A 115,006-nucleotide genomic window follows, 5' to 3' on the forward strand; every position below is an offset into this window, starting at 1 on the left:
TCCCGTAGGGAAAACCCCCACCGCTGATTTCTGACGTTCTCCTGACAATTGGGGTTTCTTCCGACAGCCCTCTGGCTGCCGCTGGCGCATCATGCGGGGCAAGGCGGGACGCGCGCGTGCGGCCGCCGATCACCCCGCGACAGGAAGGTCGGATGAGACGGTTTGTGAAGCTCGGGTTGCTGTTCGCTGCGGGCGCGCTGCTGAGCGCGTGCGGCGGTGCGGCGGACGTGGACGACGCGGATTCGGATGCTGTGACTTCGTCCGCAGCGGCAGACGGTCTTACGGCGTTCGAGCGCGAGCACGGGATCGGGCCGATCAAGCAGCCGGTGGAGCTCGGTGAGCCGGACGCGACCCTGGCGAGCGCGGGCGAGGAGATCTTCCGGATGAAGTGCACGGCGTGCCACCGCGTGGAAGAGCGCTACATCGGCCCCGCACTGGGCAACGTGCTCGAGCGCCGGTCCGCTGCCTACGCGATGAACATGATGATGAACCCGACGGAGATGACCCAGCGGCATCCTGTCGCGAAGGGACTGCTGGCGGAGTACCTGGCGCCGATGCCGTTCCAGGATCTGACGGAGCAGGATGCGCGGGCGATCGTCGAGTACCTGCGGACCGTGGCTGACAGCGCGGCGAGCGCGCAGGCGGCCGCACAATGAACACCCAACGATCTGGAGAGAACAGGATGAGCATGCGCAATCGAGTGCTGCTCGGTGCGGCTGCGGTCGGCGTGGTAACCGCGGGGCTGTGGGCATGCGGGAGTACGGGACGCAGTGGCCCCTCGCTGTCCGCGGCGGACGCGGCGTCGGCCGTCTACGTGGCGCCGGGCGAGTACGACGAGTTCTACGCGTTCATGTCGGGTGGCTTCAGCGGCAACCTGACAGTCATGGGTCTTCCGTCGGGCCGCCTGCTGAAGACGGTGCCGGTCTTCTCGCAGTTCCCGGAGAACGGCTGGGGCTACAGCGAGGAAACGAAGGCGATGCTGCAGACGTCGTACGGCTTCGCAGCGTGGGACGACGCGCACCATCCGGAGCTCTCCATGACGGACGGCGTGCCGGACGGCCGCTGGATCTTCATCAACGCGAACAACACGCCGCGCGTGGCGCGCATCGACCTGGCGGAGTTCGAGACCAAGGAGATCGTCGAGATCCCGAACAGCGCCGGCAACCACGGCTCCCCGTTCATCACCCCGAACAGCGAGTACCTGGTCGCGACCAGCCGTTTCTCGGTGCCGGTGCCGAACCGCGACATGTCGATCAGTGAGTACACGGGCAACTTCAAGGGCATGCTCTCGTTCGTGCGTGCGGACCGGGCGGGTGAGATGGACGTCGCGTTCCAGATCCTGGTGCCGGGCTACAACTACGACCTGGCGCATGCGGGCAAAGGGCCGAGCGACGGCTGGATGTTCTTCACCTCCTACAACGCGGAAGAGGCCCACACGCTGCTCGAGGTCAACGCCTCGAAGCGGGACAAGGACTTCATCGCGGCCGTGAACTGGAAGCGGGCAGAGGAGTGCGTCGCGCAGGGCAATGCGCGCAGCATGCCCGCCCGTTACGTACACAACGTGGTCGGCGATGACCATGTCGCGCGCTCGGAGCTGAAGGAGAGCGTGACGGTGCTCGAGCCGGCCTCGTGCGAGCGGCTCGTGTACTTCCTGCCGACGCCGAAGTCGCCGCACGGCGTGGACGTCGACCCGAGCGGCCGGTTCATCGTGGCGGGCGGCAAGCTGGCGACGGTGATCCCGGTGCATTCCTTCGAGAAGATGATCCAGGCGATCGAGGAGGAGGAGTTCGAGGACGTGATCGATGGCATCCCGGTCCTCGAGTACGACGAGATCATCGCGGGTGAGGTGCAGGATCCGGGGCTGGGCCCGCTGCACACGGAGTTCGACGGCCGCGGCTACGCATACACGACGGCGTTCATCAGCTCCGAGGTCGTGAAGTGGCGCCTGGAGGACTTCACGGTGGTGGATCGCATCCCGGTCTACTACTCGGTGGGCCACCTGATGATTCCGGGTGGCGACAGCCGCGAGCCGTGGGGCAAGTACCTCGTCGCGCTGAACAAGATGACCAAGGACCGCTACCTGCCGACGGGTCCCGAGCTCGCACACTCGGCGCAGCTGATCGACATCAGCGGTGACAAGATGAAACTCCTGCTCGACTTCCCGACGATGGGCGAGCCGCACTACGCGCAGGCGCTGCCGGCCGAGCTGCTGATGGAGAAGCAGGTCAAGCTGTACCGGCTGGACGAGAACACGAACCAGTACGCCGTGAAGAGCGAGGCGGACACGCGCGTGACGCGCAACGGCCGGCGTGTCGACGTCTACATGACGGCGATCCGCAGCCACTTTGCGCCCGACAACATCGAGGGCATCGAGGTCGGTGACACGGTCTACTTCCACGTCACGAACCTGGAGCAGGACTGGGACGTGCCGCACGGCTTCGCCGCGCTGGGAATGGAGACGGCCGAGCTGCTGATCATGCCGGGCGCGACACGCACGCTTACATGGGTACCGACACGCGTGGGCATCCACCCGTTCTACTGCACGGACTTCTGCTCGGCGCTGCACCAGGAGATGCAGGGCTACGTCCGGGTCAGCCCGCGCGGCAGCAACGTGCCGCTCGCGTGGGGCACGGGCGGCGCGCTCAGGTCGCAGCCCGTAGCGGCGCAGTAAGCGATGACTGTCGAGCGTGAGCTGCACGGAGACAAGGACATGAAGACCAGACTGACGAACCGGACACGCGCCCTCGTTGCCATGGCAGCACTGCTGCTCGTGCCAGCGTTCTTCCTGCCACTGTGGACGATCAATCTGGACGCGCCGCAGTACCCGGAAGGACTGGGCATGGACATCATGGTCAACACGATCCGCGGCCAGGGCGAGTGGGACCTGCAGAACATCAACGGGCTGAACCACTACATCGGCATGAAGGAGATCCATCCGGAGTCGATCCGGGAGCTCCAGGTCATGCCGTGGCTGCTCGGCGGGCTGGCTGCCTTCGGTCTCGTCGTGGCGGCAGCCGGCCGGCGCCGGCTGCTGCAGGGCTGGGTCATAGCCTTCGTGCTGCTCGCGCTCGCGGGCCTCGTCGACTTCTACATCTGGGGCTACGACTACGGGCACAACCTCAACCCCGACGCGGCGATCAAGGTGCCCGGCATGGCGTACCAGCCACCGCTGATCGGGAGCAAGCAGCTGCTCAACTTCACCGCCTATTCATGGCCGGGCATCGGCGGGATGCTGATGATCGCGTCGCTGCTCATCGGCATCGTCATGCTGTGGCTGGACGGGCGCCGGAGCCCCCGCGCCCCCGAGGAGAAGGCTGCAACGGGACGCGTGAGCGTGGGAGAGCTGGGGCATGCGCGGGCCTGACACCCGGTGGGTGCTGCTGGTGGTCACCCTCGTTGTGACCGCCGGCTGCACACCCGAGCCGACACCCATCGTGTACGGCGACGACGTCTGCACACACTGCCGCATGAGCATCGTGGACGATCGGTACGGCAGCGAGCTGGTCACGCGCACGGGCCGGACGCACACCTTCGATTCGATCGAGTGCCTGGCCGACTACGTGCTCGAGATCGACGAGCCGGAATCAGTGCACTCACTCTGGGTCACGTCCTTCCAGCATCCCGGTGAGCTCGTTGCTGTCGAGGACGCCCACTTCCTGCACAGCGAAATGCTGCGCAGTCCCATGGGCGCGAACCTGACGGCGTTCCGCAAGGACGCGATCACACCGACGGCTCTCGTCAATTCCTTCGGCGGCGTGATCATGAGCTGGGACGAGGTCCTGGAGCACGTGCGCCACAACGGCCACGCGCATTCGGGTCGTGCCCCTTCTGCCGGACCGCAAGCGACTGGCGGCTCGGCCGATCACGTCGGGCATGCAGCGACCGGCGCGCACGCAGCCGGCGCCGGCATCGCTCCATGAATGCCGCACTGCTCCTGCTTGCTCTCGCACTGCCCGTCGGTGACACCCTGGTCGTCTCGCTAACGGGTTCCTACCGCACGGTCGGCGATGCGGTGGCCGCCGCGCCAGCCGGTGCCACGGTACTCGTCCGGGCAGGTGTCTACCGGGAGCCGACGATCCGGATCGGGCGCCGGCTGACTCTGCAGGGTGAGCCCGGAGCTGTGCTGGACGGCGAGGGCGAACGGCAGATCCTGCACGTGAGCGCGGACAGCGTGGTGATCCGTGGCCTCACGCTTCGCAACGTGGGCCGCAGCTACATCGACGACCGTGCCGCAATCACGATCGAGGATGCGTCGTGGTGCGAGGTTTCGGATAACCACATCGAAGACGCGTATTTCGGCATCTACCTGGCCAACGCCGGCTGGTGCGTGATCCAACGGAACGTGCTCATCGCGCGCGAGCCGCGCGAGACCGCGTCCGGCAACGGCATCCACCTCTGGTACTCCAAGGAGATCGATGTCCGGGACAACATCGTGCGCGGGCACCGTGACGGCATCTACTTCGAGTTCGTGGAGGACAGCCGGGTGTCGGACAACCGTGCCGAGGGCAACCTGCGCTACGGGCTGCACTTCATGTTCAGCGACCGCTGCTCGTACGACAACAACGTGTTCCGTGCGAACGGCGCAGGCATCGCCGTGATGTACACGAAGCACGTCACCATGACGGACAACCTGTTCGAGCGAAACCGTGGCGGGGCCGCCTTCGGGCTGCTGCTCAAGGACATCACCGACAGTGAGCTGACGGGCAACCGGTTCATCGAGAACAGCGTCGGCATCATGGCGGAAGGCCTGAACCGCACGCGCGTGGCGGACAACGCCTTCGTGCGCAACGGCTGGGCGGTCAAGCTGATGGCGAACAGCGAGGACAACGTGTTCACGGGCAACCGGTTCGACGGCAACACCTTCGATGTCGCGACCAACAGCCGCCAGAACTTCAGCACGTTCGAGGCGAACTGGTGGGACCGCTACCGCGGTTATGACCTGGACCGAGACGGTTATGGCGACGTCCCGTTCCGCCCCGTACGGCTGTTTTCACTGGTCGTGGAGCGGAACGCGCCGTCGCTCGTGCTGCTGCGCTCGATCTTCGTCACACTGCTCGACCTGGCGGAGCTGGTCGCGCCCGTGCTGACACCTGCGACCCTGATCGATGAGCGACCGCTGATGCGGAGGGCGTCATGACCGTAAAGCTGTCGGGCGTGCGCAAGGCGTTCCGCGGCCGCACCGTGTTGGACGGGGTCGACCTGGACATCCGGCCCGGGCGCGTGAGCGCGATCCTCGGGCCGAACGGCAGCGGCAAGACGACGCTGATCAAGATGCTGCTCGGGCTGGTCCGTCCGGACGGCGGCACGATCGAGATCGGCGGCGAGCGCATCAACGGGGACTGTGCCTACCGCCAGCGCATCGGCTACATGCCGCAGGCCGCACGCTTTCCGGAGAACCTGAGCGGCCGCGAGATCCTCGCGATGCTGGAGGACCTCCGCGGGCCGGGCACCGCTGTGGACCGCACGCTCATCGATGAGTTCGCGCTCGAACCGGAGCTGGACAAGCCGGTCCGCACACTGAGCGGCGGCAACCGGCAGAAGGTCAGTGCCGTGACGGCGTTCCTGTTCCACCCGGAGCTGGTGATCCTGGACGAGCCGACGGCGGGGCTCGATCCGATCGCGAGTGGCGTGCTCAAGGACCGCATTCACCACGAACGGGAGAGCGGCCGCACGATCCTGATCACCAGCCACGTTCTCAGTGAGGTCGAGCAGCTCGCCGACGACATCGTGCTGCTGCTCGACGGCGGCGTGCTCTACTGCGGCGCGCTTGCGGAGCTGCGTGCCATGACGCAGGAGAAGTCGCTGGAGCGCGCCGTCGCTTCCCTGCTGATGCGTCGCGGCGTGAAGGAGGCGGCATGACGCTGCACGCCAACGGCCTTTACCAGCAGGGACAGCAATGACGACGCTCAAGATCCTGAAGTACGAGCTCGCGGACGTCGTGCGGGGCCGCTGGTTGCCTGCATACGCCGCCTTCTTCCTGCTCGCCACCGAGGCGCTGCTGCGCTTCGGTGGAACAGGCGAGCAGGCACTGCTGTCGCTGATGAACGTGGTCCTGTTCGTGTCACCGCTGATGAGCCTCATCTTCGGCAGTGTCTACCTGTACGGCGCCCGCGAGTTCAATGAGCTGCTGCTCTCTCAGCCGGTCAGTCGGCGCCAGCTGTTCGGCGGGCTCTATCTGGGATTGTCGCTGCCCCTCGCCCTGGCATTCGCACTCGGCGTCGGGATCCCCTTTGCCGCAAGGCTCGGTGCGACGGGTGGCATGGCCGCCCTGATGGTGCTGCTGGCGATCGGGTTCGTGCTGACCCTGGTGTTCACGGCGATCGCGTTCCTGATCGCCGTGCGGCTCGACGATCGCGCGCAGGGTCTCGGCGCCGCGGTGCTGCTCTGGCTGCTGGTCGCAGTGGTCTACGACGGGCTCGTCATGCTCGGGGCGGCCATCTTCATCGACTATCCGCTGGAGAAGCCGCTGCTCGCGCTGATGGTGCTGAACCCGCTGGACCTGGCGCGTGTGATCCTGCTGATGTCGTTCGATGCCGCGGCGCTCATGGGGTACACGGGCGCCGTCTTCCAGCGCTTCTTCGGAAGTCCGGCAGGGCTGGCGGTCGCCTCCGCAGCGCTCATGATCTGGATCATCGTGCCGCTCGCAGGTGCGCTGCGACTCTTCGGGCGGAAGGACTTCTGAGGGTCCTCGCGGTGCGCGCGGCGGACGGCTTCCGCGGCTCCCGTCTCAATCGAACAGATCGAGTGTGTCGGGGGGCGCGTTCCGCCGGTCCGCGGACTCCTCCGGCTGCGGCGGCTCGTCCGGTTCCGGGGCGTCCGGCGCGGTCGGTGAGGTAACCGGTCGCCCTTCCGCGGGCGCCTCGGCCGCGGCGGTCTGTTCCACCCCCTCGTCCAGTGACGCCGCCTCCGCGTCCTGCAGAGACACCTGTCGCTGGTCCAGCTTGCCCACACCCGGCTGCGCGACGTCGCCTGTGTGCGGCGCCTGCTCCTGGCGCTCCTCGGCGACCCGGCCGCGGCCGTGTGCGCGGGCGGGCTCCCGCGCGTACGCGGTCTCCGAAGCATCATCGGCGCCCGGCCGATGCCGGTACAGCTCGCGGCCGAGCGACCGGTCGTAGCCCGTCCAGCCCGCCGGCCCCGCCACGGTCGCCAGCATGCTGATGGCGTGCTGCATCTTGGCGTCGAGGTCGTCCGCATAGTGGAGGATGTACGCCTCGAGCGTGCGCGGCTCGCGTGGCGACTGCCACTCGTAGCGCCCCTGGTGGCTCGCAACCAGGTGCTGCAGCAGCGTCAGCCGCTGCGGCGTGAGCTGTCGCACCGACTCCGCAGCCTCCACCACCATCTGCATGCCGAGCACGATATGCCCGAGCAGCTTGCCCTCGTCCGTATACGGGAATCCTGCCCGTGCCCCGATCTCGCGCACCTTGCCGACGTCGTGCAGCAGTGCGCCGGTGATCAGCAGGTCACGATCGATGTGCGGCTCGTAGTGCGCGGCGAGCATGTCGCAGACGTGAGCAATCGAGAGCGTGTGCTCGATCAGCCCGCCGAGGTACGCATGGTGGTTGTACTTGGCGGCAGGCGCGAGCCGGAACCCCGCGCCCAGGTTGGTCCCCGCACCCAGCATGGTCTCGAGCAGCGCCCGCAGCGCGTCGTCCTGCACGGACGCGATCAGCACGGCCAGCTCCCGATCCATCTCCTCCGGGTCGCGGGGCGAGCGCGGCATGAAGTGCTCGAGGTCGTCGAGACCGACGTGAATCTGCGCGATCTCCTCGACCTTGAGCTGCCGCTCGCCGTTGAACACCTCCACGCGGCCGCGCACGCCGACGTACATCCCGTCGCGCAGGGAATCCGCGATCTGCTCGGCCATCTCCCAGACACGCCCCTCGAGCGCACCGTGCACGTCCTGGAGCTGCAGGCGGAGGTAGGGCTTGTCGGTCTTGGTGCGGAGCGTCTGCACGCTCACGAGGAAGTAGCAGGCGTGATAGATGTCGCCTGGACGCACCGAGGCAGCGGGCGGCCACGGAAAAGGGCCGCCCGCGATCCAGTCGCGCGGGCCGGGCAGCGGACGCTCGTTCACGCGTTCCGGCGCCAGCGTACGGATCCGTCGACGATGGTCATCTCGGGTGCTCCGCGCAGTGTCATCCCCTCGAACGGTGTGTTCCGGCTCTTGGAGAGGAACCTGGTGCGATCCACGGTCCACTCCCGCGCGGGATCGAACACCGTCACGTCGGCGATGCTGCCGCGGCGCAGCGTACCACCCGGCAGCGAAAACGCACGCGCCGGCGCACAGCTCATTCGCTCGATCAGCTGCGCAAGAGTGAGCACCTTCTTCTCCACGAGCTGGGTCACGGCGACCCCGAGTGCCGTTTCCAGCCCGACGAGGCCGAACGGCGCATCCTCGAACGCCTGCTCCTTCTCGTCGTAGTGGTGCGGCGCGTGATCCGTCGCGATGACGTCCAGCGTGCCGTCACCGACGCCTTCGATCACAGCTGCACGATCTTCGGGGCGCCGCAATGGCGGGTTGACCTTGGCCTCCGTGCGGTACTGCTCACAGGCCTCATCGGTCAGCGTGAAGTGGTGCGGCGTGCCCTCGGCCGTGACGGACACGCCCCGTGCCTTGGCATCACGGATCATCGCGACGCCGGCCCGTGTCGAGACGTGCTGGATGTGCAGCCGTCCGCCGGTCAGCTCCGCCAGCAGCAGGTCGCGCGCGATGACGACGTCCTCGGACGCGTTGGGAATGCCGCGGATGCCCAGCCGCGTCGAAACGATGCCTTCATTCATCGAGCCGCCCGCCGACAGCGAATGGTCCTCGCAGTGCTGCGCGACCGGGATGCCGAACGTGCGTGCGTACTCCAGGGCCAGGCGCATCAGGCCTGCATCGGCGACCGGCCTGCCATCATCGGTAATGGCGACGGCGCCCGCTTCCGCCATCTCGCCGATCAGCGTGAGTCGCTCCCCTTTCATTCCGAGCGACACCGTTCCGGTCGGGTACACACGGGCGAAGCCTGCGCGGCGTCCTTCCGCACGCACGAACCCCACCGCCGCCGGATCGTCGATCGGCGGATCCGTGTTCGGCATCGCGCAGACGGCCGTGAAGCCGCCGGCCAGGGCCGCACGTGCTCCCGTCGCGATCGTTTCCTTGTGCTCCCCGCCCGGCTCGCGCAGGTGCACGTGCACGTCGATCAGGCCGGGTGCGACGACGAGGCCGCTGACGTCGAGGACCTCGGCGTCGTCGGGCGTGCCGAAGCCGGTGCCGACAGCTTCCACCTGGCCCCCGACCAGCAGCACGTCCGCCGTGCCGTCCTGTCCTGTCGATGGATCGATGACGTGTCCGCCGCGCAGCAGCAGCGGCCGTGTCCCGTTGGTTGCCATCCTCAGCGACTCACCCTTCCGCCTTTGCAGCCTCCGCGCGGTCGGGCGCGCCACCGGCGAGGAGGTAGAGCACGGCCATGCGCACGGCGACGCCGTTCGTGACCTGGTTCAGAATTACCGACTGCGGACCGTCCGCGACGTCGCTGTCGATCTCGACACCCCGGTTCATCGGGCCGGGGTGCAGGATCAGCAGATCACGAGGCGCTCGCTCGATCCGCTCGCGCGTCACACCGAACACGCGGTTGTACTCGCGCAGGCTGGGGATGAAGCCCGCCTGCATCCGCTCCAGCTGCAGGCGCAGCACGTTCAGCGCATCCGCCCACTCGATCGCCTCCTCAATGCGGTCGAACACCTGCACGCCGAGTTCCTCGACACCGATCGGCAGCAGCGTGCGCGGTGCGCAGACGGCCACTTCCGCGCCCAGCTTGGTCAGCCCCCAGATGTTCGAGCGCGCGACCCGCGAGTGCAGCACGTCGCCCACGATGCAGACCCGCAATCCCTCGATGCGGCCGAGGTGGTCGCGCAGCGTCAGCATGTCCAGCAGCGCCTGCGTCGGATGCTCGTGCCGGCCGTCGCCGGCGTTGACGACATTGGATGGGATGCGTTCCGCGAGGAACTGTGCCGCACCGGACGAGCCGTGCCGGATGACGACCATGTCGATGCGCATCGCCTCGAGGTTGCGCGCCGTGTCGACCAGCGTCTCGCCCTTCTGCACGCTCGAGCCGGTGCTCGCGATGTTGACGGTGTCGGCGGAAAGGCGCTTCTCGGCGAACTCGAAGGAAATGCGGGTGCGGGTGGACGCTTCGAAGAAGAGGTTGACGATCGTCTTGCCGCGCAGCACGGGCACCTTCTTGATCGCCCGTTCGCTGATCTCCTTGAAAGGATCAGCCGTATCCAGGATGCCGCGGATCTGTTCGGCCGTGAGCCGCTCGAGACCGATCAGGTCCTTGCCGAGCGGGGTTGCCGCAGGATTCATGGGCTGGCCTCCCCGCCGCGCAGCTCGACCGCGAGGCGATCGTCCAGCTCCGGCACCAGGACTTCCACGCGACCGCCCGGCCTCACCTGCACCACGCGACCCACCACGTCCGGCTGGATCGGCAGCTCGCGCCCGCCCCGGTCGACCAGCACGCACAGGAAGATGCGAGCGGGCCGTCCGAAGTCGGCCAGTTCGTCCAGTGCGGCTCTCACGGTGCGGCCGGTGTAGAGGACGTCGTCGATGATCACCAGTCGGCGGTCGTCGATGCCGCCCTCGGGCAGACGCGTCTCGCCGAGCACCGGACGCGGGCCGATCGCCGTCAGGTCGTCGCGGTACAGGGTGATGTCGAGGGTGCCGACCGGCGGGCGCGTGGCCTCGGCGCCCTCGATCTCGCCGGCGATGCGTTCGGCGAGCTGCACGCCGCGCCGCTGGATGCCGAGCAGCGAGAGCCCTTCGACGCCTGCGTTCAGCTCAACGATCTCGCGCGCCATGCGCGCGAGCGTGCGCGTCACAGCGCGCTCGTCCATCAACTGCTGTCGCTGCGGTTCCGCGCTCATCAGGATGTGCCGGTGCGTGACAGGATTCTTCTTCGCGACGGAAGCTAGGCGGGGGGTCTGACAGCGTCAACGCCACGCAGCGGCCACGCTTTACACGATCGTCCCCGGCCCCTACTTTCGGCGGCCAGCCCACTGCGCGATGGCGCGCCCGAGCCCGCCGCGCGACTGGTCCCATCGAATCCCGGAGCTGATCCGAAGATGCCCGTCGAACCCGGCTGGCTCAGCCTGCTGCCGCCGCTCGTCGCGATCGTACTCGCCCTCGCCTTCCGCGAGGTCGTGCTGTCCCTGTTCGCCGGCGTCTGGTTCGGTGCACTCCTGGTCGCGAACTGGAACCCGGTCGTCGCGTCCATGATCAGCGTCGACCGGTTCGTCGTCGAAGGCCTCGCCGACAGCGACAAGATCTCGATCGTCGTCTTTTCCCTGATGCTCGGCGGGATGGTCGGCGTCATCGGCAGGAGCGGCGGCACTCTCGGACTCGTCGAATCGATGCGTGGCCTCGCCACGTCGGCCCGGCGCGGCCAGATCATGGGCTGGCTCGCCGGCATCATCATCTTCTTCGACGACTACGCCAACACGCTGATCGTCGGCAACACGATGCGGCCCGTCACCGACCGGCTGAAGGTCTCCCGCGAGAAGCTCGCCTACATCGTCGACTCGACGGCCGCCCCCATGGCGGCGATCGCAGTGATCTCGACCTGGGTCGGCTTCGAGATCTCGCTCATCGGCGACGCGCTCTCGACTGCGGCCGCGCAGACGACCGACCCCGCGGGCGCCGCACAGCTGATGCAGGGCGCGCAGAATCCCTTCAACGTGTTCCTGCACTCGATTCCGTACCTGTTCTACCCCATCTTCGCACTGATTTTCGTGCTGCTCGTCGCCCTCACCGGCCGCGACTTCGGACCGATGCTGAAGGCGGAGCGTCGCGCGCGGAGCGGTCGCGGCGTGAGCGCGCCCGGAGCGCGACCCGCAGTCGATGTCACCAGCGGCTATATGTCTCCGCCCGAAGGCATCCCACATCGCTGGTACAACGCCGCCGTCCCCGTCCTGACCGTCATCTTCGTCGCACTGATCGGCATCTTCTACACGGGGGCGCAGGAAGCGCCGGCGGGTGCAACGCTCTGGGTTATCGTTGGCGGCGCGGATCCGTTCAAGACGCTCATCTGGGCATCCTTCGCGGGCAATGTGGTCGCGATCACGATGGCGGTCGCACAGCGCGTGCTCCCCCTGGGCGAAGCCCTCGAGGCCTGGGTCAACGGAATGCGTGCGATGCTGCTGGCGATCATCATCCTGGTGCTCGCCTGGGCGCTGGGCGGCGTGACCGAGGCGCTGGGCACCGGCCCGTACCTGTCCGGGCTGCTGCAGAACACGCTGCCCATCGGCATGCTGCCCGTGATCGTTTTCCTCACGGCCGCGGCGATCTCCTTCGCCACGGGCACGTCCTGGGGGACCATGGCGATCCTGTTCCCCGTGGCCATCCCGCTCGCCGTCGCCATGGGTGCCGGCGTCGATTTCGACGGCGGCTCCCATTACAGCATCCTGCTCGGCGTGATCAGCTCGATCATGGCGGGCTCGATATTCGGCGATCACTGCTCGCCGATCTCCGACACCACCGTGATGAGCTCCATGGCAAGTGCATGTGATCACATCGACCACGTGCGCACGCAGATGCCCTACGCGGTCGTGGTGGGTCTGGTCGGCATGCTGATCGGCGACATCCCCACTGCGTATGGTGTTCCCCCCTGGGTTTCCCTCGCGGTGGGAATCATGCTGCTCTACCTGATTCTTCGCTTCGTCGGCAAGCCGGTGGACGAGGGCGGGACGGTTTCCGTCGCGGAGGAACAGCAGCCTGCGGCCGCAGGCATCTGAACGGCGTGGAATGGGCCTGAGTGCGAGCAGGCGAGGAGTGGCGGCCCCCCTCGCTCCGCTCGGCAGATGCGCGGCTGATTCCGATTCTGAGGATCAGCCGCGCGCTGTTTCGCGGCGTGCGCGGAAGAACGCCCGCAGGAGCTCACCGGCCGGCTCCGCCAGCACGCCGGCCGTCAGCTGCATCCGGTGATTCAGCCGCGGATCCTGCACGATGCAGCCGAGCGAGCCGCACATCCCGCTCTTCGGGTCCGCCGCCGCATAGATCAGCCGCCGGATCTTCGCCAGCACCAGCGCACCCGCGCACATCGCGCAGGGCTCGAGCGTCACGTACATCTCCGCGTCGAGCAGCCGTGCACTGCCGACCTTTGCAGCTGCGCGCCGAAGCGCGACCAGCTCTGCGTGCGCGGTCGGATCATTGTGGGTGCGTGTCAGGTTCCAGGCTTCGGCGAGGATGCGATCGTCCTGCACGATCACGGCGCCAACGGGCACTTCCTCGACTGCGCGGGCGGCATGCGCGAGCTCGAGGGCACGCTGCATCCACGCAGCGTCCCGCGAACCGGGGGGTGTGAGCACGACGTCGCCTGCCCGGGGCGCCGGTCGCATCGGGACTCAGGCGTGCGCTGCGAGCTCGCCCAGCGCGCGATCGATGCGTGCAAGCACCCGCTCACGGCCGAGCACCATCGCGACTTCGAAGATCCCGGGCGAGACCGCCTGGCCGAGCAGGGCGACACGCAGCGGGTGGATCAACTTGCCTGCGCCCACACCGAGCGTTTCGGCACATGACCGCAGCGCTGCCTCGAGCGAGCTCTCACTCCACCCCTCCAGCCCGGCAAAGCACTCGTACAGCGCCCGCAGGCGGGCGCCCGTATCCGCATCCTTCCAGTGCTTCGCGACAGCCGCAGGATCGTATGTGAAATCGTCGCTCAGGTACGCCGCACCGTATTTCGCGAAATCGTCGATCGTGCGCGCGCGGGTCTTCAGGAGGTCGATCACGGCGTGCAGCCTCGCGCCATCCTGCCGCAGCGTCGCAGGATCCAGCGTGCCGGCACGCTCGAAGGCATCGAGGACAAGGGGCTCCAGCTCCGCTGCACGCATGCGCTCGATATACTGCCCGTTCATCCACTCGAGCTTCGCCGGATCGAACACCGCGCTCTTGGCGTTGATGCCCTCGAGCGAAAAGCGCGCGACCAGCGCGTCGCGCGTGAACAGCTCTTCCTCCGTCCCGGGGTTCCAGCCCAGCAGCGCGAGGAAGTTGACCATCGCGTCCGGCAGGATGCCCTGGTTGCGGTACTCGCCCACCGCCGTGGCACCGTGCCGCTTGGACAGCCGCTTGCCGTCCGAACCGAGAATCATCGGCACGTGCGCAAACGTCGGGACGGGCTTCCCGAGTGCCCGGTACAGCAGGATCTGCTTCGGCGTGTTGGATACGTGATCGTCACCGCGGATCACGTGCGTGATCCGCATCTCGATGTCATCGCTGACCACCGCGAGGTTGTAGATCGGTGTGCCGTCGCTGCGCAGCACGACGAAGTCCTCGATATCCGCATTCGCGAACCCGATTCGACCGTGCACCGCGTCGTCCCATTCCGTACGCCCTTCCGGCACGTGGAAACGGATCGTGTGCGGCTCGCCGGCCGCAGCGCGCCGCTTGCCATCATCGGACGAAACGGTGCGCAGGCAGAGCCGGTCGTAGCGGAAGGCGTGCGGGTCCGTTCCTTCCGCTGCGCTCCGCCGCTCCTCCAGCTGCTCCGGCGTGCAGAAACAGCGGTACGCCCGTCCCCGCTCCAGCAGCATGTGTGCATCGGCGACATGCCGCTGCAACCCGTCGGCCTGGTGGTACGGCCCCTCGTCCCACGTGAGGCCGAGCCACTCCATCCCCTCCAGGATCGCGGCCGTGTGCGCATCACTCGAGCGTTCGCGATCCGTGTCCTCTATACGCAGCACGAACACGCCGCCGTGGCGACGTGCCAGCAGCCAGTTGAAGAGTGCGGTGCGCGCCCCACCGACGTGCAGATAGCCCGTCGGCGAAGGCGCGAACCGCACGCGCATTTCATCGGATGTCATGAAGGCGGAAGCTAGAGATGCCCTGCAGGAGCGTCAACGCATGTTGGCGAGTGCCCGGCGCAGGTCGCGCACCAGCTCGGCCTCCCGGTCGTGCGCACGCTGCAGTGCATCGACCGCATCCTCGCGCCCCGCCGATGCCGCATCGCAGAGCAGACCGCGGTAGCGCGCAAGCCGGTCCAGGCGCTCGCACAGCTCGCGCTCGAGCGGATGATCGTCCAGCCCCTCATCGTCGGCCAGCGCCCAGAACGCCTCCAGTCCTGGTGGCACGTCATTCTGCATGTGCTCACCCTCGCGGCCGCGCCGCATTTCAGGAGTCCACCGGATCACCGACTTCTGGTGCAAGCCCCGTTCCCGCCACCCTGTCGCCCCCTCCCGCACTTCCCTATCTTGCGCCCGCCTGTTCCGGACACCTTCCAGGAGCCCGCACTACATGCTCAGCGATATCGAAATCGCGCAGGCCGCCGAGCTGCAGCCGATCCACGCGATCGCTGCTCAGCTCGGCCTCTCCGATGACGAGATCATCCCCTACGGCCGCTACAAGGCCAAAATCCCGCTCGACGTCATCGCACACCGTGAAAGCGAGCCCGGTCAGCTCGTGCTCGTCACCGGCATCAGCCCCACCCCGGCCGGCGAAGGGAAATCCACCCTCTCCGTCGGTCTCGCCGACGCCCTCCGCCAGCGCGGCCAGAAGGTCGTCATCGCCCTCCGGGAGCCGAGCCTCGGCCCCGTCTTCGGCATGAAGGGTGGCGCAACCGGCGGGGGTCACGCCCAGGTCGTACCGATGGAGGACATCAACCTCCACTTCACCGGCGATTTCCACGCGATCACGAGCGCCAACGCACTGCTCGCCGCGATGCTGGACAACCACCTCCAGCAGGGCAACGAGCTCGGCATCGACGTGCGGCGTATCACCTGGAAGCGCTGCCTCGACATGAACGACCGCGCGCTCCGCAGCATCACCGTCGGGCTCGGCGGCGTGGGGGACGGCGTGCCGCGCCAGGACCGCTTCCAGATCACGGCCGCGAGCGAGGTCATGGCCGTCTTCTGCCTGGCCAGCGATCGCAACGACCTCGAAGCCCGCCTCGGTCGCATCATCGTGGGCTACGATCGGGGCAAAGCGCCCGTCCGCGCAGAGTCCCTCCGCGCCAACGGCGCCATGACACTCCTGCTCAAGGAGGCGATCGCGCCCAACCTGGTGCAGACGCTCGAGGGGACGCCCGCCTTCATTCACGGCGGACCGTTCGCCAACATCGCGCACGGCTGCAACTCGCTGATCGCGACGCGTGCGGGTCTCGCGCTCGGCGACGTCGTGGTCACGGAAGCCGGCTTCGGCGCTGACCTGGGCGCGGAGAAGTTCTTCGACATCAAGTGCAGGACGGGCGGGCTGCGCCCTGCTGCCGCGGTCGTGGTGGCGACGATCCGGGCGCTCAAGCTGCACGGCGACGTCGCACTCGCGGACATCACGGTGCCGAATGCGGCGGCCGTGCGGAAGGGATTCGTGAACCTGCAGAAGCACGTGGAGAACGTGCGCAAGTTCGGCGTACCGCCGGTCGTCGCACTGAACCGCTTCGCGACGGACACGCAGGAGGAGATGGCGGTGGTGATGGACGGCTGCCGCGAGATGGGGGTGGAGGTCGCGCTGGCGGACGTCCACGCCAGGGGTGGCGCTGGCGGGCTCGAGCTGGCGGACGTGGTGATCGAGACGCTGCAGGGTGGCGCTGCGGACTTCCGGCCGCTGTATGCGCTGGAGCAGCCGCTCATGGCCAAGATCGAGACCATCGCGCGCGAGATCTACGGCGCGGACGGCGTGGACTACGTCGGCACGGCAGCGCGCGACATCGCCCGCCTGGAGGAGATCGGGCTCCGCGACGTTCCCGTGTGCATGGCCAAGACGCAGTACTCGTTCTCCGACAATCCGACGCTGCGGGGGCGGCCCAGCGGCTTCCGCATCAGCGTTCGCGAGGTGACGCCGTCGGCGGGGGCGGGATTCGTCGTGGCGCACACCGGCGACATCATGACGATGCCGGGTCTGCCGCGTCGTCCGGCAGCGGAGGGTATGAAGGTGCTGCCGGACGGAAGTGTGACGGGGTTGTTCTAGGCGTTGTCAGCGACCGTGGGGTGGCGCGTCAGGCGATGTGGGCCCGCGCCTCCTCCTCGGCCGCTTCCTCCTCGGCGAGCTCGGCGTCCCCGCCCTGCCTCACCCACTTGCGGGCCGTGAGGAAGACGAACGCGGCGCCGGCGATGAGGCCGATGATGGGCAGGGCGTAGACGGCCAGGTTGAACCCCTCGGCCTTCGGCTCCATGAGGATCCACTCGCCGTATTTGCTGACGAAGTACGCCTTCACCTCTTCGGGGGTGCGTCCCTCGGCGAGCTGCTGGCGGATGACATCCTTCATCTCCTGCGACAGCTCGGAGGGCGAGTCCTGCAGCGACAGGCCCTGGCACACCGGACAGCGCAGCTCGGCTGCCAGCGTGCGCACATCGCGCTCGAGCTGGGTCTCGGCGACGTCGCCTGCGGGGGGTGTCGCCTGTGCTGCGGCGGCTGTCGGAGCGAGCACGCACAGCAACGCGATCAGCAATCGTCTCATTCCGCACCTCCCTGCACGCGGGTGGCGTCCGCCGTGGACGCCACGGTCTCGGGTCCATCGGCAGCCGGCGGATCGACCGCTTCGATGGCGAGCGCCTGGTCGATAGCGGCGGCCAGCTCGTCGAAGCTCCACGGCCCGATCTTCTTCTGCACGACGAGGCCGTTGCGGTCGATGATGAAGGTTTCGGGCACGCCGTAGAGACCGTAGTCGATCGCGGTACGCGATCCCTCATCGTGGAGCGCGGGGTACGGCTGCCCCCCCATCTGCTCGATCCAGCGGCGTCCCTTCTCGGGGGTGTCATTGTAGAGCACACCGAAGAACTGCACGCCGTGCGGCCCGTACATGCTCGACGCCATCGCGAGTGCGGCGTGCTCGTAGCGGCACTCCAGGCACCAGGACGCGAAGAAGTTGAGCACGACGACCTGGCCGCGGAGCTCCGCCAGCGAGACGGTCCCTTCGCCGTTCTCGATGACGGGCAGGCTGAACGCGGGCGCGGGCCGTCCCGGCAGCGGCGAATCGATGGTGCTCGGGTCGCGCGTGAGGCCGAACGCGAGCAGGCCGATCAGCGGCAGCGTGAAGACGAAGCTGAGGACGACGCGTTTCCAGTTCATGCGACACCTGCCGCACGTTTGCGTGCGCCCGCCGGTGCGGGCGTGGCGCGCCGGCGTGGCCAGATCCCGAAGAGTGCGCCGATCGTGACCATGAAGCCGCCGACCCAGATCCAGCCCACCAGCGGTTCGACGATCACGGAGAGCGTTGCGGTGGAGCCGTCCTGCTCGTTGAAGGCGAGCAGTGTGAGGTACAGGTCGGCGTTTGGCCGCGTGCGGACTGCCGGCGTGGCGACAGGCTCCGCGCTCATGTTGTAGAAGTTGAGGCGCGGGAACATGGTCCCCACCGCCGTCCCCTCCACGAACACGGTCACGTGCGCGCCGACGACGAAGCGCTGCGGCTCCTGCTGCGTGCGCATGCCGTCGAAGCGGACCGTGTATTGCTCGATCGTCACGCTCTCGCCGACGCGCAGCGTCGCCTGCCGCTCTGCGCGGAACACCGTGGACGCGGTGATGCCGATCGCGGCAATGATCAGTCCGACATGGGCGAAATAGCCGCCGTAGCGTCGCGGGTTGGCGTTGATGAGACCGCCGAATGCGCGCAGCCAGCCACCGCCCTGGGCGCGCCGGCGCGCGGCGGTTCCGCGGACATACTCCTGCACGTTGCCGGTCAGTGCGAACGCGGCAAAGGCGAACGCCAGCAGTCCCCAGAAGTCGCGCATGCCGAGCACCAGCGCGGTGCCGAGCGTCAGCACCATTGCAAGCGTCGGGATGAGCAGCTTGCGCTTGAGCTCCTCCACGTTTGCGACGCGCCAGGGCAGCATCGGACCGACGCCCATGAGGAACAGCAGCGCGACCATGATCGGCACGGTCATGCGGTTGAAGAACGGCGCACCGACGGTGACCTTCACACCCCTGACGGCTTCGGCGACCAGTGGGAACAGCGTGCCCAGCAGCACCGTGAAGGTGAACGCAGTGAGCAGCAGGTTGTTCACCATGAACACCGTCTCGCGGGACAGCAGGCTGTCCAGGTGGCCATGCTTGCGCAGCTCACTGGAGCGGCCGGCCAGCAGGGCGAGCGAGAAGATCAGCACGAATGCGATGAAGCTCAGGAAGTAGAGGCCGATCGTGCCTTCCGTGAACGCGTGCACCGAGGAGATCACGCCGCTGCGGGTCAGGAACGTCCCCAGGATCGTGAGCAGGAACGTCGAGATCACGAGCGACAGGTTCCAGACGCGCAGCATGTCGCGGCGCTCCTGCACCATCACGGAGTGCAGGAACGCGGTCGCCGTGAGCCAGGGCAGGAACGACGCGTTCTCGACCGGGTCCCACGCCCAGTAGCCGCCCCAGCCGAGCACCTCATAGCTCCACCACATGCCTGCCATGATCGCCAGCGAGAGCATCGACCAGGCAAACACCGTCCACTTCCGGCTCGCGCGCACCCACGTGTCGTCCAGCCGGCCGGAGAGCAGTGCCCCGATGGCGAAGGAGAACGGCACGGACATCCCGACGTAGCCCAGGTACAGGAACGGCGGGTGGATCGCCATGAGCGGGTGGTTCTGCAGCAGCGGGTTCGGGCCGGGCCCGTCCATCGGTGCCGGCGAGACGAGTCCCCACGGATCGGCCGGCCGCACGAGCAGCAGATAGAAGAATGCGCCGATGCCGAGCATCGTCGCGTTCGCGTATGCGCCCATCGGCCCGAGCCGGTCCCTGGTGAAGTACAGCGCGGCCGCCGTGTAGCCGGCCAGCACCCACCCCCAGAAGAGAATCGAGCCCTCGAGCGCGCTCCACAGCGAAATGACCGTGAAGAACAGCGGCGTCGCCCTGCTCCCCACCTGCGACACGTACTCCACGCTGAAATCGTGGGTCACGAGCGCCGCGATCATCGCGAGGTTCGAGACTGTCATGAGCGCGAAGATCGTGTACGACGCGGCGCGTGCGCTCCGGCTGAGCGCCGCATTGCGCGTGCGCACGCCGGCGATGCCCGCGATCATGCCGTAGACCGCAAGAGCAAGGGACGCCCAGACCGTGAACGAGCCAATCAACCGCAGCAAAGGATGCCTTCCCGCTTGAAAGTCAGTGCGACACTCAGGTCTGGTCCTGCACCAGGCTCCTGTACTTCGTGTGCGGATCCTCGCCCGGCGCCGGCGGGCTGTACTCGTTCGAGTGCTTGACCATCAGGTTGCTCGCCTCGAACACGCCCGCGCGCGTCAGTCTGCCCTCGACGATGACGCCCATGTTCTCACGGAACATCTGCGGCGGCGCCTTGCTGGAATGCACCTCGATGGTCTCGGTGCCGGTGCCCTTCATCTCGAAGCGGAGGTTGATCGCCTCGGCGTCCCACTCGACGGAGCCGGGCACGACCATGCCGCCGAGGCGCACCGGCGTGTCGTACGCCGCTTCACCGCGGGCGAGCAGCTCCGGCGGCTCGAGGAAGTAGACGAGGTTTTCGCCGATGCCGCCGTACACCATGTAGCCGAAGGCGCCGAGTACGAGCACGAGTGCGACGGCGAGCCCGATTCCCTTGCGCGATTTCATGAACGCTTCCTCCCGGTCGTGATTTCAGCCACCTGGTTTTCCGCGCGCCGGCGCCGCCGGTGCAGCGATACTGCATAGACTGCGAACGTGATCCACGTCAGCGCGTAGGCGGCGTTCACATAGGTCCACTCAGACATGGATCGGCCCTCCCGCGAGCGCCGCTTCCTCGCGCCGTGCCTCGAGCGTGCGCTCGAGCCTGGCGAGGTAGTACCGGCTCGCGACGAAGTAGATGAACAGGAACAGGAACGCGAAGGCGTTCAGCCGCAGCGCCAGCGCATAATCCGAGTCCACGGTCCCCGGCGTGGACTGCACCTGGTGGATGGTCCGCCACCAGCGCACGGACATGTAGACGATCGGCACGTTCAGGAACCCGAGGATGCCGACGGCGGCACTCCAGCGCGCGCGCCGCTCCTCGTCTTCCGTGAAGGCCCGCAGCGACAGGTAGCTGATGTAGATCAGGAACAGGATCGCGGTCGTCGTGAGCCGCGGGTCCCACGTCCACCAGACCCCCCATGTCGGCCGTCCCCAGATCGAGCCGAGCGCCAGCGTCAGGCCGGTCATCACGGTGCCCACCTCGGCGGCCGAGGCAGCGGCGTAGTCGTACTTCTCCTGCCGCTTCCAGAGGTAGAGCACGCTCGCGCCGAAGACGACCGTGAACGCAATGAACGCGATCCACGCCGCCGGCACGTGCACGTACATGATCTTCTGCAGGTTGCCCATGTCCCGCTCGGGCGCCGTTGCGAAGTAGCCGAACGCCTGTGCGGCGACGAAGAACAGCAGGCTCAGCACGCCGAATGGCTGGTGCCATTTCGGCCGCGCGGGCAGTGCTGCGGACTCGGTCGAGTTCATCTCATCCCTCGATCACGTACTCGAAAGCCAGGAATGCAGCAACCAGGAACACCACGTCGAACACGACCAGCAGGCGCATCCATGCGCCGGCGTCACCCATGGCGTCACCGGCGAGCACCGCCCCGGTCGCTTCCACTGCGGCAACGAGCAGCGGGATCAGCATCGGGAACAGCAGCAGCGGCAGGAGCACCTCGCGCGCACGCAGCCGGCTCGCCATCGCGGCGTAGAATGTCCCGAGCGTCACGAACCCCAGCGTGCCCAGCGCGATCACCGCGCCGAGCGGCAGCACGAACCGTGCGATCGGCAGGTCGTACAGGAACGCCGCGGTCGGCAGCAGGATCACCTCGACCAGCAGCACGAATGCGAGGTTTGCGATCAGCTTGCCGACGAAGATCGAGCGCCGGTCGCCCGGGTAGAGCAGCAGCATGTCCAGCGCGCCGTTCTCCAGCTCCTGCTCGTAGCTGCGGTTGAACGAGAGTACCCCCGCGAACAGCACGGTCAGCCAGATCACGCCGCCGGCCGCCCGCTGCAGCGCCTCCACCTCCGGACCCAGCGCAAAGCCGAACAGCAGCAGGATCAGCGCGGCCAGAAAAACTACCGCGTTGAAGTTTGCCTTGGTTCGCCGCTCGGCGGTCGCGTCCTTCCAGGCGATCGCCGCCACGCGCCGCGCCTCGGTTGCCAGCATCAGGTGCCCCCCTCCACCGCCTGCAGGTGGCTCCACGCGAAGTCCTGCTCCGCCGCCAGCTCCTGCTGCGCGTCGCGATCCGCGAGCCGGCCGTCCTCGATCCGGACCACCCGGTCGATGAGGCCCCGACCACGCGCCAGCTCGTGCGTGGCAATGATGACCGCGCCGCCCTCGCTTGCCGTGCGGGCCGCAAACCGGTTGACCAGCTGGATGCCGTCCACATCGAAGCTCGCGTACGGCTCGTCCAGCAGGAGCAGCCTGGGCGGCCGCAGCAGCAGCCGCGCGAGCGCGAGGCGGCGGCGCATGCCCGCCGAGAAGCCGCGCACCCGCTCGTCCCGCTCCTCCCCCAGCCCCACCTCCTCCAGTGCTTCACCGATGGCACTGGAATCCGCGCGCTGTCCGTACATGCGAAGTGCGAACGCCAGGTTTTCCCCTGCCGTCAGGTCCTCGTACAGTCCCGCGTGGTGCGCCAGGATGCCGACCGCATCGCGGACCCCCGGCGCCTCGCGCACCAGGTCCTGTCCGAAGACGCGACCGCTGCCACGCGTCGGCCGGATCGCCGTCGTGATCAGTCGCAGCAGCGTCGTCTTGCCGGAGCCGTTCCGGCCCGTCAGCGCAAGCACGGCACCCGGCTCGAGCCGCAGGCTGATCCCGCGCAGCACCCAGCGGGTGCCGAAGCGTCGTACGATGCCCTCGAGCTCGAGCGCGGCGGGATCCGCCGCGGGTGCCGTCCTGGAACGTCCTTCACTCACGCTGTTCAACCCCTTGAGCGACAAGCATATATCATAGCCGACCGGAGGCCCCTTCCCAACCCCTTGCGCCCCGGTCAGACTCCGCTCTTCAGCTCGGTGACGAGCGCCGTCAGCGACTTGCGCGCATCGCCAAACAGCATGCGCGTGTTTTCGTTGAAGAACAGCTCGTTCTCGATACCCGCGAAGCCCGGATTCATGCTGCGCTTCAGCACGATCACCGTCTTGGCCTTGTCGGCGTCCAGGATCGGCATCCCGTAGATCGGGCTGCCCTGGTCGTGGCGCGCCGCCGGGTTGACCACGTCGTTGGCGCCGATCACGACCGCGACGTCCGTGCGCTCGAACTCCGGGTTGATCGTGTCCATCTCGACCAGCTGCGGGTACGGCACGTTGGCTTCCGCGAGCAGCACATTCATGTGCCCGGGCATGCGGCCGGCCACGGGATGGATCGCGTACTTTACCTCGACGCCGCGCCCTTCCAGCAGGTCCGCCAGCTCGCGGACCTGGTGCTGCGCCTGCGACACCGCGAGCCCGTACCCCGGCACGAAGATCACCGAGCGGGCATAGCCGAGCAGCACCGCGGCGTCGTCGGTCGTGAGCGAGCGCACGACCTTGCCGTCCATCGCCGCCCCGCCCGTCGCCTGGACCTGGCTGCCGAACGCGCTGAACAGGACGTTCGCCAGCGACCGGTTCATCGCGCGGCACATGATCTGGGTCAGGATGATGCCGCTCGCGCCGACCAGCGCACCGCTCACGATCAGCACGTTGTTGTCCAGCACGAAGCCCGTCATGCCCGCCGCGATGCCGGAGAACGAGTTCAGCAGCGAGATCACCACGGGCATGTCCGCGCCGCCGATCGGCAGCACGAACATCACGCCGATGATCAGGGCGAGCACGTTCAACACCAGGTACCACGGCAGGTTCGGGTCGACCGCAACCAGCCAGGCCGCCAGCAGCAGGGCGCCACCGAACACGACGGCGCTCACGAACTTCTGGCCAGCGTACGTGATCGGCCGCCCGGTCATGACCTCCTGCAGCTTCGCCCAGGCCATCATGCTGCCCGAGAACGTCAGCCCGCCGATCAGCACGGACAGCATGATCGTGGTCTGGACGTCGTAGGACGGGCTGATCGCGCCTGCCGCGAAGCGCAGGTATTCGTCGCCCGCGACCAGCGCCGACGCAGCACCGCCGAAGCCGTTCAGCAGCGCGACCATCTGCGGCATCTCCGTCATCTGGACGGTGCGAGCCAGGAAGACGCCGAGACCGGTGCCCAGCACCAGCCCCACCACGATCCAGGTGAAGCTGACGATCTCCCAGCTGAGCAGGGTCGCGACCACGGCCACCAGCATGCCGGACGCAGCATAGATGTTGCCCCGCCGGGCGGTCGCCGCCGACGAGAGCAGCTTGAGGCCGACGATGAAGAGGACGGCGGCGACCAGGTACGCCGCGTTGATCAGGAGGGAGAGGCCCCCCGCTTCGGCGCCGTTCATCGCTGTTCCTCCGGCCGCCGGCGGAACATCTGCAGCATCCGGTCAGTCACCAGGAAGCCGCCCACCACGTTGACCGTCGCGAGCACGATCGCGAGCACACCGAGCACGATCGAGAGCGTGGACTCGACCCGGCCGGCCACGACGAGCGCGCCGACAACCGTAATTCCGCTGATCGCGTTGGAGCCGGACATGAGCGGCGTGTGCAGCATCTGCGGGACTTTGCCGATCACCTCGAATCCCACGAAGATCGCCAGCACGAACACGTACAGCGACATCAGCAGCGCCTCACCCACGGGCAGCCTCCTGCGGCTGGGGCCGGCCGAGGACGACCTCGCCGGCGTGTGTGACCAGCGCACCCCGCGTGATCTCGTCGTCGAGATCGAGTGCGAGCGCACCCTCCTTGACCAGGTGCTTCAACAGCGTCGTGACGTTCCGGGAGTACATCTGGCTGGCATGCAGAGGGACGGTGCTGACGAGACTCACGGGACCCAGCACGCGGACCCCGCCGTGGACGACCTCCTCGCCGGCACGGGTCAGCTCGCAGTTGCCGCCACTCTCGGCCGCCAGGTCAACGATCACCGAGCCCGGCCGCATCGCCTCGACCATCGGGCGTGTGACCAGCCGCGGGGCCGGCCGCCCCGGTATCTGCGCCGTCGTGATCACGACGTCCGCGTCGCCGACGAGCTTCTGCAGATGCGCAGCCGCCTGCTGCTTCGCCTCCTCGCTCAGCTCCTTCGCGTACCCACCCGCGCCGACCGCCTCCTCCATCGCCATGCCGACCCACTGCGCGCCCAGCGACTCGACCTGCTCCTTCACCGCCGGCCGGATGTCGTAGCCCTGTACGACGGCCCCGAGCCGGCGCGCCGTCGCGATGGCCTGCAGCCCCGCGACGCCCGCACCGAGGACGAGCACGCGCGCCGGCGCGATCGTGCCGGCCGCGGTCATGAGCATGGGGAAGAACTTGCCGAGCGACGTCGCCCCGATCAGCGCCGCCTTGTAGCCGGCGACCGTGGCCTGGGAGGAGAGCGCGTCCATCGACTGCGCACGCGTGATCCGGGGGATCAGCTCCATCGAGAACGCCGTGATCTGCCGGGCCGACAGCGCCTCGACCAGGTCCTGGCGCTGCATCGGGTTCAGGAATCCCACCAGCGCCGCTCCCTCGCGCATGCCCTCGAGGTCGCTGCCCGGTCCGCCGAACGACGGAGCGCCGACCATCGCGACCAGGTCCGCTTCGCGGAGGACGGCCGCGCGATCGGCGCCCAGTTCCGCGCCCGCGTTCGTGTACTGTTCATCGGGGAAGCCGGCCTCGACGCCGGCGCCCGCTTCGACGACGACCGTCACCCCGTCCGCGGCCAGCTTCGCCACGCTCTCCGGCACCAGCGCAACGCGCCGCTCCGGACCGACTGCCTCCTTCAGCACACCGACCTTCATGAACGCTCCCGGGTTCTCAGATGGCGGTTGCACCCGCTGGTTCCGACTTCAGGGAGAACGTATTCGCACCCCCGTGTCCGGAGTGTCGGGCGAATGAGGAAACATCCGTGTCACCTGACGACGCGCAGGTGGGGATTCGGCCTACAGCGTGAATCCCTCCCGCGGTGCGACTATTCCACCCATTCCGCGATGAACACGTTGGTGTCGCCCTCCTGTGCGGCGCCGCGGTTCGAGGCGAACACGAGCAGGCTGCCGTCGGGGCTGAACATCGGGAACCCGTCGAACTCCGGGCTCTGCGTCACACGCTCCAGCCCGGTGCCGTCGAGGTTGATCAGGTACAGGTCGAAATCACGCCCCTGCGGGTCGTGCATGTTCGAGCTGAAGATGATCTGGCGCCCGTTCGGGTGCGGAAAGGGAGCGAAGTTCGCCGCGCCATTGTCCGTCAGCCGGCGCTTGTCGGTGCCGTCCGCGTTCATGATGTAGATGTCCAGGACGCCCGGCCGGATCAGGTCCGCCTCGAGCAGCGAGCGGTAGTCCGCAAGCTCCTCCTCCGATTCGGGGTGGCGCGCGCGGAAAACGATCTGCGAGCCGTCGGCGGTGAAGAACGCGCCGCCGTCGTAACCCGGGGAGTCCGTCAGTCGCGTGACGTTGGCGCCGTCCGGATCCATGGTGTAGACCTCGAGGTCGCCGTCGCGGTCCGACGTGAAGACGATCCTGGAGCCGTCGGGCGAGATGGTGGCCTCGGCATCGTAGCCGGGCTCGTGCGTGATCTGCGTCAGGCCGGAGCCATCCGCATTGGCCACGAAGACGTCGTAGGGGAACAGTCCCCACACGTACCCGCGGCTGCGGTCCGGCGGCGCCGGGCACGCGGCATCGACGTGGTGCGTGGAGCTGTAGACGATGCGGTCGCCGGACGGGAAGAAGTAGGCGCACGTGGTGCGACCCTCGCCGGTGGAGACCCGCCGGATGTCCGTGCCGTCCAGGTCCATCGTGAAGATCTGGTCGCACGGCGCAACGCCCTCGCGCGTCATCTGGAAGATCAGGCGCTGGCCGTCCGCCGAGAAGTACGCTTCCGCGTTCTCTCCGCCAAAGGTGAGCTGGCGGAGATTGCGCAGGCGCGGCTCGTCGGGGGAATCGGGATAGCTGGTAGCACCCTGGCTCTCGATCTCGAGCGCCGGCGCGTTTTCCTGTCGCCCTCCGCAGCTGACAGCGAGCAGCGCAAGCAGTGCGGTGGCTGTATTTCGCATGTTCATGTCGGTAGAATAGGAGTATACCATGCCGCGCGTCCACCCGAGGAGGATCTGATGCAGGTTTACGCCCGCCACGGGGCGGGACTCGCCCTGATTACCGCTCTGCCGCTGGTGTTCTCGCTGCCGCTTTCCGCACAGCAGTGCCCGGATCCGGCAGTGCTTGCGGCGGACGTGCCGCCCATCCTCGCACCCGTGCGCGTGCTCGCGGACGACGCGCTGCAGGGGCGCATGGCAGGGTCCGAAGGGGAACGCTGCGCGGGTGATTACATCGCCGCGCGCTTCCAGGACCTGGGGCTGGAACCGGCAGGCGTCGACGGCTACTTCCAGGAGGTGCCGCTCGCATCCGTGCTGAACCCGCACGCGCCCGGCGGCACCGGCCGCAACGTCGTCGCGCTGCTGCCTGGCAGCGATCCCTCACTTCGCGACCAGTACGTCATCGTCGGCGCCCATTACGACCACCTCGGAAGCGGCGGCATGAACTCGCTGGCGCCGGGAGTGGAGGACGTCCACAACGGCGCGGACGACAACGCGTCGGGCGTTGCCGCGCTGCTGGACGTCGCCACGCGGCTCACGAGGGAGCCGCCCGCCCGCTCCGTGCTGTTCCTCGCGTTCACGGGCGAGGAGTCGGGGCTGCTCGGGTCGGCGTTCTGGACCGGGCACGCGACCAGGCCCCTCGAGGACGCCGTGGCGATGCTGAACATGGACATGGTCGGCCGGCTCGAGGACGGTCCGCTCATCGTGTACGGCACGGGCACGGCCAGGGAATGGGAGCCGCTGCTCGATGAGCTGGGACGTGCACTGGACGTGGAGATGAGCTACCAGCCCGAGGGGTACGGGCCGAGCGATCACACCTCGTTCTATACGCGCGATGTGCCCGTGCTGCACTTCTTCACCAACACGCACGAGGACTACCACCGCCCGTCCGACGACTGGGAAAAGATCGATGTCGCGGGGCTGCAGACGGTGAGCACGCTGGTCGCCCGGACCGCGCGCCGCATCGCCGATGCTCCGCAGCGCCTGGCGCTCGTGCGGGGCGTCGGCCAGCCGCAGCAGCAGGCGGACAGCCGCGGCTTCGGCGCCTGGCTCGGAACGGTGCCCGACTACGCTGCGGTCGAGCGCGGTGTGCGGATCGGTGGTGTCACCCCCGGCTCGCCGGGCGAGGCCGCGGGCATGAAGGCCGGCGACATCCTCATTGGCATGGGGGGTCGGGAGATCGCCGACCTGCAGGGCATGACGGATGTGCTGCGGAGCCACAAGCCGGGCGAAACGGTCGAGCTGGTCGTCCTGCGCGACGGCACGGAGCTCCGACTGCAGGCGACGCTCGGCAGCAGGAGCGACCGCGGCAGCTGACGCGACATGTTCGGCGGACACGATCCGGCCGGCCGCGGCATCCGTGGCCGGCCGTTTTCTTCAGTGCGCGGTCCTGGCCCAGGCTGCCGCGCCGATCGCGCCGGCATCGCCGGCGAGCGCCGCACGCTCGACCCGCACCGCAGCCGCCGACACGGGCAGCGCCTGCAGCGACAGCCGCTGCCGGCACTCCTCCAGCAGCTGCGGCAGCGCCTCGATCACGCCGCCACCCAGGATGATCACTTCCGGATTGAGCGCATTCGTGATCGAGCCGAGACCGGCGACCAGGGCATCCTCGATCTCGCGAACCAGCGTACGCGCCAGCGGGTCCCCCGCTTTCATCGCCTTCGCCAGGGCGGTTGCCGTGATGGCAGATGCGTCGCCGCCCGCAGCGTCGATGAGTGCACGACCGGCCAGCGGCCGCGCGACCACCGCATCGAACGACCGCCGCGCAATCGCCCAGCCACCGGCGTACGCCTCCAGGCAGCCGCGTCCTCCGCAGCGACACCCCGGCCCGTGCAGCGATACCACTGTATGCCCCAGCTCCCCCGCCGCCCCTGACTTCCCGCGGAACAGCTGGCCGTTCGAGATGATCCCACCGCCCACGCCCGTGCCGATGAACATGCAGATCGCCTCGGTCGCACCGCGCGCCGCGCCGTAGGTCCATTCCCCGTACGTCGCGGCCTGCACGTCGTTGAGCACTGCGACCCGGTGTCCGGTGGCGTCGTGGACGACGTCGCCCAGCGGGTAATCGTGCCAACGGAGGTTGGGCGCGTTCTGCACCGTCCCGTTGGCGCTGTCGACCTGCCCGGCCACACCGATGCCCACGCCGGCCACGGCGGACGGCGCGGCCGCCGCAAGCGCGCGGACCATCAGCGCGACCGTCTCCGCAACCGCGTCGGCGCCGCGCTCCGGCAGCGATGACGTCCGCTCCCGCGCCACGATGTGGCCACTCCGGTCAATCAGGACGCCGGCCACCTTGGTGCCGCCGAGGTCGATTCCGATCGTGTGCTGCCGCTCCTTCATAGGCCCCATTTCATTGCAGATCCCTTGACGCCATAGATGCGGCAAGGTTCATTTGGAACAGGTCGTTCCCGTCCTGCCTCTCCCGCAACCCGTGCAGACCAGCGTCCGCGCTGCGCCCTCGAGCCGGGGCCCATCCCCTGGTGACGCGTTCCGCTGGTCAGAAGCTGTCGCATCGAAATGGCCCAGGAGCAGAGAACCGGGAGACCACCCGGGGAACTCAGCGCCACCGCAGCCGCCCGTGCGCTGCATCGCGCTGTCGCCGGCGACCACTCCCAGCGCCAGGCGCTTGCCGGGGCGATGCACGACGCCGCCGGTCGCATCGAGGAACGCCATGCGTTTCTCGCGAAGCTCGGCGTCGCGGCTGCCTCTGCGCCTGATACCGGCACCCTCGCCGCCAGCATCGCCGGCCTGGTCGTGCCCGGCCAGGCGGACTGGTGCATCATCGAGGTCGTGGACACCGACGGTGCCCGCCGCTGCCTGGCGAGCACCCATGCCGACGCCGCCCACGAGAGCGCGGTCCGGGCGCGGATCGGCCGCATCGAGCCGGGCCCCGACGGCTCCCCACTCGCCGAAGTGCTGCACACCGGCAAGCCGATGATCGGCGTGATCGGCGCGGACGGCGACTGGGTGGAGGGCACGCGTGAGCAGGACAGCCGGCTGATCCGTCAGCTCGGCATCCGCAGCTACATCGTGCACCCGCTGCTCTCGCGCGGCCATCCCGTAGGTGTCATGGCGTTCCTGGCCGCGGACGCTGCCCGCTATGGTGCCGACGAGCTGAACGCGACGGGAGACGTCGCCCGGCGCGTTGCCGCCGCCCTCGACAACTTCCTCCTCGCCGACACGCTCGAGGCCGCCCGTCGCGCGGAGGAGCGCGCCCAGCAGTCCGAACACTTCCTCCGCACGATCCTTTCCAGCGTGGACGAGGGGGTGATCGTATACGACCGTGAGTTGCGACACCAGATGTGGAACGCATTCATGGAGCAGCTCACGGGCCGGCGCGAGCAGGAGGTGCTCGGCAAGCGCGCCCTCGACGTCTTTCCGCACCTGCGGGAGTACGGCGTCGATCTCCTGCTGCAGCGGGCGCTTGCGGGCGAGACTGTGAATGCGCCCGACACCCCCTACCGCGTGCCGCACACCGGGCGCAGCGGCTGGATGTCGACCAGCTACAGCCCGCATGTGGCGCCCACCGGCGAGATCATCGGCGTCGTGGGCATCGTGCACGATGTGAGCGAGCGCAAGCGTGCGGAAGAGCAGCTCATGCACAATGCGCTGCACGACGTGCTCACCGGTCTGCCGAATCGTGCGCTGTTCCTCGATCGGCTGGACCGGCTGCTGCGTCACGGCACGCGCGACGCTTCCTTCGGCTTTGGCGTCGCGTTCCTGGATGTCGACCGCTTCAAGGTCGTAAACGACTCGCTCGGTCACGCCGCAGGCGACGAGATGCTGATCGCGATCGCACGGCGCCTGGAATCATGCCTGCGCCTGGGCGACACCGTCGCACGCTTCGGCGGCGACGAGTTCGCGATTCTGCTGAGCGGTGTGCACGACGTGGAGGGCACGACGCGCGTCGCCGAGCGCATCCTGCACGAGTTCGTGGAGCCGTTCGTGCTGAACGGGCAGGAGGTGTTCGCGTCCGCGAGCATGGGCATCTCCCTCTCCAGCATGGGCTACTCGGACGGGGACGCGATGCTCCGCGACGCCGACACCGCCATGTACCGGGCCAAGGGCGTGGGCCGCGGGCGCTTCGAGATCTTCGACCGCACCATGCACACGCAAGCCGTGCTGCAGCTCGAGCTCGAGACGGACCTGCGCAGGGCGCTGGAGCGGGAGGAGCTGGTCGTCCACTATCAGCCGATCGTCGACCTGCGCGACGGCCGTCTCGCAGGGTTCGAGGCGCTCGTGCGCTGGCAGCATCCACGACGCGGCCTGATGCAGCCGGCCGATTTCATTTCCCTCGCGGAGGAGACCGGCGCAATCGTGCCGATCGGGTGGTGGGTGCTGCGCGAGGCCTGTCGCCAGATGCGGGAATGGGACGATCTCTACCCTGACGGCGAGCTGACCGTGAGCGTGAACGTGTCGGGTCGGCAGTTCGCGCAGCCGGACCTCCACGAGCAGCTCGACCGCATCCTTGCAGAGACGCGCTTCGAGGCACGCCGGCTCAAGCTGGAGATCACCGAGAGCGCCGTTGTCCGCGATTCCGCCGCCGCCGCGATCACGCTTGCCACCCTGCGCGAACGTGGCGTGCAGCTGTGCCTCGACGACTTCGGCACCGGCTACAGCTCGCTGGGCTACCTGCACGCCTTCCCGCTCGATACGATCAAGATCGATCGCACCTTCGTCGCGGCGCTCGGGAACGATGCACCGACGACCGAGCTGCTGCAGACGATCCTGGAGCTCGGCAGGACGCTCGGGATGGAAGCAATCGCCGAAGGCGTCGAGAGCGCCGAGCAGCTCGAGCTGCTGAAGGCGCTCGGGCCGCGCCACGTACAGGGCTTCTTCTTCGCTTCACCGCTGCTGCCGGCGGAGGCCGAGGCACTGATCCGCGAGGGCAGGAGCTGGCAGTAGAGCAGCGGGCGCACCGATGCCAGCTGCCGACCGCGACTGCGTGGACCGCCCGGCACGAGCGCCGGCGTTCAGTCTGCTCCCTGCGTCTCGACCCGCACGAATTTGAACACGCGTCCACCCTCGCCGCCGCGCGTCAGCACGTACAGCTCCGATGCCGCATCTTCTCCGAACGAGAGCACGTTGCCGATCGCGCCGACGCTCCACTCCTGCTCATCCGTGACACCGTTGCCTACCACCCGGAAGCTGCGGATCCATCCCGCACAGAAGTCGCCGTAGAAGTAGTGGCCGCGCAGCTCCGGTATCGCGTCGCCCCGGTACACGTAACCACCGGTAACGGAGCACGTGGCGTCCCCGTTGGCGTACTCGAGCACGGGCTGCATCAGGTCGCTCGTATCACACGACGATGCATCGAAGCAGTGACGGCCCTCCATGAGGTTCCAGCCGTAGTTGACGCCGGCGCGGCTCGTCGGCACCACGTTGATCTCTTCCCACGCGTTCTGTCCCACGTCAGCGATGTACATCCGGTCCGCCTCGCGGTCGAAGGAGAACCGCCAGGGATTGCGCAGGCCGTACGCCCAGATCTCGCCGCGTGCGCCCGCGACGGTCCTGAACGGGTTGTCGAGCGGTATCGCGTAGGGCTCCCGGCTGTCCACGTCCAGGCGCAGGATCTTGCCGAGCAGCGACGAGAGATCCTGCGCGTTGCCCTGCGGATCCCCGCTGCCACCACCGTCGCCCGTCGCGACATAAAGGGCACCGTCCGGGCCGAACGCGATCATGCCACCGTTGTGGTTTGCGAAGGGCTGCTCGATGGCGAGCACGAGCTCGGCACTCGCCGGGTTCGCGATATCGGGGTCCCCCGACACCTGGTAGCGCTCGATGCGCGTGTCGCCGTTGGTGTCGGTGTAGTTCACGTAGAACCAGCCGTTCGCGCCGTACGCCGGATGGAACGCCAGCCCCAGCAGCCCCTGTTCTCCGCCCGACCGGACCCGCCCGCGAATGTCCAGGAACGGCTCCGCCAGGACTGCCCCGTCCTCGATGATGCGGATCGTGCCTGTCTGCTCTACAATGAAGAGCCGATCGTCGCCCGGCGGTGCCGTCAGAAAGACCGGGGAGTCGAAGCCCTCCGCGACCAGCTCCAGCTCGGTCTCGTTGCCTGAGGGCGGGGGCGCGACGACGCCGCCGTCGTCGCAGGCGGCGAAAAGGACGGCCAGGACGAGCGGTCCGCGAATCCGTGTCATGCAGTGCCTCCGTTGGCTGCGCCAACCCCATCCCCGGGCTGGCGCTGAACGTGCATTTGGCTTCCGTGCCGGCCGCAGCGCGCGCCGGCCCTCTGTACAACGAACGGGCAGGGATGGGACTCAACACGCTGCGCCGGCAGATCCTCGGGATCGCCGATGAAGCAGGCGCGAAGGACGTCGCCGTAGCCTTCTACGACTTCGAGCACCGCGTCGAGTGGAGCCTCCACGCGGAACGGTGGTTCCATGCGGCCAGCACCATCAAGGTGCCCGTTCTCCTGGGCGTGTACGACGCGATCGAGCGCAGTGAGCTCGAGCCGCATTCCCGCGTTCATGTGCGCAACCGGTTCCTCAGTATCGTCGATGGACGGCCGTTTCGCGTGGAGGGCGGACGCGACGCCAACAGTGCGGTCCACGCCGCCATCGGCAGGACCATGACCGCGCGTGACCTTGCCTTCCACATGATCACGACCAGCAGCAATCTCGCGACGAACCTCCTCGTCGACATCGTCGGCATCGAGGCGATCCGGCAGACGATCGACACGCTGCGCCTGCCCGGCATCGAGTTTCACCGCGGCGTGGAAGACATGAGTGCCTGGGAGCACGACGTCAACAACCGGGTCACGGCCCGCGGCCTCCTCACGGCGCTGCGGCTCATCGAGGAGCGTGCAGCGATCTCGGAGGCAGCCAGCGAGGAGATGCTCGAGATCCTGCACGCACAGGAGTTCCGCAGCGGAATCCCCGCCGGGCTGCCCGATGCCGCAAGAGTCGCGCACAAGACCGGAGAAATGTCGACTGTCGCACACGACGCGGGCATCGTTTACCTGGCGGACCGGGCGCCGTACGTGCTGACCGTGCTGACCGAGTGGGAGCCCGATGCGTCCCGTCGCAGCGCCACCATCGCGAGCATTTCGCGAAGCGTATACGAACACGTGTCCGCGGAGCTCACGGTCGATGCCGATTAGCCTGAACGACCTGCCCGTCGTCGATGCGCACGAGCTGCCCCGCGACGTGCGCGCACTGCTCCGGCCCGGCGAGACGCTGCGCGACCGCGAAGGCACGGAGCACGTGCTGCCTCGCTGGTTCTACGAGGTCGACTCCTGGGAGACCGCGCTGGACACCGTGGTCGCGCCCCACTTCATGCTCTGGGAGTTCATGACCATCGACGTGCGGGAGGCCGAGCGCTTCCGGCAGCGCTTCCCCCGCTACGTGCCCTGTGCGATCGCACTGCTGGCGTCCTCTCTCGAAGTGTTCCGGCAGGCCGTCGGCACCTATGTCCACATCGCCGCCAACGGCGGTTATCGGACGCCCTCGCATCGTCTCACGCGCTCGGCTTCGCGTCACTGCTGGGGCAGCGCAGCCAACATCTACCGCGTCGGCGATGACTGGCTCGATACCCGGGAAATGATCGAGAAGTACGCCACCATCGCCCGCAGCGTCCTGCCCGCCGTCTGGATCCGGCCGTACGGCCCCGAAGACGGGATGGCCGACGACCACCTCCACCTGGATCTCGGCTATGTCGCGGCACGCCCGACCGGCGCCACCGCCGCGTCCGAGGACTCCGACGCCGCGGCCTGAACCCTGCACTGCTGTCCCGGCATGTCGGGACAGAAGAAGAACGCGCTGCCGGACCTGGCGGCGGATCAGGAACGCCTTGCGCTCGCGGCAATCGGCATGGAAGCGGAGTTCGTCCTGCTTCTGGATGACGAGGCCGTGAAGCCCGAAGAGGTCTTCGGCTCGCCGCGCGATTTCATCCGCGGCGAGCTCATGCATCGCCGGGGCACCTCCTACCACCTGCCGAATGGCGGTGCCATCTACTTCGATACGGGCGTCATCGAGATTGCGACCCCCGTCATCGAGATCGAAAAAGGCTGCGCCGCGCGCGCTGCCCGCTCGCTCTGGGAAGGCATTCACTTCGTGCGTGCGGAGCTGGATGCCTGGGAACAGCAGGACGGCCGGCAGGCCCGTCTGGCCGGCTTCAGCACCCACTACAGCATCTCCTTCGACGCGGTCCCGAACGGCAACCCGGACAGGAACGTCTACCAGCTGGCGCACCTGCTGACCTACATCCTGCCCGCACCGGTCATGCTGCTCGCCGCGAACCGGCGCTCGACCGGCGTCGGCGTGCGGCCGCGCGGCGACCGCGTCGAGATCACGGTCGACTTCACGCCCAGTCCCGCGCTGATGGTCGCGACCGGCTCGGTGATCACCGGGATCGTGCGTGAAGTGATGAGCTGGGATTCCTTCGCGCTCGACGAGCTCGAGAAGCGAGGCATCCCCGTATTCGCGGGGTTCGCGCCCGTCCCGCATACCACGCGCAAGGGCTGGCTGGCACGCTTCAGCTCCTTCCCGGAGAATCCGTTCGCGACGTCGCCCAGTGCCGTGACCTGGCGCACCACTGACGGCAGGACCCGCAGCCTCCGAGGTATCGCACGGGACATCCTGCGCGTCTTTGCGAGGTCAATCCGTCGCATCGCCGACCCCTTCACGTTCCGCTTCGTCCTGCGGGTGCTCGCGGGCGGTGCACCGTCGCTGCTCGATCTGCCAGACCGGCCGCCGGAATACGAGGATGTCGGCCGCGCATGCGTGTGGGAGCAGCTCTTCCCGCGCCGGTGGATCAACCATTCGCGCTACGAGCGGGTCCTCATCCGCGCAATCGCTGGTCAGCGGCTGCACCTGTTCAACCGGTGGTACACGCCGGTGGGGATGCACGGCTGGTCGCGGGTCGTCTTCCGGCGGGACGACGATCGCACCCGACACACCTTCCCCATCGATTTCCTGCTTGCGCACCTGCGCCGCTGGGACGGCCGACGCGCACGCGCACGGGCATGAAAAAGCGTGCGGCCGACCCGCAGGCCGACCGCACGCACCACCACACCGCCACCACCCCACCTCGAACCACTGACGGACCGGCCCGGCCGTCCGTGACAGCACCTGGCCCGCCGGGCTCCGCTGCCGCGCTCAGAACAGCCGCAGCGCGGACCCCACCCGCTGGAGCAGTGCCGCTGCCTTGCGTCTTGGGCGTGCGACCACGCGCTCCTGCCCGACCGGGACGGACGCCGCGGCGCCGGCAGGAACCGCCGGGATCGCTCCGGCTGCCGCCAGTGCCGGGGACTGCGCGCCGGCGTGCGTGAAGTGCCGCGCGAACAGGAGCGCAACATCATCCACGATGCTGTACAGCACCGGTACCACCACGAGCGTGAGCACCGTGGCAAACGAGAGACCCGCAATCACGGCGATCGCCATCGGTGCCCACCACGCCGCCTGCTCACCTCCCCAGTAGATATTCGGTGAGAGCGAAGTGTACAGGCCGAAGAAATCCAGGTTGAAGCCGGTCGCCAGCGGCACCAGCCCCAGCACCGTGGTGATCGCCGTCAGGATCACCGGCCGGAAGCGCGTGATGCCCGCCTGGATCAGCGCCTCGTCGCGACTCAGCCCATCCCGCGTGCGGAGCAGGTCGATGTAGTCGATCAGCACGATCGCATTGTTGACGACGATGCCGGCGAGTGAGATCACCCCCACACCGGTCATGATGATGCCGAACGGCATGCGGAAGACCATGAGACCGAGCAGCACACCCACGGTCGACATGATCACCGACGTCATGATGATGAACGGCTTGATCACCGAGTTGAACTGCGACATCAGGATCAGCGCGATGAAGGCCAGCGCGATCATGAACGCAGTCATCAGGAACCGCATGGACTCCTGCTGCTCCTCCTGCTCGCCCGTGTAGCGGATCGTATAGCCGGCCGGCAGCGAGAAGTCGCGGAGCACCTGCTGCACCTCGGCGAGCACCGCATTGCTCTGCTCACCCGCGCGGACGTCCGAGCTGATCGTGGCGACGCGGTCCAGGTTGCGGCGCTTCACCACGCCCAGCCCCTCATCCATGCGCCAGGTGGCGACCGAGCTGAGCGGGACCTGGCGACCCTCCGCGAATACCGTCAGGTCGCCGAGCGCGTCCGGGTTCGACCGATACGCTTCGGCCAGTCGCACGGTGATGTCGTACTCGTCGTTGCCGTCGCGGTACTTGGCCGCTTCCGTGCCCTGGATGGCCGTACGGATCGTCATCCCGACCTGTGACGTGCTCAGGTCGTAGAGCGCCGCGCGCTCGCGGTCCACCTCCACCACCAGCTCCGGCCGCTGCGAGCGCATGTCACTGTCCAGCCCCTCCAGCTTCGCGTACACGGGCGCCGACTTGAGCACACCCAGCATCGAATCCGAGAGCGTGCGCAGTGCATCCACGTCCGGACCAACCAGCTCGATGTTGATCGGCTTCCCCGTCGGCGGACCGTTGTCCGGGCGGGTCACGGTGATGTCCGCACCCGCAATGCCGGCACCGATCCGCTGCTGCAGCTCGCGCAGCGTGGCAAAGACGTCGTAGGTCCGCTTGTCGAAATCCACGAAGCTGACGGTGACCGAACCCTCGCCGCCGCCGGAGAACGGACCGCCTGTCGCGGACTGGTTCACCGTTGCCACGATCGATTCCGCGTCGCGGATCCCCTCGAAGCCCTGCAGCCGCTCCTCGATCCGGGTCGCGACGGCGTCCGTGAACTCCGGCGCGGTACCGCTCGGCACATCCACCTGCACCGCCACCTGTGCCGGCGGGATCGACTCCGGGAAGAACTCGACGCCGGCGTTGAACACGCCGAACGCCATCACCACGATCACGAAGGCCGCGGCCATCCCACCGACGATCATGAGCCTGTGGTGCAGCGCCCAGCGCAGCCGGTGCACGTACCAGTCGATCACCCCCGGCAACGCCACGTCCTGGAACCACCGGCCAAGGCGGTCGAGCAGCGTGCGATGCAGCACGACCAGCGCGACCCCGGTGACTGCGAGCAGCACCGCCGTCAGCGGGTTGGACGCCGCCACGAGGAGCAGCACCAGCCCGGCGATGCCCAGCATGGCCCAGCGCGCCGCCGGCCGCAGCGGCCGAGCCGGCACGGTGTCCAGCTTCATGTACAGCGCGCACAGGACCGGCACGAGCACGATCGCCACGAACAGCGAGCTGCTCAGCGTGATGATCAGCGTGAGCGGCAGGAAGCTCATGAACTCGCCCACGATGTCCGGCCAGAACAGCAGCGGCACGAACGCCATGACCGTCGTGAGCGTGGACGTGATCACCGGCACCGCAACCTCGCCGGCGCCCAGCCGCGCAGCGGTAATGTTGTCGTATCCCTCCTCGAGGTGCCGGTAGATGTTCTCGACCACCACGATTGCATTGTCGACGAGCATCCCCAGCGCCAGGATCAGCGCGAACAGCACCACCATGTTCATCGAGATGCCCATGACCTTCATCACGATGAACGACAGCAGCATCGACGCCGGGATCGAGATCCCCACGAACGACGAGTTGCGGACGCCCAGGAAGAACAGCAGCACCGCAACGACCAGGATCAGCCCCGAGATGATGTTGTTCTCCAGGCTGGCGACCATGCTGCGGATGTCGTCGGACTGGTCCGACGTCAGCTTCACCACCGTCGTCGGCGGAAAGGTCGGCTGCATCTGCGCGATCGCCGCTTTCACCGCGTCCGATGTCTCGATGATGTTCTCGCCCGAACGCTTGATGATGTCGAGCGTCACCACCGCGCTCCCGTCCAGGCGCGCGTAGCTGGTGCGGTCGGCAAAGCCGAAATCCACGGTCGCAACGTCACGCACGTAGATCGGTGCGCCATCCTGCAGCAGGACGACCACGTCTTCGATGCTGCGGGGATCGGTGAACTCACCGTCGATCCGGATCAGGTACTCCTGCGCGCCCACATCGATCGAGCCGCCGGGAATCGTTACGTTCTCGGCCGCGATGGCCTCGATCACGTCATCGAACGCGATGTTGTAGAACTTCAGCTTCTGCAGGTCGACATCGACGCGGACCTCCCGCTCGAGTCCTCCGGAGAGCCGCACCTCCAGGATCTGCGGGATCTGCTCGAGCCGGTCCTGCACGTCTTCGGCAACTTCCTTCAACCGCACCAGGTCGTAGTCGCCCGAGACGTTCACCTGCATGATCGGGAACTCGGCGAAGTTGAACTCCGACAGGATCGGCTGTTCCACTTCGCTCGGCAGGTCCGGCTTCGCGAGGTCGACCTTCTCGCGGATCTTGGCCATCGCCTCGTCCATGTCCATGTCACTGCTGAACTCGGCGATGATGTACGACAGCCCCTGGTCGGACGTCGACGTCAGGTCCGTGACCTCGGGGATCTTGTTGACTTCCTCTTCGATGGGACGCGTGACCAGCGTCTCCATGTCCATCGGTGCGACGCCCGGGTAGTACGTCGCGATCGAGATCATCGGAATCGTGATCTCGGGGCTCGACTCCTTCGGAATCGACAGGTACGTCGCGATCCCGATCAGCGTCACCATCGCCAGCAGAACCAGCGCGCTCGTCCGGTTGCCGAGTGCGAGGTTCGTCAGGCCGAATGTGCGGGCGCCCTCCGGCTGGTCCTTCGCTTGTCTGCTCTCGTCGGTCATTGCTCCTCCTCCGCCACCACCCGCACGGCATCCCCGTTCGCAACCTGCTGCTGGCCGACCACGATCACCTGCTCCCCCGCACTCACGCCCGATGCGATCGCGACCTGGCTGCCCGCATCGGCACCGAGCTGAACGGGGCGCGCCTCGGCAAACGTGCGATCGCCCTCACCCGTCACGACGAACACCATGTAGCCGGTCGACACGCGCTGCACGGCCTCACGCGGAACCAGCAGTGCCTCTTCCACCGTGCGTCGCTGCACCTCCAGCCGTGCTACCATTCCGGGCTTCAGCACGCCACTGGCGTTGGCCACCGTGAACTCGACGGGAAACGTCCGCGTCCGTGCGTCCAGGGCCGTACCGACATAGCCCGCTGCACCGCTGAACGTGCTGCCCCCGAGGTGGTCGATCGTGACGCGCACTGCTGCACCCGGCCGGATCTCCGCCGCATAGCGCTCCGGCACCCCGGCCGTCACCTCCACCGGATCCGCATCCACGATCCGCGCGATCGGTGTGCCCGGCGCGACCATCGCACCGACTTCGACCAGCCGGTCATCGAGCACCCCCGCAATCGGAGCACGCACGATGGTGCGCTCCAGCCGCGCCGCCAGCATGCGCGCGTTCGCGGCCGCGGTTTCCGCACCGTACTTCGCCCGCAGGTACGCGATCTCGGTCCCGATCTTCTCTTCCTCCCACAGGCGACGCTGGCGCTCGTATGTTTCCTTCGCGAGCGCCGCCTCGGAACGCGCCTGGTCGTACTGCGCCCGCAGCACCTGGTCGTCGATGCGCGCGACCGGCTGCCCGACACGCACCCGTGCGCCCTTGTCGACATACAGCTCGCGGACTACACCACTCTCCTCGGCCGATACCTGCACGTCGCTGGACGCCTCCAGGGTGCCCGTCAGGGTGATGAACTCCGTGAACTCCCGCGGCTCCAGCTGCACCGTCTGCACGTTGATGATGCGACGCACCGGCTCCGCACCCACGCCCCCGGACGTCGCCGATTCCTGCGCCTCGCCGCCGCTGCAGCCCGCTGCCACCACGACCGCCATCAGTGCGGCCGCCCCGTTGTATCGCTTCAAAGCACTCATTGCCCCGGTGTCTCCAGCGTAAGGGCCACGCCGCCATCCGCCTGCACGTTCGCGCTCACTCCGAGCGCCTCGTCCAGCCGGGCGCGCGCCGTCAGATAGTCGTAGACCGCCTGCGCGTAATTGAACTCGCTCTGTCGGAGCGCCACCTCCGCGTCCGTCAGCTCGAGCGGACTGCTGATTCCTTCACGGTACTGCACACTCGCGATCTCATAACCGCGCTGTGCCTGTTCACGCGCGAGTTGCTGTGCGGCACCTCGCTCGCGTGCCTCCTCGACCTGCGCGAGGAGTGTTTTGACCTCGTGCTCGACCTGGTCGCGCAGCAGCCGCCTGCCCACTCGCGACTGCTCGAGTGCCGCCTCCTTCTGCTGCAGCCTGGCCGGTCGCTGGAATCCGCTGAACAGCGGCAGGCTCACCTCGATGCCGACCTGCCTGCCATACGATCGGAACTCGTCGCTGCCACCGAAGAACGACGGGTCACCGTTGTTCTGCGCATTGATCGAATAGCTGCCGAACAGCGATACCGTCGGCAGATACTCGGCGCGCTCCACGCGCACCTCGGTCTGCCGCAGCCGCTCCGTCAACCTCGCCTGCCGCACGTCCGAGCGGTTCGCCAGCGCCGTCTCGATCGCCTCCTGCACGTCGTCGACGGGCTCCGTCCGCAGGGCGGCGAGGTGCAGACCGGGGGACGAGGAGGCAATGGGCTGCGAGAAGTCGAAGTCGGCGAGCGCGCCGACCACGTTCACGCTGTCGAGCGCCTCCACACCCACCTCGATCGCGAGCGCGCGACGCGCCGCCGCCGCGGCATCATCCGCGCGCCGCAGGTTCGGCTCGACGTTCGCCAGCTCCACCTGCAGCCGCAGGACGTCGTAGTCCGACGCGAGACCTGCGCGGTGCATCGCCTGCGTCTCCTCGAGAGACTGCCGGATGCGGCGCACCGTGTTCTCGCTCAGGCGCGCGCCCTCGTCCGCCAGCAGCACGTCGTAATACGCAACGCGCACGCGGGTCGCGACCGCCGCGGCACGACCACGAACCGCTTCCGCCTGCAGCGACTCATAGCTGTCCGCCGCACCGACGCCCAGGAATGCAGAGGCACGGAACAGCGGCTGCGACGCCCGCAGCTGGAAGCTCCACGTGTTGTCCGCGCCGAACTTCACCGGCACGAGCTCATCCGGATCCGCATCCGGATCGAAGAAGATGCGCGGCAGGAAATTCGTCGGGACCGACAGGTTGCGCGTGTAGCTCGCCACCGCGTCCAGCGATGGCATCACCTCGCCCCACGCCTCGCGCACCTGCCCCTGTGCGGCCCTCAGACCCAGCCGCGCATCGGCGAGCTCACGGTTGTGCTCGAGTGCCAGGACTACCGCCTGTTCCAGCGTGAGTGTCGGTGAGCTGGGGACCTGCTGTGAACCCTGCACCTGCGCCTGCACCGGGGTCGCACAGAGCGCCAGTGCGCCAAGTACGAAAGCCCGCCATCCATATGCTCGCATGGGATCGTCTTCCTTCCCGTTCGTATGCGTACGACACGAATGCACTGCCCTGCTCGGACCGCCTCACCCGGCCGGCGCCGCCCTGCCACTCCGCCAGCCGCCACCCAGCGTCTGGATCGCCTCATCCACCAGGCCCATGAACGACACCTGGTCCGGCGCCGCATCCACCAGGTGACCCGACAGGTAGAGCGATGTCAGACCGTGGACGAGACCCCAGCCGATCAGCGCGATCCGTCGCGCGTCGGCGCCCTGGATCGAGCCATCGCGCAACCCGGCCTCAACGGCCATGACGACTCGGTCGAAGCTGGTTTCTTCCGGACCCTGCGCGCGCTCCGGACACTCGACGTGCGCTGCGGACGGCAGCTCGAACATGACGCGGAAGAAGGCTGCATTCTCCGCCGCGAATCGCGCGTACGCGCGCCCGGTCGCACCGTACTGCTCCGCGCCCGACGCGGTTTCAGGAAGAGCAGCCAGTTCCTCCATCATCACTCCGTGCATCCGGCGAAACCCCTCCCGGATGACCTCGCTCGTCAGCTCTTCCTTGTCCCGGAAGTACAGGTAGATCGTCGCAGGCGAGTACTCGATGCGCTCCGCAATCGCGCGCATCGACAGCGCGTCGAGACCCTGCTCGGACAGCAGGTCGCGCGCGGCTTCCACGATCCGCGCCCGCAGCATCTCCTTTTCCCGCTCCCGCCGCTCGGCAATGCCCATCTCGTACGGCCTCCTGATCCCTTGCCCGTGGGCCGGCCCTGACCGGCTCCCACAAACTGAACGCCGTTAACTTAACGGCGTTCAAGATATGAGACAAGTTCAGGAAACAGGGCCTTTTCGCGGCAGCGGTCGGCTGCAAACGGAGGTGCCGCAGTGCTTCTGGTGTTGTAGACGAACCGGGAGCCGCGGATACAACAGGCAGGACGCCAGCGGCGCAGCGGTTTACAACCTGCCCCGCCGGGTGGAATCCGTGATTCCGATGGGACGGAAAGGAAGTGAACGGAGGGGGTGGGATTCGAACCCACGGACCTTTCGGTCGCTCGATTTCAAGTCGAGTGCATTCAACCGCTCTGCCACCCCTCCCGAGCCGGCGCCCCGAAGCTAAATGGAGGGCGCGGGGGCGGTCAATTGGCGCTAGTCGCCGCTCTCGACCGCGACGAGACGGGCATACACGCCCTGGCTTGCGTGGCTGCCGTTGGCATCGAAGTCGGGGCAGTACAACTCGTAGGTGCCCGGAGAGAGGTCGAGTCGCAGCGTTGCATCCTCCCCGCTCATGATGTTGGAGACGGCCCAGGAGTCGTCGACACTCTGAATACGCACGGAGTGGCGGCTGGCGCCGCGGTTGGCGAACAGGATGCTGACGTCACCGGCGGGGACGGTGTCGACGGAAAGGACGATGCTGGTGTCGTCGACGGTAGCGTGAACGATCTCGGTGGTGGGCTGCGCGGCGGCTGCGCTGTCACGGTTGGCCGCTTCGCTGCTGGCCTCGCGGTCGCCGCACGCGAACAGCATGGAAACGGCGACGATCGATGTCCAGCGCATGCGTCCTCCCGGTGCGTACCCGGGAGGACACAGGCGCAAGTTGCAGGCCCGTCAGCTCAGTGCCGGAACACTCGCCGACCGGTGAACAGCATGGCGATGTCGTGCTCGTCGGCGGCGGCGATGACCTCCTCGTCGCGCACGGATCCACCCGGCTGCACGATCGCGCGCACACCGGCGTCGGCGGCGGCATCGACGCCGTCGCGGAAGGGGAAGAACGCATCGGAAGCGAGCGCGGCGCCGGCGATGCGGGCGCCGGTGTCATTGGCCTTCATGACTGCGATGCGGGAAGAATCGACGCGACTCATCTGGCCTGCGCCGATCCCGATGGTGCGCTCGTCCTTTGCGAGCACGATTGCGTTGGACTTGACCGCGGCGGAGGCGCGCCAGGCGAAGCGCAGGTCGCGCATCTCGGTGTCGGTCGGCTGCCGTTTGCTGACCACGCGCCAGTCGGTCTCCGGAAAGCGCATGATCATGCGATGCTGCACGAGCAGCCCGCCGCGCACGCGCTTGAAATCGAGCTCGTCGTCGCCGGCGGGCGCTACCGGCAGCACGATCAGCCGCAGGTTCTTCTTCTTCTGCAGTCGCTCGCGCGCCTGCTCGTCGAATCCGGGCGCAACGATGATCTCGAGGAACGCTCCTGACAGCTTTTCGGCGGCGGCCGCATCGACTGGCCGGTTGAATGCCACGATGCCGCCGAATGCGGAGACCGGGTCGGCCGCGTTTGCGCGCTCGTATGCCGAGGCCTGGTCGTCGGCGATCGCGATGCCGCAGGGAGTGGTGTGCTTGATGATCACGCAGGCGGCGCGAGGCTCGTCGCTCCATGCGGAGATCGCCATGGTCGCGGCCTCGACGTCGAGCAGGTTGTTGAAGGACAGCTCCTTGCCGTGCAGCTGCCGGAGTGCCGGCAGTGAGCCTTCGGGTGGGGCGTCCTCGGCATAAAAGGCAGCGGGCTGATCGGGGTTCTCCCCGTAGCGCAGCGACTGGACGCGGGTCAGGCGCAGATCGATGGTGTCCGGGAACGCGGTCGCTGCCTCGTCCTCGGTCGCGTCGGCCTGCGCCTGCGCGCGGAAGTAGGCGGCGATGGCACTGTCATACCGGCCCGTGTGCTCGAACACCCTGGCGGCGAGGGAGCGGCGAAGCGTGTCGTCTGCGCTGTCGTCGCGAAGCGCCTGCAGCACCCGTTCGTAGTCTGCGGGATCGACCACGACGAGCACACCCGCATGGTTCTTCGCTGCGGCCCGCAGCATGGTCGGCCCGCCGATGTCCACCTTCTCCATGGCCTGCGGAATCGGCGCGCCGCTCGCGACAGCCTCGTGGAACGGGTAGAGGTTCACTGCGACGAGATCGATCGGCTCATAGCCGTGCTCGCCGAGGGCGGCCATGTCGTCGGAACGGTCGCGCCGCGCGAGGAGCCCCGCGTGCACGGCGGGATGCAGCGTCTTGACGCGTCCGTCCATCATCTCGGGATGCTGCGTGATGTCACTGACATCGCGCACGGGCAGCCCGGCCTCGCGCAGGGTTCGTGCGGTTCCGCCGGTGGACAGCAGCTGCCAGCCGAGCTCGTGCAGAGCGGTTGCGAACTCGACTACACCCGTCTTGTCCGAGACGCTGATCAGCGCGTTCGGCATGTCACTCCTCCTCTGGGAGTCCGAACGCCGCGCGCATGGCCTCGACTGCAGGCGCATCGTGCGCCGCGGCGACGAACTTGAATTCTGGTTGAGGCAGCGGCGCCTGGCCGCGCAGCTCCCGCACGAGTCGCTCGATGGCGATCGGGTAGAGCTGGTGCTCGACGCGCAACACGCGTGCTGCCAGCGTTTCGGGTGAATCGTCCGGGAACACGGGTACCGGCCACTGTGCGACGGGCCGCCCTTCGTCGTACGCCTCGTCGACGTAGTGAACGGTGGCGCCGGTCACGCGCACACCGGCGCGCAGCACCGCCTCGTGCACGCGCGTGCCGTACATGCCCGGCCCGCCGAACGCCGGGAGCAGTGCCGGATGGATGTTGACGATGCGTCCGCGGTAGCGCTCCACCACGGGGGCGGGCACGAGGCGCAGATAGCCCGCGAGCGCGATCACGTCGATTGCGGCACCGTCCAGTGCGGCCAGCGTGGCGAGTGCAAGCTCCTCTGGATCGGCGCCGCGCACCGGGATGAGCGACCGCTCGATACCCGCGTGATCGGCGCGCTCCAAAGCGCGGCACTCGCGGTCGGCGACGACGAGCGCGATGCGAGCGCTTGCGGCGCGCTCGCCATTGAACCAATCGATGAGTGCCTGGAGGTTGCTGCCGCCGCCCGATGCGAAGACGGCGATGCGCATGCTCATGCCAGCGAGCCGCCGAAGTTCGGGACGAGGAAGGGATTGCCCACGCGCTCCCGTTCAACGGTCGTGCTCGGTCCGTGGCCGGGGTACAGCACGGTCTCGTCCGGGAGTGTGAGCACCTGCGACCGGATCGACTGCATCAGCGTGGGCATGCTGCCGCCGGGAAGGTCGGTTCGGCCGATGGACCCGGCGAACACGACGTCACCCACCAGGGCGAAGCCGCCTTCCCCGGAATAGAACATCACGTGGCCGGGAGAGTGCCCCGGCACGTGGCGGACTTCCAGCTCGATGCCGCCGAAGCGCAGGCGCTGGCCGTGCTCGAGCGTGGCGTCGATGGGCGGCTGGCTCTCGACCTCGAGTCCGAAGGCCACGGCCTGCTGCTGTACGCGATCGTACAGCGCGCGGTCGTCAGCGTGCATGTGGATCGCTGCGCCGGTGCGCCGCACCAGCTCGGCGACACCTTCGATGTGGTCCAGGTGCGCGTGCGTCAGCAGGATCGCCTCGCAGAACAGGCCGTTGTCGACGAGGAAGTCTGCCATCGTGGGTGCGGCGGCGCCGGGGTCGATCGCGACGGCGAACGTCGCGTCGTCCTCCCACACGATGTACCCGTTCTGTGCGAACGCACCCGACGCGAACGTCTCGACGTGCAGCCTGCTCATGCGCCCTTGTCCGGTGTGCGTGCCGATCGTGGCTGTCGGGGATCCGGATGCGTCATGCGCAGCCGCAGCCGTTTGCGGCAACGGCCATGCTGCGGGCCTCGATTGCCTCTTCCTCGTCCGTCGGCAGCCGCCAGCCGCCGGCGATCGCGAGCATGCCGCGCAGCGCCTGCTCGGCCCGGCTGCGGATGCCCTCATCCAGCACGACCTCGTGCTGCTCGTGATCCAGGGACCACGCGAGCTTGGCCAGGGTGTTCACCTTCATGTTGCCGCAGATCGCCGCCCGCGACAGCGGAATGATCGTCTTCTCCGGGAAGCGCGCGATCAGCCGGTCGATGAGCCCGCGCTCCGTGCCGATGATCAGGGAGTCATAACGCTCCGCGATCTCGGCCATGGCGGACGTCGAGACCACGAAGTCCGCGCGCTCGAGCAGGTCGCGGCGCGCTTCGGGGTGGATCACGACCTTCGCGTCGGGATGGGCGCGCTGCGCTTCGTCCAGCTCCTGCATCACCATGTCGTCGTGCACGTAGCAGTAGCCTTCCCACGCGATGATCTCGCCCGGGTCACCCGTGTGCTCGGTGCTCGACGCGGGACGGAACGCACGCCCGCTGCGCTCCGCGACGTACTTCGCGAGGTTGCGATCGGGGACGAAGATGATGGGCCGATCGCGCTCGATCGATTCGACGACCTGCACCGCGTTGGAGCTGGTGCAGCAGATGTCGCTCTCCGCCTTGACCTCGGCGGTCGAGTTCACGTAGGTCACGACTGCGGCGTTCGGGTGCTGCGCCTTGAGCTGCCGCAGCGAGGCACCCGTGACGAAGTCGGCCATCGGACATCCGGCACGCAGGTCCGGCATCAGCACCTTCTTCGACGGCGAGAGGATCTTCGCCGTCTCCGCCATGAAGTGCACGCCGCAGAACATGATGACGTCCGCATCGGTGTCTGCCGCGGTCTGGGACAGACCGAGCGAGTCACCGACGAAGTCGCTGACGTCCTGGATCTCGCCGCGCTGATAGTTGTGTCCCAGGACCACGGCGTTCAGCTCGCGCTTGCGCCGCAGGATGCGCTCGGTCAGCTCCTCGCGCGAGAGCCGGGCGTAGTGGAGTGGGCTGGCAAGCGGCGTCACCACCGGTGCGATCATCTCTTTCCCTCAGGTAGAGGCAGCACGGGCCCGCAGGAGACCATCCCGCGGGCCCGCAGCGATCCGCGAACTGCGCGGTACGTCAGACCGTGAACGAGCTGCCGCAACCGCAGCCGCCCGAAGCATTCGGGTTCTTGAACGTGAACCCGGCGCCCATCATGGTCGTCACGTAGTCGATCTCGACGCCATCGAGGTACTGGCCGCTGAACGGGTCCACGAAGAGCTTGATGCCGCTCGCCTCGAAGATCTCGTCGTCGTCCTGCGGCTCGTCCTCGATGTTCAGCCCGTACTGGAAGCCGGAGCAGCCACCCGGCAGCACTGCCACCCGCAGGCCCGCCTGGTCCGTCGTGCCCTGCTCCGTCATGAACTTCTGTACCTCGGCGATCGCCGTTGGTGTGACCGTGATGGTCATCGGCATTCCTCCCAATGTTCGGCTCGGACGCGCACTCTGGCGCGTTTCCGTTGATACACTGCAGCACACGTCCGGTTTCGCCCGAAAGCTACCGGGCACGCCCCCGCACGTCAACCGCGAACTCGTTGCGCGCCAGCGGTTTCCCCACACCGTGCGGGGCGTTCCCCTACTGCGGCGGCGCTCCGGCACCGCCGAGGGCCAGTTCGACCGCGCCGGCAAAGTCGTCCGCCACGGCGACGGCGGCATCGACCGCGGTCTCGCTCGTGCGCCCGTAGCCGGTCCGTACCAGGATCCCGCGACCGCCCAGAGCCGCCGCGGGCTCGACGTCGCTCGTCTTGTCTCCGATGAACACCGAGGCGGCCAGGTCGATGTCGTGCTCGGCCGCCGCCTGGCGGTAGAGCGCGAGGCCCGGCTTGCGGCAGTCGCAGGGTCCGGTGATCGCAGGGTGATGGGGGCAGACATAGACGCCGTCCAGCGCAACGCCGGACCCCGCGAGCAGCTCGTCCAGGCGCTGGCGCACGCGGTCGTAGTCGGCGGCACGGATCAGCCCCCGCGCGATGCCGGACTGGTTCGTCACCACGATCAACCGGTAGCCCCGGTCGCGCAGCGCCTGCAGCCCCTCCACCACGCCGGGCAGGAGCGTGACACCGTCGGGATCCCCGAGGTAGCTGCGCTCTTCGATCAGCGTACCATCACGGTCGAGGAACGCGGCCGGGCTGCTCATGTGCGCAGCGCGCAGACGGCTTCGACCAGTGCACCCTCATCCTCCTGGCGCACCGTGCGCACATCCAGGAGCAGGCGCCCATCGCGTACCAGCGCCACGACAGCAGGCGACCCGGCACGGAGCCCCGACTCCATTGCGGCGGCCGGCAGATCCGCCTCGATCGCCACGGCAAAGCCGGGCAGGTGCACGTCCGGCAACGCACCGCCCCCGACAGCGCCGTCTGCCGGCAGCACACGGGTCGTGATCCCGCACGCGTGGATCTGGGCGGCGATCGCGTCGGCGCGCCGCTTCAGCTCGTCTGCCGGCGCTGTGATCATGCGCAGCACGGGCACCTGCTCCAGGGCGTGCAGCGGGTCACGGTACAGCGCGAGCGTCGCCTCGAGTGCGGCCAGCGTCAGCTTGTCGACGCGCAGTGCACGACAGAGCGGGTTGCGGCGCATCGCTTCGATGAGGTCGGCGCGCCCGATCAGCACGCCAGCCTGCGGCCCGCCCAGCATCTTGTCCCCGCTGAACGCCACGACGTCCGCGCCCTCTGCCAGGGAGCGCTGCGGTGTCGGCTCGCCCGCAAGGACTGCGGGCGGCGGCTCCAGCAGCAGACCCGAGCCGAGATCGTGAACGAGCGGCAGTCCCGCACGGCGGGCGATCGGCGCCAGCTCGGCGAGACTCGCTTCCTCGACAAAGCCGCTCATGTGGAAGTTGGAGCGGTGCACCTTCAGAAGTGCAGCGACGCCGCGGTCGAGGGCGCGCTCGTAATCCTGCGCACGCGTCCGGTTGGTCGCGCCGGTCTCGACCGGCCGTGCCCCGCTGCGCGCAATGATCTCCGGCACGCGAAAGCCGCCGCCGATCTCGACCAGCTCACCGCGTGACACGACCACTCCGCGTCCCGAGGCGATCGTGTTCAGCGCGAGCACGAGCGCGGCAGCGTTGTTGTTCACGACGAGTGCCGCCTCGGCGCCGGTCAGCTCGCGCAGCAGCTCCTCGCAGTGGACGTAGCGTGAGCCGCGCCGCCCCCGCGCCACGTCGTACTCGAGGTTCGCGTAACCGGCCGCGACGCGCACCATTGCATCGATCGCTTCCGCGGCGAGCGGTGCACGCCCCAGGTTCGTGTGCAGCACGACTCCCGTCGCATTGATGACGGGGCGGAGCGACGGGCGTGCGCGCCGCTCGAGCTCCGCTTCCACCGCGCCGGCGTACCACGCGTCGTCGGGTGCGTCATCGGCGCCCGCGGCCAGTCGGCTTCGCACGCCGTCCTGCACCGCCTGCAGCGCTGCAACCACGCGCGCCCGCGAGGCAGCCGACAGCAGCGGCTGGAAGGCGTCGCCGGAGAGCAGCCGATCGATCGAAGGGATCGATCGACGCGGATCCTCCAGGTGAGCGCTCACGGGCGGCGGGCCGGCTGCGGAGGCGGAGTGCGCGTCGGAGGCGGCGGAGTCCGCGTGGTGTCCGTCGGCACCGGCGTCGGGGGCGGCGGAGTCCGCGTGGTGTCGGGCCGCACCGGCGTCGGCGTCGGGATCCGCGTGGTATCGGGAAGGACGCGCACGGGGGCTGGTGGAATGCGCGTCGTGTCCGGCGCGACGCGCAGGCTGTCCGGTGCAGCAGCGGTCGTGTCGGGCCGCAGCCGGGTCGTGTCCGGGAGCGCCCGCGCTGTGTCGCGTGGCGTGATCGTGAGCGGTGCCATGCCCCCGCCGTCCGGATACCCGTTGATGTTCGTGATACCGGTCACACCGATCAGGTACTCGCCCGGTGCGGGCGGTGATGCCGGCACCGCGAAGAACTCGCGCGCGGGAAGCGGCACGCGAACGGAGTCCGCTGCTGCCTGTCCAGCCCGTTGTGCGGGAGGCCCGACGGGCTCAGCGGCCACCGTATCCTGCACCACCGCCAGCGAATCAGGCAATGCGGCATCGGCAAGCATGTCCGGCCGGGCAGCACTGTCAGCGCGCGCGGGCTGTGGCGCCGAGAAGCGCACAGTGAACGCAACCGGGAGCGGTGTCGTATCCGGCAGCGCGTACAGTGTCGCGGTTGCGTCGGCAATGCCGGTCGAATCGACGTAGTCGTCGAGCTGCACGCGTACAGCGCCGTCCTGCATCGCCGCGCCAAGCACGCGCGCGGCGGTTGTGTCGAACGGCAGGATCGCGAGATCCTGCGCGAGCGTGTCGGCGCCCAGGGTGACGCCCAGCGCACGCGACCGCGGCTCGGCGGGTCCCGGCGTCCAGTCCTGGTTCGCGTCTGCGTAGGCCATCAGCTCGTACTCGCCCTCGGGCAGGTTGAGCAGCGCGAAGAAGCCGTCGGTCGCTACCGGCGTCACGTACACGGTGGAGTCCGCCTGACGCACTGCTTCCACGACCGCGCGCTGGGGCGGACGCCCCGTGATCCGCTCGGTCACGATCCCGGCGAGCGCGGTCTGGGGGATCTCGGGCCCCGTGGAGAACACGAGCTCCGCGGGCTCGGTGCGCTGATTGCCGAACAGGTCGCGCAGTTCCGGCAGGATCACGATCCGATAGATCTGCCCCGCTCGCCAGCCGCCCTGCATCTCGACGCGCAGCTCGGAGCCGCTGCGGCGCACCCGGACATCGCCCGTGCGCGGCGATACAATCACTGCGTCCTCGGCGCCCTGCTCGCTCAGCCGTTCGTTGAAGCGGATGACGACTGCCCCGCGCAGGTCGGGCACGACGCTGAGCGGCTCGGGCACGGTCGCAACCACCTGTGGCGGCTGCTGGTCGCGCTCGCCGCCCGGCGGTGCACCGTACTGTGCGCAGCCGAGCAGCGCGACCGCCGCGACCAGTGCGCGGCGCGGGCTCACGTCAGCGCCTTCAGCTTCTCGGCGAGCCGCTCCCGCTGCTCGCGCAGCGACGCGGCCTTTTCACGCTCGCGTGCGACGACATCGGCCGGAGCGCGCGCAACGAACGTGTCGTTTGCGAGCTTGCCCTCCGTCCCGCGCAACTGTCCCTCGAGCCGCTGCAGCTCCGCGGACAGGCGCGCACGCTCGCGCTCCATGTCGATGACGCCGGCCAGCGGAATGAACAGCTCCGTGCCGCCCCGCAGCACCGCGTGTGCGCCGCCCGCACCGGAGCCGTTGCCGCGCTCGATGGCATCCACCCTGGCCATGCGCCGCAGTGCGCGCTCCTCTGCAACCAGCGCCGCTTCCAGTGGCGCGTCCACCTTGCCCAGGCGAACCTGCAGCGGTGTGGACGGCGGCACCTTGTACTCGGTGCGCAGTGCGCGCACGGTGCCGATCAGCTCGATCAGCGCGTGCATGCGCGCTTCGGCATCCGCATCGATGCGTGTTGCTTCGGTCTGCGGCCACGGCGCGACGATGAGCGACTCCGCAGGCAGGACTCCGCCCGCGGTCGGCAGCTTGCGCCAGAGCGCCTCCGTCACGAACGGCATGATCGGATGCAGCAGTCGCAGCACCGTATCGAGTGCGACGACGAGCGTTGCCTGCGCGGCGGCGCGCCCCGCGGCGGGCGCGTCGTCGAGCATGCGCGGCTTGATCAACTCGAGGTACCAGTCGGCCAGCTCGTTCCAGAAGAACGCGCGCGCGGCCTCCGCCGCCTCGTCGAACCGGAACTGCTCGAGCTGTCGAGTGACCTCGGCAGTCGCGCGGTTCATGCGCGACAGGATCCAGCGGTCCGCGAGCTCGAGATCGCCTTCCACCTCCGCGAGTGACGGCACGTTCTCCGCCGGCAGGTTCATCAGAGCGAAGCGGGCGGCGTTCCACAGCTTGTTCGCGAAGTTGCGGCCCGGCGCGAACGAGTCCTCGAGGTTCTCCGGATCGAGCTGCACGTCCGTGCCGGGGCCGGCTGCGCTGACGACCGTATGGCGCAGTGCGTCGGCGCCGAACAGCTTCACGACCTCGATCGGATCGATGCCGTTGCCGAGCGACTTCGACATCTTGCGACCCTGCATGTCGCGCACGGTGCCGGTCAGGTATACGTCCGTGAAGGGCGCCTCTCCCATGAACTCGTAACCGGCCATGATCATGCGCGCGACCCAGAAGAACAGGATCTCGGGCGCAGTCACGAGCGTGTTCGTGGGATAGAACGCCTTCAGGTCCTCGGTCTGCTCCGGCCAGCCCAGCGTCGAGAAGGGCCAGAGCCACGACGAGAACCAGGTGTCGAGCACGTCCGGGTCCTGCTCCATGCTCGTGCCGCCGCACTTCGGGCACGACGTCGGGTCCTCGCGCGCGACGATCGTCTCGCCGCAGCCGTCGGCGCGACAGTACCACACCGGGATCCGGTGGCCCCACCAGAGCTGCCTGGAGATGCACCAGTCGCGGATGTTCTCGAGCCAGTGCTCGTAGATCTTGCGGAAGCGTTCCGGCGTGAAGCGCACGCGTTCGGTCTGCGCAGCGCGCAGCGCGGGCTCGGCCAGCGGCTTCATGCGCACGAACCACTGCTCCGAAAGACGCGGCTCGACGATCGTGCCGCAGCGGTAGCAGTGCGGCACCGCGTGACGGTGATCTTCCACGCGCTCCAGCAGCCCCTGCTCCTCGAACGCCGCGACGACCCGGCGCCGCGCCTCCATCCGCTCCAGGCCACGGAACGGCTCCGGCACGGAATCGTTGAGGTGCGCGTCGGGCGTCAGCACGTCCAGCATCGGCAGAGCGTGCCGGCGCGCCACCTCGAAGTCGTTGGGGTCGTGCGCGGGAGTGATCTTCACTGCCCCGCTGCCGAACTCCGGATCGACGTAATCATCGGCAACGATCGGAATCCGGCGAGCGGCGAGCGGCAGGTCGACCGAGCCGCCCACGAGCGAAGCGTAGCGGCCATCCTCGGGGTGCACGGCAACGGCAGTGTCGCCGAGCATCGTTTCCGGCCGCGTCGTCGCCACGACCAGGTACGGCCGGCCGTCCGGCAGCCGCGGCAACCCCGCAGCGTCATCCGCGTCCGCAAGCGGATAGCGCAGGTGATAGATCCGGCCGTTCGTCTCCTCCGCCTCGGCCTCCTCGTCGGAGAGCGCGGTCAGGCAGCGAGGACACCAGTTGATGATGTAGCTGCCGCGGTAGACCAGCCCCTTCTCGTAGAGCCGGACGAAGACTTCGCGCACCGCGCGGGACAGCTCCGGCTCCAGCGTGAAGCGGGTGCGCTCCCAGTCGCAGGAGCAGCCGATTGCGCGCAGCTGCTGCAGGATCGTGGAGCCGGTCTCATCGACGAACGACCAGACGCGCTCGACGAACTTCTCGCGTCCCAGGTCGTCGCGGGTCAACCCCTCCTGTGCGATCTGGCGCTCGACCACGTTCTGCGTCGCGATGCCCGCGTGGTCGGTGCCCGGCAGGTACAGCGCTTCGCGGCCGCGCATGCGCTCGAAGCGCGTCAGCACGTCCTGAATCGTGTTGTTCAGCCCGTGTCCCATGTGCAGCACCGCCGTGACGTTCGGCGGCGGGATCACGATGACGTAGGGGTCGGCGGCGTGCGCCACGACCGCACGCTCGTCGGCATGGAAAAAACCGCGCTCTTCCCATTCGGTGTAGAGCGCGTGCTCGAATTCACTCGGGTCGTACCGGGTCGGCAGCGGCTCGCGCATGCTCCATCTCGATCAGGGGTCAATCAGGGAGGGTAGCAGGCGCGGCTCAGAAACGTCAACCGCGCGCGACAGTGGCCGCGCGCGGTCCGGGGAACGGAATGTCGCGGGCGGATCAGACCGCCGGCGGACCGCCACCGCCGGGCGGTGGCTCCATGCCCGGCTCCTCCTCACGCTCTTCTTCGGCGGCCTGCGCCTCGAATGCGTCCGTCACCATGTCGACACGGTCGTCGCGACGCTCGGGATCGGTCGAGGCGCCCTGCCTCCGCCGGCCCGTGCCGACACCCACGCCGTACCAGTGCTGCTCGCGCAGTGCGGGATCGCCTTCCGCGTAGCGGCGCTGGCGCTCGCTCATGCGCGAGCTCTCCATGCCGACCTCGAGCCGGTTGACGACGGTGTTCACGCCGTCGACGCCCTGCGTCACCTCCACTGCCCGCCGCAGCTCCGACGGTGTGCCGACCGAACCGGTCAGCTCGATGACCCCGGGCGAGATCGCCGCCACCTCGATGCCGCAGCGCGACGTCGTCTCGTCCTCGAGCAGTGCATTCACCACCTGGTCCTCGAGCGTGTTCTGCCCGGTCGTCCGCTGCGAGCGGCGCGGCCAGCCGCGCGCACGAACGGTCCACAGTGCCGCCGCCGCAACGCCCGCGGCCGCGCCGACGGCCATCGTCCACGCCGTGCCGTGCGTCTTTCTGGATGTGCGCATCATTCTGCTCCGTTTGCTCAGACGTTTTCCGGGCAACGGAGGGTGCAAGGGACGGGCCGTCTAGCGCGGGGGATTTTCCTGCCTCTGCTGCTGGCGCTCACGCTCCTTGCGCTCGCGCACCGCCTTGACCCGCTCCTCGAACGTTTCCTTCCCCTCCTGGCGTGCTGCCTGCGCCTGGATCTCGCCCCAGTCGCGCACGCGACCCGCCACCTCGTCGCGCTTGCCGGGGCCGGGCGAAAGGTTGATCGGAACGGGGATCGTGATGTCACCGAGATGGATCCCCTCGGGCGACACGCCCCAGCGGCCACCATCGTCGTCGGTCCGCGTCCAGTCGACGGCCCGTGCCGCTTCGGCGGCCGCGAGCGCAACGGAGTCGTTGTACGCGTCGAGGCGGCTCGACAGCCGGGAGTTCGCCTCCGCCCGAGGATCGAGGGGAGTGTGGATCGGGCTGGGCGCCCGCCACACCTCGCGGTTGCGCGCAGCGGGGCTGAGCAGCTCGCTGAACGTGGATGCACCGCGCGTCGGGGCCGGCTGGTCCGCAGTGGGCGGTGCTTCACGGACGATCGGGAGGTTGGCGGGCAGGTCGAACGAGGTCCGTGGCTGCACCGCGGGCTCCGGCTCGTCGGGCAGCACGTCGCCAGCGACCGGCTGAATCTGCTCGATCCGGGTCCCCTGTACCGGCCGCACCGCCACGACCCGGGTCGCGCTGGCGCTCAGGTCGGTGTATGTGACGCGTTCGAAGCGGAGTCCGAGGAAGAAGAAGGCGTGGAGAGCGGCCGAAATGAGGGCGGCCGCGACCCACGCGCTGCGCGTAGACGGCCGCTCGCGGCGGGGCGGCGGCTCGGGGCCGGCCCGCGCGTGCGGAGCCGGCGGATTACGCGCGGGCAGGACTGCATTCATCGTCCGGGTTGTAACCCCGTAACCATATCCGGTTCCGCGGTTTCCAGCACCCGGGCCAGGCGTCGCGCGGCCTCCTGGAGCACGTCGGCACCGCGTGTGAGCGCGACCCGGAAGAAGCCCTGTCCTCCGGCGCCGAGCGCCGCGCCCGGCATGATCACGACGCCCTCCTGCAGCAGCGCCTGGCGCGCCAGCGTTTCCGAATCGAACCCGGTCGGCACCGGCACCCAGAGGTACATCGTGGCGCGCGGTGACGTCGCGTCGAAGCCGGCTGCGCGCAGCGCGCCAACGGCCGCGTCCCGACGCGCCTGGAACTCGGCGACGTTGCCGGGCACCCACTGGGCGGAGGTCTCCAGCGCCGCACGTGCCGCCGCCTGGACGGCCAGGAACTGACCCGTGTCGACGAACGACTTCACGCGTGCGAGCGCGGCGATGACATCCGCGCTACCCGCCGCCCAGCCGATGCGCCACCCCGTCATGTTGTACGTCTTGGAGAAGGAGTGGAACTCGACCGCGACGTCGCGCGCGCCCGGGATCTCGAGAATGCTCGGCGGACGGTATCCGTCGAACGCGATCTCGCTGTACGCGTTGTCGTAGACGAGCAGGACGTCGTTGCGCAGACAGAACTCGACGGCGCGCTCGAGATACTCGCGCGGTGCGATCGCGGCGGTCGGGTTGTTCGGGTAGTTGAGGTACAGCACGCGCGCGGTTTTGACGACGTCCGCGGGCAGCTCCTCGAACGGGATCAGGAAGTCGTGCTCGGGGCGCAGCGGCACCGCGAAGGGGCGTCCCCCGGCCAGCAGTGTGCCGCCGACGTAGGGCTGGTAGCCCGGGTCCGGCAGGATCGTGCTGTCACCGGGTGACACGTACGCGAAGGCCAGGTGTGCGATGCCCTCCTTGGATCCGATCAGCGGCAGCAGCTCGCGGTACGGATCGAGCTCTACGCCGAAGCGCTCCTGCATCCAGGCAGCGACGCGCTCGCGAAACGCAGGCAGCCCGAGCTGGAACGGGTAGCGGTTCATCGCGACGTCGCGCGTCGCCGCGACCAGCGCCTCGACCGCGGCCGGGGGCGGGGCCAGGTCCGCGTCGCCGGCGCCGAGATCGATCACATCGACGCCGCGCGCGATCAGCTCGCGCTTGATCTGCGGGACATCGGCCAGCGGGTACGGCGGAAAGTTATCGAAACGGCTTGCGAGCCGGATGCGTGTCATGCGCTTGCTCCTGGGGGGTGCACCGGCACCCGTTGTTCGTCCTGGTCCCTCCGTGCGCGCACCACCCGGTTGCGCACGGTCGTCATGCCCTGCAGCTCCACTTCGACCTCGTCGCCTTCACGCAGCGGTCCTACGCCCTCCGGTGTTCCGGTCGCGATGATGTCGCCCGGCTCCAGCGTCATGATGCGCGAGATGTAGGCGATCAGCTGCGGTATGCCGAATACCATGTCGCTCGCGCGACCCTCCTGGCGCTGCTCTCCATTGACGCGGCAGCAGACCGCGAGCGTACGCCAGTCGACGCCATCCGCCGGGACCATCCGTCCCACCGGACAGAACGTGTCGAAGCCCTTGGCTCGCGTGAACTGTACGTCGCGCTTCTGTAGGTCACGGGCCGTGACGTCGTTGAGCGGCGCGTAGCCGGCGACGTACGCAAGCGCATCGGCCTCGGCGACGTCGCGTGCACGCTTGCCGATCACCACCGCGATCTCCGCCTCGTGCTCTACCTGCTGCGATTCCGGCGGCAGCACGATCGCGCCGCCGTTCTCGATGACCGACGACGGCGGCTTGAGGAATAGAAGCGGTTCGGAGGGGATTTCGTTGCCCAGCTCCCGGGCGTGCGCCGCGTAGTTGCGGCCGACGCACACGATCTTGCCGGGCCGGCGATCGGTTGTGTTCATGGGAACTAGACTATGACCGGCTCGGTCGCTTCGCCAGCGACCGGGCTGCCCGCATAGAACGATCGCAGCCCGGCGGCCAGCTCGGCCCACGGTCCCGTATGCAGCGGCGCGGGGGGCAGCGACTCCAGGAAATAGCGGCCGTACGACTTTTCGAGCACGCGGCGATCGAGCAGCACGATGGCGCCCCGATCCGCGCGCGAGCGGATCAGCCGTCCGAACCCCTGCTTCAGGCGGAGCGCAGCGTGGGGCAGCATGTAGGAACGGAAGCTGTTGCCGCCTTCGCGATCGATCGCTTCCAGCCGTGCTGCCGTCAGCGGCTCGCCCGGCACCTTGAACGGAAGCTTGGTGATCAGCAGACCGCGCAACGGCTCGCCCGGCACGTCCACGCCCTCCCAGAAGGACGCGACGCCAAGCAGGATCCCGCGGCCGCTCGCCGTGAACTCGCTGAGCAGCCGTGCCCGCGCCGCTTCGCCCTGCACGAAGAGCGGCCAGCGCCCGCCTGTCCCGCGCTCGCGCAGTGTCGCGGCGACGTTGCGGAGCGAGCGGTACGACGTGAACAGGGCAAACAGCCCGCCGTCGCTCGCGCGCGCCATGTCTTCGATGACCGTGCCGATCACTTCATCGAAGCGCGCATTCTCGTCTCCTTGCGGCGACGGCAGATCGGTCGGTACGGCAAGGAGTGTCTGTCGTTCGAAGTCGAACGGTGACTCGTAGGCGGCCTCGCGCACGCGCAGGCCCGCACCCAGCCCGAGGCGCTCGCGCATGAAACCGAAGCCGGCACGCGTCGCAAGTGTTGCGGACGTCAGGATCGCCGTGTCGACACGCTCGAAGAGCGCGTCGCGCAGGGCTGGCGCGAGATCGATCGGCGCCGCGCGCGCGGCAACCGAGGCTTCCCGCCCGCTGCCACCACCGCGCCGCTCGATCCACCGCACGAGCGGAAACGGATCCGGCGTCGTGCGGAACACCGTCGCGAGGGATTCCGCGGCCGCGCGCACGCGCGATTCGAGTCCCTGCAGCTCGACGAGGGATTCCTCGAGCGACTCCGCCCAGCGGGGATCCTGCTGCACGCGCTCGCGCAGGCCGTTGATGCCGCGCGCGACCTCTTCGAGCACGGACTGCAGTCCCCCGAGCACGATGCCCGGCCCCTCCGTCCAGTCGCGGTCCGCGGCGTATCCCTCCTCGAGACGCACGACTCCATCCCAGGAGGACCACGTCATCTGCTCGAGCCGCACGAAGAAGTCGAGCGCCTGCTCGCGCGCACGCTCCACCCGCTCCCGGACATGGGTGAGGTGCTGCAGTGCGTCCCCGCGCAGCAGATCATCCCTTTGCGTCTTCAGTTTCGACTCGATCGCCGGCAGCGCACCCTTGCCACGCCGTTCCAGCCGCGACAGCAGGCGCAGCACGCCCCGGCGCGTGACCTGCGCGCCAAGGTGCTCCGTGGCCGCGTCCTCGAGGTTGTGCGCCTCGTCGAGCACGACGCGCCGGTACGCGGGAAGCACGGCGGGCTCGGTGTAGTTTCCCTGCAGACGTCGTACGGCGAGGTCGCTGAAGAGCAGGTGGTGGTTGACGACCAGGATGTCCGCGGAGGCGGCTTCACGACGCGATCGCTGGTAGAAGCACTGCTCGAAGTGCGGACAGCGCGCACGCAGGCAGACGTCGGCATCGCTCGCGACCTCCTCCCACAGCTCCGCCGACGGCTCGAACGGCAGGTCCTGCCGCGAGCCGTCGCGCGTGGTGTCGAGCCACTCCAGCAGCGCGCGCATCTCGGCCTGCTGGCCATCATCGAACAGCTGCGTCTGACCGAGCGCAGCGAGCCGCGCACGCCGGATCGAGACGTAGTTGCCGCGACCCTTGACCAGCGCGAAACGGAACGGTGCGCCGAGCGCGCGCCGCAGGAACGGCAGGTCCTTGCCGACGAGCTGCTCCTGCAGGTTGATCGTGTTCGTCGAGACGACCGTGCGCTCCCGGTTCGTCACCGCCCACGCGATCGCCGGCACCAGGTACGCCACAGACTTGCCCGTACCCGTGCCCGCCTCGTAGACACCGACGCCGCCATCGTTGTAGCTGCGCGCGATCGCGCGCGCCATCTCGCGCTGCGTCGGCCGGTCCTCGTACAGCGGATGCGCGTTGCTGATCGCGCCACCCGGCGCGAGCACCGCCTCGACATCCGTCTCTTCGATCGGCGTCAGCTCGTCCGACGCTGCGGGCTCCACCACCACGTACAGCTCGCACGCAGCGTTGTCGACGATCGCGAGGCCGATCCCCTGCGCGTACAGCCGGGCCGCGACCTGCAGATCGGCTTCCGAGGGAGTGAGATCACCGGACGGGTGGTTGTGGATCAGGAGCGAGCCCGGCTGCGCGTCACGGGCTGCGGCGAGGACGCCCGTCGCATGACCGCGTGCCACGGCCCGGGGATCGACGACCAGGCCGTTGTCGTCGACCGAGGCGACGAAGCAGACCTCGTTGCCGCGGGCGCGCGCGATCTCCGCGCGCAGCATGGCCGCGGCAGGTGGCGCGAGCTCGAGTGTGCGACCGACTCGTGTGCGCGGGACTTGGTTTCGCGAATCTGCCACGACTCAGGTCTTCAGCGTCTTCTTCCGCGCTGCAGGGAACAGCACGTTGTTCAGGATCAGGCGGTACCCGGGCGAGTGCGGGTGCAGCGCGAGGTCCGTCGGGGCGTCACCGATCTGGTGCTGCGGGTCCTCCGGATCATGCCCGCCCAGGAACGTCCACGTCCCCTCGCCGAAGTTGCCGTGAATGTACTTCACCCAGGGTGCGCCCTCCTCCTCCGCGAGCACGACCACACCCGGCTTGAGCCGGTCGCGCCGGAAGCTCGTCGTCAGACCGTAGAAGTCGCCCAGCACGTTCTCGTGGTTCTGCACGAGCATCGCAGGCACCGGATCGAACTTCGCGCTGAAGTCGAAGAGCTGGAAGGCACCGAGCGGCTGGCGCCATGGTGTGTTGACCTGGTGGCCGTCGATGTCGCTGAAGGAGTTCACGCCCGCGTTCGTCTGCACCTCCGCGTTCGCGAACGCCATGGTCCGGTCCCACTGCATCTTTGCCGTGGCGTCAGGATCGATCGGGGTACCGTCGGAGAACGGTGCGGCGATGTCGACGCCGATTGCCGCGAGTGCGAGCTCGATCGTCTCGGTTGCCGTGCACATGGCAAACAGAAACCCGCCTTCCGCGACATACCGGCGGATCTCCTCCGCAACGCGCTTCTTCAGTGCGGGCACGTGCGGCTCACCCTGCTCGAGCGCATTGGCCTCGTTGATCCTGACTGCTTCCTGCAGCCAGGGTGCGCCTGCGGAGGTGATGAAGAACTTCGAGTACTGCCCGGTGAAGTCCTCGTGGTGCAGGTGCAGCCAGTCGTACTCGCCCAGCCGCCCCTGCACGACCTCCGGGTCCCACAGCTTCTCGTACGTGATGTCGGCATACGTGAGGGCCAGCGTGACGGCGTCGTCCCACGGGTTCACGTTGCTCGGAGTATAGACCGCGATCTTGGGCGCCTTCTCCAGGATCACGACCTCCATGTTCGCGTCGGCGATCTCGTTCCGGATGGCTGCTGCGTCGGCGGCACCGGTGGGCTGCACTGCGACCCCCCGCAGGGCGGCCTCGCGCCGGACGTCGGAGCGGTCCGGCAACAGGAACGAGCCCGCACGGTAGTTGAGCAGCCACTCCGCGGTGAGCCCCTGCTCGAGCACCCAGTACGTGAGGCCGTATGCCTTGAGGTGATCCGTCTGCTCGCGGTCCATGGGCACGAGCAGGTACTGGCCCGCTGCGGGCAGCGCGGACGCGAGCAGTGCGAACGTGGCGATCACCAGGCGCTTCATCATGGTTCCCTTCCTGCTGCTACTTCGACGACGACAGACGGGCGTTGAGCTGGTCGAGCAACTGCCGGGCCTGCGGCGCGAGTGCACTCCGCGGATGCTCCAGGACCAGGCGCTCCGCGAGTAGCTGCGCCTCGGCAAACCCGTCCGGGTGGCGCGTCAGTGTTCGCGCCAGTGCGAGCAGGGCGGCCGGCGCCTCCTGCGAACGCGGCAGCTCATCGATGATCGCGCGCCGCGCCTGCTCCGCCAGTGCACCCAGCCCGGCGCGCTGCGCCGTGCTCGCCGCAAAGTCGAGCAAGGCCGCCCGCTCGCGCGCGTTGAGCGCGCGCGACTCGCTGAGCAGCAGCTCGACGGCCGCGCCACGCTCGCCCTCCGTGAGCAGCGCCAGTGCCTGGCCCACCAGCCTGCCACCGACCGGCGACGTGCGGCCGAGCAGTGTCACCAGCGCGATCGTTTCGGTTGCATCGGCGCCGCTCAGGGCCGGCGCCGCATTCATCAGCTCGGTGCGCGCCCGCTCGACGTCGCCGCGCATGAGCAGCACGCGACCGCGCACGCGCGAAGCGTTCGGTCCGCGTGCACTGCCAACGAGCACCTGGGCGTCGTCGAGCCGGCCGCTCTGGACGAGCGCGCCGCCGACAGCGCCGAGCAGCGCATCCGTCTCCATGGCGTCGGGGAACTCCGTGCGGAACGAGTCGAGTTGTGCCACCGCCTCATCGACGGCGCCTGCGCGTGCGGCAAGCTCCAGCCGGATCGCCAGCGACTGCCGCCGTTGCGGCGAGCCGGTGTCCAGTGCCCCTTCGAGCGATGCGTACTCGCTCACGGCACGTGCAGTGTCGCCGACGACGAGCGCCAGCTCGGCCACGCGCGTACGCAACGCGAGCAGCTGTTCCTCCGGCGCGTCGAGCGCCAGCAGCTCGCCGTATGCCCAGTACGCCAGCGTCGGCAGCCGGCTGCCATCCGCACGCCGCGCGACGTCCAGCAGGTAACTGCGCCGCTCCGAAGGCTGCATACCCGCTGCCGCGTCACGCGCGATGCGCAGCCCCTCGTCCGCCAGCCCGGCATCGATCGCCACCTGCGTCGCGGCGCGCACGCGCTCGTGCGAGCCGGGCGGCTCGAGGAGTGAACGGATCAGCTCGCGCACGACTGCCGCCCCACCGTCGGGCATCTGGGCGAGCCGTCGCTGCACGAGCAGGAAGCCCTGCCCGTCCTCGGCAATCGCGCGCTCCCATTCACGCACGGCCCGCTCCGCATCGCCGAGCGCGGCGTACAGGTCGCCCAGCTCGAGAGCCAGGGCATCGTCGCGTCGCACTCGTTCCCGACCCTGCTGCAGCACGGCGAGCGCGCGCTCGTAGTCGCCGCGCTGCTGCCAGATGCGCGCGACTTCGCGATAGGGCGTCTCCACGTCGGGCGTGGCACGGATCCAGGACTCGGCCGCGCGCTCGATGCCATCGATGCGATCCAGCATCGAGTACGCCCGCACGCGCATCTGGTTGCCGATCGGCGAGTCGGGATCCTCCTCGATCAGCCGGTCGACGTATGGCAGGAGCTGCTCCGTGCGTCCTTCGACGGCCAGGATACGCTCCAGCGCGATGATCGCACTGAGCGACTGCGGGTCGCGATCGAGTATCGCGCGCAGCGCAGTGTCTGCGCCCGCCATGTCGCCGCGCCGCTCGAGGTCCATTGCGGCGCGCAGCTCGGCGAGCGCTGCATCGATCCCCGATGTCGGCGACTGCGGCTTCGGCGCCACCGCAGAGCGCGTCTGCTGCGCAACCGCGCCGGAGACCAGGCTGCCGCACAGGGCGGCCGCACTGACCGCCGTCGCCAGGTAGTGTGCGGCTCGAAGCATCGCTCAGCGCCGCTCCGGCGCGGCGGCGGGCGTTCGGTTCAGCCGCTCGAAGTACTCCAGGATCAGGCGCCGATACGCGGGCGGCAGCCCGTTCAGCTCCTCGGGCGTCGGCACACGGTAGCGCGCTGCGGGATCGAGCAGTGCCGGATCGATCGGCAGCGCCTCGCCTGCGCCGATTCCGCCCGGCCGTTCGGCCACGCGCTCATCCGTCTGCTCGTCGCGCTCCAGTGAGCGGCCCGCATCCAGCAGGCGATGGAAGAGCCGCTCCTGCCGGGCACGCGACTCCGGCGATAGTCTGCCACCCTCCATCTCGCGCGCCAGCTGTTCGGCCTCGCGCGCCAGCGCATCGAGATCGCCGAGCACGTTGTCGCGGCCGCCGATGTTCTGACTGACCTCGTCCAGCTGCTGCGCGATGTTGCGCTGCTGCGAGCCCAGTCGCTGGAGCTCGCGGGCCATGCTGCCGGGGCTCAGGTTCATCGGCAGCAGAGAGCTGGTCTGCCCGTTCAGCGAGCCCTGCTGCTGGGCCGCGTCTGCGAGCTGCTGCATCGCCTGCTGCAGTCCCGTGCCGGCCTCCTGCTGCTGCATCTGCTGCGCGTTGTTCAGCAGTGCGAGCGCCAGGCGGTTGAGCGCATCCACGGTCTGCTCCGCTTCCTGCGTCGGCAGGCCCTGCTGCTCGCTGGCCTGAGACAGGCCCTCCAGCGTCTGCTGCATGCTGACGTTGGCGCGACCGAGCGCGGCGCCCACCTCGCGGCTCAGCATGGCCGAGCGCTGACCCGTCTCGTTCAGGTTGCGTCCGAGCTGCTGCAGCCCCTGCTGCAGAGCCGCCTGCTCCGAACGCATGCCCTCCAGTCCGCTGCCCGCGCCCTGCCCGCCGGAGCCCTGCTGCCCTCCCTGGGCACCGCCCTGCTGCTGTCCGCCCTGGCCACCCGCCTGCTGACCCGCTCCGCTGGCCGACTGCTGGCCGCCCTGCTGAGCTCCCTGTTGCCCGCCCTGCTGCTGCTGCCCCTGCCCACCCTGTCGCTGTCCGCCCTGCTGGGCGCCCTGGCTTCCGGCCTGCTGCTGAGTCTGCTGCTGCGCACCGCTCTGCGACCCCTGCTGCGCCCCCTGCTGGCGGCCACTCTGCTGCTGGCCGTCCTGCTTGCGGCCCTGCTGCTGGTCGCCCTGCTTCTGCCCCTGGCCACCCTGCGGCGGCGGCTCCGTGCCGATCCGGATCTCGGGCCGCGGCAATTGCGGCAGCGAGGGCAGCTGGAACGGCTCCGGTCGCTCCTCTGCGGAGTCCGGCTGCTCCCCCTGCTGCTGACGCTCCATCTCTTCCAGCACCGCCTGCTGGCGTTCGGCGAGCGCAAGCGCCTCCTGCGTAGCCTGCTGGACCTGCTGCTCCACCTCCGACTTCCACTGCGCCGTCATCTCGCCGCGCGCCTGGTCGAGCGACTGTGCGGCCTGCTCGAGCTGCTGCGCCGCCTGTTCCGCGTTCTGTTGCGCACCGGCCTGCTGACGCGCCTGCGCCTGTTGCGCTGCGCGCTGCTGCGTCTCGGATGCCTGCTGTGTCTGCTGCGCAGCATCAGCCGTGCGCTGCGCCGTTTCCGATTCCCCCTGCGAGTCGAGCTTCTGCTCCAGCTCGGCAAGCGCCTCCGCGAGCTGCTGGCTCTGCCGAGCGAGCGCCCGCTGCTCACCGGCGCGAGCAGCCGCATTTCCCTGCTTCATCTCCTCCGCCATTGCACGCTGCTGCGTGGCCAGCTCGCGCGCCTGCTGCGCTTTGGCGGACATCTCCTGCTCCAGCGCGGCGCGGCGCAGCAGCTCCGTGCTGCGCTCGAGCTGCGCACGCATTTCCTCCTGCTGCTCCGCCATCTGCTCGAGCGCCCGCTGTACCTCTTCCGGATCGAGGTTCTCCAGCGCCTGGCGCATCTGCTCCATCTGCTCGCGCAGCTCCGGCGTGAGCAGTCTGTCGTACAGATCGCGCAGCTCCTGCATCCGCTGCTGCAGCTCGGCGTCCTCGAGGCCGGCCGCACGCATCGCGCGGATCAGCGACTCCAGCCGTTCCCGCATGGCTTCCGCTTCACCCACCATGCGCTCCTGCTCCGCCAGTGCGCGGCCTGCCTCCTGCGCCTCCTGGAAGCCCATCTGCTGGCCGTCGCCGGCCCGGCCTCCGCCGTTGCCGGAGTTGCGCCGCGCGTTCGCCGCGCGCGCCCGGCGCTCCAGCTCGCTCGTCGACTGCTGCAGCGACTCCGCAGCGCGCGCCAGGTCAGCAGCGTCGCGCACCGCGTCTTCCGCCTGCCGTGCGGCCTCCTCGCGCAGTGCATCGCGGCCGGGCAGCCAGAGCGCGTACACGTCGCTCTCGCCCACCTGCCGGCGCGGCGAGTTGTCGCTGACCCGCAGGAGATACTTCAGCGTGTCACCCGGCAGCAGCCCTCGCTCGGTGGCGTCCAGCACCGCGCGCAGCAGCGCGCGATCGCCCGCCGCAAGGTCGATGGCCTGCTCGACAGCGGGCTCGCGCTCCCCCTGCGCACTGACGCGCCAGCTCACGAGCGTTGCCGACGAGAGTCCGTAGTCGTCGCGCGCATCACCGGCAACGAGCTGCCTCAGGTCGGGCGCGATCACCGTGTCCGTGCCGGGGAACGTGACGAGCGCCTGCGGCGGTGCGTCGGCGATCAGCGTGATCTCGAGCGGCGCCGGATCCAGCGCGGGGGCATTGCCGGCACCGTCGCGCAGCGTCCACTGGTAGATGCCGCTGCGCGCGGGCACGATGCGACCGCTGAATGTGCCGCCCTCCACCGTCAGCGCGAAGGACGCATCGACACCCTCCAGCATGGCGGCGCCCAGCGGACGCGTGGTCCGTCCGCTCACGATGATCTCCGTGCCTTCCTCGATCTCGAGCGGCGGGATGTCCGTCTGGTAGCGCTCGACGGCGCGACCGACGTACGCCGGCGCACGCAGCTCGACGACCAGGTCCGCCACCAGCATGGGATCGACGGGTGTGACGGTGAACGTATCGGACCGCGCGCCGTCCGGTGTCGTGACCCAGTACGTCGTTGCGGTCTCGACGCGCGGGATCACCGCCGCAGCGCTGTCACCGATCACCTCGAGCGTGCGTTGACGCGGCACGTCACCCTGCGCTCGCCACGCGACCGACGCGGCCGTCCGCCCCGGCGCCCGCACCCGCACCCGCAGATCGCTGCCGCGGGCGATCTCGCTGTCGCCTGGCTCGACCGAGATCGCGGGCAGCGGTGGTGGTGACAGGTGGGCTACGGGATGCAGCATCGGCGACCAGCTCGCGGCCGATCGTTCGGGTGCCGCGAAGCCGAGCATGCCGACCAGCAGCGCCAGCGCGCCCAGGGTCGAGAGTGCCAGCACGCGACGTCGCCGCGCGCGCTCCCCGAGCGCACCCTCCAGCTCGCGCGCGCTCCTGCCAGCGAGCTGTGGGGCCAGCCGCGCGCCGGCGCGCCGGATCAGCGCCGCGGACGTGCCGGGCGGCGTCGCATGCTCCAGCTCGAGCAGCGTTCGCAACTCGCCCGGCGCTAGGCCGAGTCGTGATTCCGTGCCGGCCGCGATACGCGGAGCGTCCAGCGGGTGCAGCCAGCGACGCACCGCCACGTAAGCGGCAGCACCCGCAATCAGCGCGGCGAACAGCTCCAGCAGCAGTGGCGCAAGACTCGGCGCTCGCCAGCCCGCCCAGCCGCCGAGCAGCCACGCGACCAGCAGGGCTGCAGGAATGGCGGCCGCAACACCGGCAGCGATCGAAATGACGACCGCGGTGCGGATGCGACGCCGTGTCGCCTCGACGATGCCACGAAGGTCGGGTGCCGGTGTCATGATACCACCTGCGCGAGTGCATAGACGAAGAGGTTGACGCCCATTCGGAACGCCAGCTCACGGGCCTCGGGCGGATCGTTGTGTCGATCTGCATCTTCCCAGCCATTGCCGAGGTCCGTCTCGTAGCTGTAAAAGACCACGAGCCGCCCCTGGTGGAAGATGCCGAACGCCTGCGCGGGCTTTCCGTCGTGCAGGTGGATCTTGGGGATCCCGCGCGGGAACTCGTAGAACGAATGGAAGACCGGATGATCCGCCGGGATCTCCGTCAGCTCGTATTCCGGGAAGACGCGCCGCATCTCGCGGCGGAAGCTCTCATCCAGGCCGTAATTGTCGTCCGCGTGCAGGAACCCGCCGCTCGTCAGGTAGCGCCGGAGCAGCCGCACCTCCTCTTCCGTAAAGCGGACGTTGCCGTGGCCCGTCATGTAGAGGTACGGATAGGTCCAGAGGTCGGGGTCAGTGAGCTGTGTCTGCGCCGGCCTGCCGGCGACCGGCAGGCCGGTGCGGCTGCCGATCTCCCGCAGCAGGTTGGGCAGGCCCGAGGGATTGGCGTACCAGTCGCCGCCACCGCCGTACTGGAGCTGCGCGATCGTCAGCACCGGATCCGGCGCCGGACGAGCCGCGAGCGCGACGACAGCAGCAACAAGGACGGGCAGCAGCCGGATCACTCGGTTCCTTCCTCCTGCTCTGCAGCCTGCGCAAGCGTGATCGCGTACGCATCGTTGCGGGACATACCGGTGCGCTGCGCGACCTCCCGGGCCACCGCGCTCGGCCGGCCGCCCGCCTGGAGCAGCCGACGCGCCAGCTCGGCGACGTCCTGCGCGGTCACTTCCGCCGGCGACGCACCACCCAGCACCACGACCACCTCGCCCCTGGGCTCACCCGATTCCTCGTAGTAGGCGGCCACATCGGCAAGGGTTCCGCGGACGAACGTCTCGTGGAGCTTGGTGAGCTCCCGGGCCACCGCCACGGCACGCTCGGCGCCGCAGTGGGAGTGCAGCTCCCGCAACAGGCGCTGCAGCCGGGCGGGACTCTCGTACAGCACCGCCGTATGCGGCAGCGCGGCCAGCTCCTGGAAGAGCGCGTCACGCTCACTGCGTGCGCGCGGCACGAATCCGTAGAAGGTAAACGGCACGGCCGGCAGACCCGACCCGACCAGCGCGGCCAGTAACGCGGATGCACCGGGAACGGGCACCACGCTGTGACCGGCGTCCAGTACCCGGCGAACGATTCGCTCGCCGGGATCCGACAGGATCGGTGTCCCTGCGTCCGACACCAGTGCGAGCGTCTCGCCGGCGTCGAGCCAGTCGACGACCTGCGCGGCGCGCGCGGCCTCGTTGTGCTCGTGTGCGGAGACCAGCGGGGTCTCGATGCCAAAGTGCCGCAGCAGGATGGCGGTGCGACGCGTGTCCTCCGCGAGCACCCGGTTCGCCTCGCGGAGCACATCCAGCGCCCGGTGCGTGACATCGCCCAGATTGCCGATCGGTGTGCTCACAATATACAGAACTGACATGGACTTACGGTAGGCCTCCAGCACCGGTACGAAAAGCGGGGCGGCGGTCGATACCGCCGCCCCGCGACTGCGGGTGCACAGGAGCGATTACAGATGCTCCTGCAGCTTCCGCTCCAGGTACTGCTTCGGCACCGCACCGACGACGGTGTCGACGTGCTTGCCGTCCTTGAAGAACAGAATGCTCGGAATCGAGCGAATATTGTACTTCATTGCCGTCTGCTGATTCGCGTCCACATCCAGCTTGGCGACCTTGACCTGCTCGCTGTACTCGGTTGCAAGCTGTTCCATGACCGGAGCCACCATCCGGCACGGGCCGCACCACGCCGCCCAGAAGTCCACGATCGTGAGGCCCTGGCCCTGTTCGACCTCGGTGCCGAAGTTGCCGTCCGAGACGGTGACCGGACCGCCGTTACCCGCCATTACGCATCTCCTCTTCTGCCGCGCGCGCATGGCTGTGACTCTGCACGCGTGTTAGCTTGCCGCTCCCACAACGGGTTGCAAAAAACCGGCCTGGGAGCGGACCGTGGAACGTGTACTGGATCATGTCGCGATCGCTGTTCCGTCGATCGACGACGCCCTTCCTCATTACGAAACCCTGATCGGCGCGCGCGGTTCCCTTCCGGAGACCGTGGAGGCGCAGGGCGTGCGCGTGGTCTTCATCGGCGGCGGCGCGGGAACGGTCGAGCTGCTCGAGCCACTGGGATCCGAGTCACCGGTCGCACGCTTTCTCGCCAGGCGCGGCCCCGGCCTGCACCACATCGCGTACCGTGTTTCCGACATCGAGGCCGCGCTCGCGGAGCAGATCGCCGCGGGTGTCCAGCCGATCGACAGCGCACCGCGTCCCGGCGCACACGGCCGGAGAGTCGCATTCCTGCACCCACGCAGCTTTTCCGGCGTGCTCGTGGAGCTGGTCGAGGCGCCGCCGGCCCGCTGAGCGGACGCCGGCTCAGCGCAGGTTCGTGATCCGCTCCACGGCGATCTGCTCGATCAGCCAGGTGCGATTCGCGCTGTAAACGAGCGTGAACGGTACGACGGCGGAACGTCCGTCGGGCAGCACCATGCGCACGAGGAGCTGCGTGGCCACGTCGCGACGTCCAGGCACGATCTGCTCGCCCTCGAGCGAGTAGTCCTGGTGCCGCAGGATGGAGGCGAGCGCGAACATCCGGTCATCGACCTGCTTCTGGGTGTCCCGTTCGACGATGGGGCCGTCGATGGTGCCGAACAGCCGCGCCATCGTGTCGAGGTCGTTCGCGTTCGCTGCGCGCAGGAACTGTTCGACGACGAGTGCCGGCGCCACGCTCGCGGCGGGTCCGCTGGGCGCCGGCGTGGCGGCCGGTGCGGAGCTGCACGCCGTGACGGCGGCCATGACGATCAGGGCGAGAGCAGTGCGTCGTAGCATTCGGGTCAGCCTGTCCGTGAGGGCACGCCGGAAAGTCTGAGCCCGTCGCTGGACTGTCAAGCCGTGGACACCCCCGCCGCCACGTCGGGCCGGAACTGGAGCTGCCCGCCTTCGACGCCCGCGACGAGCGTGTCGCCCTCCGAGAATTCACCCTCGAGCAGCCGCACCGCGAGCGGATTCTGGACCAGCCGCTGGATCGCCCGCTTCAGTGGGCGCGCGCCGAACGCCGGGTCGTAGCCCTCGCCTGCGATGAAATCGATGGCCTCTTCCGTGAAACGCACTGTGATGCCGCGCTCTGCCAGCATGCCGCGCACACGCTCCAGCTGCAGGCCCACGATCTCGCGCAGCTCCTCCCGGGTGAGCGGATGGAAGACGATGATGTCGTCGATGCGGTTCAGGAACTCGGGACGGAAATGGCGGCGCAGCTCCGTCAGCACGATCCGCTCCGTCTCCGACCAGTCGCCGCCGCTGCTCCGCTCCAGGATCGCGTGGCTGCCGATGTTCGACGTCATGATGACGACGGTGTTGCGGAAGTCGACGGTCCGCCCCTGCGCGTCGGTCAGCCGGCCGTCGTCCAGGATCTGCAGAAACACGTTGAACACGTCCTGGTGCGCCTTCTCGATCTCGTCGAACAGGATCACGCTGTAGGGGCGCCTGCGCACCTTCTCCGTGAGCTGACCGCCCTCCTCGTAGCCGACGTATCCTGGTGGTGCACCGATGAGGCGCGCGACGGCGTGGCGCTCCATGTACTCGGACATGTCGATACGCACCATCGCGTCCTCGTCGTCGAAGAGGAACTCGGCGAGAGCGCGCGCGGTCTCCGTCTTGCCCACGCCCGTGGGGCCGAGGAAGATGAAGCTGCCGATGGGGCGGTTCGGGTCCTGCAGGCCGGCCCGGCTGCGTCGCACCGCATCCGCGACCGCCTCGACCGCTTCGCGCTGTCCGATCACGCGCGATGCGAGCACCTCGTCGAGGTGCAGCAGCCGCTCCTTCTCCGACTCCATCATCCGCGACACCGGAACGCCGGTCCAGCGCGAGACCACGTCGGCGATGTCCTCCGCGTCGACCTCCTCCTTCAGGAACTTGCCTCCGCTCTGCAGCTCGGCCAGGCGCGCCTCGGCCGCCGTCAGCTCCTGCTCCGTCCTGGGGATCTCGCCGTACTGGATCTCCGCTGCGCGGGCGAGGTCAGCACTGCGCTGCGCCCGCTCCGCCTCGACCTTCAGCTCGTCGATGTGCTCCTTGAGCTCCCGGATGCGCTGGATCTGCTCCTTCTCCGACTGCCAGCGCGCCTTCATGCCGCTGACCCGCTCGCGCAGCTCCGCGAGCTCCTGGTCGATGCGCGCGCGCCGCTCGACCGCGCCCTTCTCCTCCTCGCTGGCGAGCGCCGTGCGTTCGATGTCGAGCTGCATGATCCGCCGTTCGACCTCGTCGATCTCCTGCGGCAGTGAGTCGATCTCGATACGCAGTCGCGAAGCCGCTTCGTCGATCAGGTCGATGGCCTTGTCGGGCAGGAAGCGCCCGCCGATGTAGCGATCGGACAGGCGCACGGCGGCGACGAGCGCGCCATCCGTGATACGCACGCCGTGGTGCACCTCGTAACGCTCCTTGAGTCCGCGCAGGATCGCGATTGCATCCTGCACGCTCGGCTCGCCCACGTAGACGGGCTGGAAGCGACGCTCGAGTGCGGCGTCCTTCTCGATGTTCTCGCGGTACTCGTCCAGCGTCGTCGCGCCGACGACGCGCAGCTCACCGCGCGCGAGTGCGGGCTTCAGCATGTTGCCCGCGTCCATGGCGCCCTCCGCCTTGCCCGCACCGACCAGCGTGTGCAGCTCGTCGATGAACACGACGTAGCGACCCTCCGCTTCCGTCAGCTCCTTGAGCACCGCCTTGAGCCGCTCCTCGAACTCGCCGCGGAACTTGGCACCCGCGATCAGAGCGGCCAGGTCGAGCTGCACCAGCCGCTTGTCACGCAGTGACTCCGGGACGTCACCGCTCACGATGCGCTGCGCGAGCCCCTCGACGATTGCCGTCTTGCCGACGCCCGGCTCACCGATCAGGACGGGATTGTTCTTGGTTCGGCGACTCAGCACCTGCACGACGCGGCGGATCTCCTCGTCGCGGCCGATCACCGGGTCGAGCTTGCCGCGTCGCGCGACCTCGGTCAGATCCCGTGTGAACCGCTCCAGTGCGCGGTACTTCTGCTCGGGCTCCTGGTCCGTCACGCGATGCGGCCCGCGCACGGCTTCGAGCGCCTCGCGCAGGTCTTCGACCGATGCTCCCTGCTCCAGCAGAAGCTCACGCGTGAACGAGCCCTTCTTCTCCGCCAGCGCGAGCAGCAGGTGCTCCGTCGAGACGTACTCGTCCTGCAGTGAGCGCGCCGCCTGCTCCGCAAGGTCGAAGATCTGGTTCAGCTCGCGGCTCACCGTCGGCTGCGAGCCGCCCGACTGCTTCGGCAGCCGTTCGATGCGCGTGCCCAGCGACTCACGCAGCCGCGCGACGTTCACACCGACCTTCTGGAGGATCGGCACGACGATCGACTCTTCCTGCGCGAGCAGAGCACCCAGCAGGTGCAGGTCCTCGATCGCCGGGTTGCCGCGACGCTGCGCGTCCTGTGCAGCGGCCTGGATGGATTCCGCTGCCTTGACGGTCAGCCGGTCCGGATTCAACACACGACACCTCTCATCGGGAGACGTGCGCCAGGCGGGCAAGCGTCATGCCCCGGCCCGCTGCCGAATCGGCAGCGAACCGGGGCACTCGTGGTGAGAACCCGTCGTTCGTGCAGGCTACAGCTGTGGGCCCAGCAGCAGCGCGTTGGTGAAGGGCTGGAACGTGCCGTACCAGAAGTGGCGGAACAGTGGATCGTCCGCGAACAGGATCACCCGCCCGCTGCCGACGCGCCGGTTCGCGAGCCAGCTCGCATTCGAGAGGCGCTGAAGGTTCCGATCGCTGATGACGCCGCTGACCTTGTCGAGCTCGTCCGGGAAGTATGCGGCCGTTTCGAACTCCTCGTCGGGCTCGAAGACCGAGCCGCCGGCGTGCAGCACGTAGAGCGCGCCGTCGGCAGTACCGACGCCGAAGCCGAGCGGATGGTCCGGGTCGACGCGCGCGCGAACGATCGTGCCGGGCACGTCCTCCTCGAAATCCTCCAGCTCGCGCGCCTCACGGCCGCGCAGCGCGCGCTCGATGCGCGACTCCTCCGGATGCTCCGGCGCACTGCGCATCTCGATGCCGGCGATCGGCGCGGCGATCGCGCGCGCGGAAGTACCGACGGCGACCAGGGTGCCACCTGCACGCACGAACGCCTCGAGCGCCTCCTTGCCGGCCTGGTCGAAGGCGCTGCCACTCGCCTCCGGCAGCACCAGGACGTCCCAGTCCCGGAGCGGTACACTGCTCACGCGCGCGACGTCGAGCACGTCGTAGTCGAGGCTCAGCGTGTGGTCGAGAAAGAACCAGTGGGCCCCGGCCGACGTCGCGTAAACGCCCTGCCCCATGATCAGCGCGATGCGCGGCGCACGCACCGTATACGCGCTGCCGGTTCCGAGGTCGGGGCCGGCGGTCGTACGCCCGGTCACGACAGGTATCGCGGAGGGGGGCAGCTGTGCGCGCGCGATGCGCACGTCAAAGGAATCGGCACCGAGGCGCGGCAGGAAGATCGCCCCCGGTGCCAGCTCGCGTCCGGCCAGTGTAATCGCGTCGTCGATCACGCGCGCGACGCCGCCATCGTTCAGGTAGCGTGTGACCGCACGCCAGCTCTCGAAGGATGCGGGCAGCACCCATCCGTACGACGCCGCTGCTGACGCGGACGACGCTGCAGCCGCCGGCGTGCCCGCGGGGACAGCACTCCACGCGGCGTCAGGCGTGCTGCGCGCACTGTGCGCTTCCACGCCGAACGCGAACGGCAGCGACCACGCGCTGACGTCGTAGGAGAAGGTCGCATCGAGCGTGACCTCCGGTTGCAGCAGCGTGGCGGCAAGGAGCCCGCGCGGCTGGCGCGCACGTACGCGCCAGGTGCCCGCCGGGAACTCCCCGCGCGAGTCGAAGCCGCTGTGCGGCTCTGCGCTTGCCCGGAAGGAGCGGCCGGCACGCTCCACCTCGATGCCCTGCGCCTGCAGCAGTGCGACCAGCGCCCTGGCGCGGCCGCCCTCGTCGTCCACGAGCAGTACGTCGGGACGGTCCCGTCCGACGCTGCGGTGGAATGCCGCATAGTCGCCCAGCAGCGTGCTCTTGCCCGCCGCGGCGGTACGCAGTGTCGCCTGCCCGCTCGTGCGATGCTGCTGCGCGCGCTGCCGGAGCGTCAGCACCGAACCGTCCTCGCGCTCGTACGCCAGTCCTGCGCGTCCGCCGCCGGCCTGCTCATAGGTCATGCCGATGGCACCGAGCAGTGAAGGCCAGCTGTCGCCGTATCCCGGGTAGAACAGGTCGTAGGACTCGGCGGTGAAATACTGCCAGCCGTTTCTGTCGAACGCGGCGGCATTGGCCGCACCGAAGCGCTCCCCCCACGCGAGCACGTGCGGCGGGTAGTTCGGATTGATCGGCGCTGCGGCCGGAAAGAAGAAGTAGCTGGACTCCGAGCTCATCTCGTGGAAGTCGACATGTACCTGCGGATTCCAGCGCGGCCACGTCGCCAGCCGCATGCGCGTCTCCTGCTGCGTCAGCCAGGCCCAGTCGCGGTTCAGGTCGAACAGGTAGTGGTTGTAGCGACCGCCCGGCCACGGCTCGCCGTGCTCCCGTGCCGCAGGATCAGGGTTGGGCTCCGCACTGCGCGCCTGGCGGTACCACCCGACGTAGCGCTCGCGCCCGTCGGGATTGACTGCCGGATCGATCACGACGATGAGCGAGTCGAGCACGCCCGCAACCTCCGGCGCACCCCGCAGCAGGTCCCACATCGTGTAGAGGGCGGCCTCGCTCGACGACGACTCGTTGCCGTGTACGCCGTACGAGAAGTAGACCACGGCAGGGTTCGTGGCGGCGATCTGCCGCGCGCGCTCCGCGCTCGTCTCGAGCCGTGTCAGTTCCGCGTTCGCCGCCAGGATCTCATCGAGTCGTGCGAGGTGGTCGGCACGCCCGATCACGAGTTGCACGAGTGCGCGGCCCTCGACAGACTCGCCGTAACGCTCGAGCCGGGTCCGGTCCGGTGCCGCCGCGACGAGGGCGTCGACGTAGCGGAGGATCGACGCGTGATCCGTGAAGCGCTCGCCCAGCTCGTAGCCGAGTACATCCGCCGGGGACGGTACCTGCTGCGCCGCTGCCGGCAGGTTCAGCAACAGGACGGCCGCCACCGTCGTCAGTGTAGTCATTCGCATGCGTCGTTCGTTCCTGCGGTGAGGTGGGAGTCGCGGCAACGTACCGGCTGTGCGGGCGCTTGACAACGCGCGCACCCCGCGCCGACCTTGTCCGCCCCCTGACACGGAGCATGCCGATTCCCGTGCGTCTGCCGCGCCTGCTGTCGATCGTGCTGCTGGCATCCATCCCCGGGTGCGAGCGCGTGAACGAGCCGGCGCCGATCCCGGACGAGACATTCGTGCAGGTCATGGTCGACCTCCGCCGCGCCGCCGCGGTCAACACCGCGGACACCACCGGCTTCTTCGCGATGCGCGACAGCATCCTCGCGGCGGCCGGCGTCAGTGACTCCGCGCTCTATGCGTGGGTGAACGCGACGGCGCGCGACCCGGAGCGGATGGGACGGGTGTTTCGGGAGATTCGCGACTCCGTGCGCGCGCGGCCGGACACCGTTCCGCGCTGAGACGGTCACCGGGCACTGGCTCGGAGATTGCACCCTTCGAATGCACCGGCATCGAGCCGGTCGAGTGAGGCCAGGATGATGGAACTTCGGCACACGAGTGGAGAATGCACCGGCAACTGGCGGCTGCTCGGCACCGGCCGTCAGCGCGTCATCCGGTGCGACCGCTGTGAGGCCGAGCACCCCGCCTCCGCCGAAAACCGCCTGGCCGCGATCGACGAGAACTACGCCGGCATCTACCTGCGCAGACTGGCCGCGGAAGGTGCGGCGCTCGACCCGCCCGGCCCGGGCGGTCGCTGAATCGCGGGGGCGGTCCGCTGCCGCCCTGCGCTCCCCAGGTCAGCCGCCGCGCTTCGCCCTTCCCCCCAAGTCAGCCGCCGCCCTTCCCTACTCCCACTCGATCGTTGCCGGCGGCTTGGAGCTGACGTCGTAGCAGACGCGGTTCACGCCCGCGACCTCGTTGATGATCCGGTTGGACACACGGGCGAGCACGTCGTGCGGGAACGGGTACCAGTCCGCGGTCATCCCGTCGCGGCTCGTCACGGCGCGCAGCGCGACCACGTTCTCGTACGTGCGCGCGTCGCCCATCACACCCACGCTGTGCACGGGCAGCAGCACGGCAAACGCCTGCCAGATGTCGTCGTAGAGGCCCGCGGCCCGGATCTCCTCCAGGTAGATCGCGTCCGCCTCGCGCAGGACATCGAGCCGACCTGCGCTCACGGGCCCGAGCACGCGGATCGCGAGGCCGGGGCCAGGGAACGGGTGGCGACCGACCAGCTCCTCCGGCAGTCCCAGCTCCCGACCCACGTTGCGCACCTCGTCCTTGAACAGTTCGCGCAGCGGCTCGATCAGCTCGAACGTCATGTCCTCCGGCAGCCCGCCCACGTTGTGGTGGGTCTTGATCACCGCGGACGGCCCCTTCACAGACTGCGATTCGATCACGTCGGGGTAGAGCGTGCCCTGCACCAGGAAGCCGGCGTCACCGGCGTCGCGCGCGGCACGCTCGAAGACGCGGATGAACGTTTCACCGATCCGCTTGCGCTTCTGCTCCGGGTCCTGGACGCCGTCCAGCTTCGCGAGGAATTCCTCCGAGGCGTCGACCACGACCAGCTTGGCGCCGAGGTGCTGGCGGAACGTGCGCTCCACGCTCTCGCGCTCGCCTTTCCGCAGCAGCCCGTTGTCGACGAAGATGCAGGTGAGCTGGTCGCCGATCGCCCGGTGAACGAGTGCGGCGGCCACGCTCGAATCCACGCCGCCGGAGAGGCCGCAGATCACCTGCGCGTCGCCCACCTGCGCACGGATCCGGTCGATCGATTCGTCGATGAACGAGCCCGGCGTCCAGGTCGGCTCACAGCCGCAGATGTTGAACGCAAAGTTGGAGAGGATCTCGTCGCCGCGCGGTGTGTGCGCGACCTCCGGATGAAACTGCACGCCGAAAATGGGTGCACCTTCGGCGCGGAATGCGGCAACCGGCAGATCCGAGGTCGCTGCCAGTGTGCGGAACCCATCCGGTGCGGTGTTGACGTGATCGCCGTGGCTTGCCCAGACCGTGATCGGCTCGCCGGCGGTGAACCCGTCGAACAGGTCGTCGGCTTCCTCGATCACGAGCTGCGCCCGGCCGTACTCGCGCTTGCCCGGCGCGACCTTGCCGCCGCGGGCCTGCGCGATGAGCTGCATCCCGTAACAGATGCCGAGCACGGGCACGCCGATGTCGAGCAGCGCGTCGTTCAGCCCCGGCACGTCGTCGTCGTATACGGACGATGGCCCGCCCGAGAGGATGATGCCCTTGGGCTGCCACTCGCGCACGAAATCGGTGGACACCGTGGGCGGATGGATCTCACAGTAGACGCGCTCCTCGCGGATGCGTCGCGCGATGAGCTGGGTGAACTGCGAGCCGTAGTCGAGAATGAGAATGCGGTTCTGCGTGTCCATTGATTCAGTCCTGGTCCAGCAGCTCGACCTCGCCACGCACGAGATCGTCCAGCGTCTCGCGCGGCCGGATCAACCGGTGCGTGTCACCCTCCACGAGCACTTCCGCCGGTCGGGTGCGGGCGTTGTACGTCGATGCCATGGAGAACCCGTAGGCGCCCGTGGTTCCAATCACGATCAGCTCGCCGGGCTCCGGCATCTCGATCGGCCGGTCGAGTGCGAGGAAGTCACCGCTCTCGCAGATCGGGCCGACCACGTCGACCACACGCTCCGCGCGCCCGGCATTCCGCTCCGCCGGCTCCACGCGGTGGTAGCTGGCGTAATGGCTCGGCCGCAGCAGGTCGTTCATGCCCGCATCCGTGATGACGAACGTCTTGCCGCCCATTTCCTTCACGTACACGACGCGCGCGAGCAGCACGCCCGCCGGCCCGACGATGAAGCGGCCTGGCTCGAGCAGCAGGCGCAGCCCGCTGGGTTCGACCAGCGGCCGGATCACGTCCGCGAAGGCGCTGGCCGGCGGCGTCGTCTCCTCGTCGTAGCTGATGCCGAAGCCGCCACCGACGTCGATGAACTCCAGCTCGATGCCGTCCGCGCGCAGCAGGTCGACCAGCTCGAGAATGCGCTGCAGGGACAGCGCGTACGGCTCGACGTCGACGATCTGGCTGCCGATATGGGCGTCGATCCCCCGCACGTGAATGCCGGGCAGCGTCGCGGCGAGACGGTACAGCCCGCGCGCCTCCGTGTACGGGATGCCGAACTTGGTCTGCTTGTGCCCTGTCGACGTGTAGTGGTGCGGCGTGGCGGTCTCGACGTCGGGGTTCACCCGCAGCGCGATCGGCGCGCGCTTGCCGAGCGTCTCGGCCAGCTCCGCCAGTGAGCGCAGCTCGCCCTCGCTCTCGACATTGAAACTGTAGATGCCCGCATCCAGCGCAGCGGCCAGCTCGGCCACCGTCTTGCCGACACCGCTGAAAACGATGCGCTCGGAGGGGATGCCGGCGAGCTGTGCGCGGTGCAGCTCGCCCGCGCTCACGATGTCGGCACCCGCACCGAGATCACGCAGCAGCCGCAGCACCGACAGGTTGCCGTTTGCCTTGACCGAGTAGGCGATCATGCGATCCAGCGGGGCAAACGCCGCGTCGAACGCACGGTAGCGCTCGGCGATCTCGGTTGCGCTGTAGACGTAGAGTGGCGTGCCGTGCTCTACCACGAGCTGCTCCACTGCGATGTCCTCGCAATGGAGGTGCCCGTCCCGGTAGTGGAACGCGCCGGTCAGCGTGGCATCAGTAGGCACGTGCCCACACCGCTTCGTACTGTGCGTCCCCACCACACGCCAGACAGGTACGCGGCGCCTCGGACGAGCGGAACTCCTCGTCGGGCAGCACGCGGATCGTCGCCTTGGTGTCCTCCTTCACACGCGTCTCACACTCCGCCGAGCCGCACCAGCCGGCAAACACAAAGCCGCCGTCGCCCTCGATGATCTCGCGGAACTTCGAATAGTCCGTGACGCCGCGATGCGTATTCGCCTCGCGCCGCGCGAGCGCACGCTGGAACAGCGCCTGCTGATAGTTCTCCAGGCGGGTGGTGATGAACGACGTCGCCTGCGCCTCCGCCACTGCTTCCTTGCGCGGAATGCCCTCGAGCTCGAGTCGCATGACGAGTGTGAGCTGCTGCGCGTCCACGTCGCGCGGCCCGATCTCCACCCGCAGCGGCACGCCCTTGCGCTCCCACTCGTAGAACTTGGGTCCGGGCTTGAGCGTGTCCCGTGCATCGACGTGCGTGCGGACGCCCGCCGCCCGCAGGGTCCCGGAAATCTCGTCCGCCTTGGCCAGCACGCGCTCGCGCTCCTCGTCCTTGCGGTAGATCGGCACGATGACCACCTGGATCGGCGCGAGCTTCGGCGGCATGACCATGCCGTTGTCGTCGCCGTGTGTCATCACGAGCCCGCCGATCAGTCGCGTGGATACGCCCCAGGAGGTGTTCCACGCGTACTCCTCCTGCCCGCTCTCCGCCTGGAACTTCAGGTCGAACTGGCGCGCGAAATTCTGACCGAGCATGTGGGACGTGCCGGCCTGCAGCGCCTTGTCGTCCTGCATCAGCGCTTCCAGTGCGTGCGTGCGGACCGCGCCAGGGAAGCGTTCCGACTCCGTCTTCTGCCCGGTCAGCACGGGCATCGCCATCCAGTTCTCCATGAAGTCACGGTAGACGCCCAGCATGCGGAGCGCCTCCTCGGACGCCTCATCCTCGGTCGCGTGCGCCGTGTGGCCCTCCTGCCAGAGGAACTCGGTCGTACGCAGGAAGAGCCGCGTGCGCATCTCCCAGCGCACCACGTTCGCCCACTGGTTGATCAGCAGCGGCAGGTCGCGGTAGCTCTGCACCCACTTCGCGAACATGTCGTAGATGATCGTCTCAGACGTGGGCCGCACGACGAGCGGCTCCTCGAGCTTCGACTCCGGGTCCGGGATCAGCTCGCCACCCTCGGCTGCGACAAGGCGTGTGTGCGTGACGATCGCCATCTCCTTCGCAAAGCCCTCGACGTGCTTGGCCTCACGCGTGATGTAGCTCTGCGGGATGAACAGCGGGAAGTACGCGTTCTGATGACCCGTGGCCTTGAACATGGCGTCGAGCGCGTCGCGCATGTTCTCCCACAGCGTATAGCCGTACGGGCGGATCACCATGCAGCCGCGCACGGGCGAGTAGTCCGCCAGCTCCGCCCGCAGCACGATTTCGTTGTACCATGCGCTGAAGTCGTCCGCGCGTGTCGTCAGTCCCTTGTCCGCTGCCATCTCGCCTATCCCCCGGAGTCCCGTCCGCGCGCGACGCGGCGGCTCTCACGATATCGCTGTATCAGGTAAAGAATCGTCGCCGGCACGAGCACGAGTGCGGAGATCACCAGCCATCGGCGGACGAAGCTCACACCCGGCACAGGCACCAGCAGTGCGACCAGTGCGGCGCCCCCGAACGCCACGAACATGGCGGTCGCGAACAACCCCCACGTGTACAGCGCGGCGCGGCGGATGATGCGACGCCGCTCCTCGGCCGCCGCGCGCTCCTCGGATCTCATCCGACCGGTTCGCCCGCGTCGTCCAGCCGGCCCGCAAGGACACGAGCCAGCGGAAGTCGCTGCTCGGTCCCCGATCCCATGGTGCGAACCACGGCCACGCCGGCCGCGACCTCGTCGGGGCCGAACACGACGACCCTGCGCGCACCGCGCGCGTCCGCATCCTTGAACTGCTTTCCGACGCCCATCGACCGCAATGAATAGATTACGCTGTGGCCGCTCCCCCGCAGTGCGTGCGCCGCACGCAGCAGCGTCTCCTGCTCGGTATCCGAGACTGCGACGAGATAGACATCAACGGCCGGTGCCGTGTCGGGCAGCAGGTCGAGGTCCCGCAGCAGTTCCGTCAGCACCACGTCGCCCATGCCGAAGCCGACGGCCGGCAGGTCCGTGCCGCTGACTGCGCCGAGCAGCCGGTCGTAGCGACCGCCGCCGCAGATCGCGCGCAGCTCCCCGCGCCGGTCGAAGATTTCGAAGACGATGCCCGTGTAGTACGCGAGCCCGCGCACGATCGACGCGTCGTAGGCGACGTACTCGCCGAAGCCCATCGCGTCCAGCCGCTGCTGGAACCGTGAAATGCGCTCGATCTCGGCACCCACCCCTTCGATGCTGCCGAACTCGCGCCGGAGCGCGTCCAGGCTGCCCGCCCGGAAGATGGCGAACACGCGATCGATCGCGTGGCTGTCGAGGCCTGCCTCGTCGCGCAAGCGCTCGCGGATCCGCTCGTCCGCGTCGCGGCCCAGCTTGTCGACCGCGTTGTATGCGCGTGGCAGGCTCGCCTCCGCCACGCCGATAGCGAGCAGCAGCCGCTCCAGCAGACGCCTGTCATTGTAACGCGCGACGATGTGCGATTCCGTCAGTCCCAGTGCGCGCAGACCATCCAGCGCGACCGCCAGCACCTCCGCATCCGCCGCGCTGTCCGCCTCTCCGACCAGGTCCACGTTCCACTGGAAATGCTCACGCAGCCGGCCGCGCTGCGTCCGCTCGTAGCGGAAGAGCTGCGGCATGGAAAACCAGCGGATCGGCTTGCGCAGCCCGCCCGCCCGTGCGCCCACCATGCGCGCGAGCGTCGGCGTCATTTCCGGCCTCAGCGCGAGCTCGCGCCCGCCCTTGTCAGTGAAGTTGTAGAGCTGCCCGACGATCTCCTCGCCGCTCTTGTCGGTGTAGAGCTCCAGCGCCTCGAGCGGCGGGCCGTCATACTCCTCGAACCCGTAGCTGCGCGCCACTTCGCGCCAGGTGCTCGTGATGTGCTCGCGAACAGCGAAGTCGGCAGGGTAGAAATCCCGGAAGCCCGGCAGGCTCGTATACGTCGGCATTCGCGCGAATCTAGACGGCGAACGAAGGGGGCGGCAAGGAGGCATCCGCGCCCCACGGCGCGTGGCGGAGTGCGATCATGGCGTCACCAACCGTGTGGAAGGAGCCCGTAACCACGACGGTTCCGCCGCGCGCTGCCCGCCACACCGCCTCCAGCGCCGCCGTGAAGTCTTCGATCACCCGCGTGTTCGCCGAGGGCACCGCGGCCAGCACCTCGACAGGATCCCAGCAGCGGTCCCGCGGTGCGGTCGGCGGCGTCGTCAGCACGACGTCGTCGGCCGCTGCCTGCAGCGGGCGCAGCATTGCGCGCCAGTTCTTGTCGCCCAGCACGCCGACCAGCATCACCAGCGGCCGGGGGAGCCGCAGGGCGTCGAGCGCATCGACCAGGACGTGCACGCCTGCCTCGTTGTGTGCGACGTCGTAGAGCCAGCTCGTGTCCGCGCTGCGCACCAGCTGCAGCCGCCCCGGCCATTCGACCCCCGCCACGCCCTGCACGACGGCGTCCGCGTCCGGGCGCCAGTGTTCCCTGAGCCGGTCGACCGCCCGGACGGCGAGGGCGACGTTGCGCGCCTGGTGCGCACCCACGAGCGGCGTTTCGACGTGCAGTGTGCCGAAGTGATCCGTGCGCACGGTCATGCTGGTGCCGGACGCGCGGACGACCACGTTGCGGGGCTCGTTCGCCGGCAGCACCTCCAGCGCTGCGCCTGCAGCGTTTGCGGCCCTCCGGAATACGTCGAGCACCGTTGGATTCGACTCGGCAGTGACGGCGGGAACGCCCGGCTTGATGATGCCCGCCTTCTCCCGTGCCACCTCCTCGACGGTGTTGCCCAGGAGCTGGACGTGGTCCAGAGAGACGTTGGTGAGCACGCTCACCTCGGGCGTGATCACGTTGGTTGCGTCCAGGCGACCCCCCAGGCCGACCTCGATGACGGCGACGTCGACGCCGGCGTCGGCGAGCGCCAGCAAGCCGATCGCAGTCGTCGCTTCGAAGAAGGATGGTTCTGCTGCGGTGATGTGGGGCCACAGGCGCTCAGCGGCCGCAAGCAGGGCAGCCCTGTCGACCGGCGCCCCATCGATGCGGATGCGCTCCCGGAACGTCGTCAGGTGCGGCGAGGAGTAAAGGCCGGTGCGGTGACCGGCCCTCTGCAGGATGCTGGCGATCGTCGCCGCGACACTGCCCTTGCCATTCGTGCCGCCGACGTGGATCGTCGCGAAGCGGGTGTGCGGCTCGCCGACGGCCGCCAGCAGCGCACGTGTCCGGTCGAGCCCCCAGCGGATTCCCCCCGTGAGCCGCGGGAACAGCTCACGGACCAGCTCTTCGTAGGTGAGCGCGCTCAAGCGCTTGCGCGATCCTCCGGGCGGCCGTTCTGTGCCGGCGCAGGCTGTGCCAGCATGTGACGAAGCAGCTGGGCGGTGGTCGACTTGAGCTCGCGCCGGTCCACGATCGCGTCCACCATCCCGTGCTGAAGCAGGAACTCCGAACGCTGGAAACCGTCCGGCAGCTCCTGCTTGATCGTCTGCTCGATCACCCGCGGCCCCGCAAACCCGATGAGCGCACCCGGCTCGGCCAGGATGGCATCGCCGAGCATCGCGTACGACGCCGTGACGCCCCCGGTGGTCGGGTTGGTCAGGATCGATACGAACGGGATCCCTTCCTCGTGCAGCTGCGCCAGCATTACCGACGTCTTGGCCATCCGCATCAGCGAGAGGATGCCTTCCATCATGCGCGCACCGCCGGATGCGCTCAGGACGATCAGTGGCATACGCTGCTCGAGCGCCAGGTGGCCCAGCCGGGTGATCTTCTCGCCGACCACCGACCCCATGCTGCCGCCGATGAACTCGAAGTCCATGACGGCGATCGCGACACGGATCCCCTCCATCGTGCCTGTCGCCGTGCGCACCGCATCGCCCGGCCCATGCCGGCGCTCCGCGGTCTCCAGCCGCTGCGGGTACGGCTTCAGGTCGACGAAATCGAGGGGATCGTCGCTGCGCAGCTCCAGGAAGTGCTCCTCGTAGTCCTCGTCATCGAACAGCGCTCGCAGGTAGCCCTCCGCGTCCAGCCGCTGATGATGCCCGCATTCCGGGCAGACGAACAGGTTCTGCTCCATCCGCGCGCGGTACACGATGGCGCCGCACGAAGGACACTTGTCGAACACGTCCGAGGGCAGGTCGCGCCGGTCCTCCGCGCGCAGCTTCTGCTTCGGTTTCTTGAACCAGGACACTCAGTACCGACCTTGTTCCATGGCGACGCGCTGCGAGATGCCGAGCGCCAGGTACGTCGCCAGCAGGAATGAGCCGCCGTAGCTCAGGAACGGCAGCGGAATTCCGGTGATGGGCATGACGCCAAGGGTCATCCCTACGTTGACGAGCACGTGCGTGAACCACGCGCCCAGGATACCGATCACCACGATGCCCGAGAACGGGTCCGTCAGCCGCTCCGCCAGGCGCGCCAGGCGCCAGAGGATGAAGCCGAAGGCCAGGATCACGAGAACGCCGCCGATGAAGCCCAGCTCCTCGCCGATCACCGCGTAGATGAAGTCGGTGTGCTGCTCCGGAAGGAATGCGAGCCGCTTCTGCGAACCCTCCGTGAAGCCCTTGCCGAAGATACCGCCGCTGCCGATCGCCACGCGTGACTGGATGACGTGATACCCCGAGCCGCGCGGGTCGATGGACGGGTCGAGGAACACCAGCAGCCGGTTCTTCTGGTACTGCTCGAGCGAGTTCCAGAGTGGCACGGCAATCGTGCCCGCGGCCAGGTTCGCACCCACGACCGCGACCCCTTCCCACAGCTCCATGCGGTAGAAGTAGACGAACGCGATCAGCGCGATCATGTACACGCTGAAGATCCAGCCCGCGAACGCGAGGAACAGCGCGACCATGGGGCTGATGAGAAGGAACAGCAGTGCGGGCGATGTGCCGGCCCAGTACAGCGTCGCGAGCAGGACTCCGCCGAACACCATGGCCGTGCCGAGGTCGGGCTGCGCGAGCACGAGCAGCATCGGCACCGCGACGATCGCGATCGGCTTCCAGAGCCTCACCAGCGAGTCGGGCCGCTCCCGCCACGCGCCCATCACGCGTCCCAGCATCAGAACGGTCGCGACGTTCGCGAACTGCGCGGGCTGCACCATCATCGGGCCGATACGGAGCCAGCTCTTGGTGCCGGACGCAGTGCCCTGCCCCGTCCCGATGGCAAGGGTGGCGATCAGCACGAGCAGCATCAGGAAGTATGCGGGCGCTGCCAGCCACTCGAGCCAGCGCACGGGCACGCGCATCACCACGAACAGCGCGACCAGCGAGATTCCGAGCCACGTGAGCTGCGCGCGCCACAGCCCCGCCAGACCGCGGTCGGGGACGTCGAGCTGGCCGGCGGAGTAGATCATGGCCACGCCGAGCAGCGACATCGACAGCACCGCGAACACCAGTGCGGGGTCGCCGAACAGCGATCGGATCCGTTCCCTCAGACCCATCTGCCTCTACCTCCGCTCAGCGCTCGCCCGAGATGGTGCGGTACACACCGAGCGCAATGAGACCGGCCACCATCGCGTACAGCGCAGCGATCGGTGTGGCGGTCAACAGCACTCCGCTCTCGGCTTCCGTGAGCACGACGTGGATCGCGTCACGCAGCACCTTGCCGAGGAACAGGTACACCGCGACGAACAGCAGGCTGTCGCCCTCGAAGAGGTCGCGTGAACGGGCGCCGAGCACGGCAATCAGCGAGAACGCAACAGCGCTCGCCCCGAACGCGACCAGCGCAAGTGAATCCTCGAGCACGCCGAGCAGCAGTCCCAGCAGCGCCGCGGTGGTCGCGCGCATGCGACGCGCAGCGAGCAGCACGGCGATCGTCATCAGGTCCGGCGCGCTTTCGCCTATCCCCAGGCCGACATGCAGCACGAGGTGGACGAGGACGAGGACTGCGACGAAGATCGAAAAGCCGTATTTCGATCGGGCCATCAGTTCCCGTCCTCATCGGTGTCGGGGCGCGGCAGTGGCGGCATCGAGTCGGCGCCCAGCGGATCAGGTGCGGCGGAGACGTGCCACAAGGCAGACAGGTCCGCTTCACGTCCCCCACGTCCCACGCCAACCAGCACCTGTGCGACCGCCTCCGGCCGCACTGCCGGGCGCAGCAGGTAGCTCTTCCGCCACCCGGTGTCGGCTTCCTCGATGCCCAGCACGGTGCCGACCACGATACCGCGCGGGAACACACCGCCACGGCCCGACGAGACGATGCGTCGGCCGGGCGGGATGTCCACGTGGAACGGTGCGCCGGTCAGGGCGAGCAGCGCCTCCTCCGTATACTTCCCGGGCCGCGGCTCCACGATCCCGTATGCAAGCCCGTCGGCCGTCATCGCGCTCACGCGGAACTCGGGGTGCGTCCAGTCGATGGCCTGCGACTGGTGCTCGTCGACGGACCAGACGACGCCGAGCAGCCCGTCCGGCGTGAGGACGGGACTGCCGACGCGCACGCCCTCGGCACTGCCGACGTTCAGCATGAATGTGCTCTCGGCCGTCGCCATGCCGACGCGCAGCACGTCGGCGGGGATGAACGCATCGCCGGCCCGCTCCTGCAGTGCGAGCAGTGAGCGAAGCCGGCGGTTCTCCTCGGCGAGCGAAGCCTGCGCAGTCACGAGCGCGGCGAGAGAGTCGCGCTGCGCGCGGATCGCACCGACATCGACCGTACGGCCGCGTCGCTGCGCGATGCGCTCCTGAAACGCGAGAAAGGGCCGCAGCACCGTGGCCCGCAGCCCCTCGCGCACCGGCGACTGGTACTCCGTCGGCAGTGCGTACACGATCAGCGCGAGCACGACGACGCCGATGGCAAGCAGCCCCTGGCGACGTCGCTCTCTGCGCGTTCCGTCAAAGTCGAGCACTCAGGTCGTCAATACGCTTCGGAACCGTTCGAACTCGTCGAGGATGCGCCCTGTCCCGCGCACCACGCACGTCAACGGCTCCTCGTCCACGTGAATCGGCAGGTTCGTCTCGTGGGCGAGGAGCTGATCCAGACCCCGGATCAGCGCGCCGCCCCCGGTCATTACGATGCCGCGGTCAACAATGTCCGACGCAAGCTCCGGGGGCGTGATCTCGAGCGCGCGCCGGCATGCGTCCACGATCTGCTGGATCGGCTCCTGGATGCACTCGCGGATCTCCTGCGAGTGCACACGCACGGTCTTCGGAATGCCGCTCACCAGGTCGCGTCCCTTCACTTCCATCTCCCGCTCGTCTCCGGCATTGAACGCAGAGCCGATCTGGATCTTGATCGCCTCTGCCGTCGGCTCGCCGATCAGCAGGTTGTAGTTCTTGCGCAGGAAGCTGACGATCGCATTGTCGATCTCGTCGCCACCCACGCGGATCGAGGTGTCGCTCACAATGCCGCTGAGCGCGATCACCGCGATCTCCGTCGTACCGCCGCCGATGTCGATCACCATGTTGCCCGTCGGCGTATCGACCGGGAGCCCCACACCGATCGCCGCCGCCATCGGCTCGGCGACCATGTAGACCTCCTTGGCGCCCGCCGCCGCGGCACTCGAGCGCACGGCCCGCCGCTCGAGCTCCGTGATCCCGGACGGCACGCCCACGATCACCCGGGGCTTCATCCGGAAGATCCGCTTGTTGGTCACCGCCTTCAGGAAGTGACGCAGCATGATCTCCGTGATGTCCACGTCGGCGATGACCCCGTCCTTCAAAGGTCGTACCGCCATGATTCCCTCGGGCGTGCGGCCCAGCATCCGCTTCGCCTCGAGGCCGATCCCCTTGATCCGGTTGGTGCCGCGCTCGACCGCCACGACCGAGGGCTCGTTCAGCACGATCCCCTCGCCCTTGACGTAGACGAGCGTGTTCGCGGTCCCCAGGTCCACCGCGATGTCGTTGACGGGCAGCAGCCGGCCCGTGCTCAGAATGCCCCGAAGCGCCATACCCCTCGCCCGGCCGGGTTCATCCCGGCCATAAGTCCATGTCCCGTCGGGAGAAACAGGCGTGTACCACGCCTGCGGGGAGCAGAGTGCGGAAGTTAGGGCCAGCCCCCCGCAGCGGCAAGCAGAAACGCGGGGAAAATCGCGGTCCAACGCGATGTCGCGCGGCTGGCAAGATGATCGTGGGCGGGCCCGCCGGCTCGCCTGCCGGATCCATCATCACCCGTGCGTGCTGCAGCCGATCAGTGCCGGCCGGTGCTGCCGAAGCCACCGCTGCCGCGGCCGGTCGCCGGGAGCTCCGCGGCCAGCTCCCAGTCGATGCGGATGACCCGCGCGATCAGCATCTGCGCGATGCGCTCGCCGTGCGCGATCTCCTGCGGCTCGCTGTCGAAGTTGATGAGGGGGATCCGGATCTCGCCGCGGTAGTCGCTGTCGATGGTGCAGGGTGTGTTGATGATGCTGATGCCGCGCTTGAGAGCAAGGCCCGAACGCGGCCGGATCTGTGCTTCCGTTCCTTCCGGCAGCGCAATCGCGAGCCCGGTCGGCACCAGGTGCCGGCCGAGCGGCGGCAGCACGATCGTTTCGCCGGCATTGCGCAGATCGACCGCGGCACTGCCGTCCGTGCCGTACTCGGGCAACGTCCAGTCGATCGGATAGTTCGGCAGGCGCTGCACGCGTACAGGCATGGCTTCCACGGATCGGCTCCCTCCTCGAGGGCGCCGCGTACCAGGCAGTGCCCTAGGTCAGCTGTTCGTTGTTCATGCGCAGCTCGGCGCGCAGGCGCGGATGCGCGCGCCACAGGTAATAGATCATCGCGCCTCCCGCCAGTCCGCTCGCGGCGAGCACCGCTGCGGGTGTCAGGGAGTTCCTGAGCAGCGGTAGCGACAAGAGATCCAGCCCACGCTACACACCACGCGCCCCGGACACCATCAGCGAAATCCGGACAGACACGTAGGCAGATGTGACGACGGCGGCGCCCCCGATGGGAACGCCGCCGTCCGGTCCACCGCGCTCGCGCGCGAGCCTACAGCACGCTTTCCAGCGACGTGTGCGGCATGTCGAACGCCTCGGCCACGCCCGCATACGTGATCTTGCCGCTGACGACGTTCACGCCGAGCGCGAGTGAGCGATCGGCGCGCACCGCCGGCCGCCAGCCCTGGCCCGCGATGCTCAGCGCGTACGGCAGCGTCGCGTTGGTCAGTGCCATGGTCGACGTACGCGGCACCGCACCCGGCATGTTCGCCACGCCGTAGTGCACGATGCCGTCGACCTCATAGATCGGGTTCTCGTGGGTGGTCGGCTTGATCGTCTCGATGCAGCCGCCCTGGTCCACGGCCACGTCGACGACGACCGCGCCCTTCGGCATGATCGCGAGGTCCTCGCGCGTGACCAGGCGCGGGGCCTTCTTGCCCGGCACCAGCACCGCACCGATCACGAGATCGCTCTTGGCGAGGTGCTCGAGCAGGTTGCCGCGATTCGAGTAGAGCGGCGTCACGTTCTTCGGCATCACGTCGGCGAGGTAGCGCAGCCGTGGCAGCGACACGTCCATGATGGTGACACGCGCACCGAGGCCGGCCGCCATCTTCGCCGCGTTCGTGCCGACGATGCCGCCGCCGATCACCAGCACGTTCGCCGGCTCCACGCCAGGCACGCCGCCCAGCAGCATGCCGCGGCCGCCAAAGAACTTCTCCAGGTACTTCGCGCCCTCCTGCACCGACATCCGCCCCGCGACCTCGCTCATCGGTGTGAGCAGCGGCAGCTCGCCCGACGGCAGCTGCACGGTCTCGTAGGCAATCCCGATCGCGCCCGAATCGACGGTCGCGCGCGTGAGCTCCTCGGATGCGGCGAAATGGAAGTAGGTGAAGATGATCTGGTCCTTCCGCATGTGCGCGTACTCGGACGCGATCGGCTCCTTCACCTTCATGATCATGTCGGCCTGCTTCCAGACGTCGGCTGCGCTGTCGACGATCTGCGCACCCGCCTCCTGGTAGGCAACGTTCTCGAAGCCGCTGCCCTCGCCGGCGTCCTTCTCGATCAGCACCGTATGCCCTGCATCCACGAACGCCTGCGCGCCGCCCGGCACGAGTGCGATGCGGTTTTCGTTGGTCTTTATTTCCTTCGGTACGCCGATGATCATGATCATTGCCTCCGGCTGGATTCAGTTCCGCGAACCGGCAGGTCCCAGCCGCAACACGACCTGCCTGTCCGGATCGTAGTATGTGGCCGCAAGCGCAGCCACATCATCCTGCGTGACGGCGTCGACGAGCGCCAGCACCTCCTCGACCGAACGGAACGGCTCGTCGTACAACTCGGTGCCGGCCAGCCGCGAAAGGCGGGCGCCGCTCGACTCCATCGAGAGCACGACCTGCCCGCGTACCTGGCCCTTCGCGTCCTCCAGCTCCTCGGCGGTGAGCCCCTCCCGCGCCAGCTTCGCCATCTCCTCCCGGATCACGGCCTCGGCCCGCTGCGCCCACTCCGGCCTTGTCCCGACATAGATCGAGCTGACGCCGGCGTCGCGATAGAAGGACTGCAGCGCGTACACGGCGTAGGCCAGGCCCAGCTCCTCCCGCACTCGCTGGAACAGGCGTGAGCTCATGCCGCCGCCGAACGCGTTGGACAGCAGCACCAGCCCGATCCGCCGCGGGTCCTGGTGCCCGAACGTGCGCGTGCCGATCACGATGTGCGACTGCGCCCCGGGACGCTCCACGTGACGCTCCGCGCTGCGCTCCGCCGCGGGAGCGCGGCCGTTGCGCTGCACGCTGCCGGCCGGCACCGATGCCAGGAACCGCCCGACCTGCTCCACGATGTGCTCGTGGGAAACACTGCCGACCGCCGCAACCACGATGTTGCCGCGGTGATACGAATTGCGGTGAAGGCGGCGAAGCGTTTCGTCGGTGAAGCCGCTTACCGTTTCGCGCGTGCCGAGAATGCTGTAGCCGTAGGGATGGTCCCCCCAGAGCTGCTCCGCATGGAGATCGAAGATCAGGTCGTCGGGAGTGTCTTCGACGGTCGCGATCTCCTCGAGGACGACTTCGCGCTCCAGCTCGAGGTCCTCGCGGCGCAGCAGGGGTGAAACGACGAGGTCGGCGAGAACATCGAGCGCGAGCTCGGTGTTCTCGTCCAGCACCTTCGCCTGGTAGCAGGTGTGTTCACGGGTCGTGTATGCGTCGAGCGAGCCGCCGACCCGCTCGAGCACCAGCGCCAGGTCGCGCGCACTGCGGCGCGCGGTGCCCTTGAACACCATGTGCTCGAGCATGTGGCTCGCGCCCATCAGCTCGGGCGTCTCGTGCACCGAGCCGGCACGTACCCAGATGCCGATCGATGCCGAGCGCAGGCCCGGCATCGATTCGGTGAGTACGACGAGCCCGTCGCCAACGTCGGTGCGGGCGTAGCGATCCGTCACTCGGCTGCGCCGCCTCCGTTCGCCCCCGCGTCGTCGGCCAGGGCCGCCTTGCGGGACAGTCGCATCTTACCCTTCTCGTCGATCGAGAGCAGCTTCACGCGGACCGGATCGCCCTTCTTGACGACGTCCTCGGTCTTGTCGGTGCGGCCCTCCTGCATCTCCGAGATGTGCAGCAGCCCCTCCGTGCCCGGCATGATCTCGACGAACGCGCCGAACGTCGTCGTCGACTTCACGATGCCGTCATAGATGCGGCCGACCTCCGGCTCCTGCGTCATCGCAGCAATGCGCTCGCGCGCCTTCTCACCACCGATGCCGGAAACGCTCGCGATCGTGATCAGGCCGCTGTCGTCGATGCTGATCTTCGCGCCCGTGTCCTCTTCCAGGCCGCGGATGTTCTTGCCCTTCGGGCCGATCACCTCGCCGATCTTGGACGGGTTGATCTGCATCGTGATGATGCGCGGCGCCCACTCCGACATCTCGGTGCGATGCGTCGTAATCGCCTTGTCCATCTCGTCGAGGATGTGCATGCGGCCCTTGCGCGCCCGCTGCAGTGCCTCGCGCATCACTTCGATCGAGATGCCGTCGATCTTGAGGTCCATCTGGATCGACGTCACGCCCGTGCGCGTCCCGGCCACCTTGAAGTCCATGTCGCCGAGCGCGTCCTCCATGCCGAGGATGTCGGTCAGCACCTCGACGCGGTCGCCCTCCTTGATCAGCCCCATTGCGACGCCCGCGCACGCGGCCTTGATCGGCACACCCGCGTCCATCAGCGAGAGCGACGCGCTGCACACCGAAGCCATCGACGAGCTGCCGTTCGACTCCAGCACCTCGGACACGACGCGGATCGTGTAGGGGAACTCGTCGAAGGGCGGCAGCAACGGCTGGATGGCCCGTTCGGCCAGCGCACCGTGACCCTGCTCGCGCCGCGACGTCCCGCGGATCGGCTTCGCCTCACCAGTCGAGAACGGCGGGAAGTTGTAGTGCAGCATGAACGACTTCGTCGTCTCGGACGGGACGTTGATGTTGTCGATCCGCTGCTCGTCGTCCTGCGTGCCGAGCGTGACCACACCGAGCGACTGGGTCGAGCCGCGTGTGAACAGTGCGCTGCCGTGCGTGCGCGGCAGAATGCCGACCTCGCTGCTGATCGGCCGCACCTCGTCCGGCCTGCGGCCGTCGGAGCGCACGCCCTTCTCGATGATCTGGCGCCGCATCGACGCCTTCTCGGAGAGGTACAGCAGCTCCCTGATCTCGGTCTCCTGCTCCGGGAACTCCTCGGCGAGTGACTCCTGCACCTCGCCGCGGAGCGCAGCCAGCGCCTCGTTGCGCTCGGCCTTGTCCGCGATCAGCATGGCGTCGGCGATGCGCGCACCTGCCAGCTGCATCACGCGCTCACGCAGCACCTCACCCGGCTCGACCGGCGTCCACTGCATCTCCGGCTGCTTGACCGGCTCGACGAACTCCCGCTGCAGCGCGCACAGCTCGCGGATGCCCGCGTGCGCCGCCTCGAGGGCGTCAGCAACATCCTCCTCGCTGATCTCCATCGAGCCGCCTTCGACCATCAGGATGCCGTTCTCCGTGCCGGCGACCACGATGTCGACGTCGCTGTACTCGAGCTGCTGGAACGTCGGATTCAGCACCCACTGGTCCTGGATGCGCGCGACGCGCACGGCCGCGACCGGGTTCGCGAACGGAATCTTCGACATCAGCAGCGCGGTCGATGCACCCAGCATCGAGATCACGTCCGGCGCGTTCTCCTGGTCCGCCGACAGCACGTGCACCATGACCTGTGTCTCGTGCATGAAGCCGTCGGGAAACATGGGCCGGATCGGTCGGTCGATCAGCCTGGCGGTCAGGATCTCGCCTTCGCCCGGCCGCGCCTCGCGCTTGAAGAAGCCACCCGGGAACTTGCCGGCGGCATACGCGCGCTCGCGGTACTCGACCGTCAGCGGGAAGAACGGGAGGTGCGTCGGGTTCTCCTGCGCGACTGCGGTTACGAGCGCGACCGTCTCGCCGTACTGAACGAGCACCGCACCGTGCGCCTGGCGCGCCATCCGGCCGGTCTCGAGAATCAGCTTCCGGCCGGCAAACGTGCGTTCGATTCTATGCATGGTGGTTCCTGTCGGTGGGATGACACTCCCGGATTGACGGACGCGCAGGCGCGACGAGTCGGCATCCGACCCGTCGCCCCTGCGCGTTGAACTCCTGAGGCATTCGGCCCGGCATCAATGCCGGAGCCCCAGGTCCTCGATGAGGGAGCGATACCGCTCGAGATCCTGACGCTTCAGGTATTCGAGCAGCCGACGCCGACGACCCACCATCTTGAGCAGGCCGCGTCGGCTGTGATGATCCTTGTGGTGCTTCCGGAAGTGGTCCGTCAGCTCGTTGATCCGGGTCGTGAGCAGTGCGATCTGGACGGGCGCGCTGCCCCGGTCTTCCGGGTGCAACTGGTACTTCCTGATTACTTCGTCCTTGTTGAACCCCATTTGGGTTCCGCCTCCGCGAGAGTCTACGCTGGTCGGGAAGCCATTCCCTTGCTAGCCCTTCAGGCTAGCGCAATCTCCCTGCTGCCGCAAGCGCCTGCGCCCTCCCGGAGCACCTCGCGCGCGGTCCGCACGTCCTCGTTCATCGCTTCGACGAGCGCCTCTGCACTCGGGAACCGCTCCACGCCCCGCAGCCGGGCGCACAGGTCCACGCGCAGGTGCCGGCCGTACAGGTCGCCACTCCAGTCCAGCAGGTGCAGTTCGATGGTCGGCGCGGCGCCGACGAAGGTAGGCCGTGAGCCCACGTGGAGCACGCCGTCGATCGTGCCTTCGCGCAGCACCGCCCGCGCCACGTAGATGCCCTCGGCCGGGACGAGCTTGGTGGGGTCGTTCAGCTCGAGGTTGGCGGTCGGAAAGCCGAGCTGGCGGCCGCGCCCGTCGCCGCGGACGACGGTGCCGCGGATGCTGTAGGGGCGGCCGAGCCCGTCCGCCGCGGCAAGGACATCGCCCGCGGCGACTGCGCGCCGGATCCGCGTCGAGCTGATCGGCGCAGTACCCGCTTCCACCGGCTCTACCACCTCGACACTGAAGCCGAACCGCTCACCGGCGGCGCGCAGCGTGGATACGTCGCCCTTGCGGCCGCGGCCGAAGCCGTGGTCGTAGCCGATGACCAGGTGACTCAGCCCGAAGCGGCCGACCAGGATCTCCTCGACGAAGCGGTCCGGCTCGTAGGCGGCGAGCGCGCGATCGAAGCGGAGAAAGACAGCGTACGTGAGCCCCGACTCGGCGAGGATCTCCATCTTCTCGACGGGCGTGGTGAGCAGCGGCGGGGCTGCGTCCGGCCGCACGATCCGCAGCGGATGGGGGTCGAAGGTGACGAGCACGCTCGGCCGGTCGCGTTCCCGCGCCCGCTGCACGACCCGCTGCAGCAGTTCCCAGTGACCGCGATGCACGCCGTCGAACGTGCCGACGGTGAGCACTGCGCCCGAGCGGGCGAGCGGCGTGCTCATACGAAGACCTTGTTCGGCTCCAGGCGCCCCCCGGCCGCGCGGCCGATGGCGAGAAGCCGATCGTCGTGCAGCACCACGATGGTCTGCGCATCGGGCAGGGCGCATGAGACCGGGCGCCCGTGCGTCAGGTGGCGCGCATCCTCCTCGTCCACGCTCAGCCGCGGAAACGTGGCGAGCGCCGCGGCAGGCGCGATCAGCACGCTGGCAACGGCAACGGGATCATCGAGCCGGTCTGTGGCCAGAGCATCGGCGACACTGTGCGGGCCGATCGCGGTGCGCCGCAGGGCAGTCAGGTGCCCGAGCGTCCCCAGTCGCTCCGCGACGTCGCGGCCGATCGAGCGGATGTACGTGCCACTGGAGCAGCGCACGTGAAACGTGATCTCCGGCAGGGCGATCGCGATGACCTCGATCGCATGGACCTCGATGTCGACGTCGGGCAGCTCCACGATTTCCCCGCGCCGCGCGAGCCGGTGCGCGCGCTCGCCCGCGATCTTCTTCGCCGAATACGCCGGCGGCCGCTGTGGCCGTCGCCCCGCTTCCGCCGCGAACGCGGCGCGGATCGTCGCGTCGTCCAGCGTGCGCCACGCATCACTCTCGGCCACCACGCTGCCGGTCGCATCGTCCGTGTCGGTGGCGGCGCCGAGGCGCATCGTCGCGCGGTACGCCTTGGGCATGTCCGTCAGGTACTCGGCGATGCGCGTGGCGCGGCCGACGCACAGCAGCAGCAGCCCGGACGCGAACGGATCGAGCGTGCCCGTGTGTCCGATGCGCCGCTCACCGAGCGCGCGCCGCGCCTGCGCGACGACGTCGTGCGACGTCGGGCCGGCAGGCTTGTCGACCGGGAGCACGCCCTCGAGCGAGTCACGCCGTTTCGTCATCCGCCTCCGACGGCCCCAGCTCCCGCATCGCCTCGCCCAGCAGCTTCTCGATGCGCTGCGCGTGCGCGAGCGTGTCGTCCCACGTGAAATGCAGCTCCGGTGCACGGCGGATGTGCAGCCGCCGCCCGATCTCCCCGCGGATGAACGGCTCGGCGACGTCGAGCCCCTCGAGCGTGCTCTCGCGCGCGGTCGGATCGATCGCGGTGACGTACACCCTGGCGTGATACAGGTCCGGTGAGACCTCGACGTGCGTGACCGTCACCAGGCCGACACGCGGATCGCGCACCTGGTTCTGCAGTATGTCCATCAGCTCCCGCCGGAACTGCTCATTCAGTCGTTCGACCCGGCGTCGTCCTGCCATGATCACTCCATTTCCACGATACGTGCTCCGCCCTGCGCACGGTGGCGCGCATCGACCGCGACGTCTCCTGCGCGGCCGCTGCACCTCATGCGAAGCGGCGCTCCACCGAGATGATGCGCGCGCGGTACTCGCGGGCAACGAGTGCGTGCGCATTCTCCAGCACCGAATCCGCCTGCCCGCCATCCGTCGCCGCGACGCACGCGGTCAGCTCCGCACGCTGCCACAGATCCTGGTGTGCGGTTTCCGCGACGGAAACATTGAACCGGTCGTGCAGCTTCGTCTTGAGACTCTTGATGACGCTCCGCTTTTCCTTGAGCGACTGGCAGCCGATCACCTCCAGCTGCCAGGTCACGACGCCGATGACCATACGCCTTCCCGTGCACCCGTCAATGTCTGCCGCGCCCGGGCGGTGGAAACGCAAACGGGGGACCGGCACAGGCCGGCCCCCCGAAAGACGTGTCTGACCTGCTGGTTCACGACTCGTTCGACGCCGATCCCGCCAGTGTGCGTGCGACCGATTCGATGCGGAAGCACTCGATGTGGTCGCCGACCTTGAGGTCGTTGTACCCATTGACGTTGAGACCGCACTCGAAACCTTCGCGTACCTCGCGGACATCGTCCTTGAAGCGCTTGAGGCTGCCCAGCTCGCCCTCGTACACCTGCACACCGTCGCGCACCACCCGCACGCGGCCGCGTCGGTCGATCGTGCCCTCCGTGACGTAGCAGCCCGCCACCGTGCCGACGCGCGGCACCTTGAAGAGCTGACGCACCTCTGCGACGCCGAGAAGGACTTCCTTCTCCTCGGGCGTGAGCATGCCCTCGAGCGCGTTGCGAACGTCCTCGACCGCCTCGTAGATGATGCTGTACAGGCGGATGTCCACGCCCTCGCGGCCTGCCGTTGCACGGGCTTCGCTGGTCGGCCGCACGTGGAACCCGATCACGATGGCGCCCGCCGTCGTTGCGAGCAGCACGTCCGACTCGTTGATCGCGCCGACGCCGCGGTGGATCACCTCGACCTGCACTTCGCTGGTCGAGAGCTGGCCGAGCGCGTCGCTCAGTGCCTGCACCGAGCCGTCCACGTCGCCCTTGATGATCAGGTTGAGCGTGGCCGTCTCGCCCTGTGCGAGCAGCTTGCTGATGTCGGTCAGCTTGACGCCGCGGCTCTTGATGCGGAGCTGCTTCTCACGGTCCAGCCGCTGACGCGTATTCGCGATCTCGCTCGCACGATCCGCTTCCATCCCGACGAGCATGTCGCCCGCCTGCGGCACCCCTGCGATGCCGAGCACCTGGACCGGCGTGCTGGGACCCGCGGCCTCGACCGTCTTGCCACGCTCGTCGAGCAGCGCGCGTACGCGGCCGTCGTAGTGGCCGCACACGAACGAGTCACCGACGCGCAGCGTGCCGTTGGTGACGAGCACGGTTGCGACCGGTCCCTTGCCGACGTCCAGCTGGGCCTCGACCACCGTGCCCTGCGCCGGACGGTCCGGGTTCGCCTTGAGGTCGAGCATCTCCGCCTGCAGCAGCACCTTCTCGAGCAGCTCGTCGACGCCGAGCCCCTTCTTGGCGCTGACCTCTGCAGCGAGCACGTCGCCGCCGTACTCCTCGACCACGACACCGTGCTGCAGCAGGTCCTGCTTGATGCGGTTCGGATCCGCACCCGGCAGGTCGACCTTGTTGATGGCGACGACGATCGGCACACCCGCGTTCCGGGCGTGGCTGATCGCCTCCTTGGTCTGCGGCATGACGCTGTCATCGGCAGCGACGACCAGGATCACGAGGTCCGTGATCTCCGCACCACGCGCACGCATGGCCGTGAACGCGGCGTGGCCGGGGGTATCGAGGAACGCGACCGAGCGGCCGTCGTTCAGCCCGACCATGTACGCACCGATGTGCTGCGTGATGCCGCCGGACTCGCCCGCGACGACGTTCGTGCGCCGGATGTAGTCGAGCAGCGACGTCTTGCCGTGGTCGACGTGACCCATGACCGTGATGACCGGCGGCCGCGGCTGCAGATCCTCTGCCGCATCCGTTTCGGTCTCCTCGATCATGTCGCCGCCGTACTCCTCCTCGCGGACGGCACGGAAGCCGAACTCGTCGAGCAGCAGCTCGATCTGGTCGAAGTCGAGCCGCTGGTTGATCGTCACCATCAGCCCGAGGTTCTTGAATGCGCTCGCGACGATCTGCGTCGCCGGCACGTCGATCAGCTCCGCGAGCTCCGAGACCGTCAGGAACTCGTTCACACGGACCGTCTCCGCTTCCTCGGCAGCCTTGCGCTGACGCTGCGCCTCCGCCTCGACGCGGCTCGGTGCCTCCTCACGGCGGTGACGGCGCTTGCGCCCGCTGCCCTTCAGCTCGGCCATGACGCGCGAGATGTTCTCCTGCACCGCCGCCTCGTCGACGCGCCGCGACTTCTTCTTCTTCTTGTCCTTGGCCTTGCGCCGGCCGTCGGGCGTGAAGCCCTCGGCCTGGATGCGCACCTGGCCACCCGGTCCGGCGCTGGCAGCAGGCGCCGGTGTGGCGGGCCGCTGCTGCTGCGGCTGGGCTGGCGGCGTGCGCTTGAGCACGTCCGCGGCGCGCCGCAGGCGCGGCCGCTGCTCCGGTGTCGGCACGCGCGGGGCGCGCTCCTCCGCAGGCGGTGCGGCAGGCTTCGCCTCGGTTCGTGCGACGGGCTCCGTCGGCCGCTCCAGCTCGGCCGGTGACGGCGCAGGCGGCTCCGCCGCCCGTACCTCTTCCACCGCCTCCACGTCCGCCTCGACCCGCTCGGCCTCGACTTCCTCGAGCGCCTCCGCAGCGACGTCCTCGCCCTGCGCCTCGGCGGCTTCGGCCGCCTCGGCCGCGATCGCCTCGGCCGCATCGGCCGCCGGCGAAGCGCTCTCCGGGTGGGCGACGATCTCCTCCGGCTCGCGGTCCTCGAGGAACGGGGACCTGCGGACTGCCGGTGCGACGACCTCGGGCTCCGGCTCCTCCGCCTCCTCCTCCGCGCCACGCGCGGCTTCCTCTTCGGCGCGCGCGGCCTCGACGTCGGCCTTGCGGCGACGCCGACGACGCGTCGGCGTCGCGTCCTCCATCACCGCATCGATCGCCTCTTCCTCGACATGGCCTGCACGGCGCTCGCGCTCCATGCGGGCGCGCAGCTTCGCAACGGTCGCGTCGTCGACGGTGGAGGCCTCGCTCCGTACCGATGCGCCGAGACCCCGCAGAAGCTGGATCAGCTTCTCGGGCTCGATCTTGAATTCTCTTGCTACTTCATAGACGCGCATCACCACCACCTTGACGAATGCTGCTCGTACGTTCCTGCCACGTCGTTCCTTCTACTCCGCTTTCAGCAACTGCTCCAGCTTGCGCGCCAGCCCGGCATCCGTGATACCGAGCGCGCTCGCGGGCGGGCGACCGACTGCCCCGCCGAGCACTGCCCGCGTCGCAACCTCCCGGTGCGGGACCGACCGCGACGTCAGCAGTGGAATCAGCTTGTCACGCGTGTTCGCGCTGATGTCATCAGCCACGAGGACGAAATGCAGTGCGCCCGCGCGCGCTGCCTCCCGGACCCGCTCCGTCCCCGAAAGCACCGCGCCTGCCCGGGCCGCGAGGCCGAGCAGGCGCAGCACCGGCTCAGTCGCGCCCATCCTCCGCGTCATCGACCTTCGAGGCCGGCGTGGACTCCGTGCGCGTACGCTCCGGCAGCGGCAGACCGAGGATGTCCGCGGCGAACTCACGGGCTTCGGCCAGCTCCTCCTCCGACGGCCCGCCCTCCGCCTGCGTGCTCTCCTCGCCTGCGTCCTCGACCGTCAGCGACTCGATCAACCGGAGCACGTCGTCCGCATCCTCTGCCGTGATACCGGAAATGCGGAGCAGATCGTCACGCTCCAGGTCGATGATGTCGAGAAAGCTAGTATACCCGGCCGCTTCCAGTGCCGCCAGCGTGGTGACGGGCAGGTCCAGCTCACGGATCGGGAAGTCTGCGACTTCGTACTCCGGCTCACCGCCGCCGAACAGCGCAGCATCCGCGCCCCGCTCCAGCCACTCGCGGCTGCCGTACAGGTCGATCTGCCAGCCGATGAGCTGGCTTGCGAGCCGCACGTTCTGACCGTTGCGGCCGATCGCGAGCGACAGCTGGTCCTCGTCGACGATTGCCGTGATGACGCGGCGCGTCGAATCGCTCAGCACCTTGGCGACCTTGGCCGGAGCCAGCGCACGGCGTGCGTAGATCTCCGGGTCGGGGTGCCATGGCACGATGTCGATGCGCTCGCCGCCCAGCTCGCTCACGACCGCCTGCACGCGCGAGCCCTTGAGCCCGACGCACGCACCGACCGGATCGATCGATTCGTCGCGCGACGTCACCGCGAGCTTGGTCCGACCGCCCACCTCGCGCGCGATGCCCTTGATGTCCACGATGCCCTGGTAGATCTCCGGCACCTCCAGCTTGAACAGCGCTGCCACGAACTCCGGCGCGGCACGCGACAGGATCAGGCGGGGACCCTTGGGCGTCTCCTCGACCTTCTTCAGCACGGCACGGATCGGCTCACCCTGGCGGAACCGCTCGCGCGGGTTCTGCTCCTTCCACGGAATGATCGAGTCCGCGTCGCGCGACTTGTTCAGCATCAGCACGATCTTGCCGCGCTCGACCTGCTGCACCTCGCCCGACAGCAGCTCGCCCACCCGGTTCGCGTACTCGTCGCGGATCTTGTTCCGCTCACCCTCGCGCACCCGCTGAATGATCCGCTGCTTGGCGGCCATCACGGCATTGCGGCCGAAGTCGGCGAACTCGACCGGAATCTCCAGCACGTCGCCGACCTCGAAGTCGGGGTCGTCCCAGCGCGCCTCCTCCAGTGAGACCTCGCGCGACGGATCCTCGACCTCGGCAACGACTTCCTTCAGCACCATGATCTTGATGTCGCCCTCGTCCTCGTCGACGCGGATCTCCGCTTCGACGTTCGGCCCGTACCGACGGGCGAGGGCGGCCATGATGCCGTCCTTGATGAGGTCGTGCAGGTCGTCGCGCGAGAGATTCTTGTTCGCAATCATCTCGCGGAACGCTGCCAGGACCTGCGTCGCGTTTGCCATAACCGTTCCTTCTCGTCCCGAACCGTTCAGGTTCAGCGGTCTTCCCAGCGGAAGACCAGGTGTGCACGCGTGATCTCGTCGCGCGCGACATCGACTTCCGCACCATCGTTCAGGCGCAGCCGGACGTATTCGCGGCCGTCCCGCTCGTTCAGCCCGAGCAGTTCGCCCTCGAGCCGCCGGGAACGGCCGGCCAGCACGTCCTTCCCTCTCACCGCGATCTCCTGCCCCGCGTAGCGCTGGAAGTCGCGCGGCCGCACGAGCGGCCGCTCGATCCCGGGCGACGACACCTCGAGCATGTAGCGCTCGGGGACGTCCTCCGCCTCGTCCAGCCAGGACTCGAGCGAGCGGCTGACCGTCGTGCAGTCGTCCACCGTCACGCCCGCGCCCTTCTCGCTTCCGCCTGCACGGTCGATCCGGACCCGCAGGATCGGGCGCGTCTTCGAACCGGCACGCTCCAGCTCGACAAGCTCGTACCCGAGCTCCTCGACCCGCCGCTCCAGCTCCTGTTCCAGCGCTGCGTCCTGCATAGATCAGGGCTCAATAAAAAAGTGGGGGTCCTTCCCCCACTTTCGCGGCCGCGGCCCCCGCGGCCCGGCAGTCCGGAATATAGCGGAGCAGCGACCGCCCATCAACCCCGGGAACTCCGCTGCTCCGCGCGCGCTCAGTCGGCGGGGACCTCGTCGATCTCCGCACTCCATTCGACGTCGATCGCGCCCTTCAGGCTGTGCGCCGTCGGACACCGGTCCCGGTGGCGCGACAGCGCCCGGTCGACCTTGTCCCTGCTGCCGGCCGGGATGCGCAGCCTGTACTGCACGTGGATGCGTGTCAGCGTGATCATCCCGTCGACCAGTTCGAGGTGACCTTCCGCGTCCGCGACGATGGCATCCGGCTCCAGCTGAATCCCGCGCGCCTCCAGCGCGCCGTTGAGTGTACCCAGCATTCACCCGCCGGTTGCCGCGACGATGTAGTCGACCGGCAGCGGCAGGTTCTTTTCGTCCGAAAGACCGTAGTGGTCCTTGATCGGGCCGTGCACACCGACGTCGAAGCGTTCGCCCGTGGCGAGTGTCAGTCGACGGTGTGTGCCACTCACCTTCTGCACGCGTGCGCGCGCGACGTACATGGGATCAGTCATGTTCCTCCGTGAACGGACCCGGTTGGTCGTCTGTGTGTGTGTGGCCGGCGGCAGATGGCCGGGCAGCGAAGCCGTCGCAGGCGAGCACAGGCAGCCGCGGATAGCGCGCGAAGCGCGGATCGCTTTGCGACAGCCCGCACAGCAGAAAGGTCGAGCCGCGCCGGCTCCGCACGATGCGCTGGTGCATGCATCCCGCGCACAGCCCCGCGTGGACGTTCATACCGGCGGCCGCAGAGCGACAAAGCCGAGCTGGCGGCCGGTGCTGCCGCCGCGATGCGAGAACAGGGTGTCGCTGTCACAGCGCGTGCACCAGTCCGACACGCTGACCTGTTCCGGCGGTATTCCCGCCTCGGCAGCGCGCCGTGCGAGCGCGGCGCGCAGGTCGAGAAGCCGGTCGACAGGCACGTCGAGCCCGAGTGCCTCGAAGACCTCGGGTCCAACCTCGTAACACCGGCCGCAGATCGCCGGCCCGAGGTGAACCCAGATCGATGCCGCATCAGCGCCGGCGTTGCGCATCGCCTGGAGGCCGGCCTCGAGCACGCCCGCGGCCGTGCCGCGCCAGCCGGCGTGCACGATTGCGGCCGCACGCGGCCCGCTCGCGACCAGGGTGACGGGCACGCAGTCGGCGACCGAGATCGTGAGCAGGGTGCCCGGGGTGCGCGTGCAGTGCCCGTCCGCGTCCACGCCCGCGATCAGCATCCCGGCCGGAAGGCCGTCGTGCTGCAGCACCCGCGCACCATGGACCTGGCGGGCATGCACGGCCGTGGTTGTGCCGGTCGCTTCACGCAGCAGCCGCCAGCGCGTCATTACGTCGCCCACCGGCGCGTCCCGGAACAGGCCGAAATCCGCACCGCGCCGTCCACCCGCCGTGGTGCCCTGCACCAGAAACGGAAAACGGGCCGCCCACTCCTCGTTGTGGAGGAGCGCAACGGGCCCGTCTACCCACCGCTCGCGGATGGTACGACTCACCCGCCGTCGACGGGGAAGCCGCCGGCGGTGCTGCCTCCGGCCGTATCACCCTTTGCTGCAGCGCCACCCGTTCCGCCACTGCCGTGCGTGTGCGGATGGGAGTGCGCATCGAAGCGTGCGCGCAGCGCGTCGACCTCGGCACGCAGCGCATCGAACTCGCGCCGCGAAACGAAGTCGAACCGCTCGCGCATGGTCTCCAGCTCTTCCTGCGCACGCTGCATCGTCGCACGGGCGGCCTCGCGCGCACGCTCCGGCGACAGGTCGCCGCGCGCGCGCAGCTCATCGAAGCTTTCCTCGACGGCATCCTTCAGGGCGCCGAGAATGCCCGCGACCGTGCGAACGCCTTCACGGAGGTTGTCGCCGAGATCACCCGGCCGTCGGTCCTGGCTCGACATGTCTGCCTCCTCGCGGGTGGTTATTCGTCGCTGCGCGAATCTGCGCGTTCGATCACCGCGCCCAGCGCGCGCAGCCGCTCGTCGATCTTCTCGTAGCCGCGCTCGATCTGCTGGATGTTGTAGATGTGGCTTTCGCCGTCTGCGCCGAGTGCCGCGATCAGCAGGGCCATGCCGGCGCGGGTGTCGGGGCTCTCCACGACCGCCGCGTGCAGCCGCGACGGCCCGACGACCACGGCCCGGTGCGGGTCGCACAGCACGATGCGCGCGCCCATGCCGATGACCTTGTCGGCGAAGAACATCCGCGACTCGAACATCTTCTCGTGGATCAGGATCGTGCCGCGGCACTGCGTCGCCACGACCAGCGCGATGGACGTCAGGTCCGCCGGGAACGCCGGCCACGGGCCGTCGTCGATCTTGGGGATGTGCCCCCCCACGTCGGTGCGCACCACGCGGTCCTGCTCCGCGGGAACGAACAGGTCCTCGCCCCGCATCTCGCAACGGATGCCCATCCGCTCGAACCCGAGCAGCGTGGAGTCGAGGTGCTCGAGGGCCGCGTCCCTGATCAGGATCTCGCCGCCGGTCACGGCCGCGAGGCCGATGAAGCTGCCCACCTCGATGTGGTCGCTGCCGATACGGAAGCGGCCGCCGCCCAGCCGGTCGACGCCCTCGAACTCCAGGACACCGGTCCCGATGCCGGAGATCTTCGCACCGAACTGCACGAGCATGTTGCAGAGGTCCTGGACGTGCGGCTCGGCGGCGGCGTTGCGGATGCGCGTCTGGCCCTTCGCCATCACGGCGGCCATGATCGCGTTCTCGGTCGCGGTCACGCTCGGCTCGTCCAGGAAGATGTCGGCACCGCGCAGCCCGGACGTCGACAGCGAGTAGCCGTCATCCGATTCGACCTGCGCACCGAGCCGGGCCAGCGCAAGGAAGTGAGTGTCGACGCGCCGGCGCCCGATAACGTCACCACCCGGCGGCGGCAGCGTCATGCGGCCCACGCGCGCGAGCATCGGCCCGGCCAGCAGGATGGACGCGCGAATGCGGGCGGCCATCGCCGGCTCGATTGCGGAGGCGCGTACCTCCTTCGCCTGGACACGCACCGTGTTGGGCCCGATCCAGGCAGTCTCCGCGCCGAGCAACGAGAGCAGCTCGAGCAGTGTGCGCACGTCGCGGATGGCCGGCACGTTCTCGAGGATGACTTCTTCCTCGGTCAGCAGCGTAGCGGCAATGATCGGCAGCGCAGCATTCTTGTTGCCCGCCGGGCGGATCTCGCCCCGCAATGGCTTGCCGCCCTGCACCACGAATTTCGGCATTCCAGTCCCCCCAGGTCCCCGCCGCGGGAGCGCGCCCGCGTGCGCCGCCCACGCTCAAGCAACGAACATACCGGCCGCGCCAAAAGGGCGTCAATCGAGGCCGCTGCGCCTGCCCCCGTTTCTTGACACCGGTCGCGGCCCTGCTCTACCCTTCGCGCTGACGACGGCCTGCATCCATGGACGACGCATGCGGATACACGACTACGTCACGCCGGACCGGGTGCTCCTCGGCGTGCGCGCAAGCGATGCCGCTGCGGCGTTGCAGGCGGTAGCAGCGCCGCTCGCCGCGAGCATCGGCTACGATTCGGCGGACGCGCTCTACCAGGCACTCCTTGCGCGCGAGGCGGCGCATACGACGGCACTCGACTGCGGGGTCGCGGCGCCACACGCAACGGTGGAAGGCGTGCCGGAACCCGTCGTAATGATTGCGACTGCGGCCGAGCCGATCGGGTTCGGGCCCGGGGCCGATGAGCCCGTGCGCCTGCTCTTCGTCCTGCTCTCGCCGCCCGCGCAGGCCGGGCTGCACATCCGACTGCTCGCACGCATCGCGCGCGTCGTCCGCAGACCGGGTCTGATCGACCAGCTCGCGGCTTCAACTACCCCTGCGGAGCTGCTCGCGCATCTGGCCGATGCCGAGCCCCAGCTCGCGTGATCCCATGCAGCTACTCGTCTGTGTAATCAACCAGGAGAACAAGCTGGACGACATCCTGTCCGGCTTTCTCGAGCTCGGCATCACGGGTGCCACGGTCATCAGCAGTGAAGGCATGGCGCGCGTGCTGTCGCACGATGTCCCCGTATTTGCCGGCCTCCAGACACTCATCTCGCGCGCGCGACCGCAGAACCAGACGATCTTCAGCGTCATGGAGGATGAAAAGGTCGAGGGCGCTCTCGGGCTCCTGAAGGAGATCTGCGGCAACTTCGCCGATCCTGCGACCGGCATTGCGTTCACCGTTCCGGTCGGCCGCGTGGTCGGCCTGGCGCCGGAGCTCGGGCAGGACGGTCTCTGAGTGAACGCGCTGATTGGCGCGCTTGCCCTTTTCCTGCTCGGCCTCGCGGGCGCGCGCCTGTCGTTCACGACGGCGGGCATGCCGCTGGGTGCGCGGTTCCTGTTCGTCACGGGCGCGCATTTCCTGCTCATCGGCTTTCTGCTCGGCCCCGTCATCGGGCTGCTCACGCGCGACGTCATCTATGCGTTCTACCCGCTGCTCGCGCTGGGCCTTGCGTGGGTAGGCCTGCTCTTCGGGATGCAGCTCGAGGTACGCCAGCTGCGGCGCTTCCCGCGCTCGCTGACGCTGGCCGCGCTGCTGCAGGCCGGGATCGCGTTCCTGGTGTTCTACCTGATCGCGCTGGTCGCAGTGCTGCCGTTCTTCGCGGTCGACCAGCCGACGCAGGCCGTGCTGCTGGCGGCGGCCGCGACGGCGTGTGTCTCGAGCCCGCTCGGTGTGTCGACGGTCGCCGTGAACGTGCGCGGGCGGACGAGCGAGCTGCTGCTCTACTTCGCCAGCCTCGACGGCATCGTCGGCATCGTGGCGCTGCAGCTCATCTTCGCGCTCTACCATCCGCTCCGGAGCAGCGGCCTCAACGTGGCCGCGGGAGCGGAGTGGATCGTGATCGCGGTGGGTGTTGCCGCCGTCTTCGCGATCTTCCTGCTCTGGCTGACGCGGCCCAAGCCGGACAGTGACGAGCTCATGCTGTTCCTGCTCGGTGCGGCACTCTTCCTCGGCGGGGCCTCGCTGTATCTCGGCATCTCGACGCTGTTCGTCGCGATGATCGCCGGTGCGCTGATCGGCAACCTGTCTCCCCTGCGACGCCGGATCTTCACGACCCTGCGCGAGTGGGAAAAGCCGATCTACGTGATCCTGCTGCTGCTGCTGGGCGCGCTCGTCGCCCCACGAAACTGGGTCGTGCTGCCGCTCGCGCTCGGGTACACGGTCGTGCGGCTGATCGCAAAGCTCACGGGCGCCTGGGTTGCCGCCCGTGCCATCCGGCCGCTGCTCCAGGTTCCCGACACACTCGGGCTCGGGCTCATCACCCAGGGCGGGATGAGCCTCGCCATCGCCCTCGCGATCGTGCTCGCCTACGGCGGGCTGGCCGGCGCCTCGACCGAGCTCGTCAACTTCACGAGTGCGGTCGTCATCGGCGTCGTGCTGAGCGAGGTGATCGGGCCGTTCCTGACACGCCACCTGCTCAGCAGTGCGGGCGAGCTGCAGGGCACCGAAGCCGCCGCGCGCGCTGCTGCAGCAACCGGCCAATGACCGCAGACCAGCTCACGCTCGGGATCCAGCAGTTCGCGCCGCGCCTGCGTGCGCCGGCCGAAAACCTCGCGCGTATCGTCGACGCGGCGGCAGGCGTCGACCTGCTGCTGACCCCCGAGCTTTCCCTGACCGGGTACGACGTCGGCGACGCGGCCCACCACCTCGCATTGCCGCTCGAGACCGGTGCGCCCTTTCCGCTCGCGGATGCGCGTACGGATTCAGCGATTGTGCTGGGCATGATCGAGCGCGGCCCCGATGGCACGCCCTACAACACCTGCACGCTCGTGCGCCAGGGTCGCGTGCTGCACCGCCATCGCAAGATCTACCTGCCGACCTACGGCATGTTCGACGAGGCCCGCTTCTTCGGCAGCAGCGACGTGCTGGATCCGTTCGAGCTGGACGGCTGGCGCATCGGCATGCTCGTCTGCGAGGACTTCTGGCACCCCGGCCTCGTCTACGTCCTGGCCGCCGCAGGCATCGACCTCCTGCTCGTGCAGGCGGCCGGACCCGGCCGCGGCGTCTGGGAGGCCGCTGACGACGCCATGCCCTTCGCGTCCATGGAGTCGTGGACGCGCATCGCTCGCACGACCGCTCTGCTCTACGGCATCTACGTCGCGCTCGCGAACCGCACCGGGGTCGAGGGCGCAGTCACGTTCGGCGGTGGTTCGATCATTGTCGCGCCCGACGGCTCCGTCCTGGCCGAGGCGGGCAGCAGCGACGCACGGCTGGAAGCGGTCCTGCGCCGCGCGGACCTGCTCGCCGCCCGTCGCCCCGGGTCGCATGTCCGCGACGAGGATCCGCACATCGTGCGCAGGGCGCTCGATCGCCTGGCTCGGGGGTAGCATGGACCAGCGTTCCGCCCGGATCGCCGGTGTCATTGCAGGCGTGCTCCGACAGGCGATCGTCGACAGTGGGGCCGATCAGATGGTCCTGCTCGCCGACGGATCCCCGGAAGCCGGGCTGCTCGCATCCATGCTGGAGCCCCGGCTGGGCGCCAGCTTCCGGGCGCGGGAGGTGAGTGGCGCGGGCTGGCCGGAGCTGCTCGACGGTTGGGCCGGCGTGGTGCGGGAGCAGCCGCGTGCGCTGGTCGCAGCCGCGTCCAACAAGACCGCTGCCCTGCTTGGCGGCGCGCTCCCGGGACCGCTGCTCCCCCTGGGCGATCTCTGGGCGTCGCAGGTGCAGGCGCTCTGCGGCGCCTGGTCCGGCCCCCGGGAGCTGCAGGAGCTTGCCGGGCGCGCGGGCGGAATCGATGCGCTCGATGCCGCGCTGGCCATGCTCGTCGACCGGCGACGGCTGCCGGAGGAAGCGACCGCCGTACTTCCGGACGACGCGGCCGGCACGCTCCTCGCGCTCTGGGAGCGCGGCCGTTTCGCGCGCCGCCGGCTCGGGCTCGTGCCCAAGCTGGGAGCGCGGACCATTGGCGTGGACCTCTTCGACTGACGGAGGCCGTGAAATGCGTGACCAGGAAACCAGTGATCTGATTGCTGCACTTGCCATCGGTGCGGTCGTCGGGATCGGTGCCGCGCTGCTGCTGCGCGGCGAGGAAGTGAGCCGGCGCGACAAGCTGCTGCGCGAGATCCGCCCCCTTGCAAAGCAGGCGCGCCAAAAGGCGCACGGCGCCCGCCGCGACATCGAACGCGGTGCCCGGCGCGCACGCAAGCAGGCGGGCCGTACCGCCTCGTCCGCGTTCGAGTACGTGGGCGACGGTGCACGCGCCGGATCCGAGGCGACCATGGACGCGGCCGCCGCGCTCCGACGGGCGAGTGCCGACGTGGTGAACGACATTCGCGACGAGATCGCTTCGCTCGTGAATTCCGCGGGCCGGGAGATGCGCCGCACAGCCAAGCGCACCGTGCGGGACACGCGCCGCAGTCTGCGCAACCTGCGCTGAGTCAGCGTGCGTCACAGCGTGCTGCTCACCGCGGCGATCGCGGCTCTTCTGCTCCTGCTGTTGCCGGAACCGGCGCTCGCGTGGGGTCCGGCAACGCACGTCTACATCGGCCGCCAGCTCCTGGACATGCTGCACCTGGTGCCGGGACCGATCGCGGAGCTGCTGCGTGCCTACCCGCAGAGCTTCCTGTACGGCTCGATCGCGGCTGACATCTCGTTCGCGAAGAAGTACGTGCCGGTCGGGCGACACTGCCACTACTGGCATGTCGGCGAGGAGATCCTCGCGGCGGCCGGCAATGACCGGCTGCGGGCGGTCGGCTACGGCTACCTCAGCCACCTGGCGGCGGACACGATCGCGCACAACTACTTCGTGCCGCGCCAGCTCATGCTGACCAGCAGCACCAAGGCGCTCGGGCACGGCTACTGGGAGCACCGCTTCGACGTGCAGCTCGGCATGAAGAACGGCGCGGTCGCGCGGGAGGTGGTCATGGAATACGACCACTCCGAGGCGGACAACCTGTTCGACGCCGTGCTGAGCGGCACCATCTTCTCGTTCGAGACGAACCGCCGCATCTTCCGCGGCATGATCCGCATGCAGGACAACGATCGCTGGAAGGGCGTGTTCGACCGCGTGCTGCAGGGCAGTCGTTGGGACCTGCCACCCGAAACGATGGAGGGCTACCTCGCCCGCTCCTTCGACTATGTCGTGGATTACCTGCGGCGTCGACAGGAAAGCGAGCCGGCGGCGCTCGACCCGGTCGGCGACTTCAACCTGCAGCTCGCGAAAAAGGTGCGGCGGCTGGCGATTCGCGAGGGCGCGCTATCGAATCCGCAGCTGCTGCACGAGATGGCCGACGATTTCTTCCCGCTGCCGATGCTGCACCTCGGCTACTGGGACCAGCGCGTGGTGACCTCGGGCGCGTGAGCAGGCGCACGGACGGGAACGACCGTGCTCCGCCGGCCGACCATGGCTCCCCCACATTCCATGCACCAGCGCCGCTGCAAATGCAGCAGGCGATACAGCCGGCGCCGACCCGGCTGGGCCTCGATCGGCAACATGCGTGCGTCGCAGGACGGACAGGTGTCGTCGCGCGGCATCAGAAGCCAGCACGCGACCAGTCCGAGGATCACCTTGGACAGCACGATCACGAAGAAGGTGAAGCTGAGCGCGAGCACGTTCACGTAGACTGCGTCCTGCGATGGATGGTGCGTGCCGGGCAGCGGCCGCTGCGACGATCCAGGTGATGCATCTGCTGCGCCACCGTTACGGTCGGCGCACAGGTCCAGTCTACAGCTCCTTCTGCAGATTCGCGAAGCGGAGCACCACTTTCTTGCGCCCCGCGCGCTCGAAATCGATGACGGCCTTGAGATCTGCGCCGAAGCCGGTCAGCTCGCGGATGATGCCCCGGCCGAAATGCGGGTGCCGGACCCGCTCCCCCTTGACGAAGCGCGGCGCGTCCTGCGCCTCGGAGTAGTCGATCACCACGCCGGTCCCGTCATCGTCATCGAAGCGCGGGCTCCGCTCGTCCCGGTACTGGTACCCCAGTGAGCCTACGCCGCGCCCCGGCGTGCCCCGGCGTCGGTAACCGCCCTGCATCTGGCGCCGGATCGTGGCAACCGCCTCCGTCGGCCGCTCCTCGATCAGTGCGGCCGGCACGGCGTCCAGGAAGCTGGACGGGATGGCTGGCTCGAAGCTGCCGCCGCGACGTCGCATGCGTGCGTGCGTGAAGTACGCTTTCTGCTCCGCCCGCGTGATCCCGACGTAGAACAGCCGCCGCTCCTCCTCCAGGGTATCCGGGTCGTCATACGCGCGGCTGAGCGGGAAAAGCCCCTCTTCCATCCCGCTGATGAACACGAACGGGTACTCGAGCCCCTTGGCGGTGTGCAGCGTCATCAGCGTCACGGCATCGGCGCTCGGGTCCGCCCGATCCACGTCCGTCAGCAGCGACACCTTCTGCAGGAAGCGATCGAGCGGGGTGGACTCCGCCTGCTCGTCCTCCGGCTCCAGGTCATCGTCCGTGCCGGGCCGGGCATCGAACTCGTGCGCCCCGGCCACCAGCTCACGCACGTTTTCCCAGCGCTCCTCGCCTTCCGGCCCCTCGTCCAGCAGCGCATCCTGCAGTCGCAGCTCGTCGAGCAGCTTTTCGACGAGCTCGCCCACGCCCACGTGCTTCGCCAGCTCAGTGAACCGCTGGACCGTTTCCGCGAACGCCACGAGCGACGAGGACGCTCCGCCGCGAACCGCGTCGATCTCGTGCGCGCGCAGCGCCGCTTCCAGCGGCGACACACCACGCTCGGCCGCCCACTCGAGCAGCCGCGCCTGGCTTGTGTCGCCGATGCCGCGCCTCGGATAATTGACGATGCGATCGAACGCGCCCGCGTCGCGCGGGTTCGAGATCAGCCGCAGATACGCCAGCACGTCCATGATCTCACGCCGCTCGTAGAAGCGGGTGCCGCCGACGATCACGTACGGCAGGTCGTGACGGCGAAACGCTTCTTCATGCGCGCGCGACTGTGAGTTCGTGCGGTAGAGCACGACGAAGTCGCGCGCACGTTCTGCACTGCCACTCGCCAGTCGCGCCAGCACTTCGCCTGCAATCCATTGCGCCTCGTCCCGCTCGTCGACCGCTTCCACTCGCGTCAGCAGCTCGCCCGGACCCGCCGACGTGCGCAGCGTCTTGCCCTTGCGCTTGACGTTCAGCGAGATGACAGCGTTCGCAGCGTCGAGAATGTTGCCCGTCGAGCGGTAGTTCTGCTCCAGGCGGACGACGGCCGCCCCGGGGAAGTCCGTCTCGAAGTCGAGGATGTTGCGGATGTCCGCGCCGCGCCAGCCGTAGATCGACTGGTCGTCGTCACCCACCACCATGAGGTTGCCGTGCTCGCTGGCGAGCAGCTGCAGGAAGCGGTACTGCGCGCGGTTCGTGTCCTGGTACTCGTCGACCAGTACGAACTGGAAGCGGTTGCGGTAACTCTCGAGCAGCTTCGGGTGCGTCTCGAACAGCGCGACCGGCTTCACGAGCAGGTCATCGAAATCGAATGCGTTCTGCTCCTTCAGGGCCGCGTTGTACGAAGGGTACACGTCCGCGACGACACGGCTGAACAGGTCGCCGGCGAGGGCCTGGTACTCCTCGGGCGCAACGAGCTGGTTCTTGGCTGCCGAGATCGCCCCGTGCACCGCCTTCGGATGCCACCGCTTGGTCGAGACATTGAGCCGGTCCATTGCGCGCTTCGTCTCGCGCAACGCCTGGTCCGCGTCGTGAATCGAGAAGTTCGACGCCCAGCCAAGCAGGGGTGCGTGCCGGCGCAGCAGGCGTGCCCCCAGCGAATGGAACGTCCCCATCCACATGCCCGCCGGCTCGCGACCGAGCAGCCGCCGGATGCGTGCGCGCATCTCGCCCGCTGCCTTGTTCGTGAACGTGACGGCGAGAATGCTCGACGGGTCGACGCCATTCTCCTGGATCAGCCACGCGATGCGCGTGGTGAGAACGCGGGTCTTGCCCGAACCGGCGCCGGCCAGCACGAGGATCGGTCCCTCGAAATGCTCGACCGCCTCGCGCTGCTCGGGGTTCAGCGATGTCAGAAACTCCGTCACGTCCCTGCTCCGCGCGCCGGCATGCGTCCGCCGGTCGCGCTCGAATGGATGATGCCCTGTCAGGAAGATGGCTGCGGGGGCCGGCGCACGGCGATGTCACCGTGCGCCACGACTCAGGCGCTGATCACGTCGGTGCCGACGTAATCCTGCAATGCCTGCGGCACGCGCACACTGCCGTCGCTCTGCTGATACGTCTCCAGCAGCGCCGCCAGCGTGCGCGCGACGCCCAGTCCTGAGCCGTTCAGCGTGTGCACGAACTCCGGCCTGGCGTTCGGCTCCGGCCGGTAGCGCACGTTCGCGCGCCGCGCCTGGTAGTCGTTGTAGAGCGAGCAGCTCGAGACCTCGAGCCAGCGCTCGACGCCCGGGGACCACACCTCCAGGTCATACGTCTGCGCATTGGCAAACCCGAGATCGCCCCCCGCAAGCAGCAGCACGCGGTACTGCAGCCCCAGCAGCTGCAGCACGCGCTCGGCGTGTCCTGTCAGCTCGTCGAGTGCCGCGCCGCTGTGCTCGGGCCGCTCGAAACGCATCAGCTCCACCTTGTCGAACTGATGAAGGCGCAGCAGGCCGCGCGTGTCCTTGCCGTGCGAGCCCGCCTCGCGGCGGAAGCACGGCGTGTAGGCGACGTAGCGGATCGGCAGTGCATCCGGACTCATCAGCTCGCCCGAATGCAGGTTCGTGACCGGCACTTCCGCCGTCGGCACCAGGTACAGCCGGTCCTCGCCGATGAAGTACATGTCCTCGTGGTACTTCGGCAGGTGGCCGGTGCCCAGCGCCGCTTCTTCGTTGATGACGAAGGGCGGCGAGATCTCCGTGTAGCCGTGCTCGCGCGCGTGCAGGTCCACCATGAAGTTGATCAGCGCACGCTCCAGGCGGGCGCCCCAGCCGGTAAACAGCGGGAAGCCGCTGCCAGCGACCTTGGCCCCGCGCGGCAGGTCCAGCAGCCCGAGCTGGTCGGCGATCTCCCAGTGCGGCCGTGTCGCCGGTGGCGCCGCGCGCTCGCCTCCCTCGCGCACGACGACGTTGGCGTCCTCGCCGCCGGCCGGGACCGCGGCCTCCGGCAGGTTCGGAATGGCGAGCAGTGCGTCGCGGACCGCGGCCTCCAGGTCGTTACGACGCTGCTCCTGCTCGGCCATGCGGTCGCCGGCCTCGCGCATCTCGCGGATCAGCGGCTCCGCCTCCTCGTGCCGGCCGGCCTGCTTCAGCTTGCCGACCTGCGGCGAGACCTCGTTGCGGCGCGCGCGCAGCCGGTCGACCTCCGCGATCGCACTGCGTCGCTGCTCGTCCAGTTGCAGCAGCTCGTCGACGAGCCTGCGGTAGTCGGTGTTGCCGCGCCGGCCCAGACGCTCGACGATCAGATCGGGCTCGTCCCGGATTCTCTTGAGGTCGAGCACTAGTCCTCGTCGGGCGGAACGAGGTCGCGGTTGTCGCAGTACGGGTTGCGCACGATCGCGATCTCGGCCGTGCCGAGCGCGGGATCCAGCGCGATCACCTTCATCTTGGCGTAGTTCGAGCCGCGGATGTAGCAGGTGTTGGAGCGACGCGAGCGCAGCACGTACACGACGCCCTCCTCGAGCACTACCGGCTCCTTGCTGTAGCGGTCACCGCTCGGCTCGGGCGCGCGCCGGACCTCTTCGAGTGTCGTCTCCTGCATACGGGCGGTCGAGGAGCGCGAGTCCTCACGACCCGGCACGACGCTCGACGGCACCCACAGCAGGTTGCCCGCGTCTTCGCCCAGCATGAAGTCCCACTCGGTCGCTGCGCCGAGGTCGTCGATCGCCACCAGCGACAGGAAGTTGCCCGTCAGGTTGATGGCCGATGCCATCCCTGCGTATTCCGGCCGGTAGGCCGAGAACACCGTCACGGTGTCGGGTACGTCGCTCCACGCCGGGTTGGCGAATGGATCGTCGCACGCGGCAGTGAGAAGTGCGACTGCCAGCAGTGGCAGCCGTG

At 68.6% G+C, this 115,006-nt stretch carries 106 protein-coding genes and 1 tRNA gene (1 of these 107 cut by a window edge); 24 read left to right on the forward strand and 83 right to left on the reverse strand.

The genetic code is table 11. From position 1 onward, the window contains the following. The first annotated feature begins 152 nt into the window (after positions 1-152). From VFU06_12250 to VFU06_12280, 7 genes are read left to right on the forward strand one after another with little or no spacing between them, the layout of a single operon-like run. On the forward strand, positions 153-656 hold the full coding sequence (locus tag VFU06_12250; GenBank protein ID HEU5210156.1) for a cytochrome c: 504 nt from the start codon (positions 153-155) through the stop codon (positions 654-656). 26 nt (positions 657-682) lie between these two features. Next, on the forward strand, positions 683-2,671 hold the full coding sequence (gene nosZ, locus VFU06_12255; GenBank protein HEU5210157.1) for a Sec-dependent nitrous-oxide reductase: 1,989 nt from the start codon (positions 683-685) through the stop codon (positions 2,669-2,671). 39 nt (positions 2,672-2,710) lie between these two features. Then, the gene (locus VFU06_12260) at positions 2,711-3,364 is read left to right on the forward strand and encodes a hypothetical protein (GenBank protein HEU5210158.1); all 654 of its coding nucleotides are present in this window, start codon (positions 2,711-2,713) and stop codon (positions 3,362-3,364) included. Next, positions 3,351-3,920, forward strand: coding sequence for a nitrous oxide reductase accessory protein NosL (locus VFU06_12265; protein HEU5210159.1), 570 nt, complete (start codon positions 3,351-3,353; stop codon positions 3,918-3,920). Before VFU06_12260 ends, VFU06_12265 begins: the two co-directional genes overlap by 14 nt. Then, the gene (locus tag VFU06_12270) at positions 3,917-5,137 is read left to right on the forward strand and encodes a nitrous oxide reductase family maturation protein NosD (protein ID HEU5210160.1); all 1,221 of its coding nucleotides are present in this window, start codon (positions 3,917-3,919) and stop codon (positions 5,135-5,137) included. The genes VFU06_12265 and VFU06_12270 overlap by 4 nt, the downstream gene beginning before the upstream one ends. Next, positions 5,134-5,859 (forward strand): ABC transporter ATP-binding protein, encoded by a 726-nt coding sequence (locus VFU06_12275; protein HEU5210161.1) that lies wholly within the window; start codon positions 5,134-5,136, stop codon positions 5,857-5,859. The genes VFU06_12270 and VFU06_12275 overlap by 4 nt, the downstream gene beginning before the upstream one ends. A gap of 37 nt (positions 5,860-5,896) precedes the next feature. After that, positions 5,897-6,682, forward strand: a complete 786-nt coding sequence (locus VFU06_12280; protein HEU5210162.1) for an ABC transporter permease subunit — start codon at positions 5,897-5,899, stop codon at positions 6,680-6,682. Between the two features lie 45 nt (positions 6,683-6,727). Here VFU06_12280 and VFU06_12285 read toward each other — a convergent pair whose 3' ends face one another. From VFU06_12285 to pyrR, 4 genes are read right to left on the reverse strand one after another with little or no spacing between them, the layout of a single operon-like run. Beyond that, complete coding sequence (locus VFU06_12285; protein HEU5210163.1) at positions 6,728-8,074, reverse strand: HD domain-containing protein; 1,347 nt, start codon at positions 8,072-8,074, stop codon at positions 6,728-6,730. Then, the gene (locus VFU06_12290; GenBank protein ID HEU5210164.1) at positions 8,071-9,372 is read right to left on the reverse strand and encodes a dihydroorotase; all 1,302 of its coding nucleotides are present in this window, start codon (positions 9,370-9,372) and stop codon (positions 8,071-8,073) included. Before VFU06_12290 ends, VFU06_12285 begins: the two co-directional genes overlap by 4 nt. Positions 9,373-9,382: 10 nt before the next feature. Then, the gene (locus tag VFU06_12295; GenBank protein ID HEU5210165.1) at positions 9,383-10,348 is read right to left on the reverse strand and encodes an aspartate carbamoyltransferase catalytic subunit; all 966 of its coding nucleotides are present in this window, start codon (positions 10,346-10,348) and stop codon (positions 9,383-9,385) included. Continuing rightward, the gene (gene pyrR, locus VFU06_12300; protein HEU5210166.1) at positions 10,345-10,905 is read right to left on the reverse strand and encodes a bifunctional pyr operon transcriptional regulator/uracil phosphoribosyltransferase PyrR; all 561 of its coding nucleotides are present in this window, start codon (positions 10,903-10,905) and stop codon (positions 10,345-10,347) included. Before pyrR ends, VFU06_12295 begins: the two co-directional genes overlap by 4 nt. Before the next feature lie 198 nt (positions 10,906-11,103). Between pyrR and VFU06_12305 the strand changes: the two genes are divergently transcribed. Further along, the gene (locus VFU06_12305) at positions 11,104-12,771 is read left to right on the forward strand and encodes a Na+/H+ antiporter NhaC family protein (GenBank protein ID HEU5210167.1); all 1,668 of its coding nucleotides are present in this window, start codon (positions 11,104-11,106) and stop codon (positions 12,769-12,771) included. Between the two features lie 93 nt (positions 12,772-12,864). Here the strand turns inward: VFU06_12305 and tadA are convergent, their stop codons facing one another. Genes tadA through VFU06_12320 form a run of 3 tightly spaced genes read right to left on the reverse strand, consistent with a single transcriptional unit; the run spans position 12,865 to position 15,114 of the window. After that, positions 12,865-13,374, reverse strand: coding sequence for a tRNA adenosine(34) deaminase TadA (gene tadA / locus VFU06_12310; GenBank protein HEU5210168.1), 510 nt, complete (start codon positions 13,372-13,374; stop codon positions 12,865-12,867). Between the two features lie 6 nt (positions 13,375-13,380). Continuing rightward, entirely contained in the window at positions 13,381-14,835 is a 1,455-nt protein-coding gene (gltX, locus tag VFU06_12315) for a glutamate--tRNA ligase (protein ID HEU5210169.1), read from the reverse strand. 33 nt (positions 14,836-14,868) lie between these two features. After that, complete coding sequence (locus VFU06_12320) at positions 14,869-15,114, reverse strand: hypothetical protein (GenBank protein ID HEU5210170.1); 246 nt, start codon at positions 15,112-15,114, stop codon at positions 14,869-14,871. 151 nt (positions 15,115-15,265) lie between these two features. On the opposite strand from VFU06_12320, the gene VFU06_12325 reads away from it, so the two are divergent. Beyond that, complete coding sequence (locus tag VFU06_12325) at positions 15,266-16,933, forward strand: formate--tetrahydrofolate ligase (GenBank protein HEU5210171.1); 1,668 nt, start codon at positions 15,266-15,268, stop codon at positions 16,931-16,933. Between the two features lie 28 nt (positions 16,934-16,961). Here the strand turns inward: VFU06_12325 and VFU06_12330 are convergent, their stop codons facing one another. The 11 genes from VFU06_12330 to VFU06_12380 all read right to left on the reverse strand — a co-directional run bounded on the left by VFU06_12330 (position 16,962) and on the right by VFU06_12380 (position 26,960). Then, the gene (locus VFU06_12330; GenBank protein ID HEU5210172.1) at positions 16,962-17,423 is read right to left on the reverse strand and encodes a cytochrome c-type biogenesis protein; all 462 of its coding nucleotides are present in this window, start codon (positions 17,421-17,423) and stop codon (positions 16,962-16,964) included. After that, positions 17,420-18,034: a redoxin domain-containing protein gene (locus VFU06_12335; protein HEU5210173.1), complete on the reverse strand. Its 615-nt coding sequence runs from the start codon at positions 18,032-18,034 to the stop codon at positions 17,420-17,422. The genes VFU06_12330 and VFU06_12335 overlap by 4 nt, the downstream gene beginning before the upstream one ends. After that, complete coding sequence (locus VFU06_12340) at positions 18,031-20,025, reverse strand: heme lyase CcmF/NrfE family subunit (GenBank protein ID HEU5210174.1); 1,995 nt, start codon at positions 20,023-20,025, stop codon at positions 18,031-18,033. Before VFU06_12340 ends, VFU06_12335 begins: the two co-directional genes overlap by 4 nt. Positions 20,026-20,059: 34 nt before the next feature. Continuing rightward, entirely contained in the window at positions 20,060-20,509 is a 450-nt protein-coding gene (locus tag VFU06_12345; protein ID HEU5210175.1) for a cytochrome c maturation protein CcmE, read from the reverse strand. 129 nt (positions 20,510-20,638) lie between these two features. Next, positions 20,639-21,358: a cytochrome c biogenesis protein CcsA gene (gene ccsA / locus VFU06_12350; protein HEU5210176.1), complete on the reverse strand. Its 720-nt coding sequence runs from the start codon at positions 21,356-21,358 to the stop codon at positions 20,639-20,641. A gap of 1 nt (position 21,359) precedes the next feature. Then, the gene (locus VFU06_12355) at positions 21,360-22,043 is read right to left on the reverse strand and encodes a heme exporter protein CcmB (protein HEU5210177.1); all 684 of its coding nucleotides are present in this window, start codon (positions 22,041-22,043) and stop codon (positions 21,360-21,362) included. After that, positions 22,043-22,795 (reverse strand): heme ABC exporter ATP-binding protein CcmA, encoded by a 753-nt coding sequence (ccmA, locus tag VFU06_12360; protein ID HEU5210178.1) that lies wholly within the window; start codon positions 22,793-22,795, stop codon positions 22,043-22,045. Before ccmA ends, VFU06_12355 begins: the two co-directional genes overlap by 1 nt. A 74-nt stretch (positions 22,796-22,869) precedes the next feature. Continuing rightward, positions 22,870-24,282 (reverse strand): NAD(P)(+) transhydrogenase (Re/Si-specific) subunit beta, encoded by a 1,413-nt coding sequence (locus VFU06_12365; protein ID HEU5210179.1) that lies wholly within the window; start codon positions 24,280-24,282, stop codon positions 22,870-22,872. Then, positions 24,279-24,575, reverse strand: coding sequence for an NAD(P) transhydrogenase subunit alpha (locus tag VFU06_12370; protein ID HEU5210180.1), 297 nt, complete (start codon positions 24,573-24,575; stop codon positions 24,279-24,281). Before VFU06_12370 ends, VFU06_12365 begins: the two co-directional genes overlap by 4 nt. Then, complete coding sequence (locus VFU06_12375; GenBank protein HEU5210181.1) at positions 24,568-25,713, reverse strand: Re/Si-specific NAD(P)(+) transhydrogenase subunit alpha; 1,146 nt, start codon at positions 25,711-25,713, stop codon at positions 24,568-24,570. Before VFU06_12375 ends, VFU06_12370 begins: the two co-directional genes overlap by 8 nt. Before the next feature lie 170 nt (positions 25,714-25,883). Beyond that, positions 25,884-26,960, reverse strand: coding sequence for a hypothetical protein (locus tag VFU06_12380; protein ID HEU5210182.1), 1,077 nt, complete (start codon positions 26,958-26,960; stop codon positions 25,884-25,886). Between the two features lie 57 nt (positions 26,961-27,017). Between VFU06_12380 and VFU06_12385 the strand changes: the two genes are divergently transcribed. Then, entirely contained in the window at positions 27,018-28,313 is a 1,296-nt protein-coding gene (locus VFU06_12385) for a M28 family peptidase (protein HEU5210183.1), read from the forward strand. Positions 28,314-28,373: 60 nt separating this feature from the next. On the opposite strand, the gene VFU06_12390 is transcribed toward VFU06_12385, so the two are convergent. Next, positions 28,374-29,336 (reverse strand): ROK family protein, encoded by a 963-nt coding sequence (locus VFU06_12390; protein ID HEU5210184.1) that lies wholly within the window; start codon positions 29,334-29,336, stop codon positions 28,374-28,376. A 297-nt stretch (positions 29,337-29,633) separates the two neighbouring features. Here VFU06_12390 and VFU06_12395 point away from each other — a divergent pair, with 297 nt between their 5' ends. Further along, positions 29,634-31,901 (forward strand): EAL domain-containing protein, encoded by a 2,268-nt coding sequence (locus VFU06_12395; GenBank protein HEU5210185.1) that lies wholly within the window; start codon positions 29,634-29,636, stop codon positions 31,899-31,901. Between the two features lie 68 nt (positions 31,902-31,969). Here the strand turns inward: VFU06_12395 and VFU06_12400 are convergent, their stop codons facing one another. Further along, on the reverse strand, positions 31,970-33,139 hold the full coding sequence (locus tag VFU06_12400; GenBank protein HEU5210186.1) for a PQQ-dependent sugar dehydrogenase: 1,170 nt from the start codon (positions 33,137-33,139) through the stop codon (positions 31,970-31,972). Positions 33,140-33,252: 113 nt separating this feature from the next. Here VFU06_12400 and VFU06_12405 point away from each other — a divergent pair, with 113 nt between their 5' ends. Genes VFU06_12405 through VFU06_12415 form a run of 3 tightly spaced genes read left to right on the forward strand, consistent with a single transcriptional unit; the run spans position 33,253 to position 35,968 of the window. Continuing rightward, a complete protein-coding gene (locus tag VFU06_12405) occupies positions 33,253-34,101 on the forward strand; it encodes a serine hydrolase (GenBank protein ID HEU5210187.1) in 849 nt (282 codons plus the stop codon). Further along, complete coding sequence (locus VFU06_12410) at positions 34,091-34,714, forward strand: hypothetical protein (GenBank protein HEU5210188.1); 624 nt, start codon at positions 34,091-34,093, stop codon at positions 34,712-34,714. The genes VFU06_12405 and VFU06_12410 overlap by 11 nt, the downstream gene beginning before the upstream one ends. Positions 34,715-34,735: 21 nt before the next feature. Continuing rightward, complete coding sequence (locus VFU06_12415; GenBank protein ID HEU5210189.1) at positions 34,736-35,968, forward strand: hypothetical protein; 1,233 nt, start codon at positions 34,736-34,738, stop codon at positions 35,966-35,968. Positions 35,969-36,097: 129 nt separating this feature from the next. Here VFU06_12415 and VFU06_12420 read toward each other — a convergent pair whose 3' ends face one another. The 26 genes from VFU06_12420 to trxA all read right to left on the reverse strand — a co-directional run bounded on the left by VFU06_12420 (position 36,098) and on the right by trxA (position 69,391). Then, positions 36,098-39,604, reverse strand: a complete 3,507-nt coding sequence (locus VFU06_12420) for an efflux RND transporter permease subunit (GenBank protein ID HEU5210190.1) — start codon at positions 39,602-39,604, stop codon at positions 36,098-36,100. After that, positions 39,601-40,692 (reverse strand): efflux RND transporter periplasmic adaptor subunit, encoded by a 1,092-nt coding sequence (locus VFU06_12425; protein HEU5210191.1) that lies wholly within the window; start codon positions 40,690-40,692, stop codon positions 39,601-39,603. The genes VFU06_12420 and VFU06_12425 overlap by 4 nt, the downstream gene beginning before the upstream one ends. Next, positions 40,689-42,179 carry a TolC family protein gene (locus tag VFU06_12430; GenBank protein HEU5210192.1) on the reverse strand — a complete coding sequence of 497 codons (1,491 nt, stop codon included), beginning with the start codon at positions 42,177-42,179 and terminating at the stop codon, positions 40,689-40,691. The genes VFU06_12425 and VFU06_12430 overlap by 4 nt, the downstream gene beginning before the upstream one ends. A gap of 63 nt (positions 42,180-42,242) precedes the next feature. Then, on the reverse strand, positions 42,243-42,890 hold the full coding sequence (locus VFU06_12435) for a TetR/AcrR family transcriptional regulator (GenBank protein HEU5210193.1): 648 nt from the start codon (positions 42,888-42,890) through the stop codon (positions 42,243-42,245). Between the two features lie 280 nt (positions 42,891-43,170). Beyond that, positions 43,171-43,253, reverse strand: a tRNA-Ser gene (locus VFU06_12440). A 51-nt stretch (positions 43,254-43,304) separates the two neighbouring features. Further along, positions 43,305-43,712: a cupredoxin domain-containing protein gene (locus tag VFU06_12445; protein HEU5210194.1), complete on the reverse strand. Its 408-nt coding sequence runs from the start codon at positions 43,710-43,712 to the stop codon at positions 43,305-43,307. A gap of 56 nt (positions 43,713-43,768) precedes the next feature. Beyond that, positions 43,769-45,340, reverse strand: coding sequence for a bifunctional phosphoribosylaminoimidazolecarboxamide formyltransferase/IMP cyclohydrolase (gene purH / locus VFU06_12450; protein ID HEU5210195.1), 1,572 nt, complete (start codon positions 45,338-45,340; stop codon positions 43,769-43,771). A gap of 1 nt (position 45,341) precedes the next feature. Further along, entirely contained in the window at positions 45,342-46,034 is a 693-nt protein-coding gene (purN, locus tag VFU06_12455; protein HEU5210196.1) for a phosphoribosylglycinamide formyltransferase, read from the reverse strand. Then, on the reverse strand, positions 46,031-46,690 hold the full coding sequence (locus VFU06_12460) for an MBL fold metallo-hydrolase (GenBank protein ID HEU5210197.1): 660 nt from the start codon (positions 46,688-46,690) through the stop codon (positions 46,031-46,033). Before VFU06_12460 ends, purN begins: the two co-directional genes overlap by 4 nt. 52 nt (positions 46,691-46,742) lie before the next feature. After that, the gene (gene nadA / locus VFU06_12465; protein ID HEU5210198.1) at positions 46,743-47,828 is read right to left on the reverse strand and encodes a quinolinate synthase NadA; all 1,086 of its coding nucleotides are present in this window, start codon (positions 47,826-47,828) and stop codon (positions 46,743-46,745) included. Between the two features lie 82 nt (positions 47,829-47,910). Continuing rightward, positions 47,911-48,240, reverse strand: coding sequence for an iron-sulfur cluster assembly accessory protein (locus VFU06_12470; protein HEU5210199.1), 330 nt, complete (start codon positions 48,238-48,240; stop codon positions 47,911-47,913). A gap of 166 nt (positions 48,241-48,406) precedes the next feature. Further along, on the reverse strand, positions 48,407-48,964 hold the full coding sequence (locus VFU06_12475; protein ID HEU5210200.1) for an HAD family hydrolase: 558 nt from the start codon (positions 48,962-48,964) through the stop codon (positions 48,407-48,409). Further along, a complete protein-coding gene (gene selA, locus VFU06_12480; protein HEU5210201.1) occupies positions 48,961-50,346 on the reverse strand; it encodes an L-seryl-tRNA(Sec) selenium transferase in 1,386 nt (461 codons plus the stop codon). The genes VFU06_12475 and selA overlap by 4 nt, the downstream gene beginning before the upstream one ends. Then, positions 50,343-51,764, reverse strand: a complete 1,422-nt coding sequence (locus tag VFU06_12485) for an Ig-like domain-containing protein (GenBank protein HEU5210202.1) — start codon at positions 51,762-51,764, stop codon at positions 50,343-50,345. The genes selA and VFU06_12485 overlap by 4 nt, the downstream gene beginning before the upstream one ends. After that, positions 51,761-54,487, reverse strand: coding sequence for a valine--tRNA ligase (locus VFU06_12490; GenBank protein ID HEU5210203.1), 2,727 nt, complete (start codon positions 54,485-54,487; stop codon positions 51,761-51,763). The genes VFU06_12485 and VFU06_12490 overlap by 4 nt, the downstream gene beginning before the upstream one ends. 112 nt (positions 54,488-54,599) lie before the next feature. Next, entirely contained in the window at positions 54,600-55,193 is a 594-nt protein-coding gene (locus VFU06_12495) for a BON domain-containing protein (GenBank protein HEU5210204.1), read from the reverse strand. Between the two features lie 57 nt (positions 55,194-55,250). Then, entirely contained in the window at positions 55,251-56,090 is an 840-nt protein-coding gene (locus tag VFU06_12500; protein HEU5210205.1) for a hypothetical protein, read from the reverse strand. Further along, positions 56,087-57,298 carry an aminotransferase class I/II-fold pyridoxal phosphate-dependent enzyme gene (locus VFU06_12505; protein HEU5210206.1) on the reverse strand — a complete coding sequence of 404 codons (1,212 nt, stop codon included), beginning with the start codon at positions 57,296-57,298 and terminating at the stop codon, positions 56,087-56,089. The genes VFU06_12500 and VFU06_12505 overlap by 4 nt, the downstream gene beginning before the upstream one ends. Then, a complete protein-coding gene (locus VFU06_12510) occupies positions 57,295-57,975 on the reverse strand; it encodes a fumarylacetoacetate hydrolase family protein (protein ID HEU5210207.1) in 681 nt (226 codons plus the stop codon). The genes VFU06_12505 and VFU06_12510 overlap by 4 nt, the downstream gene beginning before the upstream one ends. 5 nt (positions 57,976-57,980) lie before the next feature. Beyond that, positions 57,981-60,548, reverse strand: coding sequence for a helicase C-terminal domain-containing protein (locus VFU06_12515; protein HEU5210208.1), 2,568 nt, complete (start codon positions 60,546-60,548; stop codon positions 57,981-57,983). Between the two features lie 3 nt (positions 60,549-60,551). Beyond that, positions 60,552-61,811, reverse strand: a complete 1,260-nt coding sequence (locus tag VFU06_12520; protein HEU5210209.1) for a hypothetical protein — start codon at positions 61,809-61,811, stop codon at positions 60,552-60,554. Between the two features lie 16 nt (positions 61,812-61,827). Beyond that, the gene (locus VFU06_12525) at positions 61,828-63,651 is read right to left on the reverse strand and encodes a hypothetical protein (GenBank protein ID HEU5210210.1); all 1,824 of its coding nucleotides are present in this window, start codon (positions 63,649-63,651) and stop codon (positions 61,828-61,830) included. Between the two features lie 3 nt (positions 63,652-63,654). After that, a complete protein-coding gene (locus VFU06_12530; GenBank protein HEU5210211.1) occupies positions 63,655-67,461 on the reverse strand; it encodes a hypothetical protein in 3,807 nt (1,268 codons plus the stop codon). Beyond that, positions 67,458-68,126, reverse strand: coding sequence for a DUF4159 domain-containing protein (locus VFU06_12535; GenBank protein HEU5210212.1), 669 nt, complete (start codon positions 68,124-68,126; stop codon positions 67,458-67,460). Before VFU06_12535 ends, VFU06_12530 begins: the two co-directional genes overlap by 4 nt. Further along, entirely contained in the window at positions 68,123-68,971 is an 849-nt protein-coding gene (gene rsmI, locus VFU06_12540) for a 16S rRNA (cytidine(1402)-2'-O)-methyltransferase (protein ID HEU5210213.1), read from the reverse strand. The genes VFU06_12535 and rsmI overlap by 4 nt, the downstream gene beginning before the upstream one ends. 87 nt (positions 68,972-69,058) lie before the next feature. Beyond that, on the reverse strand, positions 69,059-69,391 hold the full coding sequence (trxA, locus tag VFU06_12545) for a thioredoxin (GenBank protein HEU5210214.1): 333 nt from the start codon (positions 69,389-69,391) through the stop codon (positions 69,059-69,061). Between the two features lie 103 nt (positions 69,392-69,494). Between trxA and mce the strand changes: the two genes are divergently transcribed. Beyond that, on the forward strand, positions 69,495-69,905 hold the full coding sequence (gene mce / locus VFU06_12550) for a methylmalonyl-CoA epimerase (GenBank protein ID HEU5210215.1): 411 nt from the start codon (positions 69,495-69,497) through the stop codon (positions 69,903-69,905). A 12-nt stretch (positions 69,906-69,917) separates the two neighbouring features. Here the strand turns inward: mce and VFU06_12555 are convergent, their stop codons facing one another. From VFU06_12555 to VFU06_12565, 3 genes are all read right to left on the reverse strand, one after another. Further along, a complete protein-coding gene (locus tag VFU06_12555; GenBank protein ID HEU5210216.1) occupies positions 69,918-70,370 on the reverse strand; it encodes a hypothetical protein in 453 nt (150 codons plus the stop codon). Positions 70,371-70,426: 56 nt separating this feature from the next. After that, positions 70,427-73,036: an ATP-dependent chaperone ClpB gene (clpB, locus tag VFU06_12560; protein ID HEU5210217.1), complete on the reverse strand. Its 2,610-nt coding sequence runs from the start codon at positions 73,034-73,036 to the stop codon at positions 70,427-70,429. 117 nt (positions 73,037-73,153) lie between these two features. Continuing rightward, positions 73,154-75,667 carry a M14 family metallopeptidase gene (locus tag VFU06_12565; GenBank protein ID HEU5210218.1) on the reverse strand — a complete coding sequence of 838 codons (2,514 nt, stop codon included), beginning with the start codon at positions 75,665-75,667 and terminating at the stop codon, positions 73,154-73,156. A 116-nt stretch (positions 75,668-75,783) separates the two neighbouring features. Between VFU06_12565 and VFU06_12570 the strand changes: the two genes are divergently transcribed. Both VFU06_12570 and VFU06_12575 read left to right on the forward strand, forming a co-directional pair. Continuing rightward, positions 75,784-76,113 carry a hypothetical protein gene (locus VFU06_12570; protein HEU5210219.1) on the forward strand — a complete coding sequence of 110 codons (330 nt, stop codon included), beginning with the start codon at positions 75,784-75,786 and terminating at the stop codon, positions 76,111-76,113. A gap of 75 nt (positions 76,114-76,188) precedes the next feature. Beyond that, positions 76,189-76,410 (forward strand): hypothetical protein, encoded by a 222-nt coding sequence (locus tag VFU06_12575; protein ID HEU5210220.1) that lies wholly within the window; start codon positions 76,189-76,191, stop codon positions 76,408-76,410. 87 nt (positions 76,411-76,497) lie between these two features. Here VFU06_12575 and guaA read toward each other — a convergent pair whose 3' ends face one another. From guaA to murA, 30 genes are all read right to left on the reverse strand, one after another. Further along, the gene (guaA, locus tag VFU06_12580) at positions 76,498-78,042 is read right to left on the reverse strand and encodes a glutamine-hydrolyzing GMP synthase (protein HEU5210221.1); all 1,545 of its coding nucleotides are present in this window, start codon (positions 78,040-78,042) and stop codon (positions 76,498-76,500) included. Between the two features lie 4 nt (positions 78,043-78,046). Continuing rightward, on the reverse strand, positions 78,047-79,330 hold the full coding sequence (gene lysA / locus VFU06_12585) for a diaminopimelate decarboxylase (GenBank protein ID HEU5210222.1): 1,284 nt from the start codon (positions 79,328-79,330) through the stop codon (positions 78,047-78,049). Further along, on the reverse strand, positions 79,320-80,822 hold the full coding sequence (gene proS, locus VFU06_12590; GenBank protein ID HEU5210223.1) for a proline--tRNA ligase: 1,503 nt from the start codon (positions 80,820-80,822) through the stop codon (positions 79,320-79,322). The genes lysA and proS overlap by 11 nt, the downstream gene beginning before the upstream one ends. Before the next feature lie 5 nt (positions 80,823-80,827). Continuing rightward, a complete protein-coding gene (locus VFU06_12595; protein HEU5210224.1) occupies positions 80,828-81,100 on the reverse strand; it encodes a hypothetical protein in 273 nt (90 codons plus the stop codon). Beyond that, positions 81,097-82,410 carry a histidine--tRNA ligase gene (hisS, locus tag VFU06_12600; GenBank protein ID HEU5210225.1) on the reverse strand — a complete coding sequence of 438 codons (1,314 nt, stop codon included), beginning with the start codon at positions 82,408-82,410 and terminating at the stop codon, positions 81,097-81,099. Before hisS ends, VFU06_12595 begins: the two co-directional genes overlap by 4 nt. Positions 82,411-82,420: 10 nt before the next feature. After that, entirely contained in the window at positions 82,421-83,746 is a 1,326-nt protein-coding gene (locus tag VFU06_12605) for a folylpolyglutamate synthase/dihydrofolate synthase family protein (GenBank protein ID HEU5210226.1), read from the reverse strand. Beyond that, positions 83,743-84,630 (reverse strand): acetyl-CoA carboxylase, carboxyltransferase subunit beta, encoded by an 888-nt coding sequence (accD, locus tag VFU06_12610; protein HEU5210227.1) that lies wholly within the window; start codon positions 84,628-84,630, stop codon positions 83,743-83,745. The genes VFU06_12605 and accD overlap by 4 nt, the downstream gene beginning before the upstream one ends. Continuing rightward, positions 84,631-85,875: a rod shape-determining protein RodA gene (rodA, locus tag VFU06_12615; protein HEU5210228.1), complete on the reverse strand. Its 1,245-nt coding sequence runs from the start codon at positions 85,873-85,875 to the stop codon at positions 84,631-84,633. Positions 85,876-85,891: 16 nt separating this feature from the next. Continuing rightward, positions 85,892-86,359 (reverse strand): hypothetical protein, encoded by a 468-nt coding sequence (locus VFU06_12620; GenBank protein ID HEU5210229.1) that lies wholly within the window; start codon positions 86,357-86,359, stop codon positions 85,892-85,894. Further along, the gene (mreC, locus tag VFU06_12625) at positions 86,359-87,276 is read right to left on the reverse strand and encodes a rod shape-determining protein MreC (protein HEU5210230.1); all 918 of its coding nucleotides are present in this window, start codon (positions 87,274-87,276) and stop codon (positions 86,359-86,361) included. The genes VFU06_12620 and mreC overlap by 1 nt, the downstream gene beginning before the upstream one ends. Continuing rightward, positions 87,277-88,317, reverse strand: coding sequence for a rod shape-determining protein (locus tag VFU06_12630; protein ID HEU5210231.1), 1,041 nt, complete (start codon positions 88,315-88,317; stop codon positions 87,277-87,279). 239 nt (positions 88,318-88,556) lie between these two features. Beyond that, positions 88,557-89,000, reverse strand: a complete 444-nt coding sequence (gene dut, locus VFU06_12635) for a dUTP diphosphatase (protein ID HEU5210232.1) — start codon at positions 88,998-89,000, stop codon at positions 88,557-88,559. Between the two features lie 52 nt (positions 89,001-89,052). Then, positions 89,053-89,202 carry a hypothetical protein gene (locus VFU06_12640; protein ID HEU5210233.1) on the reverse strand — a complete coding sequence of 50 codons (150 nt, stop codon included), beginning with the start codon at positions 89,200-89,202 and terminating at the stop codon, positions 89,053-89,055. A gap of 136 nt (positions 89,203-89,338) precedes the next feature. Further along, complete coding sequence (gene ald / locus VFU06_12645) at positions 89,339-90,457, reverse strand: alanine dehydrogenase (GenBank protein HEU5210234.1); 1,119 nt, start codon at positions 90,455-90,457, stop codon at positions 89,339-89,341. Between the two features lie 15 nt (positions 90,458-90,472). Next, on the reverse strand, positions 90,473-91,717 hold the full coding sequence (locus VFU06_12650; protein ID HEU5210235.1) for a pitrilysin family protein: 1,245 nt from the start codon (positions 91,715-91,717) through the stop codon (positions 90,473-90,475). Then, complete coding sequence (locus VFU06_12655; GenBank protein HEU5210236.1) at positions 91,714-93,825, reverse strand: polyribonucleotide nucleotidyltransferase; 2,112 nt, start codon at positions 93,823-93,825, stop codon at positions 91,714-91,716. Before VFU06_12655 ends, VFU06_12650 begins: the two co-directional genes overlap by 4 nt. Positions 93,826-93,939: 114 nt before the next feature. After that, positions 93,940-94,200, reverse strand: coding sequence for a 30S ribosomal protein S15 (gene rpsO / locus VFU06_12660; protein ID HEU5210237.1), 261 nt, complete (start codon positions 94,198-94,200; stop codon positions 93,940-93,942). A gap of 59 nt (positions 94,201-94,259) precedes the next feature. Next, the gene (locus tag VFU06_12665; protein HEU5210238.1) at positions 94,260-95,207 is read right to left on the reverse strand and encodes a bifunctional riboflavin kinase/FAD synthetase; all 948 of its coding nucleotides are present in this window, start codon (positions 95,205-95,207) and stop codon (positions 94,260-94,262) included. After that, complete coding sequence (truB, locus tag VFU06_12670; GenBank protein HEU5210239.1) at positions 95,204-96,085, reverse strand: tRNA pseudouridine(55) synthase TruB; 882 nt, start codon at positions 96,083-96,085, stop codon at positions 95,204-95,206. The genes VFU06_12665 and truB overlap by 4 nt, the downstream gene beginning before the upstream one ends. After that, entirely contained in the window at positions 96,069-96,446 is a 378-nt protein-coding gene (gene rbfA / locus VFU06_12675; GenBank protein HEU5210240.1) for a 30S ribosome-binding factor RbfA, read from the reverse strand. The genes truB and rbfA overlap by 17 nt, the downstream gene beginning before the upstream one ends. Positions 96,447-96,531: 85 nt before the next feature. After that, a complete protein-coding gene (locus VFU06_12680) occupies positions 96,532-96,813 on the reverse strand; it encodes a DUF503 domain-containing protein (GenBank protein ID HEU5210241.1) in 282 nt (93 codons plus the stop codon). A gap of 106 nt (positions 96,814-96,919) precedes the next feature. Further along, on the reverse strand, positions 96,920-99,706 hold the full coding sequence (gene infB, locus VFU06_12685; protein ID HEU5210242.1) for a translation initiation factor IF-2: 2,787 nt from the start codon (positions 99,704-99,706) through the stop codon (positions 96,920-96,922). A gap of 51 nt (positions 99,707-99,757) precedes the next feature. Beyond that, positions 99,758-100,069 (reverse strand): ribosomal L7Ae/L30e/S12e/Gadd45 family protein, encoded by a 312-nt coding sequence (locus tag VFU06_12690; protein HEU5210243.1) that lies wholly within the window; start codon positions 100,067-100,069, stop codon positions 99,758-99,760. After that, complete coding sequence (nusA, locus tag VFU06_12695) at positions 100,056-101,507, reverse strand: transcription termination factor NusA (GenBank protein ID HEU5210244.1); 1,452 nt, start codon at positions 101,505-101,507, stop codon at positions 100,056-100,058. The genes VFU06_12690 and nusA overlap by 14 nt, the downstream gene beginning before the upstream one ends. A 32-nt stretch (positions 101,508-101,539) precedes the next feature. After that, positions 101,540-102,034, reverse strand: a complete 495-nt coding sequence (rimP, locus tag VFU06_12700; protein ID HEU5210245.1) for a ribosome maturation factor RimP — start codon at positions 102,032-102,034, stop codon at positions 101,540-101,542. A gap of 134 nt (positions 102,035-102,168) precedes the next feature. Continuing rightward, a complete protein-coding gene (locus VFU06_12705; GenBank protein ID HEU5210246.1) occupies positions 102,169-102,447 on the reverse strand; it encodes an OsmC family protein in 279 nt (92 codons plus the stop codon). After that, positions 102,448-102,639, reverse strand: a complete 192-nt coding sequence (locus VFU06_12710; GenBank protein HEU5210247.1) for a hypothetical protein — start codon at positions 102,637-102,639, stop codon at positions 102,448-102,450. It lies immediately after the preceding gene. Positions 102,640-102,855: 216 nt separating this feature from the next. Continuing rightward, the gene (locus VFU06_12715; protein HEU5210248.1) at positions 102,856-103,608 is read right to left on the reverse strand and encodes a polyphenol oxidase family protein; all 753 of its coding nucleotides are present in this window, start codon (positions 103,606-103,608) and stop codon (positions 102,856-102,858) included. Beyond that, positions 103,605-104,003 (reverse strand): hypothetical protein, encoded by a 399-nt coding sequence (locus tag VFU06_12720; GenBank protein HEU5210249.1) that lies wholly within the window; start codon positions 104,001-104,003, stop codon positions 103,605-103,607. The genes VFU06_12715 and VFU06_12720 overlap by 4 nt, the downstream gene beginning before the upstream one ends. 20 nt (positions 104,004-104,023) lie before the next feature. Next, a complete protein-coding gene (gene murA, locus VFU06_12725) occupies positions 104,024-105,316 on the reverse strand; it encodes a UDP-N-acetylglucosamine 1-carboxyvinyltransferase (protein ID HEU5210250.1) in 1,293 nt (430 codons plus the stop codon). 187 nt (positions 105,317-105,503) lie between these two features. Between murA and VFU06_12730 the strand changes: the two genes are divergently transcribed. The 7 genes from VFU06_12730 to VFU06_12760 are packed head-to-tail and all read left to right on the forward strand — an operon-like array spanning position 105,504 to position 110,386. Next, positions 105,504-105,968 carry a PTS sugar transporter subunit IIA gene (locus VFU06_12730; protein ID HEU5210251.1) on the forward strand — a complete coding sequence of 155 codons (465 nt, stop codon included), beginning with the start codon at positions 105,504-105,506 and terminating at the stop codon, positions 105,966-105,968. 4 nt (positions 105,969-105,972) lie between these two features. Next, positions 105,973-106,323: a hypothetical protein gene (locus VFU06_12735; GenBank protein ID HEU5210252.1), complete on the forward strand. Its 351-nt coding sequence runs from the start codon at positions 105,973-105,975 to the stop codon at positions 106,321-106,323. Next, entirely contained in the window at positions 106,324-107,571 is a 1,248-nt protein-coding gene (locus tag VFU06_12740) for a cation:proton antiporter (GenBank protein ID HEU5210253.1), read from the forward strand. It begins immediately after the preceding gene. Then, a complete protein-coding gene (locus VFU06_12745) occupies positions 107,568-108,413 on the forward strand; it encodes a nitrilase-related carbon-nitrogen hydrolase (protein ID HEU5210254.1) in 846 nt (281 codons plus the stop codon). The genes VFU06_12740 and VFU06_12745 overlap by 4 nt, the downstream gene beginning before the upstream one ends. A 1-nt stretch (position 108,414) precedes the next feature. Then, positions 108,415-109,011: a hypothetical protein gene (locus tag VFU06_12750; GenBank protein HEU5210255.1), complete on the forward strand. Its 597-nt coding sequence runs from the start codon at positions 108,415-108,417 to the stop codon at positions 109,009-109,011. A 13-nt stretch (positions 109,012-109,024) separates the two neighbouring features. Continuing rightward, positions 109,025-109,462: a hypothetical protein gene (locus tag VFU06_12755; GenBank protein HEU5210256.1), complete on the forward strand. Its 438-nt coding sequence runs from the start codon at positions 109,025-109,027 to the stop codon at positions 109,460-109,462. A 6-nt stretch (positions 109,463-109,468) separates the two neighbouring features. Next, the gene (locus VFU06_12760; GenBank protein ID HEU5210257.1) at positions 109,469-110,386 is read left to right on the forward strand and encodes a zinc dependent phospholipase C family protein; all 918 of its coding nucleotides are present in this window, start codon (positions 109,469-109,471) and stop codon (positions 110,384-110,386) included. Here the strand turns inward: VFU06_12760 and VFU06_12765 are convergent. The 4 genes from VFU06_12765 to VFU06_12780 form a co-directional block, all read right to left on the reverse strand. Continuing rightward, positions 110,350-110,643, reverse strand: coding sequence for a hypothetical protein (locus tag VFU06_12765; protein HEU5210258.1), 294 nt, complete (start codon positions 110,641-110,643; stop codon positions 110,350-110,352). The two genes, VFU06_12760 and VFU06_12765, sit on opposite strands and share 37 nt — an antisense overlap. A gap of 106 nt (positions 110,644-110,749) precedes the next feature. Further along, positions 110,750-113,053: a UvrD-helicase domain-containing protein gene (locus VFU06_12770; GenBank protein HEU5210259.1), complete on the reverse strand. Its 2,304-nt coding sequence runs from the start codon at positions 113,051-113,053 to the stop codon at positions 110,750-110,752. 113 nt (positions 113,054-113,166) lie between these two features. Continuing rightward, complete coding sequence (gene serS / locus VFU06_12775) at positions 113,167-114,447, reverse strand: serine--tRNA ligase (protein HEU5210260.1); 1,281 nt, start codon at positions 114,445-114,447, stop codon at positions 113,167-113,169. Beyond that, positions 114,447-115,006, reverse strand: the 3' portion of a protein-coding gene (locus VFU06_12780; protein HEU5210261.1) for a hypothetical protein. 28 nt of this gene lie beyond the right edge of the window; the window shows 560 of its 588 coding nt (coding positions 29-588); the start codon falls outside the window, past its right edge; its stop codon occupies positions 114,447-114,449. Before VFU06_12780 ends, serS begins: the two co-directional genes overlap by 1 nt.

It is taken from the genome of Longimicrobiales bacterium, from assembly GCA_035764935.1.
GTDB lineage: Bacteria > Gemmatimonadota > Gemmatimonadetes > Longimicrobiales > RSA9 > DASTYK01.

Excerpts from the sequence above, each read along its gene's own strand:
- VFU06_12250 (HEU5210156.1), top strand. The coding sequence starts at position 153 with ATGAGACGGTTTGTGAAGCTCGGGTTGCTGTTCGCTGCGGGCGCGCTG.
- nosZ (HEU5210157.1), top strand. The coding sequence starts at position 683 with ATGAGCATGCGCAATCGAGTGCTGCTCGGTGCGGCTGCGGTCGGCGTG.
- VFU06_12260 (HEU5210158.1), top strand. The coding sequence starts at position 2,711 with ATGAAGACCAGACTGACGAACCGGACACGCGCCCTCGTTGCCATGGCA.
- VFU06_12265 (HEU5210159.1), top strand. The coding sequence starts at position 3,351 with ATGCGCGGGCCTGACACCCGGTGGGTGCTGCTGGTGGTCACCCTCGTT.
- VFU06_12270 (HEU5210160.1), top strand. The coding sequence starts at position 3,917 with ATGAATGCCGCACTGCTCCTGCTTGCTCTCGCACTGCCCGTCGGTGAC.
- VFU06_12275 (HEU5210161.1), top strand. The coding sequence starts at position 5,134 with ATGACCGTAAAGCTGTCGGGCGTGCGCAAGGCGTTCCGCGGCCGCACC.
- VFU06_12280 (HEU5210162.1), top strand. The coding sequence starts at position 5,897 with ATGACGACGCTCAAGATCCTGAAGTACGAGCTCGCGGACGTCGTGCGG.
- VFU06_12290 (HEU5210164.1), bottom strand. The coding sequence starts at position 9,372 with ATGGCAACCAACGGGACACGGCCGCTGCTGCTGCGCGGCGGACACGTC.
- VFU06_12295 (HEU5210165.1), bottom strand. The coding sequence starts at position 10,348 with ATGAATCCTGCGGCAACCCCGCTCGGCAAGGACCTGATCGGTCTCGAG.
- pyrR (HEU5210166.1), bottom strand. The coding sequence starts at position 10,905 with ATGAGCGCGGAACCGCAGCGACAGCAGTTGATGGACGAGCGCGCTGTG.
- VFU06_12305 (HEU5210167.1), top strand. The coding sequence starts at position 11,104 with ATGCCCGTCGAACCCGGCTGGCTCAGCCTGCTGCCGCCGCTCGTCGCG.
- tadA (HEU5210168.1), bottom strand. The coding sequence starts at position 13,374 with ATGCGACCGGCGCCCCGGGCAGGCGACGTCGTGCTCACACCCCCCGGT.
- gltX (HEU5210169.1), bottom strand. The coding sequence starts at position 14,835 with ATGACATCCGATGAAATGCGCGTGCGGTTCGCGCCTTCGCCGACGGGC.
- VFU06_12320 (HEU5210170.1), bottom strand. The coding sequence starts at position 15,114 with ATGCAGAATGACGTGCCACCAGGACTGGAGGCGTTCTGGGCGCTGGCC.
- VFU06_12325 (HEU5210171.1), top strand. The coding sequence starts at position 15,266 with ATGCTCAGCGATATCGAAATCGCGCAGGCCGCCGAGCTGCAGCCGATC.
- VFU06_12330 (HEU5210172.1), bottom strand. The coding sequence starts at position 17,423 with ATGAGACGATTGCTGATCGCGTTGCTGTGCGTGCTCGCTCCGACAGCC.
- VFU06_12335 (HEU5210173.1), bottom strand. The coding sequence starts at position 18,034 with ATGAACTGGAAACGCGTCGTCCTCAGCTTCGTCTTCACGCTGCCGCTG.
- VFU06_12345 (HEU5210175.1), bottom strand. The coding sequence starts at position 20,509 with ATGAAATCGCGCAAGGGAATCGGGCTCGCCGTCGCACTCGTGCTCGTA.
- ccsA (HEU5210176.1), bottom strand. The coding sequence starts at position 21,358 with ATGAACTCGACCGAGTCCGCAGCACTGCCCGCGCGGCCGAAATGGCAC.
- VFU06_12355 (HEU5210177.1), bottom strand. The coding sequence starts at position 22,043 with ATGCTGGCAACCGAGGCGCGGCGCGTGGCGGCGATCGCCTGGAAGGAC.
- VFU06_12365 (HEU5210179.1), bottom strand. The coding sequence starts at position 24,282 with ATGAACGGCGCCGAAGCGGGGGGCCTCTCCCTCCTGATCAACGCGGCG.
- VFU06_12375 (HEU5210181.1), bottom strand. The coding sequence starts at position 25,713 with ATGAAGGTCGGTGTGCTGAAGGAGGCAGTCGGTCCGGAGCGGCGCGTT.
- VFU06_12380 (HEU5210182.1), bottom strand. The coding sequence starts at position 26,960 with ATGCGAAATACAGCCACCGCACTGCTTGCGCTGCTCGCTGTCAGCTGC.
- VFU06_12385 (HEU5210183.1), top strand. The coding sequence starts at position 27,018 with ATGCAGGTTTACGCCCGCCACGGGGCGGGACTCGCCCTGATTACCGCT.
- VFU06_12390 (HEU5210184.1), bottom strand. The coding sequence starts at position 29,336 with ATGAAGGAGCGGCAGCACACGATCGGAATCGACCTCGGCGGCACCAAG.
- VFU06_12395 (HEU5210185.1), top strand. The coding sequence starts at position 29,634 with ATGCACGACGCCGCCGGTCGCATCGAGGAACGCCATGCGTTTCTCGCG.
- VFU06_12400 (HEU5210186.1), bottom strand. The coding sequence starts at position 33,139 with ATGACACGGATTCGCGGACCGCTCGTCCTGGCCGTCCTTTTCGCCGCC.
- VFU06_12405 (HEU5210187.1), top strand. The coding sequence starts at position 33,253 with ATGGGACTCAACACGCTGCGCCGGCAGATCCTCGGGATCGCCGATGAA.
- VFU06_12410 (HEU5210188.1), top strand. The coding sequence starts at position 34,091 with ATGCCGATTAGCCTGAACGACCTGCCCGTCGTCGATGCGCACGAGCTG.
- VFU06_12415 (HEU5210189.1), top strand. The coding sequence starts at position 34,736 with ATGTCGGGACAGAAGAAGAACGCGCTGCCGGACCTGGCGGCGGATCAG.
- VFU06_12420 (HEU5210190.1), bottom strand. The coding sequence starts at position 39,604 with ATGACCGACGAGAGCAGACAAGCGAAGGACCAGCCGGAGGGCGCCCGC.
- VFU06_12425 (HEU5210191.1), bottom strand. The coding sequence starts at position 40,692 with ATGAGTGCTTTGAAGCGATACAACGGGGCGGCCGCACTGATGGCGGTC.
- VFU06_12430 (HEU5210192.1), bottom strand. The coding sequence starts at position 42,179 with ATGCGAGCATATGGATGGCGGGCTTTCGTACTTGGCGCACTGGCGCTC.
- VFU06_12435 (HEU5210193.1), bottom strand. The coding sequence starts at position 42,890 with ATGGGCATTGCCGAGCGGCGGGAGCGGGAAAAGGAGATGCTGCGGGCG.
- VFU06_12445 (HEU5210194.1), bottom strand. The coding sequence starts at position 43,712 with ATGCGCTGGACATCGATCGTCGCCGTTTCCATGCTGTTCGCGTGCGGC.
- purH (HEU5210195.1), bottom strand. The coding sequence starts at position 45,340 with ATGCCGAACGCGCTGATCAGCGTCTCGGACAAGACGGGTGTAGTCGAG.
- purN (HEU5210196.1), bottom strand. The coding sequence starts at position 46,034 with ATGAGCATGCGCATCGCCGTCTTCGCATCGGGCGGCGGCAGCAACCTC.
- VFU06_12460 (HEU5210197.1), bottom strand. The coding sequence starts at position 46,690 with ATGAGCAGGCTGCACGTCGAGACGTTCGCGTCGGGTGCGTTCGCACAG.
- nadA (HEU5210198.1), bottom strand. The coding sequence starts at position 47,828 with ATGATCGCACCGGTGGTGACGCCGCTTGCCAGCCCACTCCACTACGCC.
- VFU06_12470 (HEU5210199.1), bottom strand. The coding sequence starts at position 48,240 with ATGACCATCACGGTCACACCAACGGCGATCGCCGAGGTACAGAAGTTC.
- VFU06_12475 (HEU5210200.1), bottom strand. The coding sequence starts at position 48,964 with ATGAGCAGCCCGGCCGCGTTCCTCGACCGTGATGGTACGCTGATCGAA.
- VFU06_12490 (HEU5210203.1), bottom strand. The coding sequence starts at position 54,487 with ATGCGCGAGCCGCTGCCGACCCGGTACGACCCGAGTGAATTCGAGCAC.
- VFU06_12495 (HEU5210204.1), bottom strand. The coding sequence starts at position 55,193 with ATGATGCGCACATCCAGAAAGACGCACGGCACGGCGTGGACGATGGCC.
- VFU06_12500 (HEU5210205.1), bottom strand. The coding sequence starts at position 56,090 with ATGAATGCAGTCCTGCCCGCGCGTAATCCGCCGGCTCCGCACGCGCGG.
- VFU06_12505 (HEU5210206.1), bottom strand. The coding sequence starts at position 57,298 with ATGACACGCATCCGGCTCGCAAGCCGTTTCGATAACTTTCCGCCGTAC.
- VFU06_12510 (HEU5210207.1), bottom strand. The coding sequence starts at position 57,975 with ATGAACACAACCGATCGCCGGCCCGGCAAGATCGTGTGCGTCGGCCGC.
- VFU06_12520 (HEU5210209.1), bottom strand. The coding sequence starts at position 61,811 with ATGATGAAGCGCCTGGTGATCGCCACGTTCGCACTGCTCGCGTCCGCG.
- VFU06_12525 (HEU5210210.1), bottom strand. The coding sequence starts at position 63,651 with ATGCTTCGAGCCGCACACTACCTGGCGACGGCGGTCAGTGCGGCCGCC.
- VFU06_12530 (HEU5210211.1), bottom strand. The coding sequence starts at position 67,461 with ATGACACCGGCACCCGACCTTCGTGGCATCGTCGAGGCGACACGGCGT.
- rsmI (HEU5210213.1), bottom strand. The coding sequence starts at position 68,971 with ATGTCAGTTCTGTATATTGTGAGCACACCGATCGGCAATCTGGGCGAT.
- trxA (HEU5210214.1), bottom strand. The coding sequence starts at position 69,391 with ATGGCGGGTAACGGCGGTCCGGTCACCGTCTCGGACGGCAACTTCGGC.
- VFU06_12555 (HEU5210216.1), bottom strand. The coding sequence starts at position 70,370 with ATGCTACGACGCACTGCTCTCGCCCTGATCGTCATGGCCGCCGTCACG.
- VFU06_12565 (HEU5210218.1), bottom strand. The coding sequence starts at position 75,667 with ATGACTACACTGACGACGGTGGCGGCCGTCCTGTTGCTGAACCTGCCG.
- VFU06_12570 (HEU5210219.1), top strand. The coding sequence starts at position 75,784 with ATGCCGATTCCCGTGCGTCTGCCGCGCCTGCTGTCGATCGTGCTGCTG.
- VFU06_12575 (HEU5210220.1), top strand. The coding sequence starts at position 76,189 with ATGATGGAACTTCGGCACACGAGTGGAGAATGCACCGGCAACTGGCGG.
- guaA (HEU5210221.1), bottom strand. The coding sequence starts at position 78,042 with ATGGACACGCAGAACCGCATTCTCATTCTCGACTACGGCTCGCAGTTC.
- proS (HEU5210223.1), bottom strand. The coding sequence starts at position 80,822 with ATGGCAGCGGACAAGGGACTGACGACACGCGCGGACGACTTCAGCGCA.
- VFU06_12595 (HEU5210224.1), bottom strand. The coding sequence starts at position 81,100 with ATGAGATCCGAGGAGCGCGCGGCGGCCGAGGAGCGGCGTCGCATCATC.
- hisS (HEU5210225.1), bottom strand. The coding sequence starts at position 82,410 with ATGCCGACGTATACGAGCCTGCCGGGCTTCCGGGATTTCTACCCTGCC.
- rodA (HEU5210228.1), bottom strand. The coding sequence starts at position 85,875 with ATGGGTCTGAGGGAACGGATCCGATCGCTGTTCGGCGACCCCGCACTG.
- VFU06_12620 (HEU5210229.1), bottom strand. The coding sequence starts at position 86,359 with ATGGCCCGATCGAAATACGGCTTTTCGATCTTCGTCGCAGTCCTCGTC.
- VFU06_12630 (HEU5210231.1), bottom strand. The coding sequence starts at position 88,317 with ATGGCGCTTCGGGGCATTCTGAGCACGGGCCGGCTGCTGCCCGTCAAC.
- dut (HEU5210232.1), bottom strand. The coding sequence starts at position 89,000 with ATGCCTGTACGCGTGCAGCGCCTGCCGAACTATCCGATCGACTGGACG.
- ald (HEU5210234.1), bottom strand. The coding sequence starts at position 90,457 with ATGATCATGATCATCGGCGTACCGAAGGAAATAAAGACCAACGAAAAC.
- VFU06_12655 (HEU5210236.1), bottom strand. The coding sequence starts at position 93,825 with ATGCATAGAATCGAACGCACGTTTGCCGGCCGGAAGCTGATTCTCGAG.
- rpsO (HEU5210237.1), bottom strand. The coding sequence starts at position 94,200 with ATGGGGTTCAACAAGGACGAAGTAATCAGGAAGTACCAGTTGCACCCG.
- VFU06_12665 (HEU5210238.1), bottom strand. The coding sequence starts at position 95,207 with ATGAGCACGCCGCTCGCCCGCTCGGGCGCAGTGCTCACCGTCGGCACG.
- truB (HEU5210239.1), bottom strand. The coding sequence starts at position 96,085 with ATGACGAAACGGCGTGACTCGCTCGAGGGCGTGCTCCCGGTCGACAAG.
- rbfA (HEU5210240.1), bottom strand. The coding sequence starts at position 96,446 with ATGGCAGGACGACGCCGGGTCGAACGACTGAATGAGCAGTTCCGGCGG.
- VFU06_12680 (HEU5210241.1), bottom strand. The coding sequence starts at position 96,813 with ATGGTCATCGGCGTCGTGACCTGGCAGCTGGAGGTGATCGGCTGCCAG.
- infB (HEU5210242.1), bottom strand. The coding sequence starts at position 99,706 with ATGCGCGTCTATGAAGTAGCAAGAGAATTCAAGATCGAGCCCGAGAAG.
- VFU06_12690 (HEU5210243.1), bottom strand. The coding sequence starts at position 100,069 with ATGGGCGCGACTGAGCCGGTGCTGCGCCTGCTCGGCCTCGCGGCCCGG.
- nusA (HEU5210244.1), bottom strand. The coding sequence starts at position 101,507 with ATGGCAAACGCGACGCAGGTCCTGGCAGCGTTCCGCGAGATGATTGCG.
- rimP (HEU5210245.1), bottom strand. The coding sequence starts at position 102,034 with ATGCAGGACGCAGCGCTGGAACAGGAGCTGGAGCGGCGGGTCGAGGAG.
- VFU06_12705 (HEU5210246.1), bottom strand. The coding sequence starts at position 102,447 with ATGCTGGGTACACTCAACGGCGCGCTGGAGGCGCGCGGGATTCAGCTG.
- VFU06_12710 (HEU5210247.1), bottom strand. The coding sequence starts at position 102,639 with ATGACTGATCCCATGTACGTCGCGCGCGCACGCGTGCAGAAGGTGAGT.
- VFU06_12720 (HEU5210249.1), bottom strand. The coding sequence starts at position 104,003 with ATGTCGAGCCAGGACCGACGGCCGGGTGATCTCGGCGACAACCTCCGT.
- murA (HEU5210250.1), bottom strand. The coding sequence starts at position 105,316 with ATGCCGAAATTCGTGGTGCAGGGCGGCAAGCCATTGCGGGGCGAGATC.
- VFU06_12730 (HEU5210251.1), top strand. The coding sequence starts at position 105,504 with ATGCGGATACACGACTACGTCACGCCGGACCGGGTGCTCCTCGGCGTG.
- VFU06_12735 (HEU5210252.1), top strand. The coding sequence starts at position 105,973 with ATGCAGCTACTCGTCTGTGTAATCAACCAGGAGAACAAGCTGGACGAC.
- VFU06_12745 (HEU5210254.1), top strand. The coding sequence starts at position 107,568 with ATGACCGCAGACCAGCTCACGCTCGGGATCCAGCAGTTCGCGCCGCGC.
- VFU06_12750 (HEU5210255.1), top strand. The coding sequence starts at position 108,415 with ATGGACCAGCGTTCCGCCCGGATCGCCGGTGTCATTGCAGGCGTGCTC.
- VFU06_12755 (HEU5210256.1), top strand. The coding sequence starts at position 109,025 with ATGCGTGACCAGGAAACCAGTGATCTGATTGCTGCACTTGCCATCGGT.